Raw genomic sequence first — 115,343 nt, 5'->3', positions numbered from 1 at the left:
GGTAGAGGTTCAAATGCGGGAACTTGTTTGATAAATTTAAAAAACTGGGACGATCGCGAAAAATCAGTAACGGAAATTATTGAAGAATTAGAAAAAAAATCGAAAGATTTTGGTGCTATTATTGAATATTTTGAACCACCAGCTGTTCCAGGATACGGCGCTGCGGGCGGATTATCTCTTCGTTTGTTAGACAAAAATAATGGAGAAGATTATCAAGAATTTGATCGCGTTAATAAGGCTTTCATGACCGCATTAGGTAAAAGAAAAGAATTAACAGGATTGTTCACTTTTTACGCTGCAAATTATCCGCAATATGAAATTATAATTGATAACGCTGCCGCGATGCAAAAAGGTGTTTCAATTGGAAAAGCAATGGAAAATCTTAATATTTTGATTGGAAGTACTTATGAACAAGGTTTTATCCGTTTTAATAACTTTTTTAAACTTTATGTGCAAGCAGATCCAAAATTTAGAAGATTTGCCGGCGATTTGTTAAATTATTATGTGAAAAATGACAAAGGCGAAATGGTTCCGTATTCAGCTTTTATGAAATTAAAAAAGAAACAAGGACCAAACGAAATTACCCGTTATAATTTGTACAATTCTGCGGCAATTAAAGCATCTCCAGCAAAAGATTATACAAATTCAGAGGCCATAAAAGCAATTCAAGAAGTAGCTAAAAAGGAATTGCCTAGAGGTTATGATATTGATTGGGAAGGATTAACTTTTGACGAAGCTAGAAGAGGAAACGAGTCGATTCTTATTTTTGGAATTGTTTTGGTATTCGTTTATTTCGTTTTAGCGGCGCAATATGAAAGTTTTATTTTACCATTTGTTGTGATATTATCGCTTCCTGTGGGTATTTTTGGAACTTTTTTATTGTTGAAATTATTCGGACTTTCAAATGATATTTTTGCGCAAGTTGGGCTGGTCATGCTCGTCGGGCTATTAGGTAAAAACGCCGTTTTAATTGTAGAATTTGCCGTCCAGAAAAACAATCAAGGAATGTCAATTCGCGATGCCGCTATTGAAGGAGCAAAAGTTCGTTTTAGACCAATTTTAATGACGTCATTTGCCTTTATTGCAGGATTGATTCCGCTAGTTAGAGCAACAGGTGCTGGTGCAATTGGAAACAGAACTATTGGAACAGCCGCTTTAGGAGGTATGTTATTTGGAACCGTTATGGGCGTAATCATCATACCCGGATTATACTACATTTTTGGCACTTTAGCAGAAGGTAGAAAAATGATTAAAAATGAAGAAGTTACACCATTAACGGAAGATTATAACTACAATGACAAATCACATAAAAAAGAGAAAAATGAAAAATTATAATCTTACTAAATTGGTTGTAACATCAAGTTTGATTGCACTCTTAAATTCATGTGGAATTCCAAAAGTTACAATAAAAGAAAATTCAGTTGAATTACCCGCTAATTTTACTCCCAGCGCAACAGATTCTACTAGTTCTGCTGATGTGAAATGGAAAAATTTCTTTGAGGATGCTAACCTTAATCAAGTAATTGATGTGGCTTTGTTGAACAACAAGGAATTAAACAGCTTACTTCAAAAAGTGGCAATGTCTCAAAATGAAATTCAAGCTAAAAAAGGAGAATATTTACCCAATCTAAATTTGGGTGCTGGCGCTGATTTGTCAAAAGTAGGAGAATATACCAGAAATGGGGCAGTAGAACACAATTTGAATATTCAAGAAGATAAAAAATTCCCAGATCCGTTAGCCAATTATCAAGTAGGTCTTTACAGTTCTTGGGAATTAGATATTTGGAAAAAGTTACGCAACTCTAAAAAGGCTGCCGTTATGGAATATATGGCGTCAAAAGAAGGAATGAATTTTTTACGAACTAATTTAGTAGCGGAGGTGGCATCTTCATATTATGAATTAGTTTCTTTAGATAATCAATTGAAAAATTTAGAGCAAAATATTGAAATTCAAAAAAATGCTTTAGAAATAGTACAACTTCTTAAAGAATCTTCAAGAACAACGTTATTGGCAGTAAAACGTTTTGAAGCAGAAGTGCAAAAAAACCAAAGTGAAATTTATACTTTAAAACAAGAAATTACCGAAACGGAGAACAAGCTGAATTTTTTAATGGGACGAACTCCGCAGCCAATCGTTAGGAATTCTGTAACTTTTATGACATTTCAACCAAAATATGTAACGGCTGGATTGCCCGCTAAACTTTTGCAAAATAGACCTGATATTAGAAAAGCAGAATTAGAATTACAAGCTGCTAAATTGAATATATCGGTTGCAAAAGCTAATTTTTATCCTTCATTGGGTTTAAAGGCTGGAGTTGGTTTTGAAGCATTCAATCCGAAATTTTTATTTAATTCGCCCGAATCATTGTTATACAGTATTGCAGGTGAAGCCGTAGCTCCGTTAATTAATAGGAATGCAATTAAAACACAATATAAAAATGCAAGTGCAAAACAAATTCAGGCCGTCTATGAATATGAACAAACAGTATTAAATGCTTACACAGAGGTAATCAATCAATTGTCAAAAATTGATAACTTAAAAAATAGTTTTCAAAATAAAGACACTCAAGTTAAAGCTTTAGATGAGTCGGTGGTTATTGCCAATCAACTTTTTCAATCGGCACGTGCAGATTATATGGAAGTTTTGTTAACGCAACGCGATGTCTTAGAAGCAAAAATGGCTTTAATTAGTACCAAAAGAGATCAATTTATTGCTACAGTGAATTTATATAAAGCACTTGGTGGTGGTTGGAATTAGTAGTTAGTTTTTTGTTAAAATCCGTCTCAAAAAATTATTGAGACGGATTTTTAATTTTATAGATACATTAATAAAGGAAGTTATCTAATTGTAATTTATTTATATCGACGTTAGTATTGGATCTATTTTGCTTTAATAAGAAACAAAAATAGATGCTTCGAAATCGAATTTTATATAAATTGATTTTTAAAATTTAATTGCGTTAATTTGTAATGGTAATTTAAAAACTGAATTATTAATTAAAATTATATAAAATGAAAAAAACAATTGTATTATTTGTTTTTGCGATTGCATCAATGACATTTGTTTCTTGCAAAGAAGAAGCAAAAGACGCAACACCAACTGTTGAAGCTACAGACGAACACGCAGGTCACGATCATGCAGAAGGCGAAATACATGCAACGTTTGCTTGCCCTATGGATTGTGAAAAAGGAAAACATTATGAAGCGCCAGGAAAATGTCCGGTTTGTGAAATGGATTTAGTAGCGGTTACAGAAACTACTGAAGGACACGAAGGACATAATCATTAATCTTTAATGCGTTTTTAAATATCTATCACGAATTAACTTAGGTTGATTCGTGATTTTTTTTATCCCATATTTTTTTCCATAAAACTTTGAATTAAAATATTATAAACAATACAAGAAATTTTGTAACATATTTAGCTTCAGTATTGATGAAATTTGTAGTAAATAAATCAATAAACAAATTACTATGGAAACTCAGAAAACAGTATCTATCTTAGACGGCTTAATTGTGGTTTTAGAAGATGGAAGAGAAGGATATTTAAACGCCTCACAAAAAACAGAAGATGAGAATTTAAAAAGTCAATTTTTAACATTTTCAAGAGAACGTTCACTTTTAGTTGTAGAACTTCAAGATGAAATTAATAAACTAGGGAAATCTACGGATTCTGAAAGTGGACCACTTGGTGCATTGCACAGAGCTTGGATTGACTTCAAATCCTTATTAACAGGAAATGACAATACTGCAATTATCGAAGCTTGTATTACGGGTGAAGATTATGCAATTGAAAGATATCACGAAGCATTGAAAAATGACGACTTATTAACTTCGTTACGACCAATTATTGTGTCGCAATTAGCATCAATTGAGATGTGTAAAGCGAAGATTAAAGCTATGGAATCAATTCAATAGTTTTATTAAAAAATGCCTTAATTTTTACATTAAGGCATTTTTTTTTATTTAATTCGGTAAACCGGATATTGTAAATAAGCTTTCTCATAATAGGGCGATTGACGATACACCCAATCCAATTGCTCATAGGCGTTTTCGGCGAAAGCCTTATCTTCTAATTTCTTCTTTTCGAATTCCTTTTTTACTTCTGGATTTTCATTAAGAAACTCTTTGGCCAAATCTTCAAATACGTAAGCAGAATAACCTTCTTTACGTTGTAATATTGTATCGAAAAAGTTCCAATTGAAGTACGAATCAACCGCCTCTGGTTCTAAAGTTTCTATTAAATATTTCACACTAGTTTGATTGGTCGAAAAAACATAATCACCACTGTAAAATTTTACCTTTTGAATGCTTTTCGAAATTTTTGTATTGTAATGCGAATAATGACCTTCGTAAGCCGAATTTGACGTTTTATAACTTTCAATTTTATACGATTCTACTTCTATAATCGTATCTTTTTGAAGTTGAGCATAATTAATTCCGTTTAATTGCAACAAATCTAAAACTTGCCATTGCGAGTGCGGAATAATATAAGCACTAGGAATGGTTATGCTTTTTGAAGGTTTATAATCGCCATAAAACGAAATTTTCTTTGTAAATGGTTTGCTTCGGTCATAATATAAACGGTCTTTTCCAGAAATTTCACTGGCTTTGTAATCGCCTTTAAATCTTTTAAAATCAATATAAGATACTTTTGTAGAATCAATGGTCCAATCTAACGGATAATTCATTCCGGGTTGAAAATCTTTCATCGCATCCAGACGCATCTGTTTGATTTTCTTCACATTTGTATCAGCATATTTTATCGAGCTAATCATAAATTCGTAAGTAACTTTTACACGTTCGCTATACGCTTTTAGCATATGCGTTTCCGGAACAAATCCCAAAGTATGAAATAATGTCGTGTAACCTGTCGCATATCTTGGCGTATCGGTAAATTGCTCAAAACCGTTATCGGGCGTTGTGCTGTGGACATTTACATACGGAACCACATCAATTTTCTTTTGTTGCATATCTTTTACGATAGTTGGATATAAATCGTTGATGAAGAAATTCCCTAATTTATTTCCTAATCGTTCGTGTTGCGTGGCGATGCAAGTAAACGTATATTGATAATCTGCACCATTAGAAACGTGATTGTCCAAAAATAAATCGGGTTTTAATTCTGTAAACAATTGCTGAAAACTTCTTGAATTTTTAGTGTCCGATTTAATAAAGTCGCGATTCAAATCATAATTACGACCATTTCCTCTAAAACCATATTCTTCTGGACCGTTTTGATTGGCTCTTGAATGAGAGTTTCGGTTCAACATTCCGCCCACATTATACACCGGAATTACCGCAATAAAAGTATTTTTAGCCGTTTTTATTTTCCCCATTGCCAAATCTCTCATTAATAACATTGAAGCATCAATTCCATCAGGTTCACCGGGATGAATTCCATTGTTGATTAAAATTACTGCTTTTTTATTCAGATTTTTATCGTCATAATCAAATTGTCCATCATTAGAATATACTACTAAATACAAAGGTTTTCCAGAATCAGTTGTTCCTTTTTGCACCATTTTAATGGTCGAATACGCTTCGTCTAAAGTTTCATAAAACAAAATACATTCTTCATAAGTAGTCGATTGATTCCCATTTCCCTTTTCAAAAGGTGTAACGAACTTGTTTTGAGCGACTATCGAAAGGGAAAAAAGAAAGATAATTAATTTAAAGAAACGCATAATACATAAGGATTTGACTTCAAAAATAAATAAAGTTTTCAGGATATTTTAAATTTCTTAATTATTAATTCAGAATTGGCTTTATCTTTGCCAAATGAGTCAAAATCCATTTTCCAATAATGTACTTTTAAATTTGGGCATTCCGAGTTTAAATAAAATGCAAGAAGCAGCCCAAAAGGCTATTTTGAATGAAGATAATATTTTATTGCTTTCGCCAACGGGTTCGGGGAAAACATTAGCGTTTTTATTGCCAATTTTTCAACTTTTAGACGAAGAAGTCAAAGGAGTTCAATGTTTAATTTTAGTACCTTCTCGTGAATTAGGTTTGCAAATTGAACAAGTTTGGAAGAAAATGGGAACGCATTACAAAGTAAATATGTGTTATGGAGGCCATTCGTTAGAAACTGAAATCAACAATTTAAGCAATCCGCCAGCGATTTTAATTGGAACGCCGGGTAGAATTGCCGATCATATTGAACGTGGAAATTTCGCGACGGATAGTGTGAAAACGTATATTTTGGACGAATTTGATAAATCGTTGCAATTGGGCTATCACGAAGAAATGTCTTATATCATCGGGAAAATTTCTAGAGCGAATAAACGTATTTTAGTTTCAGCAACGTCTGGTGTTGAAATTCCGAAATATACTAAAATTATCGACCCAAGAGTTATTGATTTTATTCCGAAACAAAAACAAAATGAAAATTTAGAAACGCGTATCGTTTTCTCGAAATCGAAAGATAAGATTGAATCGCTTTTCCAATTGATTTGTTCGTTAAATTCGGAAGCTGCGATTATATTTTGTAACCACAGGGAAGCGGTAGAAAGAATTCACGAAATGCTAACGGCAAAAGGAATTATTTCTACGTTTTACCACGGTGGATTAGATCAGGATGAAAGAGAGCGTGCATTAATTCAGTTTAGAAACGGAAGTGTTTCCTATTTAATTACGACCGATTTAGGAGCTCGTGGATTGGATATTCCTGAGATGAATCACGTAATTCATTACCATTTACCAGCAAAAGAGGACGAATTTATACACAGAAACGGAAGAACCGCACGTCAATTGGCCACCGGAACTTCGTATGTGTTGATTCACGAAACGGAAAAAAAATCCGATTATTTTGATTACGGAAAACGTCGTTTAGATGTTTCTGAAGCAAAATCGTTACCAAAACCGCCAGTTTATCAAACACTTTACATTAGTGGTGGAAAGAAAAATAAGTTGAATAAAATTGACATTGTAGGTTTCTTTTCGCAAAAAGGCCAATTGGAAAAAGATGATTTAGGCTTGATTGAAGTAAAAGATTTTATTTCATTCGTGGCTGTAAAATATTCAAAAGTAAAATCCTTGCTTCAAAACATCAAAGATGAAAAGATGAAAGGGAAAAAATATAAAATTGAAATTGCCCGAAACGTGGTGAAGAAAGAGGAGGAAGAAGAGGAAACACATCCAAAATTTACTTCTCGCACAAATGAAGGTTTTAGAAGATAAAATGAAAGGTTCCAGATGGAGCCTTTTGTTTTTTTAAACGTCTTTGTTAATTTTCAACACAAATACTTTTCTACGAAAAAAAGCTAAAAACCATCAACTGATCTTTAGCTTTTTTACTATTTATAATTTTGAGAATTTCTTAGAAGAAAAAATAACCTACTGAAGCTTGTAATACGCCATTTTTGTATTTATCTGAACTACCAGAAATATTGTTGATGTTGGATAATCCTAAGTTATATCTAACGCCAAAATTAAGTCCGTTTTCTAGTTTGTAACCTAAACCTACGTTCGCACCGAAGTCAATCTTTTTAAAGCTGTCTTTTACATCGACACTTTCGTTTTTAGCAGAGAATAGGTAACCAATTTGAGGTCCCGCTTCAATGCTAAGTCCTTTTGCAACATAGTATTTGGCCATTAACGGTATGTTTAAGTAGCTCAATTCTACAACATTATCGCTGTTAAAACTATATCCTTGTCCAGAATACATAAGCTCCGGTTGGAACGAAAATTTATCGGTAATAGATATTTCGCTCATCAAACCTAGATTAAATGATGTCACAGGATCGAACGCCTTCGTGTTATCACCACTAACGTTTGCTAAATTAAGACCTCCTTTTACTCCAAATTTAATTTCTTGTGCATTAATATTTGAAACAGCTAAAACTGCAATAGCAGCTACTAAAAGTAATTTTTTCATAATTGATATTTGTTTTGATTACCGTACAAAGCAACATTGTTTGGTCAATTAGAAATTTTATTTAGAATACTTTTAACTTTTTTAACGCTGCTTAACAAGGCTTTAAGTTTTAATTTAGAGTTTTGTTAAAAGGTTTAGCAAGTATCATAATAAACAAGTCGCAACCAAACTACTCGGGAGCAGAAAATTCATCAAAATCTTTAATATCAGATAGTTTTATAATTTTTTTAATAACGATATTTTCTTCTTTTTCTTTGAATATTTCTTCGCCAAATCCAGCCTTTTTGTTGTTGTTTGTATTGGTTTTAATTAATTTCTTTTGCGTTAAATAATTAATAGTAGTTTCGCTTTTAATCGTGGTTCCATTGCTCGCGCTCATAAAGTAGCCAATCATTTCAAAATCATCATTTTTATGTTGGAAAGTATAGTTCCAAAAACCGTGTTTTCCGTGCCCAAATTTAATTTCTAAATTTCCATTTTTAATACTTACAGTTAATTCAGGATCAAAATAAGCACTTCCTTCTTCATTTTCAGAAGAAAAACAGTCTAGATTTCTTAGAATTAATTCGTATCCCTCCTCTTTTTTAAATAGAATAATTATTCCTCGACGATTGCGGTTTAAATTTATGGAGTTTTCTTCTATCAGGATCTTTTCTTTGTCGGTTCCTTTAATAATTAACACGTAATCTTCGAGGCCATCTTTATTTAAATCGCCCGTTATCTGTTCATACAAAGCACAATCATCGGGTATAAAATTAGAAGGTTTCATTCGATAAGAGTCTGCCGCAGCGTCATTATCTGGAATGGAATCATTTACAACAATACTGCTTCTGTCACTATTTGACTTTTTGCATCCTATGGTTGTTATCGTAAAAGTGATTATAAGTCCAAGAATTAAGCTGTTTTTCATAATATTTCAAGTGATTTTCTTAAATAAATACTGTTTTTTTTATCAAAATAATCTGTCAAAAGTAATTATTTTTTAGTAATTATTTTCATATCGAAATAAAATAGACAAAATTATCCTTTAAATGAAACAATGATTTTACGTTTATTTATTATTGGATACTATTCAACGTTAAAATATATTTGTCAATATAAAGCTGTTTTGCTTTGGATTTATATTGTTGAATGTAGCGTGGATGTTCTAAAACCTTCAAATTACCAAATAAATTCGCTTCTTTATTAAGTTTTTGAATGAAAGTTGCGTTTTTCTTTCCTAATATGTACACTTCAGAAGTATCTAAGCCTAAACTTATATGTTGCTGTAAAGTCGCAATCATGTAGTCTTTTACCATTTCAAAAAGTTTTTTATCGTCATAATAATTCGCGTTTAACCAATTTCCTTCTTTCGATTTTCGAACAATAGCTAATGGAAAAGGGGAGTTGATGTAAAATTGTTTGTAGAATTCAGTTGCTCCTCCAAATTCAGAAATCATATCGTATAAAAATACCGAAGAAATTTCGTGCGTGTGTGCCGAATGCATGTTGATGCCACAAATACTTTCCAAACGTTTGGTGTCTGTAAAGGGAACTCCCGTTACTCCAGCTCCGTGTCGACTTGGATTAATGCCAACTATAAACTTTCTTGAATTACCATCATTATAAAACTTTTGATAAAACTTTTGCATTACGTCTAAGGTTTCTGGATTATCTAAATACGGATTGATGACCCTGAAATTTTCGGGTAATTCGTCTGAATACACTAAGTTACGATTGAAATCGAGTACTTTTTCTCCAAAGGTTTGGGTCATAAAATTTCGTTTTAGGGTTTCGAAAAGTTTCTGCTAACTAAAATACGATATTTCCAGTAAAGTATAAAATATTAAATAGACAGATAAAGTAATTTGAGCTACAATTTATTTCTTTAACAATCAAACTGAACTGAAATTTCAGCAACTTTTTCAATTATATTTCCTTCTTTAGCTTCAGACGAAAGATATAAAAATACGCGTTCTTCCTCATAATCTCGGTTGGCACTAAATATGAAATCGGGTTTTCCGTCTTTATCTATGTCGCCAATAAATAGTAATTCTACGAAAGTATCATTAAACGATTGCTGATGTAGAACTAAGGTTTCAGCTCCGTTGTTTTTTGAAATATACAGTTTATAATTCTCAACTTTTTGATAAAGTTCTTCACCATTATCAGTACTGATTTTTTCGGATGAAATTACTTTTCCTTCAGCCCGAAAAGTATATTGAGTAGCTCCAAATTGAAAAGTTGATTTTTCTTTGGGCCAAATTTTATTTTTCTTAATTTTTATCGTGGTTATTTCACCCAGTTCTAAAGAAGATTTGTTGAGCAATAAAAGTGTTTTATACTTCGAATTAATTATTTTAGTAGAATCGCCGGAGCATTCTGAATAACCTCTTTCAATAGTGAAATCGGCTTGGCTTAAATAATATTTTCCATCTTTTTTATTCAAATCTAGCCAGTCTTTTGTTAGGATATCAACTTCATTTTTATTTTCCCAATCGCGGTATTGAGTGGGTAATAAAATATCAAAATCATTTACAAAATGAGCTTCTATAACTACTTCATTCGTAAGTTGCTCTTTTTCTTCTGAAGCTGTTATTTGCTCTTCGTTTGTTTTTGTTTGAAGTTCTTTTTCGTGGTTTGGATTCTTACAAGAGATAAATAGAAATACTGCAAATATGTAAATTGTTAATTTCATCTGTTGATTATTGCTTTTTATAATTAACGAAAATACGATAAAAATAAGTGATTTCTATGCAAATTGATTGCACTACTTTTATACACGAATTATTTTTTTGATCCAAAAGCATCTAATTTATTACTAGGGAACGACCTTATAATTGGGATCTTCCAGAATATTCACGTCAATTATGGCTTCGGCATTTTTTAGTAAAGCAATACAGTCGGAACTTAAATGTTTTAAGTGCACTTTTTTACCAAAAGAAGCATAACGTTCGGTGATTTTATTCACAGCATCAATTGCACTCATATCGGTAATTCTACTTTCAGCAAAATCAATTATAATTTCATTGGGATCGTTTTGTGGATCAAATTTTTCTGAGAAAGCTGTTGTTGAACCAAAGAAAAGCGGTCCGAATAACTCATAATGTTTAACGCCATTTTCATCAGTATATTTTCGAGCTCGTATTCTTTTGGCACTTTCCCAAGCAAAAACTAAAGCAGAAATAATTACCCCAATTAATACGGCTAAAGCTAAATTATGTAAGAAAATAGTAACCAACGTTACAACAAGCATTACGAAAATATCTGATTTTGGCATTTTTGTAAAAGCTTTAAAACTCGCCCATTCAAACGTGCTAATTGCCACCATAATCATAACACCAGTCAAAGCCGCCATTGGAACCAGTTCAATTACTGGAGCACCCACTAAAATAATAATTAAAATGGTCAAAGCAGCCACAATTCCGGAAAGTCGAGCTCTAGAACCTGCAGATAAATTGACTAAAGTTTGCGCAATCATTGGACAACCGCCCATTCCATAAAAGAAACCATTGGCAATGTTTGCAGTTCCTTGTGCTAAACATTCGCGATTGCTGTTTCCTTTTGTCGCTGTTATTTCGTCCACTAAATTTAGCGTTAATAAGCCTTCGGTTAATCCAACAGCTGCCATAATTAATCCGTAAGGTAAAATTATTTGTAGCGTTTCTAAAGTAAACGGAATTTCGGGAATATGAAAAGGAGGAAGGCTACCACTAATTGAAGCGATATCCATAACTTGTTTGGTGTCGATATTAAATAGAAAAACAACTGCAAAAACAACAATAATCGCAACTAAAGAAGCTGGAATTGCCTTTGTAATTTTAGGGAATAAAACGATAATTCCGATGGTTAAAGCTACTAAGCCAGCCATAATTAAAAACGGTGAACCCGATAACCATTCGGCTTGACCGTTAATTTTAGTCTTAAATTGCTCAAATTGAGAAAGAAAGATGATAACCGCCAATCCATTGACAAATCCATACATTACAGGTTGCGGAACTAAGCGAATGAATTTACCTAATTTGAGTAAACCTACAATAATTTGAATAACTCCAGCAAATGCGACCGCACCAAAAACATATTCTAGGCCGTGCGAATTCATCAAGGCAATCAGTACAATAACTGTTGCACCAGCACCACCAGAGATTAATCCGGGACGACCGCCGAAAATTGCGGTGATGATTCCCATTATAAAAGCTCCGTACAAACCTACTAATGGTGGAAAACCTGCTAAAATAGCAAACGATAAAGATTCTGGAATCATTGTCATTGCTACCGTTAATCCGGCTAAAATTTCGGTTTTGTAATCTACTTTTTGCTTAAAATCGAATAGATTCAGTACTTTTTGCATCTCTGTTTTGGCTTTTATAAGAATGTGCAAAAGTAGTTTTTTTAAACTAAAAAGTGGATTCGTTATTTCTTTTTAGCAACAACTTTTGGAACCAAGTTCGTGATATCGCCACCATTTCTTAAAACATCTCTTACTATACTTGAAGAAATATAAGATGTACTTGCAGCAGTTAATAAGAAAACTGTTTCGATTTTAGACAACATTCTATTGGTATGAGCTATTGCTTTTTCAAACTCAAAATCGGCAGGATTTCGTAGGCCACGAAGAATAAATTGAGCATTTTCTTTAGCACATAAATCAATTGTTAAACCGGAATAGGTAATGACTCTAACTTTTGGTTCGTCTTTGAAGGTTTCTTCGATAAATCGTTGGCGTTCTTCAAGAGAAAACATATATTTCTTTTCGGCATTTACGCCGATTGCTACAATAACTTCATCAAATAATGAAATACCTCGTTTAATAATATCGTAATGGCCATTTGTAATGGGGTCAAATGAACCTGGGAAGACTGCTTTTTTCATAGTGCTAAATTTTGAAATTATGTTATTCTGGTTGTATTAATGGCTTCAACCCACTCTTCTTTTTTGCAAATTTTACAACTATCTTTTTCGGAATTTTTTTCTTCCGTGAAACCACAATTCGTACAAGAATATATTCCTTTAGTTGGAATTATTTTAGATTTCTTTAGGAACAGATTTGGAACAATTGGGAGCCCATATTGTACTTCTTTATCGGGATAATAATAAACGCTGATTTCTCCAGTGGTTTCAATATAGGCCGATTTAACTTGTCCTAAATGTTCAATAGATTTTATTCTCAATTCGGTAAAAAATTCATCTTGCGCCAAACTCTCTTTTTTGAAATTTTCTATCGAAAATTCGCCATCTTCAATAAAACAGATTGTTTTTCCTTCTAAAAATTCTTCTAATTTTTTATATTTAGCAGTTAGCCAAGTTATCAATCGATACAATAAAAGGATGGCTAAAAATACAACTAAAGCCGGTATTATTCCTACGTCTTCATAAAACATTGGATCTCCGGCGGCAGAACCTAATGCAATTATAATTACGGTTTCAAAAACGGATAGTTGTTTAACACCTCGTTTACCTGTAAATTTTAAGGTAATCAGCAAGGCTACAAACATTACTGTAGAGCGAAATAAGACTTCTAAGAAAAAATTATGGGGTAAATCATTAAATAATAAGCGTTCCCATTCAAAAATTTCTTTCATTTTAATTTTTTTTCGAATTGATATGAATTGTAAAGCTACTTTTTTTTAGTTATTTACGTATAATATAGGATGCGATTTATTCTCTTTCGATTCTATAAATACTATCCTTTAAAAATAAATCATGAATTTGCGCTTTAGTATAGGTTTTAATTTTTGAGGAATAATATTCATCTTTATTAATTGAATAAGCCTTTTTAAATTTTGTAACCGTTGTGTCGTTTGCCATAAAATGTATGCTGTCGTTTTCAATCGAAGCCACTTTCATGGTAGTATAATAGGTTTGATTTCCTGGTTTATAATTCAGATAATAAACATCACCAATCTTTGGATTATCTCTGTAAATTTTATAATTATCTTGTGCTTTTGATGATTGAAAAATGGCCCAAACAATAAAAAGTAAAAGTATAAAAACTCCAGAATATGTCCAAATGGGATTTCTTGCTGGACTTAATTCGTGTTCTCTTTTTAATTTTTGTTTTAAGTTAACTGAAAATTGTTTGGGCTCGATTGCCGATCCACATGCTTCACAATCTACTAGCGTAACTTTCTTATAAGGAAAAAAAGGAATCCAATACAAATGAAAATATTTGGTAAAAACCCAATAATCAAAGGTTGCGTTTTCTTTGCATTCCGGACAAATTACATTTTTAATTCTTCCGTGTTTAATTTGCTTTTCTTTTTTCCCGAAGAATATCATAATTACTTCTTTAAGGCCAATTCAATAGCGTTTTCAAACAGTTCTGGTAATGAAATTCCAGCTTCTTTAGCTTGTTGAGGTAAAATGCTTCCATCGGTTAAACCAGGAACGGTATTCATTTCTAGCATAAAAGGTTCGTTATTTACAATAATGAATTCACTTCTCGAAAAACCCTTCATCTTCAAAATTTCATAAGCTCTTTTGGCCACAATTTCAATTTTATCTTTCATTTCAGCAGAAATTCGAGCAGGCGTAATTTCTTGCGATTTCCCTAAGTATTTCGCTTCATAATCGAAAAAGTCATTTTCAGAAACAATTTCTGTAATTGGTAAAACGGTAACTTTTCCTTTATAATTTATCACACCAACAGATACTTCTGTTCCGTCTAAAAAGCTTTCAATGATAATTTCGTCGTCTTCTTTATAAGCATTTTCTATAGCTGGTAGAAATTCTTCCGTAGTTTTTACTTTCGAAATTCCAAAACTTGAACCTGATTTATTTGGTTTCACAAAACAAGGCAATCCAACTTTATTTAAAATTGATTCTACATTGATTTCATCGCCTAAATTTAGGTAAAATGAAGTTGCTGTTTTTATGCCGTAAGGTTTTAAGACCGATAACATATCACGTTTGTTGAACGTTAAAGCTGCTTGATAGTAATCACAAGAAGTTTGTGGAATGTTTAGCAATTCTAAGTAAGCTTGCATCAAACCATCTTCTCCCGGTGTTCCGTGAATTGCATTAAAAACTACATCAAATTTTATTTTCTCGCCATTAACTGTTACAGAAAAATCGTTTTTATCAATTGGAAATTCCACATCATTTTGATCAACATAAACCCATTTTTCTTTAAAAATATGAATGCGATAAGCTGCAAATTTAGAACTGTCGATGTTGTTAAAAACTACATTTCCGCTCGTTAATGATATTTTATATTCGCTGGAATAACCTCCCATTATGATGGCTACGTTTTTCATTTGATGTATCTTATGTTAGTTGAACAAAATTACATTTTTTATCGAGAAGTTATTGAAATTATAGTAAAACAGCTGGGAAATATTTTTAGAAAAGTACCGTTTTAACTTAAAACGAAAACAAAGCATTTAGAATCCCGAAATGTTTTCTATTTTTATATCTTTGCTGAAATATCTTAGTAGTATGAGTTTATTTAAATTTTTGACAAGTAGAACCTTTTTCATTCAATTAGCAATAGCAGCAACGATAGTGATCGTTTTTGTATTTTTGTTATTACAATTTCTTGATTTTAGAACCAATCACGGGGAAGAAATAAAAGTACCCGATTTGTCTAAAATGAAATTAGAAATTGCAGAAGAGAAGTTAAGCGAAATTAATTTAGAAGTTTTTTTGTTAGATACGGTTGATTATAAACCAGATTTTCCACCATTTTCTATTATTCAGCAAGACCCAAAAGCAGGAAGTTTAGTGAAAGACGGTCGAAAAATATACGTAAAATTGAATGCGGGTGAATTTACAAGTATTGAAATTCCCGAATTTAAAGATAAAACCTATCGTCAAATTTTAGCAACTGTAAAAGCGCTGACACTAAAAGAAGGTAAAATTACTTATAAACCGCACTTAGCTAAAGATGTAGTTTTACAAATTTATCAAAATGGAAGACGTTTACGTGCCGGAGATATTGTAAAGAAAAATTCTACTTTAGATTTTGTACTTGGCGACGGAAAAGAAGTTTTTAATGAAGACACCTTCAGTTCTGAAGAACCGATAACGGATACGATAATAGAAGAAGAAATAATACCAGAAGAATTCAAATAAGATAATGACAGAATATATAAGTGTTGACAACGAATTAGGAGATGAATTACATGAGCATTATCGTTTTGAAGCAAGTAAAGGCCAATCGGCTCTGCGTGTGGATAAGTTTTTGATGAACTTAATTGAAAATACAACCCGTAGTAAAATACAAAATGCTATTGATGCGGGTGCTGTTTTAGTAAATGATGCAGCTGTAAAATCAAATTACAAAGTTAAAGCAGGAGACATTGTTCGTGTGGTGTTAACGCATCCCACATACGAACAATTATTAAAACCGGAAAATATTGCGCTTGATATTGTGTATGAAGACGATCAGTTATTGGTTGTCAATAAACCAGCAGGAATGGTGGTTCATCCAGGTCACGGAAATTATTCGGGAACTTTAGTCAATGCATTGGCTTTTCATTTCGAAAATTTACCAATGAACAGTTCGGAACGACCAGGGTTAGTGCATCGTATTGATAAAGATACAACTGGCCTATTAGTTGTAGCAAAAACTGAACACGCGATGGCTTATCTTAGTAAGCAATTTGCGGAAAAAACTTCGGAAAGAGAATATGTGGCTTTGGTTTGGGGAAATATAGAAGAAGACGAAGGAACCATTGAAGGAAATATCGACAGACATTTAGTAAACCGAATGCAAATGGCTGTTTTTTTAGATGAGGAAAAAGGAAAACCAGCTGTTACGCATTTTAAAGTTTTAGAGAGATTTGGTTATGTGACTTTAGTTTCTTGTCAATTGGAAACAGGAAGAACCCATCAAATTCGTGTGCACATGAAACATATTGGACATACTTTATTTAATGATGAACGTTACGGCGGAAATTTGATTTTAAAAGGTACGACTTTTACAAAATACAAACAATTTGTAGATAATTGTTTCAAAACGTTACCACGACAAGCACTTCACGCAAAAACATTAGGATTTGAACATCCAACAACGAAAGAATTTATGCGTTTCAATACCGAAATTCCACAAGATTTATTGGATTTGATTCAAAAATGGCGTGTGTATTCAAAAGCACAAACTTTTTTGGAAGAGTAATAGAGTAAGAATAGTCAAAGATTAATAGCTAAAAACTGTAACGAAACTTCGGAGTTGTTGCAGTTTTTTTAGTTTTTTTACTTAATTTCTTTAACTAAATTCACCCTCAACATAAAACCAATTTCCATTTTCTAATTTAAAAAAGGAATATTCTTTATGAATTTGAGCTTTCAAATTTTCGTCTAAAAAATAGGCGTTGAACTTTACGGTTGTTTCAGTGGAAGCTAAAACTTCTAATTTCAGCCATTGGTTATTTTTTGACCAAGCTAAAATATCAGATTTTTTATGAAATTTTCTTGTCGAAATGTGAGTAGTTTCAATTAAATAATCAGCGTTACCTGTTGCATAAGCACTATATCGCGAACGCATTAAGGCTTCGGCTGTTTCCGGATTTTGACTTCCTTTTATATAGGGAGCACAGCAATCTTCAAAAGAAACTGAATTTCCACAGTAGCAATTTGCCATAAATTACGCTTTAGATTCGTTGAATTTCTTGGTAATTTCTTTTAGTTTTTCTATACGAGCATTTTTCTTAGCCTTTGCTTTTGATTGCTCTTTGTGTAATTTATCGTTGTGCTTTTTAATATTTTCCGGATTGTTTCTTCCCATTTTGCTAGCTTATTTAGTTTCCAAAGATACAAAAAAAGTATAAAATAGATTTTTGGCACAAGAATTGGTTAGTACATAATAACATTAATCTTATAATTGAAACGATATGAAAAGAATTACTTTATTGTTTGTGTTCATCGGGATGATAACACTACAAAGTTGCACAGTGAATGAAGTAGCAGATGAATATGATAGCGACACCATCAGTCAAGTATTCGAATATTCTAACGTGAATTTAACGAATTCTAATGGCTACAGTAGTGTTTTGACCTTTCCGTTTGCTATTTATTCGTCAGATATGGTTTTGGTTTATCGTTTAACGGGAGTTGATGCAGGTAAAGATGTTTGGAAATTATTACCAGAAACTTACTATTATGACGATGGAACTTTAGATTTTGGTTATAAAAATGATTTTACAAGAGTAAATGCAGTGGTTGAATTATTTGGTTTTGATTTACCAGGATTAAATCCTGACTTTAGATTAAACCAAGTTTTTAGAGTAGTTGTTATTCCTGGAAGTTTTGCAGGTAAATCAGTAGCAGTAGATTTTAAAGATTACGAAGCGGTTTCGAAAAAATATCAATTAGACAAAGCAAACGTCATTAAAATACAAGAATAACCAAAAGAGCTATCCCTAATTGATAGCTCTTTTTTTATTTTTTCAGCTTCGTTAGTGCTAGGTAACCAATATGTTTTTCATCTGTTGAAAGCGTGTCGGTTTTTGTTATTTTAAGTTGGTAATTCAATTTGTATTGAACGTCTAAAATGTCATCAATCTTGTGAATATCATCGACGTCAACTCCATATTTATCATCGATATGTGTTTCGCCTCCACCTTTAAAACCAACATTTTGGAAGAAAGTAGTTTTCTTCGCTTTCTTTATGGCTTCGGATTTTGTTTTTGCAACTACTAATACCTTATAATGATATTCTTCAAAATCTCCTTCTTTATAACCGCCTAAGTTTAAAAAGAATAATTTTTCTAAACCTTCAACTTCTGTTTCTTTTGAAACTACTTCAATCGTATAATCTTCAACTTGCGTAATTTTTTGCCATGCGTCAATATGAATTTTACCTTTTGCTTCTGGCCAAAAAGCCTTCATTTCCGGAACTAATTCTTTCAAATCCTTCCCGATTCCAAAAAAAATGTCGTGTTGTTCTGTAAAACGTCCTTTTGGAGTACAGCCGAGCATTATCATATATAGATTAGTTGCGTTCATTTTGTAAAAATAGTAAAAATTTATTTTAACCCTAAAAAAAATGGGGTGTAATGTAAATTTAACCGAAAAAATAATATATTTGCATAACTTTTCAAGGGTATAACTCAAAACACACAACTTTATGTCAACATTTCGATTTCAAGCAATAAAAACAGCATCCGACAGAAAACCGGTTCAGGTGGAAGAATTGGACAGAAAATCAATCATTTTTGGTAGTAATGTTTTTGGAGACAAAGCAATGCGCCAATTTTTAACCGCAGAAGCCTATAAAGCAGTTTTAGCAGCGGCAGATGGTGTAAAAATCGACCGAAAAATTGCAGAATATATTGCTTTAGGAATGAAAGAATGGGCTTTGTCAAAAGGAGTAACACATTATACCCACTGGTTTCAACCTTTAACAGGAACAACTGCTGAAAAACACGATGCTTTTTTCGAAACTTTTCCCGATGGAAGTGACCCAGTTGAGAAATTTGGTGGAAGTCAATTGGCTCAACAAGAACCAGATGCTTCTTCATTTCCAAATGGAGGAATTAGAAATACGTTTGAAGCTAGAGGTTATACAGCTTGGGATCCAACTTCACCAGCATTTATTTTTGGCACTACATTGTGTATTCCTACGGTTTTTGTTTCGTATACAGGAGAAGCGTTAGATAATAAAACTCCTTTATTAAGAGCTTTGACGGCTATGGATGTTGCCGCAACAGACGTAGCAAAATATTTTGATAAAAACGTAAAACGGGTTACAGCAACTTTAGGATGGGAACAAGAGTATTTCTTAGTAGATATTGCTTTGGCCAATTCTAGACCCGATTTAATGGCAACCGGAAGAACATTATTAGGACATACTGCGTCAAAAGGACAACAATTAGACGATCATTATTTTGGTTCAATTCCAACAAGAGTTTTAGCCTATATGCGTGATTTAGAAAACGAATGTATGTTATTAGGAATTCCTGTAAAAACACGCCACAATGAAGTAGCGCCTAATCAATTTGAATTAGCTCCTATTTTTGAAGAAAGTAATTTAGCAGTAGATCATAATTCATTATTAATGGATGTGATGCAAAAAGTGGCTGAGCGTCATTTTTTTAAAGTACTATTTCACGAAAAGCCTTTCAAAGGAATTAACGGTTCTGGAAAACATAACAATTGGTCGTTAGCAACAGATACTGGAATTAATTTATTGACTCCAGGAAAAACACCAATGAGCAATTTGCAGTTTTTAACCTTCTTCGTGAATACAATTAAAGCGGTTCATGATTATGAAGAATTGGTTAGAGCATCAATCGCTTCAGCTAGTAATGACCATCGATTGGGAGCAAATGAAGCGCCACCCGCTATAATTTCGGTATTTATTGGAGAACAATTGACTAAGGTTTTAGCGGAATTAGAAGGTGTTACCAAAGGAAAATTATCGCCCGAAGAAAAAACAGATTTAAAATTAAACGTAGTTGGAAAATTACCAGACGTATTATTAGATAACACGGATAGAAACAGAACGTCACCTTTTGCCTTCACGGGAAATAAATTTGAATTTAGAGCGGTGGGTTCGTCTGCGAATTGTGCCGTTTCCATGACCACTTTAAATACAATTGTAGCCAAACAATTAAAAGATTTCAAAAAAGAAGTAGATACTTTGATTGAAGCAAATGATTTCAAGAAAGACGAAGCTATTTTTAATGTTTTAAGAGAATACATCAAGCAAACCAAAGCGATTCTTTTTGAAGGCGACGGTTATAGCGAAGCTTGGGAAATTGAAGCAAAAAAACGAGGACTAAGCAATCATAAAACAACTCCGGCTGCGTTAAAAGCAAAAGTTTCTGAAAAGGCTATTGCTGTTTTTGGAGAAATGGGCGTAATGAATCACGTTGAGGTAGAATCGCGTTATGAAATTGAATTAGAAGATTATATCAAAAAAATTCAAATCGAAGGACGAGTTTTGGGAGATATCGCTCGTAATCACGTAATTCCGACAGCAATTCGTTACCAAAATATATTGATCGAAAATGTAAAAGGATTAAAAGAGATTTTTGGTAAAGATTTCGAACAAATTGCCAAAGAACAAATTACATTAATTAAGGAAATTTCAGGACATATTGAAGGGATTAATACGAAAGTCGAAAAAATGATCGACGAACGCAAAAAAGCAAATGCTCTTACCAATACGGAAGAAATGGCAAATGCTTATTGTGATAAAGTGAAACCTTACTTTGATGAAATTCGTTACCACGCAGATAAATTAGAATTATTGGTTGATAATGAAATCTGGACTTTAACAAAATACAGAGAGATGTTATTTACTAAATAATCACTGAAAAATAAATGCTAAAAACCTGCTTAATTAAGTAGGTTTTTTTTATTTTCGGCATAAATATGAATGAAATGAAAAATATAGTTGTCCTGTTTTTTTTGATGAATCTTAGTGTTTTTGGCCAAAGCAAATTCAAGGTCTATTTTGACACCGATTCGCACCAATTAAATAAAGTTGAATTAAATCGATTGGATGATTTTTTGCGAAATAAAAACTTGAAATTTATCAAAATAGTTGGATTTTGTGATTTTCGCGCAAGTAATGCATACAATGATAAATTATCGAAAAATAGAGCTTTATCCGTCCGAAATTTGATTGAAAAATTGACAAATCAAACGTCATTAGAAATAATAGCGAAAGGTGAAAATTTTCAACAAGAAAGTGATTTAGCTTTAAATCGAAAAGTGGAAATTTATTACGAAGACGTAATCGTTAATCCGAAAGAAATTCAAAAAGAAACTACTTTAGGAAATCAAGTTGCATCGGCTCAAGTTGGTGATAAATTGGTTTTAAAAAATTTGTATTTTTATAATAGGTCCGGTATTTTTGTTCCAGAATCGAAACCGGTTTTAGAAGAATTATTAGCTATTTTAAATCAGAACCCCAATTTAAAAATCGAAATTCAAGGTCATATTTGTTGTCAAGAAGGAACTGATGTAGAAGAAACGGCAAGACTTCGAGCTTTAGCAGTTTATAATTATTTGATCAATAAAGGAATTACAGTAAACCGATTGGGATTTAAAAGCTTTGGAAGTACAAAACCAATTCATAAAATTCCAGAAAAAAATGAAGACGAAAGGAATGAAAATAGACGTGTTGAAATTCAGATAATGAGTATAGTAAATTAAATTAATTATTGTTTTAATTGTTTGATCGTCAGTTATTTAATTTGTGTGATAGCATTCTTTAGCCATTTCGCTTTTTTTAATACTATTTTAGTTTTAATTTCGTTTCAATAAAACACCTCAAATGAAATACTTTTTATTGCTTTTTGGACTAGTACTTTCCGCACAAGAAAAGGCAAGTTTTTATTTTGATTTCAATAAGGAAACGTTTAACCCGAAGCAAAATGAATTGTTTTTAAAATGGTTAAATCAAAATAGTGATAAAGAAGTTTTAGTGATAAATGGCTATTGTGATTGGTATGGAACTTTAGATTATAACGATAGTTTAGCATACCGAAGAATTAACACCGTTTACAATGAATTAAAAGACAAATCAATAATTTCTTTTTCAGAAACTCTGATTATAAAAGGCTTCGGTGAACGTACAAGAATGAATAGCAAACAAGAGCTAAACAGAAGAGTTGATATTCTTTTTAAAATAAAGCATAAATCCATTCCTTATGTTGAAAAAACAGAGGAGCTAGAAACGGTAGAAGTTCCTAACATTTTACTGCCAGATTCTGAACCAATTGATTTTAATGAAGAAGTAGTTGAGCTGCCGACAAAAAAGGACGAGCAATATGATTCAGTTAAAGTGGGCGACAAATTAATATTAAACAACCTATACTTTTATGATAGATCTGGTATTTTTGTACCAGAATCATTGCCAGTTATGGAAGGACTCTTAGAGTTTATGGTGTCACATCCAAAAGTAAAAATCGAAATTCAAGGGCATATTTGTTGCCAATTAGGAGAAGATCCGGAAGATATTGCTTTAATTAGAGCAATCGCTGTGCACAATTATTTGGTCGCAAATGATATAGATGATGAACGTTTAAACTTTAAAAGCTTTGGAAGCACAAATCCAATTCATAAAATTCCCGAAAAAAATGAAGTGGAACGAAACGAAAATCGTAGAGTTGAAATTCTTATTTTAGAGAATTAATTTTGGCATAATTTTATATATAGTAGATTATTGCTAATTACAAAAGTAAAAAATGAAAAAAATCCTCTCCTTAGTAATGTTGTTTTTAGTCACTTTTGCTTTTGCACAAGAGAAGGTTTCTTTTTTCTTTGATAATAATAAATTTGAATTAAACAAAACAGAATACGCTAAATTAACAAAATGGATTATTGAAAATCAAAATTCAAAAATCTTATCAATAACCGGCTCCACGGATGAAGTTGGAAGTTCGGGTTATAACGATACGCTTTCTCAAAAGCGTGTCAATTTTATTTATAGTCATATTAAGGATAAAGTACAAATTAGAGCCGATTTCCAAACGATTTCTTTGGGTGAAAAAGGTGTAAACTCATCTAATAAGGCCCAAAACAGAAAAGCCATTATTCATTTTTTGCAAGAAAAAGATTTAGCAAAAGAGAATGAAATTTTAGGAACTACAGAAATTATTGAAGAAATAATTGAAATTCCAGACAGTTTGCCTTTAGTTGAGAAAGTAAAATTAGCAAGAGTAGGAACTAAAATTGTATTGAAGAATATTAATTTCTATCAAAATACATTCGCAACTGTTCCTGAGTCGCAGCCAGCGCTTTGGGATTTATTTCAAATATTGGTAGACAATCCAACATTAAAAATTGAAATTCAAGGTCACATATGCTGTATCGGAAGAGATCCACGAAACTTATCAACCGATAGAGCCAAACAAATTAAACGTTTTTTAGTATATCAAGGTATTGCACAACATCGCATTCAGACAAAAGGCTTCGGTGTATCGCAACCAATTTATCCCATTCCAGAAACGTCTGAAGCACAAGCCGCAGCAAATCGAAGGGTTGAAATTGAAATTTTAAGTAAATAAAAGTTACAAATATGAAAAAATATTTAGGTTTTTTAGTTTTAGCAATCATAATGTTAAGCGTTAGTTGCGATAAATGTGAAGAAGGTAACATCGCGGAACCTGCTTCATTATTTGTAAATGTCATTGATGCAACAACATTAGAAAATGTGTTTGTAAATGAAAGCTTTACAGTTCAGCAAATTTCAGTTAAAGATTTAGATGAGAAATTAATTCCATTTGTTTTCGAGGCTAATAATAATTTAATTCGAATTTTTCCAAGTACCAAAAATTTACTTCAAAATACTTTTGTTATTACTTTAAATAACGAAAGTACAGGATCTCTCAAAGAAATAACAATTACGTATGATATTGAGGCGACGAAGCAAGAATGTTATACTAGTTATAAAATCACAAACGTACAAGCGCCCAATAATGCAACTGAAGTTATTAATGAAATTTATCAAATTAAAATTTAGTTTTTCTAATTGTTAAATTTCTGATTTCTAATTTTAAAAACTATCTTTGTGACTCAACAACAACACACTATATTTATGAGTTCTGACACTAGCAAACGCTACAATTTACGAGGTGTTTCTGCCTCTAAGGAAGATGTACATAAAGCTATAAAAAACATAGACAAAGGCTTATTTCCACAAGCATTTTGTAAAATTATTCCCGATTATTTAACGAACGACGACCAATATTGTATCATTATGCACGCTGATGGAGCTGGAACAAAATCCTCTTTAGCATACATGTATTGGAAAGAAACAGGCGATATTTCGGTTTGGAAAGGAATTGCTCAAGATGCATTAATTATGAATATTGATGATTTATTATGTGTTGGTGCAACGGATAATATCTTACTTTCATCAACAATCGGAAGAAATAAAAATGTAATTCCTGGCGAAGTTTTATCAGCAATTATTAACGGAACTGAAGAATTAATTTCGGAATTAAAAAATCACGGTGTAACGATTCATTCAACGGGTGGAGAAACTGCTGATGTGGGCGATTTAGTGCGAACAATCATTGTAGATTCAACAGTTACTGCTCGTATGAGGCGTGAAGACGTAATTGATAATGCCAATATTCAAGCAGGTGATGTAATTGTAGGCTTAGCCTCTTTCGGACAAGCAACTTATGAAAAAGAATACAATGGTGGTATGGGAAGTAACGGTTTAACTTCGGCTCGTCATGATGTTTTTGGAAAGTATTTAGCCACTAAATATCCAGAGAGTTTCGATGCTTCTGTTCCTATGGATTTAGTTTATTCGGGTCAAGCCCAATTAACCGATGCTGTTGAAAATAGTCCAATTGACGCTGGTAAATTAGTACTTTCGCCAACGCGAACTTACGCACCAGTAATCAAACAAATTCTTTCAAAATATACTAAAAATGAGATTCACGGAATGGTACATTGCAGTGGTGGTGCACAAACAAAAGTGCTTCATTTTGTAGAAAACGTTCACGTGATTAAAGATAATTTATTTCCGGTTCCACCTTTGTTCAAATTGATTCAAGAGCAATCAAAAACGGATTGGAAAGAAATGTATCAAGTTTTCAATTGCGGTCATCGTATGGAAATTTACGTTCCCGCTGAAGTGGCTCAAGATATAATTGCAATTTCAAAATCATTCAACATTGACGCACAAATCGTAGGAAGAGTAGAAGCTTCTGAAAGTAAAAAATTAACGATCACATCAGAATACGGTAAATTCGAATATTAAAATTCTTTACAACACAGATTTTTAAAATTATAGAAATTTCCAAAATCTGTGGTAAAAAAAACTATAATTTTAAAACAACAACAACAACAACAATATCAATACCAATGCAACAAAACGTATTAATACTAGATTTCGGATCACAATACACGCAATTAATCGCTCGTAGAGTAAGAGAATTAAACATTTTTTGCGAAATTTTCCCATTCGATAAAATCCCAACCGATTTATCATCTTATAAAGCTGTAATTTTAGGAGGAAGCCCATTTTCTGTTCGTTCGGAAAAAGCTTTACATCCCGATTTATCTCAGATTAGAGGGAAAATGCCTTTACTAGCCGTTTGTTATGGTGCACAATATTTAGCCCATTTTTCAGGTGGTGAAGTAGCGGCTTCAAATACAAGAGAATACGGAAGAGCAAATCTTTCTTACATCAAAGAAAATGAAGTATTTTTAGAAGGAGTAGAATTAAATAGCCAAGTTTGGATGTCTCATTCTGATTCTATTAAGCATTTACCAACCAATGGTGTGAAAATTGCAAGTACGAAAGATGTAGAAAATGCAGCGTATAAAATAGAAGGCGAAACAACTTATGCGATTCAATTTCATCCAGAAGTATATCATTCAACAGATGGAAAACAAATGTTAGAAAACTTCTTAGTGAAAATTGCTGAAGTACCTCAAACCTTTACTCCCAATGCTTTCGTAGAGGAAATTGTAGCCGAAATGAAAGAAAAAATCGGAAACGATAAAGTGGTTTTAGGGCTTTCAGGGGGTGTAGATTCTACAGTAGCAGCGGTTTTATTAAACAAAGCAATTGGTGCTAATTTATATTGTATTTTCGTAAATAATGGTTTACTTCGTAAGAACGAATTCCAAAGCGTATTAGATCAATACAAAGGAATGGGTTTAAACGTGAAAGGAGTGGATGCTTCGGCACGATTCTTGGATGCTTTGGCAGGATTAGATGAACCAGAGTCAAAACGTAAAGCAATTGGTAAAGCGTTTATTGAAGTTTTTGACGATGAAGCACACCAATTAACGGATGTGAAATGGTTAGGTCAAGGAACAATTTATCCAGACGTAATTGAATCAGTTTCTGTGACTGGCGGACCATCAGCAACGATTAAGTCGCATCATAATGTAGGTGGATTGCCTGATTTTATGAAGTTACAAGTAATTGAACCTTTGCGAATGTTATTCAAAGATGAGGTTCGAAGAGTTGGTGCAACTTTAGGAATTGATCCTGAATTATTAGGTCGTCACCCGTTCCCAGGACCAGGATTAGCGATTCGTATTTTAGGTGATATTACACCAGAAAAAGTTGCGATCTTGCAGGAAGTTGATGCTGTTTTTATCAACGGATTAAAAGAGCACGGATTATACGACAAAGTATGGCAAGCAGGAGCAATTTTGTTACCCGTAAATAGTGTAGGAGTAATGGGCGATGAGCGTACTTACGAAAAAGTAGTAGCGTTAAGAGCCGTAGAATCTACCGATGGAATGACAGCTGATTGGGTTCATTTACCTTATGAGTTTTTGATGAAAATATCGAATGAAATTATTAATAATGTTAGAGGTGTAAATAGAGTTGTGTATGACATTAGCTCAAAACCACCAGCAACAATTGAATGGGAATAAACCTGAAGTTTTAAACACAGTGGTATGAATTTTAATTTTATACCACCAAAACAACCTACATAGATGAAATTTTCTTTTAAATTATTTTTTTTAGCACTTTTTTTTCAATCTGTCACTGCACAGGAATCTTTTGTAGAATACATTGTAAATAAAGGAGAAACGGTAAATCAAATAGCAAAAAAATTCAATATTTCTACCAATGAAATTTATGAATTGAATCCAGATGTAAAAAATGGATTAAAAGAAAATCAAGTACTTTTTGTTTCTGTAATTAATTTAGTTACACACGAAGTTAAACCAAAAGAAACTTTATATGGTATTGCATTAAAATATAATGTAACCATTGAAGAAATTAAACAGTTAAATGCCAATTTAGCAGAAAATTCTGTAAGAGTTGGATCTACAATTACAATTCCTAAATTAAATAAAAATTTTGTGGCTTCGTTAGCTACAAAAAGTAGGTCTTTTTTTAATGACAGTGAAAATGCTTTACACGAAGTGAAACCAAAAGAAACTTTGTTTAGTATCGCAAGATTATATAATGTTTCAGTGTCTGATTTAGATGTTTTAAATACCGATTTATTACAAAATGGTCTTCGTATTGGTCAAGAAATCAAAATTCCTTATAAGAAAAAAACAGTAGAGGGAAAAGCAAGGGTAATTAATGATGAAACTATTTTTCATACGGTAGCTCCTCAAGAAACAAAGTTTGGCATTGCCAAAAAATATGGTATTTCGATAGATCAATTAGAACTGCAAAATCCTGAAATCACGACAGGATTAAACATTGGAACTAAATTAGCAATAAATTTAAAACAATTTCAACCTACAAATAGTAGAGAGGAGCTGATGGTTGCAATCGCTGAAAAGCAAATTGCTTTAGAAAAATCGAAAGCAATAAATATTGAGAACTCTAAATTAAAAGCTGAAAATAAAATTGGTTCGGCCGAACTAACTAAAAAAACAGTAGAAATTGAAGATTTACAAGATCGCGTCATAGTTCAAAATCAAATGAACGAAAAAGTACTCAAAGTAAATTCACTTAAAGTAGATCTGAATGAGATTGACAAACAAAAAAGTGGTTCAGCCGAAAAATTAAGATTGGTTTTAGAAGCGAACAAAAATGTTCAAGAAGTATTGCTTTATAAACTAGATTCTTTGGTATACAACATGAAGTTGGATGTAGAAGCACTAAAAACTAAAGAAATTACAGATTTAGAAACTGCGAAACAGCTAGAAAAAAATTCCTACGCCAACTTAAAGGAAACCAACAGCCTATTGCAAGAATTGAAGAAAGATTTAGCCAATAACAGGTCAAATTATTCATTAATTATGAATAAAGTAAAGCAAATTAACTTAGAAGAAAATAAAGTTTATAAAAAGAAGTCAAGAGAATTGGCTTCTGGAAATTCGAAAAACATCATTTCAGATGAAGCTATAATTCAGTTGGAAAACGAACAGAATTTAACTAATACTCAAAATGATGCTTTGCTAAATGAAATTGAAAAATTAGCTGGTGAAAAAGATTCAGTTATTAAAGAAAAACTTAAAAAAGCTACTTTCTACAGTGAAGAATCTCGATTATATGATGATGCGTTAGCACTGCAAAGGTTAAAGAGATACAAGGAAAAGGTTGAAAATAACCCTGAGTTAATTACTAAAAATGATGATAAAAAATCAGATGCTTTCGTTCCAAGTATGAACCTTGTTTCAATAGAAGTTATCGAAAATTTAAAGACTGTCCGAGATGGTTATTATCTAGTTGTAGGAAAATTTACCGACGCAAAAATACGAGATGAAAAAGTAATGGAATTAATTAAAAATGGTAAAACTGAAACAACTTTTTTTTATAACTTTAATACTTTAAGTTATTACGTTTACGTTAAATTGGAATCAAATGCTGTTAATGCTTTGCGTTTTTATAATTTAAATCAAAATGAAGAACTTTACAAAGATTTATTAATCGTAAGGTTAACTTACAATAATTAAAAAAAATAAATGAGAACTATATTTTTGTTTTTTGTTTTTTTCAACACTTGGGCTAATGCCCAAAAAAATAATTTCATAGAACATACTGTTAAAGCCAAAGAAACAGTTTTTAGTATTGCCAAAAAGTATGAAGTTACGCCGTTCGATATTTATAGACTGAATCCAGATGCTAAGAATGGTATTCAAGAAAATATAACTTTGTTAATACCTAAAACTTTGTCCGAAGCAACACTAGTTCATCAAGTTGGCGAGAAGGAAACATTGTTTGGAATTGCTAAGAAGTATAAGGTGACTGTTGCAGATTTAGAACGATGGAATAAGGAAAGTTTGAAAGAAGGCTTAAAAAAAGGACAGGATATTTACGTTTCAAAGCCTAGTTCTGCAAAGAGTAATGCTACAAATTTAACTACTCAAAAAAGCGTCAAAATTATTCCAAGTACATCGACTCATACTGTTTTAGCACAAGAAACTAAATATGGAATTGCTACTAAATACGGACTTACAGTTGCCGAACTTGAAAAATTGAATCCACAAATTGTTGGGGGTTTAAACATAGGAACTACACTCGTTCTAAAACCGGGATTCGTAGTTAAAAAAACGACGCCAACCGCTTTATCTTCCTATGAAGTTAAGCCAAAAGAAACGCTCTATAGTTTATCTAAAAAATTTGATATTGCACAAGGCGAATTAATCTCATTAAATCCAGACCTACAAGATGGTTTGAAAATTGGGATGTTGTTGCGCGTTCCTTCAATTGACTTAAATATCACGGCTAAAGACTCTGTTTTAACACCGAAAAATAAGTTAAATTTATTTGCGACCATAGACAAAACGAAACAAAGAAATTTAGTATTATTACTTCCTTTTAATTTGAATAAAATTGAAGGAGATTCTTTAAAATCCAAATCTGAATATTTGAAAACTAACAAATTTTTAAATTTAACATTAGATTTTTATTCGGGAGCATTAATGGCAATTGATTCTGCCAAGGTACTTGGTTTACCAGTGAATGTTAAGATTTATGATGTAGAAAGTTCAAAATTCTCTTCAAATGTTGCTGCTATTATTTCTAAAAATAATTTTGAAAATGTAGATGCTGTTATTGGACCATTCCAAAATTCTGTTACAGAAACCACTGCTCAATTACTCAGCAAATTTAATACACCAGTAATTTCTCCGCTATCTAAAGAAAGAGGGTTACCATTGCCAAATTTGTACTATTCAGTTCCTGCAGAAGAACTTCTTAGAGCATCACTATTTACTTATTTTAAAGAAAATGATGGTAATGTAATTGCAATGATTAGTTCGAAAAAAACAACGTCAAAAGATTTTATAATAGCAAATTATCCGGAAGTAAAACACGCCGTTTTTACTGATAAAGGAAGTTTAGATTTGGTAAATTTAAAAACACAATTGGTTAAAGGTAAAAAGAACTTTGTAATTTTAGAAATTGAGAAATCTGGAACGATATTAAGTATTACAAACATTCTTAGAAATTTGCAAAAAGAATATGACATTCAGCTAGCCGTTTTTGAATTATATAGTGCATTAGATTATGAGGAAATTCCAATGAAGAATCTAACTGATTTAAAATTAATGTTTCCTTCATCAACTAAAGTTGTTAGTACTGCTGAAGAAAAAATATTTGAAAAAGAATATAGAAAAATTAATAATATTACGCCAAATGCAGCTGCAAAAAAAGGATTTGATGTAACTTTTGATACTCTTTTACGCATTTGCCAAGAAGAAGGTTTTGCAGCTTCGGCCAGCACTATTAAAACAGAATATGTTGAAAGTGGCTTTGATTACAATTCGGTGAATGGATTAATTTCAAACGATGCAAGCTACTTATTATATTACGACAATGACTTAACGATTAAACAAGTGCAATAATGGCGACATCAAAAGTGACTTATTTAGGTGATCTACGTACATCATCAATACATTTACAATCAGGTTCAGAAATTATAACAGACGCACCTTTAGATAACAATGGAAAAGGAGAAGCTTTTTCTCCAACAGATACTGTTGCAAATGGTTTAGCAAGTTGTATGTTCACTGTAATGGGAATTAAAGCAAAGGATTTAGAAGTAGATTTTTCTGGCTCTATTGCAGAAGTCACCAAAATTATGGGAACTGATCCAAGAAGAATCACGGAGATTCACATAACGTTTAATTTCAGTATTAATCCCGACGATAAAATAAAAACTATTTTAGAAAGAACAGCAATGACTTGTCCGGTTTTCTTTAGTTTGCATTCCGAAATTAAAAAGGAAATCACTTTTAACTGGAAGTAATTTTTTGTTGATAACTTAATAGTATTGTTATTTGAGGTTTAATTTTTTATTTTAAGTTTGTTGAAATTTAAAACAATTAAGATAATGGAAAATAATTCTTATACTTCAACTGCCGGACAATCAATGGGAACTACGGCGTTGGTATTAGGTATCGTAGCTGTGATCGCTGCATTTATTCCTTGTTTCGGATTAATTGCAATAATTTTTGGAGTTTTAGCTATTGTTCTTGGAGCAATTGGACTTTCACAAGCTAAAAAAGGGAATGCACCTCAAGCTATGCCAATTGCAGGTTTAATCTTAGGAATTGTCGCAACTTTATTTGTAATCATTTGGATGCTTGTAATTGTTGGTACTTTTGGTACTGCAATTATGGCAAATAAAGATGAATTAGGTAATGCTTTAGATTCATTAAAAGTAGAAATAGAAAGAACAGAAGATTCTATTCAAGTTGAAAATGATAGTTTAAATCTGAATGACTCTATCATAGTCGAATAAATATCAAATCAAAATTATAGTGAATAACTATTTGTGTTACGCTATTTCATCATACAAAAGGATAAATATAATTCTCACATTGATAATTATATTTATCTTTTTTTATTCTTTTTATCTTCCCTATCTTTCTCTAAGTATTGTTTCTTCATGTGAAGGAATGCCTATAATTTATTGCAAAAGCAGAGGGTTAACACGTGCTTTTTCAGAAATAGTAAGATTTAATTTTGCAGAAGCTTTACATTACAATAGTTATAGTATTCGGCTCTTTTCGTTTTTCTTAATTCAATTATTTTTGAGGATTGGAATTAACCCAATGCTCAATTCTAATAATTATAAAAAAACAGTATATTTAGATATTATTTTCAGCACTTTATTTTTTATATTTTCATTTTATAAATTAGTTATACAACCATAATTTTGGATCAACAAAGAGAAATTCTAATCAAACTTGCCCACACAAAAATGCCTTTTGGTAAGTATGAAGGCTATCATTTAATTGATCTCCCGGAGTATTATGTAATTTGGTATTCCAATAAAGGTTTTCCCAAAGGACAATTGGGCGAACAATTAAAATTGGTACACGAACTCAAATTAAACGGATTGGAAGAATTAGTTCGTAATATTCGTAGAAACTTCCCGAAAAAATAATTTTCAATCCTTTTTTAAACTTCAAATAAGAATTTGTTCGAGGCAAAATTTCTGAATTCTAATTTCTGAATTCTAATTTTATAACCTATCTTTGCACGTTTTTAGTACAGATAATTTTCGACTAGAAGCCGCAACAACAATACAACAACAAACAACAACACAATGAACCAAACTAAGTATATTTTCGTTACTGGTGGTGTGACTTCTTCTTTAGGAAAAGGGATTATCGCAGCTTCATTAGCTAAATTATTGCAAGCCAGAGGATACCGAACAACAATTCAAAAGTTTGATCCGTATATTAATGTAGATCCTGGAACTTTAAATCCGTATGAACACGGTGAATGTTATGTAACTGACGATGGTGCAGAAACCGATTTAGATTTGGGTCATTATGAGCGTTTTTTGAATGTTCCTACTTCACAAGCGAATAACGTAACAACAGGAAGAGTTTATCTTTCAGTGATTGAAAAAGAGCGTAGAGGAGAATTTTTAGGAAAAACAGTTCAAGTAGTTCCTCATATTACAAATGAAATCAAACAGCGCATGCAGTTGTTAGGGCAAAGTGGCGAGTTTGATATTGTAATTACTGAAATTGGTGGAACAGTTGGAGATATTGAATCGTTACCTTACATCGAATCAGTGCGTCAATTGTTATGGGAATTAGGAGAACAAAATGGAATATGTATTCATTTAACATTAGTGCCTTATTTGGCTGCTGCCGGAGAATTGAAAACAAAACCAACGCAACATTCTGTTAAAACCTTAATGGAAAGTGGAATTAAAGCGGATATATTAGTTTGTAGAACAGAGCATGAATTATCAGATGAAATTCGTCAGAAATTAGCCTTGTTTTCAAACGTAAAGAAGGAAGCAGTAATTCAATCGATTGATGCTTCTACTATTTATGATGTTCCAAATTTAATGTTAGAAGAAGGATTAGACAGAGTAGCCTTGAAAAAATTAGGTTTATCTGAAAAAAATACCCCCGATCTGAAACAATGGAATGAGTTCTTACACAAGTTTAAAAATCCAAAACACGAAGTAAATATAGGTTTGGTTGGAAAATATGTTGAATTGCAAGATTCATATAAATCAATTATAGAATCTTTCATTCATGCAGGTGCAACAAATGAAACCAAAGTAAATGTAATTTCGGTTCATTCTGAATTTATTGACGCTAATTCTGCACACGAACAGTTGAAAAACTTAGACGGTATTCTTGTAGCGCCAGGTTTTGGCGGAAGAGGAATTGAAGGAAAAATTGATACAGTTCGCTATGCTAGAGAAAATGATATTCCATTTTTAGGAATTTGTTTGGGAATGCAAATGGCTGTTATAGAATATGCTCGTAATGTCTTAGGTTATGCAGATGCAAATTCAACCGAAATGAACGAAGCCACAAAACACCCAGTCATTAATTTAATGGAAGGACAAAAGGATGTTGAAAATAAAGGAGGAACTATGCGTTTAGGCGCTTGGAAATGCAGTATCAAAGAAAATTCATTGGCTCACAAAATCTATGGTAAAACAGAAATTATGGAGCGCCATCGGCACCGTTATGAATTCAATGGTGCGTATTTAAACGAATTTGAAAAAGCAGGATTAGTTGCTTCAGGAGTAAATCCAGATACTAATTTGGTGGAAATTATTGAAGTTCCATCACATCCCTTTTTCATTGGCGTGCAATACCATCCAGAATATAAAAGTACAGTAGCCAATCCACACCCATTGTTTGTGAGTTTTGTAGCGGCAGCTGTGCAACATAAGAATAAATAATTTGTTCATATAACTGAACACTGAATACTAATAAATAGATGGAAGAAAAAAAATTAGACCTTAATTCGATTATCGGATTTGTATTGATTTCTGGGATTTTGATTTGGATGTTGTTTTCAAACGCACCAACAAAAGAAGAATTACAAGAAAAGGCAAAAAAAGAACAAGTTGAAAATAAGGCGAAAGAAGTAAAAACGGTTACATCCACAATCGCTGCTGCACCTATGGCAGATTCTTCTCAAATCGCAGTTGCACAAGCAGCATTAGGTTCGTTTGGGTATTCGGCAACACTTCCATCTGCAAAAGATAACTTCACTGAAATTAAAAATGATCTTTTGTCGTTAAAAATTTCTAATAAGGGTGGTTATATAGTAGAAGCTACTGTATTAGGTTTTGAACAATTTGAGAAAAATTCTAAAAAAGCGGTTCAGTTAATCAAAGAAAACAACGCTTCTTTAAATATTACTTTAAACACAACAGACAACAGATCTTTGCAAACTAAAGAAATGTTTTTTGAGCCTAAATTATCTAAAGAAGGCGAAAATCAAGTTTTGACTATGCAATTAAAAGCGGGTCCAGAACAATTTTTAGAATATCGTTATGTTCTAAAACCTAACGAATATATGCTAGATTTTGGAATTCGTTCTCAAGGATTAGAAAAAGTAATAAATACTTCAAAGCCTTTAGATTTAGAATGGCAATTGAAAACATTCAGAAATGAGAAAAGTATTTCGTATGAAAATCGATACACTGAATTGGTTTTCGAATATGAAGATGGAAAAGACGATTATTTAAATGCTGCTAAAGATTCTGAAGACGATGTAATTGATTTAACTTATGTTGCTTTCAAACAACATTTATTTACATCTATCTTATTAACGGATACTAAATTTAAAACGGCTAAAGTAAAATCTTTCAACTTGGTAAAAGACGAAAAGATTGATACAGTTTACACAAAAAATTTCGTAGCACAATTGCCATTAGAATTTAAAAATGGAGCAATAAATTATAATATGAATTGGTATTACGGACCTTCAAATTATAAAATTTTAAACGATTACAAAAGAAACTTAGACGAAATTGTACCATTAGGTTGGGGGATTTTCGGATGGATTAACCGTTTCATATTTATTCCTGTTTTCGGATTTATAGCAGGCATCGGAGTCGGATATGGAATGGCAATAGTCTTATTCACTATTTTAGTGCGTATTGTAATGTCGCCAGTAACTTATAAATCATACTTGTCACAAGCAAAAATGAAAGTGCTACGTCCGGAAATTACTGAATTGAATGAAAAATTCAAGGATAATCCAATGAAGAAACAACAGGAAACAATGAAGTTGTATTCAAAAGCTGGTGTAAATCCTATGGCAGGATGTTTACCCGCTTTAATGCAAATGCCAATTTTCTACGCTTTGTTCCAATTCTTCCCATCTATGTTTGATTTGAGACAAAAATCATTCCTATGGGCAGACGACTTATCATCTTATGATAGCATTTACCAATTGCCTTTCCATATTCCATTTTATGGAAGTCATGTAAGTTTATTTCCAATATTGGCGTCGGTTGCTATTTTCTTCTATATGAAAATGACAACAGGAGACCAAGCTATGAGCGCACCGCCACAAGAAGGTATGCCAGATATGGGGAAAATTATGAAAATTATGATTTACATTTCACCTGTAATGATGTTATTCTTTTTCAATAACTATGCATCAGGTTTGAGTTTGTATTATTTCATCTCTAATTTAATTACGATAGGAATTATGTTGGTCATCAAGAATTATATTGTGAAAGACGACAAAATTCATGCTAAAATTCAAGAGAATAAAACGAAGGAGAAAAAGGAAAGTAAATTCCAAAAGAAAATGCGTGAAATGATGGAACAAGCTGAAGAACAAAAAGCACAACAAAAGAAAAAGTAATTTTTTAACATATCTAACCCTGCCTTAATTGAGGCAGGGTTTCTTTTTATTTATATATGAGAATAGCTATTATTGGATTTGGTAATATGGGACAAACGTATGCGAATAGTTTTATTAGTTCCGGATTTGTCAATTCTGCAGACATCTTAGTTCTTAATCGCACGAACGTAGAAAAAACGAAGCGTTTTGGAATCGCTAAAAAAAATTTCTTCACCATTCCAGTTGCTCAATTTTTCGATTCGGACATACTAATTTTAGCGGTTAAACCGCAAGATTTCAGCCTATTATCATTAGACATTAGTCCTTTCTTGAAAAAAGAGCACGTCATTTTATCTGTTATGGCAGGTATTTCTGTGGTGAAAATGCAAACTGATTTAGGAATTCAAAAAATTGTAAGATCAATGCCAAATATTTCGACTCAGATTGGCGAAGGAATGACTGTTTTTTGCGCTTCTAGTGCGGTAGACAGAAAAGAATTGTTTATTGTTCAAAATTTAATTAACACAACAGGAAAATCTATTTATATTGAAAAAGAAGAGATGTTAAATGCCGCTACTGCTGTTTCAGGAAGCGGACCAGCTTACGTTTTCTACTTTATGCAAGCAATGATTAATGCTGCGATGAGCTTAGGTTTTTCTTTGTCAGAAGCTGAGTTTTTGGTAAGTCAAACTTTTGCAGGTTCGGTACAATTACAAAATAGAAGTAAATTGTCTAATTTAGAATGGATTGAAAAAGTAGCGTCTAAAGGAGGAACAACTGAAGCCGCTCTAGCTGTTTTTAGTCAAAACATGCTTCATGATAGCATTATAAAAGGTATTGAAGCGGCAAATAACAGAGCAGTTGAATTAGGACAATAAAAAAACGCCTTCGTTGTGAAGGCGTTTTTGTTGCTAGCAATTTTTTTGTAGGCTAGAAACTAGTTAAACGGTAATAATACATTATCTACAGCATGAACAACACCATTAGAAGCTTGAATATCTAAAGCTGATAATATTATATTTGTATCTCTGTCTACTAAATCAGTAATAACAGTTCCCGCAACAGTGAAAGTTCCGCCCTGTAATGTTGTAATTGGAGTAGTAGGTATTCCTGTCGAAAGTACGTTAGCACCTGCAACAACATGGTATGTTAACACTGCAGTTTTGTTTTCTGAACTTAAGCTTGTATATAAATCTAAAGTTGCTGGCGTAAATGCACTGTTAACTGGTGCGAACACTGTAAATGGTGAACTTGCTGTTCCAGATAAAGTAGAAACTAAATCTTGAGCCACTAATAAACTAACTAAAGTTGATAAATTAGGGTTTGCTAAAGCGTGTGTAACTACTGTTGGTAGTCCAATAACTTTATCAACTATGTGTACAACTCCGTTTGAAGCTAGAACATCTGCCGTCGTAACACTTGATACACCATTTAAGCGTACACCAGAAGTTGTATTAACGTACATACTTAATGTATTTGTTGATGATGCACTTCCTTTGGCAAGAGTTTTGATGTAGCCAGTAGTAAGTGTTGAGGATAACTTTGCTCCACTAACAACGTGATTTAAAAGAATTTCTTTCAAAGCAGCAGTAGGAACAGCATCAAGGTTAGCAAATCCATTGTCTGCTAAGAAAGTTGTAAAAGCAGCATTTGTTGGAGCGAATACAGTGAACGATCCTGCGCCATCTAAAGTTTCTACTAAATCAGTTCTTTCAAGAGCATCAACAAGGATTGACAAATTTTCAGTACGTGATGCAATTCCAGCGATTGAATTGTTTTGAGGAGCATCGTCATCTGAACACGAAAACATAACAGTAGATGTTACTACTATTAAAGTTAATTTGATTAATTTTGCATAGTTTTTCATAGTAATTATTTTTTTGTTTACTCAAAAGTATTAAAGACTAAACAATATAAAAAATTATTTCTATTGATTTACTGGATATTTAACTAACATTTACTTTTTGTTTAACCTAATAAAAAAACAGCACTATATTTTGCTAAGTTATTTATAACGAGATAGTAAAGTCTATTAAACAATATTTAAAATATGAAAAAAATTATCGCTATATTATTTATGTTTTGTTTATCTGCTGGCTTCAGTCAAGATAAACTGAATCAATTTGACGACCAAGGGAATCGCGATGGCGTTTGGAAAGGGTTTCACAAAAATTCCAATCGCATACGCTATGAAGGAACTTTTAAACACGGGAAAGAAACAGGTGTCTTTAAATATTTTGACGATACAAAAGCGTCAACAATAATTGCAACAAGAGATTTTTCTAAAAATGACAACACATGTTATGCTATTTTCTACGATCAAAACGGTAATAAGGTAAGCGAAGGAAAATTGGCTAATAAAGTTAATGAGGGAAGTTGGAAATATTATCATTTTAGATCAACCCAATTAATGACTGTAGAGTTTTACAAAGATGGGAAATTAGAAGGAAATCGAAAAGTCTATTATAAAGATGGAACAGTTGCTGAAGACACTAATTACAAAGCCGGAATTAAAGAAGGAATTTCGAAAACCTTTTCAGAAAAAGGAAAACCAATCGAAGAACATTTTTATAAAAACGGTCAGTACGAAGGAATAGCATCATATTATGATGGTAATGGCAATAAACTATACGAAGGAATTTACATAAATGGTAAACGCGTTGGCAATTGGAAATTCTTTGAAAAAAATAAGGTAATTAAAGAAGTAAAAGCTAAAAAATTCAGTCAAGAATTAATAAAATATGAACAACGCAATACACAGCAAGTTTCAAAAACATTTGAACAAGACAAAAAAGAACAGGAAAATAGAAGATAAATACAAAAATCGCAAAGAATTGAAATTATCAATTTAATGTGATTAGTTGGAGTTTATAAATAGAGTTTAAAAATATGAAAAGAGTTGTAGTTGGACTTTCGGGTGGTGTGGATTCTAGTGTTGCTGCTTATTTATTACAAGAGCAAGGTTATGAAGTAATCGGCCTTTTTATGAAAAATTGGCACGACGATTCAGTTACCATTTCAAACGAATGCCCGTGGTTAGAAGATAGTAACGATGCTTTATTGGTTGCCGAAAAGCTAGGAATTCCTTTCCAAACGGTAGACTTATCGGAACAATACAAAGAGAAAATTGTTGACTATATGTTCAGCGAATATGAAAAAGGACGAACGCCAAATCCAGACGTATTGTGCAATAGAGAAATAAAATTTGAGGTTTTTATGAAAATCGCACTTTCTTTAGGTGCGGATTATGTAGCAACCGGACATTATTGCCGAAAAGGAACCATCGAAAAAGACGGGGAAGAAGTTTTTCAATTGTTAGCAGGTAAAGACGATAACAAAGATCAGTCTTATTTTTTATGTCAATTATCGCAAGAGCAATTGACAAAAGCACTATTTCCTATTGGTGAATTAACCAAACCGGAAGTTCGTGAAATCGCCACAAAATTAGATCTAATTACCGCCGAAAAGAAAGATTCGCAAGGACTTTGTTTCATCGGTAAAGTGCGTTTACCCGAATTTTTACAACAAAAATTACAACCAAAAGAAGGAATAATCGTCGAAATTCCAGTTGATGCAACGATATATAGTGAAGAAATTCCAACATTTGAATTGGAAGAAGAAGCCTTCGCTTTTGAAGCCCAACGTATTAATTATCTAAAAGTTCCCGGGAAAGTTGTCGGTAAACATCAAGGGGCTCATTATTTCACAAAAGGACAACGCAAAGGATTAAATGTTGGCGGAACTAAAGAACCTTTATTCATAATTGAAACCGACGTTGATAAAAATATTATTTATACTGGTCAAGGAAACAATCATCCCGGATTATTTAAAAAAGCATTATTTATTGCTAATGATGAAGTGCATTGGATCCGTGAAGATTTAGTGCTGAAAGAAGGCGAAAAATTAGATGTGATGGCAAGAATTCGTTACCGTCAACCTCTGCAAAAAGCAACATTACACCAATTTAAAACGGGAATATATGTGGTTTTTGAAGATCCGCAATCTGCCATAACAGAAGGACAATTTGTAGCTTGGCATCACGGCGATGAAGTTTTAGGAAGTGGCGTTATTGCTTAATAATGTGCCGTTTTTCGGAATAAATCTTTAACTTGTGCTTATAAATTTTAACAACAGCTAGTTTTTAAAAAGAATACAAAATAATGAATAAAATTACTCAACTTTTCAATATAAAATATCCAATTATTCAAGGTGGAATGATTTGGAATAGTGGTTATAAATTAGCCAGTGCCGTTAGTAATGCTGGTGGATTAGGACTAATTGGCGCGGGTTCAATGTATCCAGAAGTTTTGCGAGAACACATTCAAAAATGTAAAAAAGCAACAGACAAGCCTTTCGGGGTAAATGTGCCAATGTTATATCCGAATATTGAAGAAATTATGCAAATTTTGAAGGAGGAAGGCGTAAAAATCGTTTTTACTTCGGCTGGAAATCCTAAAACTTGGACTCCTTTTTTAAAAGAAAACGGAATGGTAGTTGTACATGTAGTAAGCAGTTCAAAATTTGCATTAAAAGCCCAAGAAGCAGGAGTTGACGCTGTAGTAGCTGAAGGTTTTGAAGCAGGAGGTCATAATGGAAGAGAGGAAACTACGACATTGACTTTAATTCCTATGGTTAAGGAACAAGTTTCAATTCCATTAATCGCAGCGGGAGGAATCGCAACCGGGAGAGGAATGTTAGCTGCCATGACTTTAGGAGCAGATGGTGTTCAAATGGGAAGTAGATTCGCAGCTTCAACGGAAAGTTCGGCGCACGATGAATTTAAACGAATAATAGTTGAAACTGGAGAAGGTGATACACAATTGACTTTGAAAGAATTAGCACCAGTTCGATTAATCAAAAATAAATTTTTTAATGATGTGCAAGATTTGTATGCCAAATGTCCGTCAAAAGAAGATTTAAACGAATTATTAGGGAAAAGAAGAGCAAAACGCGGTATGTTTGAAGGAGATTTAATAGAAGGCGAATTAGAAATTGGCCAAATTACCGGATTAATTCACAATATTTTATCCGTAGAAACAATCTTCGAAAACATAATTACAGAATTTAACTTTGCCAAAAAAGAGCTAGCTTCTTTTGAATTTTAATACTTTATAACAGATGAAATTTTTAAAATACTTATTATTTTTCCTATTCATAACTTCATTTTCAAGTTATGCCCAACAATTTCGTTTCAAAACCACTTCGTTAACCGTTTTGGAAAAAGATAAAAAGAACGTTTGGGGCAAATGGTCCAAGCCCGAAAAAACAGCAATGATGGTCACTTTAGACTATGACAAAAATAAAATCATAATTTATTCAAGAGAAATTCAACACTATAAAATTGTTGAATATTTGGAAAAGGAAGTTACTAAAGTAGATGAAATTAATGCTTATTTGTGTAAAAATCAGTATGGTGAACCTGTGAAAATTGCTTTTATGACAAGAGCTGATAAAGGTAATAAACCACAACTATACGTTTATTTCAAAGATTTTATTTTCTGTTATGATATTGTTGAAGAAGTTATAAAATAATACGTCTTTAAATTGTCTGGAATTTTTCATAGCGATTCTGATTCTTTTTAATTTCTTAACACAATCTTACTTTCTAAAACTTACATTTGTACTAAATATAATTCCAAATGAAAAAAACTTTTTTACTTATTGTTTCATTAATTGCTGCGGCAAATTTTGCACAAGACAAACCGAAATTGGTTGTAGGAATTGTAGTAGACCAAATGAAAATGGAATACCTAAATCGGTTTTCTAACGATTTTTCTGCAAACGGATTTAAACGGTTAATGAATGATGGTTATGCGTTTTTAAACACGCATTATACTTATATGCCAACTTATACGGCTCCAGGTCACGCTTCAATTTATACTGGAACAACTCCAGCAGTGCACGGGATTGTTGGAAACGAATGGTTTAATAAAGCAACAAGTAAAGAAATGTATTGTACGGATGACGAATCGGTTTCAACACTTGGAGATGACTCAGTTAAAGAAGGAAAAATGTCACCTAGAAACTTACAAAGTTCTACAATTACAGATGAATTAAAGTTATCGACCAACTTTAAAGGAAAAGTTATTGGAATTAGCATTAAAGACAGAGGTGCGATTTTACCAGCCGGACACTTTGCAGATTGGGCTTTTTGGTACAGCAAAACGGGTTCGTTTATTTCTAGCACATATTATGGTGAAAAATTACCAGATTGGGCTACGAAATTTAATGCAGAAAAAAATTACATAAAATATGTAAACAAGAATTGGGATTTATTGAAACCAAAAGAAACGTATAACGAAAGTTTAACGGACAATAATCCATACGAAGGGAAATTATATAAAAAAGCACCATTTATGCCATACAATTTGAAAGATATGTATGATGCAAATAATGCAGGAATATTACGTTCGACTCCATTTGGAAATAATTTATTAGCTGATTTTGCAAAAGCGGCAATCGAAAATGAAAACTTAGGTCAAGACAACATTACAGATTTTTTAGCAGTTAGTTTTTCTTCAACAGATTATATTGGGCACGTTTTAGGCCCAAGATCTATTGAATTGCAAGATACTTATTTACGTTTAGATGAAACCATTGCTGATTTTCTAACTTACTTGGATAAAAAAGTTGGTAAAGGAAATTACTTGGTGTTTTTAACGGCTGATCACGCTGGAGCAGAGAATGTTACCTATTTAAAAGATAATAAGTATAAAGTAGATAACATCAATTACAAAAATATTGAAAAAGAACTAAAAGTATTTTCAGAAGCGACTTATGGCGATAATTTAGTATTAGATTATTCAAACTTTAATGTATTTTTTGATAAAACTAAAATCAAATCTAAAGGTTTGAATTTACAAGATGTGAAACAAGTTTTCAAGGATTATTTATTGAAACAAGATTATATTAAGCGCGTTTATACCGAAGAAGAGATTATTTTTGGAAGTAGAAGTGATATTTATATTGATTTTATTGCAAAAGGTTATGACCCAACACAAAATGGAGAATTGATAATGTTATTTAAACCAGGTTATGTTGAATATTCTTCTACAGGAACAACGCATGGTTCACCTTATTCTTATGACACACACGTTCCATTATTATTCTACGGTTGGAATATTAAAAAGGGATCTACAAACGCTAAAAAAGAAATTACTCAGATTGCACCAACGATAACTCAAATGCTAAAAATAACAATGCCAAACAGTTCAAATGGAAATGTTTTATTGGAAGTTTTAGAATAATTTAAAATATTAAAAAAAGCATCAAATGATTTCAATTTGATGCTTTTTTTAATTTTGCCTAAACGGTAAGTTCTATTTAGCTTAACAACTCAAGTTTCATCTCATTTTTGTCATTTCATACTCGTTTCGGAATCTACAGCGTATAAACAAATGAAAGTAAAGGTGAAAAACAGTTCAGCTTGACAAAGTCGTCAGATTTTTTTTATCAATTTTTCCCTCAATTTTGTCATTCCGAACTCGTTTCGGAATCTCATTAATCAAAATTCTAAACTTCAATCAAAATCTGATTCTTCAATATAGCTTCAAACGTTTCTCTTTCTCTTATTAAATGACCTTTTCCATCTTTCCAGAGTACTTCGGCTGGTTTTAATCTGGAATTATAGTTAGAAGCCATAGAAAAACAATAAGCACCTGCATTTTTGAAACATAAAATATCACCTTCGTGTATTTCTGAAATTCTTCTGTTGGTTGCAAAAGTATCAGTTTCACAAATATAACCAACAACAGAATAATAACGTTCTTTTGCTTTCGGATTGGAAATATTCTCAATATGATGTTGCGAGCCATATAACATCGGACGAATTAAGTGATTAAAACCCGAATCAATTCCTGCAAATACAGTTGAAGTTGTTTGTTTTACTACATTTACTTTTGCCAAGAAATAACCCGCTTCACTCACTAAAAATTTTCCAGGTTCAAAAGCTAAAGTTAATTCGCAACCATATTCTTTCTCAAAAGCTAAAAAGCGCTTGGTTAATTTCTTTCCAAATTCTTCCACATCAGTTTCAATATCATCTTTTTTGTAAGGCACTTTAAAGCCACTTCCAAAATCAATAAAATCTAATTCTTTGAAATGTTTAGCGGTTTCAAATAATATTTCGGCCGCATATAAAAACACTTCTACATCTAAAATATCTGAACCTGTATGCATATGAATTCCGTTGATATGCATTTTGGTATTTTCTATAATTCGTAAAAGATGTGGTAATTGGTGAATTGATATTCCAAATTTACTATCAATATGACCCACGGAAATATTCGCATTTCCACCAGCCATCACATGCGGATTTATTCGTATACAAACCGGAATTGTTGGATGTTTTGTACCAAATTGTTCCAAAATCGATAGATTATCGATATTTATTTGAACGCCTAACTGAGCGACCGCTTCAATTTCTTCCATTGAAACGCCATTTGGTGTATAAATGATGTCCTTTGGGTCAAAACCTGCATACAACCCCAATTGAACCTCCTGAATTGAAACCGTATCTAAACCTGAACCTAAACTTTTTAGATAATTCAAAATTGATATATTAGACAAAGCCTTAACTGCATAATGAATTTTAAACTTTTCCACTTTACTAAAGGCTCTTGTCAAGCGATCGTATTGCGAGGCAATTTTATCTGCATCATAAACATACAATGGATTTCCAAATTCATTTGCTAATTGCAATAAGACTTGATGTTTCATAATTATTATTTTTTTTGCAAAGCTACTTGAGTTTTTGTTATCTTGAAATTTTATAACGATTATTCACAATATATCACAAAATGTTTTATTTGTAACAAATTTAATTTTTTGTTTTCCGAAAAGAAAAGAGCTGTGTATATCAAATTCCCAAATTAAACGGGAAAAAGTTAGCGAGTTCAAAATTACTTTGCTATTTTTGTGGCACTTTTTAAAATAAGATAAACGCATAACAATTATGGACATACACGAATATCAAGGGAAAGAAATTTTAGCAAGTTATGGAGTGCGCATACAACGTGGAATTATAGCTAATAATCCAGTTGAAGCTGTAGCGGCTGCAGAACAATTAACTGCTGAAACAGGTACTAGTTGGTACGTTATTAAAGCACAAGTTCACGCTGGTGGAAGAGGAAAAGGTGGAGGTGTTAAATTGGCTAAGAATTTAGACCAAGTAGCTGAAATCGCTGGACAAATCATCGGAATGCAATTAGTTACGCCACAAACACCACCAGAAGGTAAAAAAGTAAACACAGTATTAGTTGCTGAAGACGTTTATTATCCTGGTGAAACTGAGGTTTCTGAATTTTATGTTTCTGTTTTATTAAATAGAGCTACAGGTCGTAATATGATTATGTATTCTACTGAAGGTGGAATGGATATCGAAGAAGTAGCAGAAAATACACCACACTTAATCTTTACAGAAGAAATTGATCCTGCTGTAGGTTTACAAGGTTTCCAAGCTAGAAAAATTGCTTTCAATTTAGGTCTTTCTGGAAATGCTTTTAAAGAAATGGTGAAATTTATTGATTCATTATACAATGCTTACATTGGTTGTGATGCTTCAATGTTCGAAATTAATCCTGTATTAAAAACTTCAGATAATAAAATTTTAGCAGTTGATGCTAAAGTAAATATCGACGATAACGCTTTATTCAGACAGCCAAAATATGCTGAAATGCGTGATATCAGAGAAGAAAATCCAATCGAAGTAGAAGCTAAAGAAGTAGGATTAAACTATGTTGATCTTGACGGTACAGTTGGTTGTATGGTGAACGGTGCTGGTTTAGCTATGGCAACTATGGATTTAATTAAATATGCAGGTTTTGAACCAGCGAACTTCTTAGACGTTGGTGGAACTGCAGATGCAAAACGTGTTGAAACTGCTTTTAGAATCATCTTAAAAGATCCTAATGTAAAAGCGATTTTGATTAACATTTTTGGAGGTATCGTTCGTTGTGACCGTGTAGCTCAAGGTGTTGTTGACGCATACAAAAATATGGGTGACGCAATTACTGTCCCTATTATCGTTCGCTTACAAGGAACAAATGCTGAAATTGCTAAAGAATTAATTGATAATTCAGGTATGCCAATTTTATCAGCTGTTCAATTCCAAGAAGCGGCAGATCAAGTAAAAGCAGCTTTATCTAAATAAGATTTTAGCTTACTCATAAAGAAACTCTCAGATTTTTATCTGGGAGTTTTTTGTTTTTACTAAATTAAACTTTCATAAGATATAAGGAATTATTACATTAGCCAATCAATTCTTATAATATGATTTCAGAAGCACAATTTCAAAAAGAGTTAGCACTAATTATTAGTAACGCAATTAGGGAAGATGTTGGAGATGGCGATCATAGCTCGTTGGCTTGTATTCCCGAAACAGCTCAAGGTAAAGCAAAATTATTGGTCAAAGATCAAGGAATTATTGCCGGAGTTGAATTTGCCAAGATGATTTTTAATTATGTGGATAAAGACATAATTGTGGAAACTTTTATAAATGACGGCGAAGCAGTGAAATATGGCGATATCGTTTTCCATGTTTCAGGAAGTTCACAATCCATCTTAAAAGCAGAACGTTTGGTATTAAATGCAATGCAAAGAATGAGTGCTATCGCTACTAAAACGAAATTATTCGTAGATTTAATAGAAGGAACAACAGCTAAAATTTTAGATACAAGAAAAACAACTCCAGGAATTCGTGCCATTGAAAAATGGGCGGTTAAAATCGGAGGAGGAGAAAACCATCGTTTTGCTTTATATGATATGATTATGTTGAAAGATAATCATATTGATTTTGCAGGAGGAATTCCTCAAGCCATTGCTAAAACCAAACAATATCTATCAGACAATAATAAAGATTTAAAAATTATTGTAGAAGCTAGAGATTTAGACGAAGTACAACAAATTTTAAATAGTGGTGGCGTTTATAGAATTTTATTAGATAATTTCGATTTTGAAACTACAAAAAAAGCAGTTGCTTTAATTGGTAATCAAATTTTAACGGAATCTTCAGGTAACATTAATGAAAAAACGATTCGTAATTACGCCGAATGTGGTGTTAATTATATATCATCTGGTGCTTTAACACATTCTGTTTATAATATGGATTTAAGTCTAAAAGCCATTTAATATATGTCGGAAGAAATTGAATCTAAGTTAAATAAAATTCCTATTGTAAGGCAATTGGTAACTTTTACAAAAGCTATTAAACTGAGCTCTTTGGAAGGGATGTCTTTGTATGATATTTTAGAAATGTATATTTCAGGTGTTTTTAAAGGTGCTTTCTCATACAGAGCTAGTTCTATTGCATTTAGCTTCTTTATGGCATTATTTCCCTTTGCATTATTTATATTAAACTTAATTCCGTTTATTCCTCTTGAAAATTTCCAAGAGGACTTTCTTCATTTTATTGATAATGGCGTCCCTCCAAACACATATTATGCTATTGAAGCTATTGTGAAGGATATTATGGAAACGAGTCACCAAGGGTTACTTTCTTCGGGTTTTATTTTATCAATTTTATTAATGACAAACGGCGTTAACGCGATTTTAGGTGGCTTTGAAATGTCAACACATATTACAATTACCCGAACTTTTTTTAGACAATATTTCATCTCTTTAGCGATTTCGTTAGTTTTATCATTTATCTTAATTATTACTGTTGCCGCTATTGTAATTGCCGAGGTTGTTATTCAAAAAATTAATATTTACGGTTATATTACTAATGTTGCATTAATTGAATGGAGTCGTTATGGATTCATTATTTTAATGATTCTAATCACCACATCTATTCTCTATAAATATGGTGCTAAGGAAACTTCGAAAATTTCATTTATTAGTTTTGGAGCAGTTTTCACAACAGTGCTAATTATCGTGTCATCTTATGTTTTTGGAATCTACGTAGAAAAATTTGCACGTTATAATGAGTTGTATGGATCAATTGGTACACTTCTTGTATTAATGTTTTACATCTGGATCAATTGTATGGTTTTATTATTGGGTTTTGAATTAAATGCGACGATTTCTAAGTTGAAAAGAAAAAATTTATATAGTTAAGAACTAAAGTTTTAAATTATGAAAGTACTATTATCTCACGTAATTTTGTTTTTATGTATTTCTCAAAATTATGCGCAAGAAGTTGTATCAGGAGTTTTTATCGACAATAAAACAACTTTTAACAATAAGGAACTTGTTCTCAATGGAGTAGGGGTTAGAGAAAAAATGTGGATAAAGCTTTATGTTGGCTCTTTATATGTGCCTAGTAAAATTAAATCAGAAAAAGAACTTTACGCTCAAGATGATTATTTTTATATGAGAATAGACATTGTTTCACCAAAAATCACATCTGATGTATTGATTGAAGCGATTGAGACGGGTTTTAAAAATTCGACAAATGGAAAAACAGGAGAAATTAGAGAGCGAATCGACTTTTTAAAAGGTTTCTTTAGAGAAGAAATTGTCGTTGGTAACGTTTTTATTTTATATTACAATCCCACTGAAAAGACTACTTCCGTTTATAAAAATGGTTTAAATCTTGGTAGTATTGAAGGTGATGATTTTAAAACAGCCTTCTTCGGAATATGGTTTTGCGATCAGCCTGCCAGCAAACCCTTAAGAGATAAGATGTTGGGTAATTAAAACTTCCGTTAATGTCCTACAATTGGCTTTTACAGTGAAAAATATTTTTTTATTTAAATTAAATACTATATTTTTATCAATCAATTAACTTTATTATTATGAAAAAACAAATTGTTGCTTTTATGTTCTTTGTTGTTTTAGCTTATATACCTTCTCATGCTCAAAAAGTAGTTTCAGGAGTTAAATTAGACGCAAAAATAACTGTAGAAGATCAAGATTTAATTTTGAATGGTGCCGGTATTAGAGAGAAGTTTTGGATGGATATGTATGTTGGAGCTTTATATTTATCAAAAAAGAGTGCTAATGCAAAAGAAATTATAGAAAGTAAAGATGCTGCAGCAATAAAATTAAATATTGTTTCAGGAATGATTACTTCGGATAAAATGATTTCTGCTGTAAATGAAGGTTTTGAAAATGCCACTAACAAAAATACAGCGTCCTTAAAAACAAAAATTGATAAATTCAAAGGTTTTTTTAAAGAAGAAATAAAAAAAGGAGATGCATTCGTTTTTGTAAATGTTCCTGAAGAAGGAGTGGCTATATATAAAAATGGTGTTAAGAAAGGTGTAATTGAAGGTCACGATTTCAAAAAAGCTTTATTTGGAATTTGGTTGTGTGACAAACCAGCGGATAAAGATTTGAAAACTGGATTATTAGGAAAATAAATTGTATCAATAAAATAATACAAACGCTCTCAATTTGGGAGCGTTTTCTATTTAATATTGTTCCATTTTTCTTTTCTATTTTCTCTTTTTCAAGCTATATTTGTTCTATGTTGTATTTTATTGAAGTCATATTGCCGTTAGCCGTTGCTAAAACCTTTACTTACCAGGTTTCCGAAGCAGAATTTAACTACATTCAAATAGGAATGCGAGTGGCTGTCCCTTTTGGTAAAACTAAAATTTATACGGCTTTAGTTTTAGATAAAAATAATATACCGCCACAGTTATACGATGCAAAAGAAATTCATCAAATTTTAGATGATAAACCAGTTGTTAATTCATTTCAAATTGAACATTGGAAATGGATTGCTTCTTATTACATGTGCTCACTGGGCGAAGTGTTTAGAAGTGCATTGCCTTCCGGTTATATTTTGGAAAGTGAAACTATTATTTCGGCAAAACAAAATCACGAAATTCCAAATGATGAGCTAAAAGATGATGAATATTTAATTCTTGAAGCTTTAAAAAGTCAATCATCCATTACCATTCAAGAAGTAATTAAAATTTTAGGAAAGAAAACAGTTTTCCCTGTAATTAACAAACTTTTGTCGAAAGGTGCTTTAGTTTTAGAAGAAGAAATTAACGAACAATACAAACCAAAATTAGTCCGATATATTAAACTACAAGACGAATTTTTACAACAAGATAAATTAGCAGAATTATTAGCATTGTTGTCTAATGCCAAAAAACAGCGCGAATTAGTTTTACATTATTTCCAATTACAAGCCAAAGAAAAAGGTCCGATATCCGTTAAGAAATTAGTTGAACTTTCTGGATGTTCTTCAACCATCGTAAAATCATTAGTTGATAAATCAATTTTTGAAGAATATTATTTGGTAAAAGATCGAGTGACTTTCGAAAAGGAGGAAAATAGCAACTTTACATTAAGCGAAGCTCAGCAAAATGCTTTTGATAGTATAAAAAAGAATTTAGAAGAATTTGATGTCAGTTTGTTGCACGGAGTTACGGCTTCTGGTAAAACGGAAATTTATATCAAACTCTTAGAAGAATATATTCAAGCTGAAAAACAAGTATTATTCTTATTACCAGAAATTGCGTTAACAACGCAATTAGTCCAACGATTAACTGCTTATTTCGGGAATGAAGTAGCCGTTTTCCATTCAAAATATTCTAATAACGAACGAATTGAAGTTTGGAATCAGGTGTTGGAAAATTCGCCAAAAGCTAAAGTAGTAATTGGAGTTCGAAGTGCATTATTTCTTCCGTTTTCAAATTTAGGATGTATTATTATAGACGAAGAACACGAGCAAACATACAAACAAACCGATCCAGCGCCAAGATATCACGCTAGAGATGCTGCAATTGTTTTAGCAAAACAACATAAAGCAAAAGTGCTATTAGGAAGTGCCACGCCCAGTTTGGAAACCTATTATAATGTCCAATCTAAAAAGTATGGTTTAACCGAATTAACGATTCGTTACGGAAATGTAGTGCTACCCGAAATTGAGCTAATCGATATTAAAGATAAATATTTTAGAAAGAAAATGACTGGCCACTTTTCCGATGTTTTGTTGGAAGGAATTACAGAAACGATTGCAAATGGCGAACAAGTGATTCTTTTTCAAAACCGTAGAGGATTTTCGCCTTATGTCGAATGTGTTACTTGTGGTCATGTGCCGCATTGCCCAAGTTGCGATGTAAGTTTGACGTATTATAAATTTAAAAATCAATTGCGTTGTCATTATTGCGGCTATTCTATTGCAAATCCTACGCATTGTCATACGTGTCAATCGGTAGATTTAACCACTAAAGGTTTTGGAACGGAACAAATTGAAATGGAGTTGAAAGCTATTTTTCCCGATAAAAATATCGGAAGAATGGATCAAGACACGACTCGTGGAAAATTTGGTTTCGAAAAAATAATCGATTCTTTTAAAAATAGAGAAATTGATGTTTTGGTAGGGACTCAGATGTTGGCCAAAGGCTTGGATTTCGATAACGTCACTTTAGTTGGAATTCTAAATGCCGATAACTTATTGAATCAGCCAAACTTTAGAGCTTATGAACGCGCGTTTCAAATGATTATGCAGGTATCGGGTAGGGCAGGACGTTCTGAAAAACAAGGAAAAGTATTAATCCAAACTTATAATCCTTACCATAATACAATTCAGCAAGTTCTCAGTAATGACTATTTAGCAATGTATAAGGAGCAGATTTACGAACGTAAGAATTTTAAATATCCGCCATTTTTCCGTTTGATAAAGCTCACTTTAAAACATCGCGACTTTGATCGTTTAAAGGAAGGTTCGCTGTGGTTTTACAATGTATTAGTGCAAAGTTTACCAATTCCTGTTTTGGGCCCAGAAGAACCAGCAATTAATCGAATTAGAAATGAATATATTCGAACCATTATGATAAAAATTCCTACAACGGCACATTTAGGGAACACAAAAGCTATTATAACAAAAATGCGAAATAGTTTTGAAGCTATTCCGCAATATCGTTCTATACGTGTTACAGTAAATGTCGACGTTTATTAGGCGTTTTCTATTGCTTTAACAATATCATCTTTTTTATTTCTACTTAAAGGAATTTTTGTGTTTCCAATTTCGGCAAACTTACTATTAAATTTTTCAACGCGATCTAAGTTTATGATGTATGATTTATGAACTCTTATGAACTTTGCAGCCGGTAGTTCATTTTCAAAACTTTTCATAGTGGATAATACCAAGTGGCTTTCATCGTCAGTTACTACCTTAATGTAATCGCCATAAGCTTCTACCCATTTAATTCTGGAAAGAAAGACTTTTAATTTTTTTAAATTACTTTTGATAACGATACTATCGCCTTGATCTTCGTGATTTTCATAACGAAGAGCGTGTAAATCTGCTGCCTTTTTAACGGCTTTGTTAAAACGTTCTTTAGAAATTGGTTTTTGTAAAAAATCCGTCGCCTGATAATCAAACGCCTTTACAGCATAATCTGCTTTCGAAGTAATAAATATAATTTGTGGTTTTGTTTTTAAACCATCTAATAAGTCAAATCCATTAATCAAAGGCATTTCAACATCTAGAAATATCAAATCAATTGCACTATTGTTGATACAATTTTTTGCTTCTAAAGCGTTGGCAAAATCTCCTATTAAATTTAATAGGGTAGATTCATTAACTAATTTCGTGATGGTTATCCTTTGAATAGCGCTATCATCTACAACGATACAGTTCAATTTCATGGGCTTATATATTTTGCAAAGATAAATGTAGAACATTTAATTTAACAAAACAAATTTTGTAGAATTATTTTTACTTAGGTAATGCTTGTTTATATAAAAATAAACATTACTTTTGCACAAAATTGTATAACAATAAATATAAAGATTATGAATCATTATGAAACTGTTTTCATCTTGAATCCCGTTTTATCTGAAATACAGGTAAAGGAAACAGTAAGCAAGTTTGAAGATTTTCTTACTTCTAAAGGGTCTGAGATGGTATCGAAAGAAGATTGGGGCTTAAAAAAATTAGCTTACGAAATTCAACACAAGAAAAGTGGATTTTATCACTTATTCGAATTTAAAGCGCCAGCTGAAATTATTATTGCATTTGAAACTGAATTCCGTCGTGACGAGCGTATTATGCGTTTCTTGACTGTTTCTCTAGATAAGCATGCAATTTCTTGGGCTGAAAGAAGAAGAGTTAAATTAAAAGCTAAAACAAACTAATCATGTCTACACTAGAGCAATCTGCAAAAGGTAAAAAAGACGGAGATATCAGATATCTTACGCCTTTAAACATTGATACAAACAAAACCAAAAAATACTGTCGTTTCAAAAAATCAGGTATCAAGTATATCGATTATAAAGACGCAGATTTCTTATTGAAATTTGTTAATGAGCAAGGTAAAATTTTACCAAGACGTTTAACAGGAACTTCTTTGAAATATCAAAGAAAAGTGTCTGTAGCTGTTAAGAGAGCGCGTCACATTGCAATCATGCCATACGTGGCCGATTTATTAAAATAAAAATTAACTAATAGTTGTTGTCTCGATAGCAATCGGGACTAACTTCTAAAAAAAAGGACAACAACATGGAACTTATCTTAAAACAAGACGTTCAAAACGTAGGATTTAAAGACGATATCGTAACTGTAAAAAACGGTTATGGTCGTAATTTCTTAATTCCTCAAGGTGTTGCTACTTTAGCTACTCCTTCTGCTAGAAAAGTATTAGCAGAAAATTTGAAGCAAAGAGCACACAAAGAGCAAAAATTAGTTGATGATGCTAACAAATTAGCTGAAGCATTAAAAGCTCTTGAGATTAAAATTACATCTAAAGCAGGTGGAGATAAATTGTTTGGATCTGTAACTAATGCTAACATTGTTGAAGCATTACAAGCAAACGGACATACAATCGATAGAAAATTCGTTACTAGTGGTGTAATTAAGCGTGTTGGAAAATACACAGCTGCAGTTAGATTGCATAGAGATGTTATTGTAGAATTACCATATGAAATCGTAGGCGAAAAAGCTTAATTTTTCTAAAAATAATAATTAGCTCCGCATTTTGCGGGGCTTTTTTTTTATATTTACATTATGAAATACGCAAGATTAACTAAAGAACAATTAGAAGAATTACATCCCGAATTTATTAATTTTTTGGCAACACAATCCATTGATAAAGCGGAATGGGATGAAATTAAAAAAAATAAAATACACGTTGCTGAACAGGAAATTGATATTTTTTCGGATATGATTTGGGATAAAGCGTTGACCAATGTCTCTCATATTGATCATTTTTCAAAAAACTATATTTTTCTTTTTAAATGTTTGAGAAATGAAGTTTATTCTTTCGTTGTAAAAACGAATAATACCGATATAGACTTTGTTTCTGCTGAAGGCATTAATTGGCTAGCCGATAATCTGTTTTCTGATGGTGTAGAAATCATTAAAGGAAAAAAAGATATTTCCGAAGATAGAAATGAAGCTTTGTTTCAAATTATTAAACAAGGTGGAATCATAAGCAAAGGAGAGTTGTTTACTAAATTAGAAAGCTTAATTAATCAATAAATTATGAACGTTTTAGAAAGTATTAAAAATTTAAGAAATGAATTGAATCAACACAATTACAATTATTATGTGTTGGATAATCCTATGATTTCAGATTTTGAGTTTGATAATAAACTAAAACAATTACAAGATTTAGAAGCCAAACATCCCGAGTATTTTGATGAAAATTCGCCAACGCAGCGTGTCGGTGGAACGATTACTAAAAATTTCGAGACGATTCCCCACGAATATAGAATGTATTCACTAGACAATTCATATTCGTTGGAAGATTTACAAGACTGGGAAAACCGGATGCAAAAAGTTTTGGGCGATGTGCCTTTAACATATACTTGCGAACTAAAATATGACGGCGCTTCGATTAGTATTTTGTATGAAAACGGAAGATTGGTGCGGGCTGTGACACGTGGCGATGGTTTTCAAGGCGATGATGTAACAAATAATATCAAAACTATAAAAGCAGTTCCCATTCGTTTGAAAGGTGATTTTCCTGCAAAATTTGAAATTCGAGGTGAAATAATTCTTCCGTTTGCCGGATTTGAGAAAATGAATCAAGATTTAATCGAAATTGGCGAAACACCTTATTCGAATCCAAGAAATACAGCTTCCGGAAGTTTGAAATTACAAGACAGTGCTGAAGTAGCAAAACGTCCGTTAGATTGTTTACTATATTATGTTATTGGAAATAATTTACCTTTTAAAACCCAGTTTGAAGGTTTACAAAAAGCGAGAGAATGGGGATTTAAAGTACCAAATCAATCAAAATTAGTTAGTAGCCTAAGCGAAGTTTTTGAATTCATTAATTATTGGGACATTCACCGTCATAATTTGCCTTACGAAACGGATGGAGTAGTAGTAAAAGTAAACGATTTACACTATCAAGAGGAATTAGGTTATACAGCAAAATCTCCGCGTTGGGCGATGGCGTATAAGTTTAAAGCGGAACAAGTTACTACAAAATTAAATTCAATTTCTTATCAAGTTGGGCGAACTGGAGCAATAACACCCGTTGCGAATTTGGAGCCTGTTCAGTTGGCCGGAACGATTGTAAAACGTGCGTCTTTACATAATGCGGATCAGATTGAAAAATTAGATATTAGAATAGACGACACCGTTTTTGTTGAAAAAGGTGGAGAAATTATACCGAAAATTATAGGAGTTGCCGAAAGAGGAAATCAATCAGAACCTACAAGATACATTACAAATTGTCCAGAATGTCATACCGAATTAGTACGAAATGAAGGAGAAGCGAATCATTTTTGCCCTAATTTTTATGGTTGTCCACCTCAAATTATTGGAAGAATTCAGCATTTTATTACTCGAAAAGCAATGGATATTGATGGTTTAGGTGCGGAGACAGTTGCTTTGTTATATAACGCCAATTTGGTTACCAATTATGCCGATTTATATGAATTGAAGAAACAGCAAATACTTCCGTTAGAACGTATGGCTGAAAAATCGGCCGATAATTTGATTAAAGGCATCGAAAAATCGAAAGAAATTCCCTTTGAACGCGTTTTGTATGCCTTAGGTATTCGATATGTGGGCGAGACGGTAGCTAAAAAACTTGCTAAACACTATAAATCTATTGAAGCAATAGCAAAGGCAAATAGCAATGATTTAGTCTTAGTTGACGAAATTGGTGAGAAAATCGCACAAAGTGTGGTACAATTCTTTGAAAATCAAAAAAATATAATTATTATTGATAGATTAAAACAATATGGAGTTCAATTAGAATCTGGAGTTGAAGGAGAATTAGTGTCTGAAAAGTTAAAAGGTAAAACATTTGTGGTTTCAGGTGTATTTGAAATTTATTCGAGAGATGAGTTAAAAAAAGCAATTGAAGATAATGGAGGGAAGGTCGGTAGCTCTATTTCGTCAAAAACAGATTATGTAATTGCTGGAGAAAATATGGGTCCCGCTAAATTAGACAAAGCCATTCAATTAAAAATAACAATAATTTCTGAAAGTGATTTCAAACAAATGTTAGATGAATAAAAAAAACTACAATTTTAATGCTGCACTAGTTCTATTTTTCGGAGCTATTGTTTTGTATGTAATTTCTTTTTTTATTGATAGTCCCAATTTAGAATTATTCTCAAGACCTGTAATTATTCCTACGATATATTATTACTATTACGTAGCTGTTAAAGGTAAATTTAATATCTTGTTTTCAATAGCTATGTTGTGCTATTTTATTGGCGAAATACTTTTTATGATCAGTGCTCAAGACTTCTTAACAGTTGCATTGATCTTTTTTGTTATACCATATTTTATAACTACTTTTTTTTTGTACCAAGATTTTTTGTATTATTTAAAAAAGAATAAGCATCGCTTCAACATATTTTCGTTTTTGATTGCTTTTTCACTGTTGAGTTATTTGATTTATAGTGTTTTGGCTTTTGTTACAGATGCTACAAAACTAGATTTTGGCTTGTACGTACTTTTTGGATTACTATTATTTGTGATGTGTCTATTGGCTTTTTTAATTCAATTGAATTATTCAAACAGAACTATTTTATTTATGATTTTAATGGTTACGTCTTTTTTTATTTCGGATATGTTCTTTGTGTTTTCAAAAATGATGTCGGAAGTATTTGCACTAAAATTCATTAACATTGTTGGCAAACAAGTTTCTTATCTTCTGTTTGTTTTCTATTTTATTAACCGTACTAAATTCTACTTATGGAAATTAAAATAAAGGATCGTAGTGTTAATAATATGATGGCGATAATTGCTGTAGCAATTTATTTTATCTCCTTTGCTTTTTATTTGTATTTTTATAGAATTGAAAAAAATGTAGACTTGGCATTTTTGTTCAAACCCATAATCATTCCATCAATAGCTTTTGCTTATTTTTTTTTAACCAAAAATACTTTTTATTTTATAAATATATTTTTATTTTTAGTTGTCTACTTTGCAGATAATTTAATTCTTTTACAGGATCGCAGTTTATATGTTTTTTCAACATATTTATATTTAATCTCGGTCGCTATTTTATGTCATTATGTAGTGGTAGATTCAAAAATTTTTGATAAAAAACCGTTCATAAAAAAGATGTATCCCTATTTTCTTTTTATATTACTTTTAAGTGTTCTGGTTGTAAAAATTTATAATTACATCTACGAATTGCCCTTTAAAGAAGTGTATTTGATAGGATTATATGTTTTTCTTTTTTTAACACTATTAGTGCTAACTATATTCAATGTATTTATCAATAGGTCCATAGCGTCAAAATTTTTATTAGGTACTATTTTGAGTCTATTCGTTTCAGATATTTTTATTGCGGTTAATAACTATTACTTCAAAAACGATTTGTTAATCTACGTAGCCTGCATTATCGAAATTCCGGTATATTATTTTTTACTTCGCTACTTTTTAAATAGGGAAGAACACGTTATACAATAATATTTTTTCCTTGATTCTTTGTTTCTTTATCATTGGAAAAATAAAAGTCAATTCGTCCTAAATTAATCCCATAGCATCCCACTTGATTTATTAAAACTTCTTTTCCTTCAATATTTTTCTCAATAACCGGTTTGTCTAAGAACGTATGGGTGTGACCTCCAATAATTAAATCGATATTTTTTGTTTTTTTAGCCAAAGCCAAGTCTGCTATTTTATCAGGATCATTTTTATAGTTGAATCCTAAATGCGATAAACAAATTACCAAATCGCATTTTTGTTCTTCTTTAAGAATTCTACTCATATCTTGTGCTACTTCAACAGGGTCGTTGTAAACAGTTTCTTTATACATTTTTTTGTCGACCAAACCATCTAATTCAACGCCAAGACCAAATACTCCAATTTTTAGTCCACCTTTTTTAAATATTTTATAAGGTTTGACTATGTCGTGTAAAATGGTGTTTTTAAAATCATAATTGGCGGAAACAAAATCAAATTTTGCGTGAGGTAATTGGGCATAAAAACCCTCAATACCATTATCAAAATCGTGATTTCCCATCGTAGCTAAATCATAATTCATCATACTCATTAACTTGAATTCTAATTCGCCGCCATAATAATTAAAGTAGGGCGTTCCTTGAAAAATATCACCTGCATCTAATAATAGAACATTTGATTCTTCTTTGCGAATTTTGTCAATTAAAGCCGCTCTTCTAGCTGCCCCACCCATATTTGCATTTCTAGGATGATCGGCTGGGAAAGGATCAATGTGACTGTGCACGTCGTTGGTGTGCAGTATGGTGATTTTCTTTGATTCGATGGAATTAAAACTACTTAATGTCATATTAGTTAAACCTAATAAAGCAGAACTAGCAGCCGTTTTTTGGATAAAATCTCTTCTTATCATAGCTATTGGTTTAAGTTTATTCTAAAATAATTTTTTCATCCATTATTACTGGTAATGTGTCTACTTTTTTGAAATAGTCAATTAGAATATTTCGAAGTTTATAATCTAAGTCAAATTTTAGCTCACTGTCTCTAAAAAAATTCATACTATCGCCACCATTGGCCAAATAATCATTTGTAGCCACATAATAAATTCGATCATCTTCTACTTTTTTACCATTGATTTCAATGTTGGTTACCGCTAAAGTATTTTTATCAACAAATATTTTGATACCATATAAAGGATGCGGTTTCTTTTCTGTCATAAAATAATTAGCTAATTCTTTTACTTTTACACCTGTTAAGCCAACTATAATTAGCGTGTTTTCAAAAGGCATTACTTCAAAAGCAGTTCGCGTAGTAACATCTCCTTGCGGAATAATGGATCGAATTCCTCCATGATTTAGTAAACAAAAATCAATAGTTTTTTGCTCTCTTTTTTCAAAAATTGGATTTCCTAAATCGAAAACTACTTTAGCTAATAAATTTCCAATAGAAGTTTGCCACTTCCCTTTACTTTTATCTAAAGTTTCAGGAGAAAAAGCTAAAATATTGTCTAAATCTTTAGTGATATTTGCTCTGTAAGGTGCAATATATGCTTCAATTTTAGCATTTTCGTCTCCAGCATTAATAACAGCAATTTTCTTCCCTTCAACTTTGTAATTATGATAGTCGCTTGATTTACAAGAAACAATAAAACTAAATGTTAATAAAATAACAAAATAATGAAAATATGTCGTATTCTTTTTTACATTTACCATCATAATATAAGACTTAATTAATAATTTTGTCGAAGATGTAAAAGTACTATGTTTTATAAGATTTTAAAAAAGTTTTTCTTTAAAAAAAATGTTAATAATAGGTTGCAGAAGCAGGAACCAATTTTTACACATCAAAAAATCAAGACAATTGGTTTGTTAGTTGATGAAGATTATTTTTTAAACACAACGGGATTGGTTGATGAAATTTTAAAATATGGTTTCGCTAGAGAACAAATTCAGGTGCTAGTTTACAAAGATCGAATTAAGTCAAAAGAAGCTGTAAATGAACCGTTTTTAGCTTTAAGACATATCTCAATTTCAGGCGAAATTAACAAAGCAGAAGTGATTAATTTTTTAGAAATTCCTTTTGATTTATTGATTAATTATTATGAGGTTAGCAAATATAGTTTAATGCTCTTATCGATAAAATCTAAAGCTACTTTTAAAGTTGGCTTTGATTCAATTGATAAAAGAGTGAATAATTTAATTATTTCAGAAGAAGTTGATCGTTATAAAGAGTTTACTTCGGAATTATTCAAATACTTAAAAATTTTAAATAAAATATAAAAATGCAAGCATTTATTGGTACTGGTGTTGCACTTGTTACGCCATTTAAAAAAGACTTTTCTGTGGATACAGAGGCGCTAACAAAAATTGTAAATTACGTAATTGATGGTGGTGTTGAATATTTAGTTGCACTAGGGACAACGGCAGAAACAGCAACGCTTACGCAAGATGAAAAAGAATTGGTAATTGAAACGATTATTAAAGTAAATGCTGGAAGATTACCATTAGTTTTAGGGGTTGGTGGAAATAATACAATGCAAGTGGTTGAAGAACTAAAATCGAGAGATTTTTCAGCTTTTTCGGCTATTTTATCTGTTTCTCCTTATTACAACAAACCTACGCAAGAAGGAATTTATTTGCATTTTAAGGCGATTGCAGAAGCATCTCCAATTCCCGTAATTATCTACAATGTTCCAGGAAGAACAGCAAGTAATATGCTGCCTGCAACAGTTGTGAGATTGGCGAAAGATTTTAAAAATATAATTGGAATTAAAGAAGCTGCGGGAGACTTGGTACAGGCTATGAAAATAATCCAACACAAACCAGAAGGATTTTTAGTGATTTCTGGGGATGATATGATTACCTTACCGATAGTTTTAGCTGGTGGAGCAGGAGTTATTTCTGTTATTGGTGAAGGTTTTCCAAAGGAATTCTCTGAAATGGTGCGACTAGGATTGCAAAGAAAAGTAGACGAGGCATATAAAATACATTACTTACTGGCGGACAGTATTGATATGATTTTTGAGCAAGGAAATCCCGCAGGAATCAAAGAAGTATTTAAAACGCTAGCTTTATCAGAGAATATAGTTCGCTTACCTCTAGTAAATGTGAACGATGATTTAAAATCAAGGTTAGATAATTTTACCAAAAAGTTAAGTTAAAAAAATATTTTTATAGTAAGTAAATTATATCTAAATTTGCAGTTGCTTTTTTAGGTATCTATTTATGGATGTTGAAAAGTTAATAAAGTAAAAAAAAATGAATAAAATTTTTAGTTTCCTTCTTATAGCTGTGTTGTTTATTTCATGTAGTCAATATCAAAAAGCATTAAAATCTGATGATGTTGCTGTAAAAAGTGAATCGGCAAATAAAATGTATGATGCCGGAAAATATATTAAAGCAATTCGCTTATATGAACAAATTGCTCCAGCATACAAAGGAAAACCTAATGCAGAGCGTATGTTTTTTTTATATTCTAACTCACTATACAAGTCAAAACAATATTATTTAGCAGGGTATCAATTTGAAAATTTTGCTGCGACTTACCCAAAAAGTGAGAAAAGAGAAGAAGCTTCTTTTTTAGGTGCTGAGTGTTTTTACAGATTATCACCTGTTTATAGTTTAGATCAAACAGATACACAAAAAGCATTAGATAAATTACAAAGATTTATTGACACCTATCCTAATTCACAATATTTAACTCAAGCAAATGTTTATGTTAAAGAATTAAGAGAAAAACAAGAGAAGAAAGCATACGAAATTGCAAAACAATATAATTCAATCGCAGACTATAAAGGAGCTTTAAAAGCTTTGGAAAATTTTATTGCAGATTATCCGGGGACACCTTTTAAAGAAAAAGCGCTATTTTATAGATTAGATTCGGCTTACAAATTAGCAACAAACAGTGTAGATTATAAAAAGCAAGAACGTTTAACTTATGCAAAAACAGCACACAATAATTTAGTGAAGTTCAACAGCAACACGGAATACAAAGAAGAAGCTGATAAAATGTTAGCCGATATTGACAAAGAATTACAACAATTTTCTAAATAAAACTAAATCATGGATTTAAAGAAAACAAATGCTCCTGTAAACACTATTACTTATAATAAAAGTAAGTTAGAAGAGCCTACTGGGAACATTTACGAAGCGATAACTATCATGGCAAAAAGAGCTAATCAAATTAATGCCGAAATTAAAAAGGAATTAATTGAGAAATTAGAAGAATTTGCTACATATAACGATAGTTTAGAAGAGGTTTTTGAAAACAAAGAGCAAATTGAAGTTTCAAAATTTTATGAAAAATTACCAAAAGCACACGCTCTAGCAGTTCAAGAGTGGGAAGAAGGTAAAATTTACTACAGAGACTCAAAATAAAACGAATATGTCTGTTTTAAGCGGTAAAAAAATCTTACTAGGTGTTTCTGGTGGAATAGCCGCATATAAAACGGCACATTTAGTTAGATTATTCATAAAAGCAGGTGCACAAGTACAAGTGGTAATGTCGCCTGCTTCTTTGCATTTTGTAACGCCACTGACTTTAGCGACACTTTCTAAAAATCCAGTCTATGCTACTTTCTATAAAGAAGAAGAAGGAAATGGTGAATGGAATAATCATGTAGAGTTGGGACTTTGGGCAGACTTAATGCTAATAGCCCCAGCTACTGCCAATACACTTTCTAAAATGGCTAATGGGAATTGTGATAATTTACTTATTGCTACTTATTTATCTGCAAAATGCCCGGTGTATTTTGCGCCAGCAATGGATTTAGATATGTATAAACACCCTTCGACTTTAGATAGTTTTCATAAATTAAAATCTTTTGGAAACATCATAATTCCTGCAGAAAGTGGTGAATTAGCAAGTGGACTTTCGGGCGAAGGAAGAATGGCGGAACCTGAAAATATCGTATTCTTTTTAGAAAATGATATTTCAGAAAAATTACCTTTAAAAGGGAAGAAAATTTTAATTACTGCAGGGCCCACTTATGAAGCCATTGATCCAGTTCGTTTCATAGGAAATCATTCTACCGGTAAAATGGGTTTTGATATAGCCAATGAAGCAGCAAAAATGGGAGCCCAGGTAATTCTTATTTCAGGTCCAACACATTTGTCAGTAAATAACTCAGCTATCAAATTAATAAGAGTACAATCTGCAGCAGAAATGTATTTAGCTTGTCATGCGTATTTCGAATCAGTTGATGTTGTTGTAGCAGCTGCAGCAGTTGCTGATTATCATCCGAAAAATGCGGCGCAGCAGAAAATAAAAAAAAGCGAAGAAACGCTTACGATAACATTAGAGAAGACAAAAGATATTTTAGGTTCGTTAGGAGCCATTAAAAAAAATCAGTATTTAATAGGTTTTGCGTTAGAAACTGAAAATGAAATTGAGCACGCTAAGCAAAAAATTCAGAAAAAAAACTTAGATTTGATAGTTTTAAATTCATTAAATGATAAAGGAGCTGGTTTTGGGCAGCCTACAAATAAAGTTACGTTTATTGACAGAAACTTTGTCATCGAACCAATGGATTTGAAATCAAAAGAAGCTGTTGCTTTGGATATTATAAATAAAATAATTCAACATTATGACGCGTAATCTAATTCTATTTTTAGTTTTTTTGTTTACAAGTGTTAGTTTTTCTCAAGAACTACGGGCTACTGTCGCTATAAATTACGAGCAAGTAAATAATGGAAACCCCCAATTGTTTAAGAATTTAGAAAAGCAAGTTACTGAGTTTTTGAACAATACTAAATGGACTGAAAAGGAAGTAAAAGAAATAGAAAAAATTGAATGTAATTTTTTCATTAATATCACTTCTTATGGTTCAAATAATTTCGAAGCTACTTTACAAATTCAGGCTTCTCGTCCAGTTTTTAATTCAACTTTATCAACTCCGATCCTAAATACAAATGACAAAAATTTCAATTTCAGATTTATCGAATTTGAAAATATGATTTATGATGCCAACAGTTTTACTTCAAATTTAGTATCTGTAATGGCTTTTTATTCCAATTTAATCATTGGAATTGAAGGTGATTCTTTTTCGAAATTAGGAGGCTTAGAACATTTAAAAATAGCAGCTAATATTGTAACAGTTGCACAATCAAGTGGTTTTAAGGGCTGGAGCCAATCTGAAAGTGGTAACAATAATAGAAATTTCTTAATTTCAGATATGCTTTCTACAACTTATGAACCTTTTAGAACTGCAATGTATTTATATCATAGAGAAGGCCTAGATTTAATGGCTGATGATGTTAAAGCAGGAAAAGAAGGTGTGGCAAAAGCTATTGTAACATTGTCTGAAATTCAAAAATCAAGACCTAATTCGCTCTTAGTGCGAACTTTTTTCGATACAAAAGCAGATGAATTAGTTTCCATTTTCTCGGGTGGCCCCAAAATGGATATAGCACCACTAGTAGAAAATTTAAACAAGATTTCGCCTTTAAATTCCCAAAAATGGAATAAAATTAGATAATTTTTTTATTCAAATATCACTTTATGCTACTTTCACTTTCTATAAAAAATTATGCGCTTATTGAGTCGCTAGATATTGATTTTTCCAACCAGTTTTCCGTAATTACAGGAGAAACTGGTGCTGGAAAATCAATTCTTTTGGGAGCTTTGGGATTGGTTTTAGGAAATAGAGCCGACTTAACTTCGTTAAAAGATAAAGAGCAAAAATGCATAATTGAAGCTGAATTTTTACTTTCAAATTATAATTTACAAGCTTTTTTCGCGGAAAACGATTTAGATTATGAAGACAAAACCATCATTAGAAGAGAAATTTTACCGTTAGGGAAATCAAGAGCGTTTGTCAATGATAGTCCGGTTAATTTGCAAGAACTTCAGAAATTAGGAGGTTTTTTGTTGGATATTCATTCGCAAAATCAAACGCGTGAGTTAACAGAAGAAGTCTATCAATTAGAAATTTTGGACGCTGTGGCTTCCAATCAAAATACAATTATCGATTATCAAGCAGTTTTAGCGCAATTTAAAGCGAAACAACGTGAATTAAAAAAGATAATTGCCGAAAAAGAAACGCTAGAAAAGGAACACGAATATCATTCTTTCCTGCTGACAGAGCTCTTGAATGCTAATTTAGTTGAGGGCGAGCAAGAAGTTTTGGAGCAAGAATTAGAGCAATTAAGTAATGTTGAATTCATTAAGGAAAATTTTGAACGTATTTTAGCTATCGCAAGTGAAGAGCAAGTAGGTGTTTTGGTAAATTTGAAAGAAATTAAATTAGGCCTTCAAAAAAATAGTCTTTTTGCTGAAAGTTATGCAATTTTGAATGAACGTTTGAACAGTTCACTTTTAGAATTAGAAGATATTTTCGAAGAATGCAATCAAAATAACGAAAAGATTATCGTAAACCCTGAACGTTTAGAATTGGTAAATACCAAATTACAAGCGATTTATAATTTACAAAAGAAACATCAAGTCGATTCTATTAGCAAATTAATAACGATTCAAAATGAATTAGACAATAAGGTAATGAAAGTTGATGATTTGGAATTTGCAATTAAAAAAACGCAAACAGAATTACTGCAAGTTACCAAGCAAATTGATGATTTAGCAGAGACGATTTCAAAAAACCGAACGGACGCTGTGCCAAAATTGGTAGATAAGATTAAATTCATACTTTCTCAATTAGGAATGGTTGAAGCTAATTTCGAATTCAATATTGAACATACATCAAATTATTTTTCAAACGGAAAAGATGAAGCAAGTTTATTATTTTCAGCTAATAAAGGAACCGATTTAGGTTTACTGAAAAAAGTTGCTTCGGGGGGTGAGATGTCGAGAATTATGTTGGCTATTAAAGCGATTTTAGCTAATTATTCGAAGTTGCCAACGATTATTTTTGATGAAATTGATACCGGAGTTTCAGGAGAAATTGCGATTAAAATGGGCGAAATAATGAAAGAGATGAGTAAAACAATGCAAGTTTTTGCAATTACTCATTTACCGCAAATAGCTGCAAAAGGAGATTTACATTATAAAGTGGTGAAAAGAAGTCAAGGCGAAACCACAATATCTGAGTTGTTATTATTAAATCCCGAAGAGCGAATTCAGCAAATTGCAGAAATGCTTTCTGGTAAAGATGTTTCTGAATCGGCATTGCAACATGCAAAAGCTTTGTTGAATTAATAATTTGAATTACTTTTGTTTAAATTAGAAGGACAATTAAAATACAAACCAATTATATATAAGATGATTATAGAACCAAGAATGAGAGGATTTATTTGTTTGACAGCGCATCCAAAAGGCTGTGAACAAAATGTAAAAAATCAAATTGAATATGTAAAATCTAAAGGAAAAATAAACGGTCCTAAAAGAGTTTTAGTTATTGGCGCTTCAACAGGCTTTGGTTTAGCTTCTAGAATTACAGCAGCTTTTGGTTCAGATGCAGCAACAATTGGTGTCTTCTTTGAAAAAGAACCATCAGAAGGGAAAACAGCTTCACCCGGTTGGTATAATTCAGCAGCTTTTGAGAAGGAAGCCGCAAAGGCTGGTTTATACGCAAAAAGTATCAACGGTGATGCCTTTTCAAACGAAGTAAAACAACAAACAATAGATATGATTAAAGCTGATTTAGGTCAGATTGATTTAATTATTTATAGTTTGGCTTCGCCTGTGCGCCAACACCCAGTTACTGGTGTTTTACATCGTTCAACATTAAAGCCTATTGGAGCTACTTTTAGCAATAAAACCGTAGATTTTCATACAGGAAATGTTACTCAAGTTACTATTGAGCCAGCTGTACAAGAAGATATCGACAATACCGTTGTAGTTATGGGTGGAGAAGATTGGGCGATGTGGATTGATGCTTTAAAAGCAGAAAATCTATTAGCAAAAGGAGCAACTACAATCGCTTATTCTTATATAGGACCTGAAGTTACAGAAGCGGTTTACAGAAAAGGAACTATCGGAAGAGCAAAAGATCATTTAGAAGCGACAGCTTTTGAAATCACAGATAAATTAAAAGATATCAATGGAAAAGGATATGTTTCTGTGAATAAAGCTTTAGTGACTCAAGCGAGTTCAGCCATTCCTGTTATTCCCTTATATATTTCATTGTTGTATAAAATTATGAAAGCGGAAGGAATTCACGAAGGATGTATTGAGCAAATTCAACGTTTGTTTGCTGATAGATTGTATAGCGGTAATCCAATTCCAACAGATGATAAAGGAAGAATTCGTATTGATGATTGGGAAATGAGAGCAGATGTTCAAGCAAGTATTGCTAAATTATGGGGAGAATCTACAACAGAATCTTTAGTAGAATTAGGTGATTTAGCAGGTTATAAACAAGATTTCTTAAACTTATTTGGCTTCGGATTTGATGGTGTAGATTATCAATCAGATACAAATGAGATGGTTATGGTTCCAAGTATCAAATAATCAAATTTTATCTAAAATAATAGTATTTAAAACCCTGGAATTTTCAGGGTTTTTTCTTTTAATCGTTTTTTATTGCTTTTTATCGATAAAAGAACAAACTTGCTTGCATAAATATAATTTTAATCACTATATTAGCAATTGCTTAACAATTAATTATTTATTTATGAAAAAAATTACTTTATTTTTATTAACCCTATTTACCTGTTGGCAGATTGATGCACAAGTAAATGGTTATGGATTTAGCCAATCAGCAGGAACATTTACTCCAATAACAGGGGGGACAGTTTTAGCGACACCTTCGGCTGATAATGCTCAATATTCGGTAGTATTACCTACTGCATTTACTTTCAATGGAACATCTTTTACGGATGTTCGTGTAAGTTCAAACGGTTTTATAACTTTTGGAACAACTAATCCAGGAACTGCAAATTATTCACCAATTAGTTCAACAACTGCCTATGCTGGAAGTATTTCTGCTTATGGTAGAGATTTAAATTCTGTTGGTGCTGGCTCAGAGACAAGATGGCAGCAAGTAGGTAATGAAATTATTTTTCAATGGTTGAACGTTAGAAGATACAATATTTCTGGTGAACAAGCTAATTTTCAAATTAGATTAAATACTTCTAATAATGAAATAAAAGTTGTTTATGGCGTTTTTGTAGCAGGTTCAAATACAGCTTATCCACAAGTTGGATTAAGAGGAGCTACAAATGCTGATTACAACAACAGAACAGCTGTGGCTGGTACTGGAGATTGGATTAATTCAACAGCAGGTGGTAGTAATGCGTCAACTTGTTACATAAATTCTACAACATCTGCAACAATTCCGTCAAATGGTTTAACTTATACTTGGACTGCGCCTAGCTGTGTAGCTCCTGGTGGTTTTGCGGCATCTGCAATAACAACAAATTCAGCTACAATTTCTTGGAGTGCGGCAATACCAGCTCCAGCAACTGGATATGAATATTACTACTCTAATGTAAATACGGCTCCATCGGGTGCCGGGACAGCTACAACTGCTATAACAGCAAACTTAACACCATTAGCTCTAGCAACTGTATATTATGTATGGTTACGTTCAGATTGTGGAGGGACTTTTAGTGCTTGGAGTGGACCTTTTACGTTTACAACAAATTGTAATTCGATAACAGCTCTTCCTCATTCTGAAAGTTTTGATGCTGTTGCATTACCAACTTGTTGGTCAACAAGTTTGTTGACGGGTACTACAAATTGGGCGAGTGATGATACAAATGACGGTGTACCATCTCCTCATACAGGAACTAGATTCATGGGTAAATCATGGGTTGGAAATGACGATGCTTTATTAGTAAGTCCGGTATATAATTTAACAAGTTATTCTAGTGATCAAGTAAGACTTAATGTGTGGATTTACAGAAGTTCAGATGGATTAAGTACAGATAGAACTACTTTTTATGCTAATACTAATCCAAACATAACTGGAGCAACACAATTATTAGATGTTTCTTTATTATTGTCAGTAGCACCTACAGAGGCTGCTGATGGATGGTATAATTATACAGTTGTTATACCAAATACGTTTATTACATCTGGAGATTTTTATATTATTGCTAGAGGTAGAACAACTTCTTCATTTTCATCATATAGTATTGGTTTTGACGACTATTCTTTAGAACTTGTTCCTGCAACACCTCCAACATGTTCTACAATTACTGCCCCGGTAAATGCGGCTCTCAATGTAACGAACTCAAGAGTAACGTGGACAGCTAGTTTAGATGCTACTAGTTACAAAATTTTCGCTGGAACTTCGTCTGGCGCTACCGATGTTTTAAATGGAGTAAATACATTAGGATTAACTACTTATGTGGTACCAACAGATCCTGGAAGTACTTACTTCGTGAAAATTGTTCCTTTCAACGCAACGGGTGATGCAGTTGGTTGTACAGAAATTTCATTCACAACTTGTGATGCTTTAGTACCTGAGTTTATAGAAACCTTCAGTACATTTTTACCATCTTGTTGGCAAAGTGCTGATAATGGTAACTTAACAACTGGTCCTGCAACATTTGGTACTTCAGGCTGGGTTGCTGATGGTTTTGCTAATGCTGGCACAGCTGGAGCAATTCGCTATGAACTTTGGTTAGCTAGTGCTAATGATTGGGTAATTTCTCCAATAGTTAGTATTCCTGTAACTGGATATGAATTAAAATTTGACGCTGCAGCAACGCAATACTTTGCAACTACTGCACCGACAACAGCTTGGGAAGCAGATGATTTCGTCGAAGTTTTAGTTTCTACAACAGGATTCACGAACTGGACAGTATTATATACTTACAACAATACAAACGTTCCTGCTCCTACGGGAACAGCTAACGTTATTGATTTAGATGCTTATGCAGGACAAGATGTTCGTTTTGCTTTTAGAGCAGTTGAAGGTGCTACTGATGGTAGTGCAGATATTGATTTCTTTATAGATAATTTTGAAGTAAGATTAACACCTTCTTCAGTTCCTGTTTGCGCTACAAATATCGTAGCAACACCAAATGCAACTTGTGGTAATTTTGCTAATACAATTACTTGGAACGCTGTTTCAGGTGCAGATGGTTATAGAGTTACAGTTGGAGCTACTTCGGGAGGAACAACTATTGCAAATAACGTAAACATCGGCAATACTACAACTTACTCATTTGTTGGAAATGTAGGAACAACATATTATTACACTATTGTTCCTTTTAACGCTGCAGGATCAGCAGTTGGATGTACAGAAAATTCATTTGCTACTGTAGCAACGAGTTGTTATTGTCCATCCACGCCAACTTCTGTAGATGGTTTAGGTATAACAGGCGTACAAATTGGATCAACTACTGTTACAAATACAGTTAGTTCATCACCAGTTTATAGTAACAATACTACACCGATAGATATGTTCCAAGGAATAAGTAATAACGTTCAAGTTTCATTTGATACAGATTATGGATACAGTTATCATGTAGTTATTTGGGTAGATGCAAATGATAATTACACTTTTGAACCATCTGAAATTGTTTATACGGGTGTAAGTCTTGATGACCCTACAACTACTTTAAACGCTTCATTTGTGATGCCTTTGGCTACACCACTTGGAAATCACAGAATGAGAATTGTTGCAACATACGATCAACAAATTCCATCAAATCCTTGTTACGGCGCATTTTATGGAGAAACAGTAGATTTCATTGTAAATGTAGTCGCAACTGCTTCAACTGATTCATTTGATAATGCACGTTTTGTTGCATATCCAAACCCAGTTAAAGATGTCCTTAATTTATCTTATACTTCTGAAATTTCTACTGTTAGAGTACTTAATTTATTAGGTCAAGAAGTAGTTTCAAAAGCAGTAAACGCAACTTCTACTCAAGTTGATATGTCTCAATTAAGTGCTGGAACATACATTGTAAATGTAACAGTAGGTGATTCAATAAAATCAATTAAAGTAATTAAACAATAAATAGATTTTAATCTTTTATAAATTAAAGTCCCACTTCGGTGGGACTTTTTTATTTGTACTATATTTGTAAAAAAATAATAACTATGTATTTTTCTTTTATAATCCCTGTTTACAACAGACCAGATGAAATTGATGAACTCTTAGAAAGTTTATCAAAATTGAAATCAGAAGTACCGTTTGAAGTGGTCGTAGTGGAAGATGGTTCCAACATAACTTGTGAACATATCTTTGAAAAATATAATTCAAAACTTAGCATAACTTATTTTTTTAAACCAAACTCTGGTCCAGGAGATTCACGTAATTACGGAATGCAACGGGCTAAAGGTGATTATTTTATCATTTTAGATTCGGATTGTATTGTACCGGAAGATTATTTATTGCACGTTACCCAAAGCTTAAATAGCGATTATGTGGATTGTTTTGGTGGACCCGATGCCGCACTATCTTCTTTTTCAGATATTCAAAAAGCTATAAATTTCACAATGACTTCTTTTCTAACAACGGGTGGGATTAGAGGCGGAAGTGAAAAAGTAGGTAAATTTCAACCGCGTAGTTTTAATATGGGTTTATCTAAAAAAGCTTTTGAAAGTTCTAAAGGTTTTGGCAATATTCATCCGGGCGAAGATCCTGATTTATCAATTCGATTATGGAATTTAGGCTTCCAAACCAAATTAATTAAAGACGCTTTTGTATATCATAAAAGAAGAATTAGTTGGGAAAAATTTCAAATCCAAGTGAATAAATTTGGAAAAGCACGACCAATTTTAAATTCGTGGTATCCTGAATTTTCAAAAATAACTTTTTGGTTTCCGAGTTTATTTTTAATCGGATTTATTTTTGCAGTAATTTTAAGTTTATTTCAGTTTCCTTATTTCTTAGGTATGTATTTCTTGTATTTTGTATTGTTATTTATTACATCTTTAATCACCAATAAAAGTTTTAAAATAGCGTTATATTCTGTATGTGCTGCTTTGATTCAGTTTTATGGTTACGGAAAGGGATTTTTACTTTCTTTTTATAAGATTTTCATTTTAAAACAAAAACCACAAGAAGCATTTCCTGAATTGTTTTTTAAAAAGTAACTATGACAAGAATCATTGGTTTAACTGGCGGAATTGGTAGCGGAAAATCAACTGTAGCAAGTTATATTGCTTCAAAAGGTATTCCTGTTTATATTGCTGATGAGGAAGCCAGGAAACTAATGGATTCGAAAGTTATGATTAATAAAATTCAAGCTATTTTCGAGGAATCTATTTTAACTAAAGAAGGGAATTTAGACCGAAAAAAAATAGGAAATATTGTTTTTAGTCAACCAGAAAAATTAGCACAATTAAATGCAATCGTTCATCCGGAAGTAAAAAAACACTTCGAAAAGTGGGTTAAAAAGCATAAAAATCAATCTTTTGTTGTTAAAGAAGTTGCAATTTTGTTTGAAACAGGTGGTCATTTAGCTTGTGATAAAGTAATAATGATAACTGCTCCACAAGAAATTCGAATTGAAAGAGCAATGAAACGCGATAATATCGCTAGAGAAAGTGTTTTAAATCGTATTGAAAACCAACTTCCCGAAGCAGAAAAGATAAAATTGAGTGATTTTGTGGTCCATAATATGGATCTTCAGAGTACGTTTACCCAAATCGACCAAATTCTTAAAATATTAGCAAAAACATAAAATAACCTTTTTATGTTAATCTTTGGTTAATGTATTTTAACAACAAATGTTAAAATGTTAAATTTGTGTCGATGAATAAGTCAAGATTTAGATTATTAGTTTTTTTAATGAGTTTGTCATTAATAGGAATCTTTGTTGTTCAATTGTATTGGATCACAACTTCGTTGACCAAAAATGAAGAAGAGTTCAAACATCACGTACAACAAGTTCTTGGAAATGTTTCAAGCATAATCAAAGAAAAAGAGTTGGTTTCGTTTTATAAACAATATGATAAAATTATTGACAGTACTGGAGCCGTTCCCAAAGAAGAAGATTTAAAAGAGATTTATTTTTATGAACGCGATAAAAGAACGAATGAAACTATCATTTATTCTAATACCCTTGTGGCTGAAAATTATGGCATTACAGGTTCGTTCTTTGATAAAAATGCCGGTTCCACAAGTTTTGATAAAGTAGTTTCAAAACGAAAAACTGAGATTTATAACGGAAGTTCTATCAATGATGGAAGTTTTAGTATGAATGCACAACCTGATGTTACGATTAGAAAGTCGGGAAGTTTATCAAGTTTAGATAAAGTCAATTTTGAAGTAGCTTTTAAAGATATTGTGGCCCAAAAGTCTCTTCAAAAACGAATTTCTAATAAAGACTTACAAGAATTATTACATTCGGAATTAAAGAAATATGGTGTAAAAACACCTTTTGAATTCGGAATTTATAGTAACGGATTAGCAACGAAAATTCGCTCAGATAAATTCAAATATAACAAAGAAACAACCTACGGAATTCCTATTTTTCAGGACAATGAAGGAATGTCGAAATATCAACTTTTAGTGATGTTTCCTCAAAAAGATAAGTTTGTTTTTTCATCCTTGATTGGCATTACGAGTTTGTCATTATTATTTACGTTGGTAATTGTTTTGACTTATTCGAGTGCTTTGAATCAGCTAATTAAGCAAAAACAGATTTCGGAAATCAAAACAGATTTCATCAACAATATGACGCACGAGTTTAAAACGCCTATTGCTACTATTAATTTAGCTTTAGATGCGATTAAAAATCCAAAAATTATTGATGATAAAGAAAAAGTGCAGCGTTATCTTCAAATGATTAAAGAAGAAAATAAGCGGATGCACGCGCAAGTTGAAAACGTTCTGAGGATATCTAAATTGGAAAAAAATGAATTAGATATCGAAAAAGAACCTAGAGATGTTACGGAAATTATTGAAGATGCAATTGATCACGTAGGTTTGATTGTTGAAGATAGAGGAGGAATAATTCATACGCATTTTAATGCAAAAAGAAATACAATTTTATTAAACGATGTTCATTTTACGAATGTTTTAGTGAATGTTTTAGATAATGCAATAAAGTATTCACCAGAAGCACCAATTATTGATGTTTATACAGAAAATATAAAGGATTTTATCCTAATTAAAATACAAGATCAAGGAGCCGGAATGAGCAAATTAGTACTTAAAAAGGTATTTGAGAAATTTTTCAGAGAACACACAGGCGATTTACATAATGTTAAAGGTCACGGTTTAGGATTGGCATACGTGAAGCAAATCGTCGAGGATCACAACGGGCAAATTTATGCAGAAAGTGAAAAAGGCAAAGGCAGCACCTTTATTATTAAAATGCCATTAATTAATTAAAAGAACATATACACATAATTACTATGGAAGGAAAGAAAATTTTACTAGTAGAAGATGATCCAAATTTTGGAGCTGTTTTAAAAGATTATTTATCAATCAACGATTTCGATGTCACTTTGGCAAAAAATGGAATGGAAGGATTTGAAAAATTTAAGAAAGACACTTTTGATTTATGTATTTTAGATGTGATGATGCCTTATAAGGACGGGTATACTTTAGCAAGAGAAATTCGTGAAAAAAACCAAGAAGTGCCTATTATTTTCTTAACTGCAAAAACATTGAAAGAAGATGTTTTAAAAGGGTATAAAGTAGGTGCAGATGACTATTTAAATAAGCCATTTGATTCAGAAGTTTTATTGATGAAAATCAAAGCAATTATTCAAAGAAAAGCTTCAGAAGTTAAACCTGATACAAATCAATTTGAATTTGAAATTGGTGGTTTCCATTTGAATTCTAAATTGAGATTTTTGACTTTTCCTGGTCATGAACCTATTAAGTTGTCGCCAAAAGAATGTGAGTTATTGAAAATGTTAGCATTGCACGAAAATGATTTAATGCCAAGAGAATTAGCATTAACTAAAATTTGGAGAGATGACAACTATTTCACTTCACGAAGTATGGATGTTTACATCGCTAAATTAAGAAAATTCTTAAAATTAGATGAAAATGTTGAAATCTTAAACATTCACGGTGAAGGTTTTAGATTAGTCATCAAAAAATAAATAACAGGAAGCTCTGAGAAATCAGGGCTTTTTTTATTCATTTAATTCTAAGGCAAAACAAACTTTATCTGCTTTAGAAATAATAATAGTTTGCTCTTTTTGAGCAATTGTAACTTCATCGTTTAAAGATAATTCCCTCAAGAAATTCATTTCGAATCCTTTTATTTTTTGCCTTAAAATATATTTTGAATCCAAAGCATTTAAACACCATTCTAGATATTTTACGCTATTAGCATGATTTACAATGTCAATGTCTGAAAGTTGTACTTTATAGTTTTTCAGAACGTCAAAATCTAAAGTAATATTAATTTTTTGTACTTCGTGTGAAGTTCCGCTTTGAGAAGGATATTTTTCAAAATGCTCGTGAGATAATGCTAAATTTTCAGGTCTTCTCGCATTAGTATTTATAACGGCCCAAGAAGTTTCACAACCTGCTAATTTTTCTTCACCGCGGTACAATTCTAAACAACGAGTCGAACGCGAATTTTCTAAGGTTTTAATCCACGTTTTTACGGTAACTTTTTCTTTCCATTTCGGAAGTGAAATAATTTCCAAACGCATTTTACTCATCACCCAAGCTTGATGATGTTCTTGCATATCACTAAAGCTTATTCCGCCCAAATCTGCGTGTAAACCGGCTGTAATCTGCAAAATATTACACAATTCGGTATATTTTAGAAGTCCCGTTTGATAACATTGTAAAAAATTGATTTCGTATTCTTGTTCTAAAACAGAAGTAAAGTGCGGAGAAATAGGCATAAATGTTAAATTTAGAATTTAGAATTTAGAATTTTTGATTCTATTTCTTTTATAATTTCATTTTTGTTTGCTAAATAGTTAAACCATTTCACATTTTCTACTCTTTTAAACCAAGTAATTTGGCGCTTAGCAAAGCGTCTGGTGTTCATTTTAATTTGTTCTAAAGCAAAATCTAAAGTAGTGTTTCCGTCGAAATAATCAAATAATTCGCGATAACCAACAGTTTGTAGCGCGTTCAAATCTTTGTTTGGATAAAGTGTTTCCGCTTCTTCCAAAAGTCCGTCATTTAGCATTAAGTCTACACGCTGATTAATTCTATTATACATTATTTCCCGATCTGTTTCCAAACCAATCACAATAGGAGTGAAGTTTCTGATATTTTTTCGTTTTCCAATAAAACTCGAATAGGGTGTTCCACTTCCCAAACATACTTCTACGAAACGTTTCATCCGTTGCGGATTTTGTAAAGTTTGCGGATTTTCTAATGTAAGTTTTTGGTAATAGTCCGAATCTAATTTTTGTAACTCTTCTTGTAAATAGACGATTCCTAAAGTTTCAAATTGGTGATTTATTGTTTCTCTCACCAAAGGATCAATTTCGGGGAATTCGTCAAAGCCTTTTAAAACGGCATCAACGTATAATCCAGAACCACCAACCATAATTTGAACCTTATTTTTAGCAAATAATTCGTCTAATTTGGCTAAAGCATCTTGTTCGAAATCACCAACTGAATAACTTTCAAAAATAGATTTGTTTTGAATAAAATGATGAGAAGCCGAAGCTAATTCTTCTGCATTTGGAACTGCCGTCCCAATTTTCATTTCTTTAAAAAATTGACGGCTATCGCATGAGATAATGTCGCAACCAAAATGTTCAGCCAAAGTAATGCTTAAAGCTGTTTTTCCAATGGCGGTCGGACCTATGATTGTAATTAAATAATTCATTTTATAATTTAGAGCCACATTTTCGACAGAAAACGGAATGTTTTAAATGCTTCCTATTATTACAATTAGAGCAAGTAATTTTATCGCCTTTATTATCTTTTAAGGAATTTTTTGCCATTTCAGCGGTCACAATTCCTGTAGGAACTGCAATTACACCATATCCAAGAATCATTACGAATGAGGCAATAAATTGGCCAAGTGGCGTAATGGGTGTAATATCACCAAAACCAACAGTTGTTAAAGTAACAATACACCAATAAATAGAAACTGGGATACTCGTAAATCCTGCCGCTTCGCCTTCCACAACATACATTACAGAACCTATAATGATACAGCTAATAAGCATAAAATACATAAACACTAAAATTCGACCGCGACTAGCAATGATGGAATCTCGTAAATGCGTTGATTGATTTGAAAATTGTGGATGATTTAAAATTTTAAACAATCGCAATAAGCGTAAGGCTCTAATGACTGAAAAAACACTTGAACCTGCCACAAAAAAGGTTAGATACATTGGTAGAATAGCAATTAAATCTATTATTCCATAAAAACTTAAAATGTATGTCTGCGGTTTTTTTAGTGTAATAATTCGTAAAACATATTCGATCGTAAAAAAAATAGTAATAATCCACTCTGCTATAATTATGAATGTGTGATATTTTGCATCAAAACCTTTAATGGTCTCTAACATTACCAATATTACACTCAGTAATATTAAGCCTAATAAAATTAAATCAAAAAGACGACCAGCAACGGTGTTAGTGCCGTAAATAATAATAAACGTTCGCTGCTTAAATAGTTCGAATTTTGATTTGATATTATCCCTCATGCTAACAAAGTTACATAATTAAAAAGTAATAATTTTATGCATCTTGTTTTTGCGTAAATAGGACTGGATGATTGTCTTTACATCACGATTGTGCTGCATTGGAATGATGATATTTTTAAGAATATCAATGTTAGTCACTTGATAATTTAATTCGTAAAAGCAATAGCCTTTATACACGCCATTTTCAATCAATATGGCTGATCGTTCATCAAAAGCTCTTCCTTTATCTATAACAATCATATTGTTTTTGTCAAAAGAATTTTTATTAATGAATTCTAAAACACGATCGTTGTATGCTGAAGCTGCTTCTTTCCCTATGCAAGCGCCTTTACATTCGTTGATTTTGTATTGAAAACAGTCATTTTTAGTATCGTATAAGCCATTTATTTTCTGGCATAAATTATACTTTTCAGTAATTTTGAAAAGCAAATTTTTTCCTTCTTGTAACGACGTAAATGAAGTGATTTCTTTTTTACGACCATCTGATTTTTCAATGCTTAGCGCGATGTAACCTGCTTCTGTTTTATGTTGATATAACGCATATAAAAAAATACTTTTGCGTTGGGCTCTATTGTAAATTGGTTTGTTTACTTTGATTTCTTCGCTTTCTTTTAGAAGTGCAATTAATTCGCTACCCGTTTCTTCAAAAGTTACAGCATAGACATCACGTTGTATTTTTTTACTTTTGCTAGAAGTTCCTGTAAAATGTTGATTGACTCGCTTCTTGATATTATTACTTTTTCCAATATAAATCAAATCACCTTTTTCATTGTGAATGTAGTAAATGCCTGTTTTAGAAGGTAAACTTTCAACAATGTCTAATAATTTTGGAGACATTCCTGACTTGATTTCCGTTTTGATGAAACTTTTTACAATTTCTTTTTCAACGTCTTTAGAAAGTAATAGTTTGAATAATTTCACGGTTGCCATCGCATCGCCATTCGCTCTGTGACGATCAGCCATAGGAATTCCTAAAGCACGAACCAATTTTCCTAAACTATAAGATTCTTGTTCAGGAATTAGTTTTTTTGATAATTCAACAGTACAAAGCGTTTGTTTCTTGAAGTCGAAACCCAATCGTCTAAATTCTGTTTTTAAAATTCGGTAATCAAATGAAGCGTTGTGCGCAACGATAACACATCCTTCCGTCATTTCGATTATCCTTTTGGCTACTTCATAAAATTTTGGTGCACTCCGAAGCATAGCATTATTGATACCAGTCAATTTTACTACAAATGGTTGTATTGGCTTTTCGGGATTCACTAAACTGATGAATTGATCCACTACTTCGTGACCATCAAATTTATAAATGGCGATTTCGGTAATACCTTCTTCGTTAAATTGGCCTCCTGTGGTTTCTATGTCGAGTATTGCGTACAAATTCTAAGTATTCAGTGTTCAGTTGTTAGTGTTCAGTTTTTTATTTTCTTCTTCGGAAAATTAATTTCTTGTTCCAAAGATACTACTTCCTATGCGAACCATTGTACTTCCGCACGAAATTGCTAGTTGATAATCGCCAGACATTCCCATGGATAATGTAGAGACGCAATTAATCGCGTCTTTACTATTAATGGTGTCAAAAACAGTTTTCAAATGTTTGAATTCTTTTTCTATCTGATTTTGATTTTCTGTAAATGTTGCCATACCCATTAAACCAACGATATTTATATTTTCAAACGAACTTTTGTCATTCTGAACTTGTTGTAAAAGCTCATTTAATTCCTTTTCATCCAAGCCAAATTTGCTTTCTTCTTCCGCAATATAAATTTGCAATAAAACGTCAATTACACGATTGTGTTTTTTGGCTTGTTTATTAATTTCCTGCAACAATTTCAAACTATCAACACCGTGAATCAAACTCACATATTCCGCCATAAATTTGACTTTGTTGGTTTGTACGTGACCAATCATATGCCATTGAATATCTTTTGGCATCACTTCCCATTTCTCCGTCATTTCTTGGATCTTATTTTCTCCAAAAATACGTTGACCCGCTTCATAAGCTTCCATTAAATCGGCCACAGGTTTGGTTTTAGAAACTGCAACAAGTGTAACATGTGATGGAAGAGAAGCTTTTATTTTAGTAAGGTTGTTTGAGATTGACATTAAGTTGTTGTTTTTTGAACTCAAATTTTTTTAAATTTTATTAATTTCTAAAATCTGTGTTTCTATTTTTTTAAAGGAATTTATAGTTCATACACCACTAATCCACTTCTGAATTTAGGTTCAATATACGTACTTTTTGGTGGCATTATTAAATTATTATCGGCTAAAGCTTTAATTTCCTTAATATCAGAAGGATAGAGCATAAAGCCCACTTCAAATTCTCCTTCGTCAATTAATTCCTTAATCACTGCAATGGATTGCTTTCCCGGAATGTAATCAATGCGTTCGTCATTGCGTAAATCTTCAATTCCTAGCAAAGGATTTAAAACTTTATCATATAAAATTTGGGCATCTAAACTATCTAAAATTGAGATTTGATTATGGCTTTCTTGTTTATAAAATAAAGCATAAAAACTGCCGTCTAAATACATTCCAAATTCGTATTTATTTTGGGGTTTCCACAATTCCTGATCTTTATCTTCTATTTTGAAATGTTCCGATAGTTTTTTAAGGAATTCATCTTTCGTCAAGCCATCCAAATCCCGAATTAATCGGTTGAATTCGTATATTTTAACGTTGCTTTCGGCAATTAAAAAACTCATAAAATAATTTAAGTTTTTATTACTCAAATGCTTGTCTTGTTCGTATAATAATTCGGCCGAAGCCGAGCGATGATGGCCATCTGCAATATATAAATTCGGAATTTTTTCAAAATGTTCCTGTAAAAAATCGATTTCACTTTGCGTATCAATTTTCCAAAGCGTGTGTTTTTCCTTAGTTGTGGTCGAAAATTCGTATATCGCTTCACTATTTTTTCGCAATGAAATGAAAGTATTAATTTCCACACTATCCGGATAAGTAATTAAAACCGGTTCTGTATTAAAATGCGTTTGATGCAAATAATCTTTGAACAATTCCACCCGATATTGCAACGTATCTTCGTGCTTTTTAATTACGTTATTTTGGTAATCTTCTACCGAAGTTCCAGCGATAATTCCAGTAAAAGTTTGACCTTTCGACTGAATTTCGTACAGATAAAAAACAGGATCTTCTTCTGAAAACAATATTTTTTCTTGCTTAAAATCTTGGTATTTATGAGCTACACCTTTAAAACGCTTGTCCAACGTAATTTTTTGAGCATTGGCATAAGCCGGATGAATCACGTGCAAAAACGAATACGGATTATAATCCAACCAAGAGGCAAGCTCCGCCGAACTATAATCGTCATAGGTTCTGCAAGTCACCAAAGCCACTTTATCCGCTACCGGACGAACCGCCTTAAAAGGAATTATTTTTGCCATACTTTCTAGTGTTCAGTTTTCAGTCGCAGTTTTCAGTTTGATACTGCGACTGGAAACTAAAACTACTTACTTTATAAATTGTTTTGAAACTTTCTCTGCTTTTTTACTTTCAGCATAATCATAGAAACCTTCACCAGATTTTACGCCTAACTTTCCAGCCATTACCATATTGACTAATAAAGGACAAGGTGCATATTTTGGATTTTTAAAACCGTCATACATCACGTTTAAAATTGATAAACAAACGTCAAGTCCAATAAAATCAGCTAATTGTAAAGGTCCCATTGGATGAGCCATTCCTAATTTCATTACCGTATCAATTTCTTGAACTCCCGCAACTCCGTTGTATAAAGTTTCAATCGATTCATTAATCATCGGCATCAAAATACGATTTGCTACAAATCCAGGATAATCGTTAACTTCTGTTGGTGTTTTACCTAATTTAGTCGATAAATCCATAATAATTTTAGTCACTTCATCCGAAGTTGAATAGCCACGAATGATTTCAACTAATTTCATAATTGGCACTGGATTCATAAAATGCATTCCAATTACGCGTTCTGGATGAACCACTTGTGCTGCAATTTGCGTAATAGAAATTGAAGAAGTATTTGAAGCTAAAATTACATTATGGTCACAAACATCGCTCAATTGCTTGAAGATAGTCATTTTTAAACCCACATTTTCAGTTGCTGCTTCAACTACTAAATCACAACCTACAACACCATCTTTGATATCAGTGTAAGTAATGATGTTTCCAATTGTTTTGTATTTATCGTCCTCTGTGATTGTTCCTTTTGTAACCATTCGGTCTAGGTTATTAGCAATAGTTGCCATTCCTTTTTCTAGTGATTTTTCTGAAATATCAATTAATTTTACGGTAAATCCGCTTTGTGCAAACGTATGAGCAATTCCGTTACCCATCGTTCCTGCTCCAATTACAGCTATTTGTTTCATTCTAAATTGTATTTTATTATTTTAAGTTTTCTTAAATCTTAATTGTTATTTTCTTTTCATTGATTCGATAATCATATAAGCCACTCGCAAAGCTTCGGTTCCGTCTTCTAAAGTTACGATTGGCGTGGTGTTATTATTGATTGCGTCTGCAAATGATTCTAATTCGTCTAAAATTGCGTTGTTTGCTTGTACATTTGGATTATCAAAGTAGATTTGTTTTTTCTCGCCTTCTGCATTTTGTAAAATCATATCGAAATCACCTGGGACTTCTGGTGCTTCTTTCATTTTTACGACTTCACAAATTTTATCTAAGTAATCTACAGAAATATAAGCGTCTTTTTGAAAGAAACGTGATTTACGCATATTTTTCATTGAAATTCTACTCGAAGTTACATTAGCAACACAACCGTTTTCGAATTCTATTCGAGCATTTGCAATATCTGGCGATTGGCTTAACACCGAAACACCACTAGCGTGAACCGATTTTACTTTCGATTTTACAACACTTAAAATAGCATCGATATCGTGAATCATCAAATCTAAAACTACGGGAACATCTGTACCACGCGGATTAAATTCGGCCAAACGATGCGTTTCAATGAACATTGGATTTTTAATTTGATCTTTCACAGCGGTAAAAGCAGGATTAAAACGTTCTACGTGTCCAACCTGACCTTTTACGTTGTATTTATTAGCTAAAGCTATGATTTCTTCGGCTTCTTCAACTGTATTTGAAATTGGCTTTTCAATAAAAAGATGTTTTCCAGCTTCGATAACTTGTTTGGCACAATCAAAATGTTGCATCGTTGGCGTAACAATATCTACAACATCAACTGCAGCAATCAAATCTGCAATTGAGTCAAATTTTTTATAACCAAATTCAGTCGCAACTTTATTTGCATTCGCTTCAAAAGCATCGTAAAAACCAACTAATTCATATTTATCAGATTGATTTAACAAGCGTAAATGTATTTTTCCAAGATGACCAGCACCTAAAACTCCAACTTTTAGCATATGAAAGTATTTTCAACAAAAATACATATTTGTTTATTGTTTTCCGTTTATATAAGGAGTTTTTTTCGGATTTTACAATTTGTTTATTGCAATTTAAAGGCTAATTTTGACAAAAATAATTTATACTAAAATTGAAAGATACGAATAAGCATAAAGGACTTCGAAATCAATTGGTCAAACAGTTGCAAGACAAAGGAATTACTGATAAAAGCGTGTTAAATGCTATTGCAGAAATTCCGCGTCATCTGTTTTTGAATTCTAGTTTCGAAGATTTTGCCTATCAAGACAAAGCGTTTCCTATTGGTGCAGATCAAACGATTTCGCAACCTTATACTGTAGCTTTTCAATCGCAATTGTTAGAAGTTCAAAAAGAGCATAAAATTTTAGAAATTGGAACAGGAAGTGGCTATCAAACCGCTGTTTTGTGTAAAATGGGAGCGAATGTCTATTCAATTGAAAGACAAAATGAATTGTTTAAAAAAACATCAAGATTGTTGCCAAATATGGGCATTCGACCTAAGAAATTAATATTTGGAGATGGTTATAAAGGATTGGAAGTTGATGCTCCTTTTGATAGTATTATTGTAACTGCTGGAGCTCCTTTTATTCCGCAACCTTTGATGGCTCAATTGAAAATAGGAGGAAGGTTGGTTATTCCTGTAGGTGAAAAAGAGCAGATTATGACGTTGTTAATCCGCAAAAATGAAACCCAATTTGAAAAACACGAATATGGCGATTTCAAATTTGTACCGCTTTTAGAGAATAAAAACTAGTTACTTCAAACCGGTTAATTTTTGTTTTAAAGCTTCAATTTCATCTAAAATTTCGGCAATTTTATGATCTTGATTTTCTTTTACCACCTCAATTCCTTTTTCCTGAAGTATTTGGCTAATCGCTTGAATAGCAAATTGATTGAAATCTAAATTGTTTAATAATTTTGATTTATACCAAGCGACCAAAAGTGTTGGAAGTTCAATTTCTAAGACAAAAGCAATCGTCTGAATTTGTTTTTTAGTCGGAATTCGAAAACCATTTTCAAATTTACTAACCAATGCTTGATCAATTTTTATCAATTCGGCCAGTTTTCGGGTTGAAAATCCTTTAGCAATGCGAGCTTGTTTTAGAATTTCTTTCATACTAACTAGTATTAGAAATTTTTCTTAATTCTAGCTATATCTCTTTTAGTATCTTGTTCCTTGAGTGATTCTCGTTTGTCGTAATTCTTTTTACCTCTACATAAAGCAATGTCTAATTTTGCCATACCTTTTTCATTGGTAAACAGACGAAGTGGCACAATCGTTAATCCTTTATTGTCCGAATCCTTGAACAATTTTTTCAACTCCTTTTTATTTAAAAGCAGTTTTCGCTCACTTTTTGCTCGGTGATTGTATTGATGGCCAAATAAATACTCTTCAATCGTAGAATTGATTACGAATAATTCACCATCGTGAAATTCGCAGAAACTTTCAGCAATAGAAGCTTTTCCTAACCGGATCGACTTTATTTCTGTTCCTGTTAAAACAATTCCAGCCGTGTATTTATCGAGAATTTCATAATCGAATTTGGCTCTTTTATTGAGTATGTTTATTGTTTTTAGCATTTGACAAATGTAAAGGAAATATCTAGGATTTTAAAGTTAAATCTACAAATTAATAATTTTGATTCTATGATTTATATCAGTTTTTTGCATAAAGAAGGATACTACATTTGTCCTATAATTTAAAAGAAATTAAAAATGAAAAAAGTAGTTTTTGCAATTATGGCAATTTCATTAATGGCTGTAAACTTCGTTAATGCACAAAATTCAAACGATTTTAAAAAATGGCAAGTTAGAGTAAGAGGAGTTGGTGTTGTTACACCAGATCAGAGTGCTAAAATTGGAATTATCGGTGGCGATGTTCAAATTTCGGATACTTTTATTCCAGAATTAGATTTTACGTATTTCTTCACAGAGCATTTTGCTGCAGAATTAATTTTGGGAACAGCTAAACACGATGTAAAAGCAATAAATACTGTTGCTGGAGATATCGATTTAGGAAGTGCGTGGTTATTACCTCCAACATTAACAGCACAATATCACTTTTATGTATCAGACAAAAAAATAGTGAAACCTTATATTGGTGCAGGTGTTAATTATACTTTATTTTACAATGTAAAATCGGGAGCAGTTGCAGATGTTAAATATGAAAACTCTTTAGGATATGCTGCACAAGCGGGTATTGACTTAAATCTAACAGATTCATTTTTCATAAATATCGATGCGAAACGTTTGTTTTTGAAAACGGATGTTACGGTTGATGCAACTAATTTAGTAGCAGGTTTGGTAGTTCCAGCGGAAGTAACGATTGATCCTTGGTTATTTGGAATTGGCGTTGGAATGAGATTCTAATTCTAATTTAAAAAATAAAATTGAAAGAAGAGATTGTTTTTACAGTCTCTTCTTTTTTTTGGTCTACAAATTGAAGATATGTACAAATAAAAAATTAAGAATAAATTTAGTTAACAAAATCTCTTTGTTTTACTTTTTTTACTAATTTTATAAAGATAACCTAACGAATTAAAATATGACTACAGAATATCAATTGATAGATAAAGAAGCTGTGAAAGATTTACATTTTCCGACAGCAGAAGTTTTAACAGAAAAAGCTGCTATGTTGCAACGTATGAATGATTTAGACCGAGCATTATCTCTAGGGAATTTAGAGCACGGAAAGATTAAGATCTTTTTTGAAGATGATATTTCTAAAAAAGCTATCGAAACTACGATTTGGGGTGTTACAGATAATCGTGTTATTTTAAAACAAGGTTTGGTTATTCCTGTAAATAGAATTTACAAAATAGTTTAAATTAAATTATTATTTTAAAACGTATAAAAAAAACACTTGCTGAAATCTATTTGCAAGTGTTTTTTTTGTTTTACTAGGATAAGATTAAGTAGTATTCAAAAGGAATTGATACCATTCTAATTTCTAGTCTTCTGCTATTCCTTTCCAATTTCTTATTATTCTAGCCAAGAAAAATAAAACTACGACAGAAAAAATAAAGTTTAAAGAGATCATATTTACTTGATTTTCTCGGAGCCAATCATAAAAAGGTGTTTCATAATAAGCATATTGATCTAATTGGTAATAATTGGGTTTGTTTGCTTCAATAAGTAAAAAATAAACAAGTGGAATAATACAACTAAAAGACCAAAGCACAATGTTAAGAGCAATTTTACTTAGTTTTAAGCTTTTCCTACGGAAATAAATGAAAAAGAAGTAAAATAGAATCCCAAGAATAGTGGCTAATATTAAGTACAAATATAAAACTCCATAACTAAAAATAGCAGTAATTATTCCTATAAATAAATTAATAATTCCTACTACGACAAGAGCAATTAGCCAGCTTTTCCCTGAAGTTACTCTAAAAGAGAAAATTAATAGTGATAGGCCTAAAGCCCCAAATAAAAATCCTAAGAATAATTCAATTTCAATAAAAGAATCAGTGTGTGCTTGAGAAACAATATCATATTTATCTTTCAATACATCTTGTTGGATGTAATATTTTGAGTAAGTATCTTGATCATTATTTGGCGTTTCAGCGGTCTTGTAATTATATGAGTTGTTGTAATCTGCTTCATACTCGTTCAAATAAGGTTTAATTAAAAGATATTTCTTAAAATCTGGAGCATTATAAGTGATTTCAAACCATCTATTTTCATCTAAATTAGTTGCTAGTTTATGTTCTCGAATTAATTTTAGGTAATCAGCCATCAATTTTTTTATTTCAACTTCATTGTTGGACGCTAACCAAGTATTTATTTGTATCTTATTCAGTGAATCTTGTTCCCGTAAAATTATCGAGAATTCAAAAATATTTCGATTTAACAAAGAATATTGATCATAATTTTTATCATTAAAAATAATATAATCCTTATATAAATTTTGTTCAACTGCTTCAACTACAGTCGCTGCTTCAATTACTGCTGCTTCTGCTGCTTCATTATCTTCTAAAACTGGGTGTCGATCTATTATATTTCCATTACTATCAATTAAGCCAGAAGCCAAAGAATCTATCTCGGTTTCCGCATAGCTTGCATCAATGAAAATAGATGCGGTACTAATTGTTTTACAGCGTTTAGCAGTTTCAGCGAAGGAATAATAACTTTTTTGATGCAATTGTTTTCCTACTTTAAAAGGAATGAAAAAGCCAGTTAATAAAAAGCAAATTGTAAATATTTGAATCCATTCAAAGAATAAACTGTATTTAGATTTGCTGTAAAATGATTTCAGAGCATTGTTTTTAAAATAGAACACTAGCCACAAAATCATTATGATAACTGCTGCCAAAATTCCAGTTAACATACAATACGCAATAATATCAATATTGGTTTTATTAGAAAAATCGATAGTTCCATCGATATAGCCTAGTCCGAAAAATAGGATTTGAAAAAGAATACCAATTGTAAGCATCGGAATAAACTTAGTATTCCAAAGTAATGGATATTGTAATAATAATTTTTTCTGTATATTTTTAAACATGTTTTTTAATTTTTAGTTCACAAAAAAGCGACGCGTTGAGTTGGAAATATTTCGCATATAACTTAACGGAATGGACTGATTGACTACTATTTTCATAAAGTCGTTAACGGCTACGTCTTCTGGAAATGTTGCAATATAAGTTCCTCCATTTTGCACTAGCGACAAAATATTAATTGCACTAAATAGCTGCTTTAGCTCGCTTAAGTTCAATGAACTTTCAAACTCGATGATGCAATTTTTGTTGGCTTCATTTTCGTCGAGTAAATTCTTTTGTGCACCACGTTTTAAAAATACCACTTGGTTAGATGTTTTTTCTACTTCATACAATTGCTGCGAACTTAATACAATAGCTATAGGTCGGAAAGCCGAATTAGCGATATTTCTAAAATCATCTAAAACCGTTTGCTGAGCCAGAATATCTAAATTTGCCAAAGGTTCGTCAATCAATAAAATTTTCGGTTTTCGCAATAACATTCGAGCCAGTTCAAAACGCATTTTATATCCAGACGATAAGTTATTCCACGAATGATTTCTAAATTTTCGCAATCCTAAACGAGTTATAACTAAATCCACTACCAAATTATTTTCTTCCGGTGAAAAACCATAACAACTTGCCGTGAATTCGAGGTTTTCGTACATAGAACCACGCCAAGTCTCTGTTCTTTGCGGAATGTAGACTAGCTTTGAGCGTAAATCATACAAATCATCATACTTAAAATTGTACTTTATTGTTCCTGAAGACGGATTTAATTCACCACAAATACTTCGTAGTAAAGTGGTTTTTCCATTTCCGTTTTCACCAACCAGTCCAATAATTTCACCCGTTTTTATATCCAGATTTATTGGCCCTAATCCAAAAGAAGTATTGTATACTTTTTGTAGATTTTGAACCGATATGATTGTTTGATGTTCGTGACATTCTTTTTTACTTAGAACAACATCAAGTTCTGCAAGTAAATCTGAAAGCTTTTGTGTCTTTTCAACTTCGTTATTTTCGTTGCTGTCGTGCCAATTTAGAAAAGCACTTGTTTTCTGATAGTGTCTGATATCTTCTGTATCTAATGTAAAATCTATAATACGTTTGATTACTTTACTGTAATCTTTAAAATCTAAAAGTTCTTTAACTTCTCGAAATTGTCTTTCAAATTCAGTCATATATTATTTTATGAAATTTCTTTTAAGTAAACTGTAAATCACCGTATCGGTAAATTCATTATTGTAATAAAAATTTTCTACAAAATGAGCTTCTTTTGTGAATCCATTTTTCTGCAAAACACGTTCAGAAGCTTTGTGTCTAGAATCTATCACAGCTTCAATAGAATGAAAATTTAATGTATTAAAAGCAAAATTCAACAAAGTAGTCACAGCTTCGGTAACATAACCTTTTCCCCAATATTCAGGTAGAATCATATAGCCCAATTCTGATCTAAAATGTTCGGGTTGCGTTCTGTAAAATCCCATAATTCCGATACATTTATTGCTGTTTTTTTCCGTTACTGCCCAATTGATGTCTAAATTTTCTTCAATTTTATCATTTATTGATTTTATATGAGCCAAAGCACCTTCAATATCTGTTAATAAAGGTCTGGGAATAAAACGCATTGTTTCTGGATCGCCTCTTAAAGCTAAGATTTCAGGTGCATCAGATTCCGCTAATTTTCTATAATTTAAGCGTTCGGATGCTAATAGTGGAAAAGGATTGAAATTTAATTCTAACATTATTTTTTAAATTTTTCTTTAATTTGACGTTAGTTCTTGAATTGCTTTGGTTTGACTTTTACTAAAGAAAATCAGCATACAAATGGCTCCAACAGTTGCAAAAAGCATATCCGATTGGGTGTCCCAAACATCGCCTTGTGTTCCTAAAAACGAATCACCGCCTTCGCCAGTTGATAATGAAACAGCCCATTCAATCCATTCGTAAGCAGCACTAATTGCTAAACAAATCGCTACAATAATAAAATTGAAGAAACTTTTATTAGCCACTACATTTTTTCGGATAAATAATTCGCGTACAATCATTGCAGGAACAAAACCTTGTGCAAAATGTCCGACTTTATCGTAATTGTTTCTACTTTGTTCGAAAGTTTCTTTAATCCAATCAAAAAGCGGGACTTCGGCATACGTATAATGGCCTCCTAAAAATAGAATATAGCAATGAATTAATATAAAAAAGTAGGTGAAATTGGTAAATTGAAATTTCTTATAGGTAAAAATTAGAATCAAAAAACCAACAATTGCTGGAGAGACTTCTAAGAACCAAGTAAAATATTCCTTTGGATTGATTCCCGAAAGAATTAGTCCGACAAAAAATAAGACAATAAAAAGTTGTTTTGTTTTCATAGATGCTAAAGTAAAGTTTTTTTCTTTTAAAAATATAAAAAAAGCACCAACACATTGCTGCGTTGATGCTTTACAAACTAAAACTAAATTCTAATTATGAAAAATCTATTTATCCTACCAATTCACTTTGGTTTCTGAAAACCAAATTTCCATCAAAACTATCGAGTAAAATGATGCTATCTGTAGTTACTCTTCCTGCCAAAATTTCTTTCGACAGTTGGTTTAACACTTCACGTTGAATAACTCTTTTTACGGGTCTTGCTCCAAATTGCGGATCATAACCTTTGTTAGCTAAATAATCTACTGCTTCTGGAGTCGCATCCATAATTATATTTTGAAGTGCAACCATTTTTATGACACTTTTTAACTGCAAACCAACTATTTCCTTAATATTTGCCTGAGTTAAAGGCGTAAACATTACTATTTCATCAATACGATTTATAAATTCAGGTCGAACCGTTTGTTTCAATAAACCTAAAACTTCCACTTTTGCAGCTTCCGTAGCGGCTTCCACAGAACCTTTTAAATTTTCGAACTTCTCTTGAATTATGCTACTTCCCATATTAGAAGTCATAATGATAATCGTATTTTTAAAATCGGCAACACGCCCTTTATTATCGGTTAATCTTCCTTCATCTAAAACTTGTAATAAGATATTAAATGTGTCGGGATGTGCTTTTTCAATTTCGTCTAACAACACTACAGAATACGGCTTTCTTCTTACAGCTTCCGTCAATTGACCGCCTTCATCATAACCAACATACCCAGGAGGTGCACCAACTAATCTACTCACGCTGTGACGTTCTTGATATTCACTCATATCAATTCGCGTCATTGCATTTTCATCGTCAAAAAGATATTCGGCTAACGCTTTTGCTAATTCGGTTTTTCCAACTCCAGTTGTTCCTAAAAATAAGAACGAACCAATTGGTTTTTTAACATCTTGCAAACCCGCACGACTTCTTCGAACAGCGTCACTAACGGCTTCAATTGCTTCTTCTTGACCTACAACTCTATGATGCAATTCATCTTCTAATTTTAATAATTTCTCGCGTTCACCTTGTAGCATTTTCACGATTGGAATTCCCGTCCATTTCGCTACAACCTCAGCAATATCATCTCGTGTAACTTCTTCTTTTATAAGCGAAGTTCCCGATTGATTTTCGGCCAATTGCACTTGAAAAACATCTAAACGTTCTTGTGCTTCTTTTATTTTTCCGTAACGAATTTCGGCTACTTTTCCATAATCGCCATTGCGTTCGGCTTGTTCTGCTTCTTGCTTGAAATCTTCAATTTCTTGTTTTACGGCTTGGATATTATCCACCACATCTTTTTCCGATTTCCATTTGGTGAAAATCTCGTTGCGTTCTTCTTTCAAATTCGCTAATTCCAATCCCAAACCTTTCAGTTTCGTTTCGTCATTTTCGCGTTTAATGGCTTCAATTTCGATTTCTAGTTGCATTACTCTTCGATCCAAAACATCTAATTCTTCTGGTTTCGAATTGATTTCCATACGCAATTTAGAAGCCGCTTCGTCAATTAAATCGATGGCTTTATCGGGTAAAAAACGATTGGTAATATAACGTTGCGATAATTCAACCGCAGCAATAATGGCATCATCTTGAATTCTTACTTTATGATGCGTTTCATACTTTTCTTTAATTCCTCTCAGAATTGAAATTGCACTTTCGGTATCCGGTTCATCGACTACAATTTTCTGAAAACGACGCTCTAAAGCTTTATCCTTTTCGAAATATTTTTGATACTCATCTAATGTTGTGGCACCAATGGCTCTCAATTCTCCTCTTGCTAAAGCAGGTTTCAGAATATTTGCAGCATCCATCGCACCTTCGCCACCTCCAGCACCAACTAATGTGTGAATTTCGTCAATGAATAACACAATATCGCCTTCGGCAGAAGTAACTTCTTTTACGACAGCTTTCAAACGCTCTTCAAATTCCCCTTTGTATTTTGCACCGGCAATTAAAGCACCCATATCTAAGGAAAACACAATTTTATCTTTCAGGTTTTCAGGAACGTCGCCATCTACAATTCGGTGTGCTAAACCTTCAGCAATAGCGGTTTTTCCCACTCCTGGTTCTCCAACTAACATTGGATTATTCTTAGTTCTTCGGGTTAAAATCTGTAAGACACGTCGAATTTCTTCATCACGACCAATTACTGGATCTAATTTTCCGCTTTTTGCTAATTCATTTAAGTTTTTTGCATATTTGTTCAAAGCATTATACGTTTCTTCAGCTGAAGCTGAAGTTACTCGTTCACCTTTTCGCATTTCGTCGATTGCTGCTTGTAAACCTTTTTCAGTGACACCTTGATCTTTTAAAATCTGTGCAACTTTACTTTTCGATTTAAAAATGGCTAAAATTAAATGTTCGATAGAAACGAATTCGTCGTTCATTTTTTTAGCAATAATTTCGGCTTCGTTTACTGTAGTTCCAGCCTCACGAGAAAACATAATATCGCCACCAGAAACTTTTGGAAAACTTTGAATCGTACTATCTAATACTTTTTTGAAAAGCTCCACATTAACGTTGAGTTTTTTCAAAATAAAAGGTGTTACGTTTTCGTCTACTTCTAAAATTCCTTTGAATATATGTTCGTTTTCAAGCTGTTGTTGCCCAAAACTTTGTGCAATTTGCTGTGCTTGTTGCAAAGCTTCTTGCGATTTAATGGTAAATTTATTGATGTTCATATGTTGTGTAAATTTTGATTAATTTCTTTTGAATGAATTATTTCAATTTCTATTCCAATACGAAAAATAAGACAAAATGACCGAACATGTTCTGTGTTCTTAGTAAATTTACGACAAAATGGCTTACATTAAGACAGATTAGTATAAATATTTATTATTGAATAGTTTTAAAACAAAAAAAAGACAATAGCGTAACTATTGTCTTTTTACTTTCTAATTAAAAATTTACCTCCTAAATTTATTATTGGTGATAATATTTTTTAACTTGAGTTTTAAATCTTCACCTGTATCGTAAACCATTTGTTCATTACTTGGAAAAGGAACGGCTCTTCGATCAAAATATTGGTAATAGGTTTCTTCAACAGCACGTTTGTCGCCATTATAATTAGCATAAATGTAGCTAAAAATAAACTCACTAGTTACTGGATATGCATCTAATAACTGATTTGTTTTTAAATTGATATAATCCACTTTTGCAGTTACCTTACAAGATTTAAATTGAGTAAATTCATAAATACTAACGGTAATCGACTTCATATTATCTACCTTAATAGGTTTTCCTAAACTATCTTTTACGATATTACCATTTGCATCTACCAAGTTTTTAACACCGTCTTTTATCTGCTTTTCTTTGATAAATTGTTTTTCTTTAATTTGCTCAGGAGAAATGGCGATCGCTCTAAAATTTACCATCATTGCAAAATCGTAGGAAATGTTTTTTTGCTTATTGTTGTGATAAACCGTCCACTTATCGTTTATGCCATAAGTACTAAAATCTAGTAAATCATCTTGTAATTTGACCGGAATTACCATATTAGTTTCGTTTTTAGTGTAAACGTGAACAAAATCGGTTCCTTTAAATTGCGCATCGTCCATTAACGCCCTAACATCTTTATAATTTGGATTAAGTTTTTCTAAGTAAGTCAAATCATCAAAAGCTTGTCTAAAATCCATTTTGTTTTTGGAAGTCATCAACTTTTTCGCATTCGCATATAAAAATCCTGATAAATTACTTTTACTATTCACCAAATCGTCTGAATAATCATCCATCGGAAAAATCGCATTTCTACCTTCTTTTAATAATTGCAAAGGTAAAAGTGGTTTTATACGTTCTTGACGATTGTTTAATTGTGTGTATAAATTAAATATTCTTTCGTAGTTGGACGGATTATTTTCTTTAATTAACAAGTTTAATGATTCTAAATCGCGTTGTTTTGCTTTTGCAAAAGCCTCTTCTAACAAATACACATAATCTTGTTTCCCTTTTGAGTTTTTGTTCGTGCGCAAAGCATCAACAGCATTAATAATAGCACCGTCATAATCTCCATTACTCAACATAGATTGTGTTTGTTTTACACCACAAGAAAAGATAACTAGCGATAAAAAGAGTAGGGTAATTTTTTTCATAAAAATTAAATATTTTGTCAAAGATAAATTTTTTTTGGAGCTATTTACTTCGTCAGTTAGTTTTTTTGAAGCTAATTCCTGCTGTACGTTCTATCTTTTTGTTTAGATTGCCACGTCGTTCCTCCTCGCAATGAAAAACAAAAAGGATGCCACTTCCATCAGGGCTAAAAAATAAAACTCCGAAAGACGATTTCGGAGTTTTAGTATTGAAAAAATAATTTTGATGTTAATTAATAATCATCTTCTTTGTAATTACACCAGATTCAGACTGGATGTTAATTATATAATTTCCAGCGCTTATTTTTGATATATCTAAATCGTTCACTGAATTATTATTTAAACTATAGAACGATACAATGCGACCGCTAATATCATAAATAGTTGCATTGATTAAATTTAGTTCACTATTATTTAATATTCTGACATTGTTTTTTGCAGGATTTGGATATAAAGTTATTGAATCAGTATTTAATTGATTATTATCTGTACTTAATATATCCATGAAATTTGGTCTAATTACAAGACTTTTTGCAAAAGTAGCTCCAAATGTTTCAACATTAGCCCATGAACCTGTTGGAATTGTAGGCCAATTTACCCAAACAGTACCAGGAGTAAAAATAGCATCTGTATTTGCAACTTGGATATATAAGGTACCTTCTTCAATAGCGATTAAATATGTTCCTGGATTAAGTGTGAAAGTTCCACCAACAATATTGGCTGTGTATAAATTATTTACAGTACTAACAATTGTTACTGGAACAGTTTGGGCAATAATTGCATAAGGTACACCAGCTACCATGTTCCAAATAGTTGCATATGTTGTTGTTCCTGTTAAAGTTCCATCTGTATTATTTAGAATAAAACTTACTGACACAATATTTGTAGAATTTACAATTTCAAACTCTTGTCCTAGTTGTCCACTTGTTCCTTCTCCAATCCCTAAAGATCCAGTTATAATATTATTGTCTCTTGCATAAGTATTTTCAATTTCTTTGCTATAACTTATCGTATTGTTTAATAAATACGCATCTGTTTCTGTACTTGTAAGTACATGAGTAAATGTATAGTTTCCAGAAGTGGTTGGAGTATATCCTACCAAATTTACCGTTTGATTTGCTCCAGATGCTAAACTTGCAATAGGGGTGCTATTTTCAGTATATACAAGTGTGGATGCTAAATCATATACATTTAATGTAACTACTAGATTAGTCATCGCATTGGTGCCTAAATTAGAAACAGTTATATTTGAATTTAAATTTCCAACTTGAGAAAAAGGTATTCTTGAATACTCGTTAGATGTAGTTGCACTTATATTCGAATCATAACTTAAAGTAGCAATTACTTTTATGTTATCCACTAAAAGTAAAAATTTGTCATTACTATTGTTTCTCCAAGAAATATATACAGTTTGTCCTGAATATGCTGATAAATCAACTGAACGATTTGTTATTGTTGAGTTCTCTGCAGCTGTAGAAAATAAAATGACACTAGAAGCAGCTATATCTGCAGTAGTGGTCGATATTCTTACTTCATATCCATCTGGAAAAGCAACATCAGGTGAATATGCATCCCATGATAAAACACTGTTGTTTGCTAAAGTGATAGGAGGCGACATCATCCAGTCATTTGATACTCCAGCTGGCGTGTACCAAGAAGTACTTGTAGCCATAATATTTGCTGCATTATTTGGGTGAGCTCTAACAATCCATGCGTTTGTCATATAGGAAACACTTGCGCTTGGAGTTAATCCGTCTACATTGAAAAGTGTCCATCCTGTTGGGAATGTTCCTCCTGTTCCTTCAAAATCTTCAAAAAATATTGTTTGTGAATGTCCAGAAAAATAGAAACAAAAAATAATAACTAATAAAGAGTATTTTTTTTTCATAATTTATTTGTTTTTTACATTAAAAGCAAATATAGACTTAATTATCCGTTATTAGTGTAAATCATTCAAAATAAGTGTATTTGATCAATTTGTTTATTTAGATCGGGTTGTATATAAAAAAACTCCGAAAGACGATTTCGGAGTTTTAAATATATTTAGGATAAATTTTAGAATTTCAATTCTACAGCTGGTAACAATTTACTCGAAACTTCTCCAAAACCAATTCTGAGGTTATCTTTTTGACAATATCCTCTAATAATTACAGTATCGTTATCGTTAATAAATTTACGTTCAGAACCATCATTTAATTTTACAGGATTTTTTCCACCCCAAGAAAGCTCCAACATTGAACCATACGAATCAGGTGTTGGACCAGAAATTGTTCCACTTCCCATCATATCACCGCTGTTTACTCTACAACCATTTATTGTATGATGCGCCAATTGTTGTGCCATTGACCAATACATATATTTAAAATTTGAACGAGAAACAATTGTCTCGTCCTTATCTTCAGGTTGTATCGCTACTTCTAAATTAATATCAAATGCTTTTTCGCCTTTTTGTTGCAAGTAAGGCATTGGAGTAGGCGATTGTTCTGGACCTTTTGTTCTATAACTTTCTAAAGCGTCCATCGTCACAATCCAAGGCGAAATTGATGAAGCAAAGTTTTTAGCTAAAAACGGACCCAACGGCACATATTCCCACTTTTGAATATCTCTTGCGCTCCAATCGTTAAATAAAACCATTCCAAAAATATGCTCTTCCGCTTCTTCTACAGAAATTGGCTCGCCCATTATATTAGCATCGGTCGTAATGAAAGCAGTTTCTAGTTCAAAATCTACTAATTTAGAGGGACCAAAAACAGGAGTTGTTTCGCCATTAGGTAAGGTTTGGCCATAAGGTCTGTGCACTGGAATTCCAGAAGGAACAATTGTAGAACTTCTGCCGTGATAACCTACAGGAATATGTAACCAGTTTGGTAATAATGCATTTTCTGGGTCACGAAACATAGCACCAACGTTTGTTGCGTGTTCTTTTGAACTATAAAAATCAGTATAATCACCTATTTGAACTGGCAGAAGCATTTCTATTTCGGCAACATCAAAGATAACTACATCTCTGTGTGATTTATTATCTCTTAATTTCGAATTGTTTTCGTCGAAAAGTTCAGCCAAGCGATTGCGCACCAAACGCCAGGTTTTTTTTCCATCTGAAATGAAATCGTTTAAAGTATCTTGCATAAACATATCGTCTGTCAATTCAATGCCTTCGAAGTAACCTAATTGCTGAAGCGCGCCCATATCAATGGCACAATTACCAATTCTCGTTCCGATCGTTATTACATCTTCTCTAGTTATGAAAACTCCGAATGGAATATTCTGAATAGGGAAGTCGCTATTTTGTGGAACCTGAATCCAAGATGCTCTTTTTGGATCGTTTGCTATATTTGGCATATTTTTATTAAAGATTAGTTGTTGAAAAATTATGAATCAAATATAAAATTATCTAGCAATGTAACAAACCTTTTTCGTAATTTTGACCTAATTTTAACGAAACTTTATTGCAATGCAACGCGACGAACAAATTTTTGATCTAATTCTTGACGAACAAGATAGACAAATTCACGGAATTGAATTAATTGCTTCTGAAAACTTTGTTAGTGACCAAGTAATGGAAGCTGCGGGTTCATGTTTAACTAATAAATATGCAGAAGGCTATCCAGGAAAACGTTACTATGGAGGATGCGAAGTAGTAGATATTGTAGAACAAATTGCAATTGACAGAGCAAAAGCTTTGTTTGGTGCAGCTTATGTAAATGTGCAACCTCATTCAGGTTCTCAAGCGAATACAGCTGTTTTTGCAGCTTGTTTAAAACCCGGAGATAAAATTTTAGGGTTTGATTTATCTCACGGAGGTCATTTAACTCACGGTTCACCAGTGAATTTTTCAGGTAAATTATATGATCCTGTATTTTATGGAGTCGAAGAAGAAACAGGTGTTTTAAACTATGATAAAATCCAAGAAATTGCTTTAAGAGAAAAACCAAAAATGATTATTGCGGGTGCTTCGGCTTATTCTCGCGATATGGATTTTGAACGTTTTAGAGTAATTGCGGATAGTGTTGGCGCCTTGTTATTAGCCGATATTTCGCATCCAGCGGGATTAATAGCTAAAGGTTTATTAAATGATCCTGTTCCTCATTGTCATATTATTACTACAACAACTCATAAGACTTTAAGAGGTCCAAGAGGAGGAATGATAATGATGGGGAAAGATTTCGAAAATCCTTGGGGTTTAACTACACCAAAAGGAGAAATCAGAATGATGTCGCATATTTTAGATATGTCGGTTTTCCCAGGGAATCAAGGAGGTCCTTTGATGCACATCATTGCGGCTAAAGCAGTAGCCTTTGGTGAAGCTTTAACAGATGAGTTTTTCCGTTACTCAATGCAAGTACAAAAAAACGCTAAGGCTATGGCTGAAGCTTTTAATAAAAGAGGTTACAAATTAATTTCTGGTGGAACAGATAATCACATGATGTTAATCGATTTAAGAAACAAAGGGATTTCTGGTAAAGAAGCTGAAAACGCTCTAGTAAAAGCAGAAATTACCGTAAATAAAAATATGGTTCCTTTTGACGATAAATCACCTTTCACAACCTCTGGAATCCGTGTGGGAACTCCTGCAATCACTACTCGTGGTTTAGTAGAAGAAGATATGGAAACAATTGTAGCCTTGATTGATAAAGTTTTAACAAATCATACCGATGAAACTGTTTTAGAACAAGTTGCAGAAGAAGTGAACGATTTAATGAGTGAAAGAGCAATGTTTGTTTTTTAACACAAGAAATACTTTATAGTATAAAAAAAAACTCCTAAAATTTCTTAGGAGTTTTTTTTATATTATTTTCCGTCTTTGTCGACTTTAATTCTTTCAGTTCTGTTCGCTAATTCCCACGCAAGGGCAAAAGCTAACTGCGCTCGTTTTGCTAAAGCATCATATTCAATTTTATCTGGAGTATCGCCTGGTTGATGATAATCTTCGTGAATTCCGTTGAAAAAGAAAATTGCAGGAATTCCATTTTTAGCAAAGTTATAATGGTCGGAACGGTAATAAATGCGCTCTGGATCATTTCTGTCGTTGTATTTATAATCCAATTCCATTTTCGTGTATTTTGCATTTGCAGCTTCATTAATAGTATGCAATTCACTACTTAATCGGTCTGAACCAATTACATAAATATAATTATTGGTATTTGGATGTAACGTATCTCTTCTTCCAATCATGTCAATATTGATATTTGCAACCGTATTTTTTAAAGGGAACAACGGATTTTCCGAGTAAAAACGAGAACCGTGTAAACCGTGTTCTTCACCAGTTACGTGTAAAAATAAAATAGAGCGTTTCGGTCCGTCTCCTTTTTTGGTAGCTTCTTTAAACGCTTGAGCTATTTCTAATAAAGCTACTGTTCCAGAGCCATCATCATCAGCACCGTTATACACTTCACCATTTTTCATCCCTACATGATCGTAATGTGCCGAAATAACTACAATTTCTTCGGGTTTTTCACTCCCTTTTATAAACGCCCAAATATTCTCTGAATCATTTAATTTTGGCGAAAATCCTCTTTTCATAAATTCAGATGGCACTTTTTGGTACCAATCCGTAGCAGCTTCTGGGAAAGAAACCCCAATTTTTTTATATTCTTCAATTAGGTATTTTCCTGCTTTTTTCTGGCCTGGTTCTCCTGTGTTTCTTCCTTCCATAGCATCACCTGCTACAATATAAAGGTGCTTGCTTAATTCGGGAGCCGTAATTGTGTTTATATAATTACTGACAACATCCTTATCTTTTACTACTTTTTGAGCGGTTGAACAACTTCCTAATACTAAGGTTAAGATTGCCGTGCTAAATACTATTTTCTTCATTAAAATTAGAGTTTTGGTTAACAAATATAATCAGTTAGTTCAATAATCAATCAATTAATTACAGTTTGAAGATCAATTTTAACAAAATTTGAAGATTTGCACTATTCTTTAAAGAACAACAATGAGTATCTTTGTTAAACAGTCTGCTTAAGACAATTTAAAAGTTGAAATAAAATGATAAATAAATTATTAATAGTATTCATTACAGTAATTTTAATTAGTTGTAATTCAAAAAGTTCAGATGATTCTAGTAATTTAGTTATTGAAAATCAGGTTGTAAATAATCCGGATTCAATTGCAAGTTGTAGTCCAAGAGTTTTAAAAAGAAATACCGAAAATGGATTAATAAGTTTAACAAATGGCCAAATTGAAGAATTATCCAAAAAAATTAAAACCTTAAATCCAGACTTGCCTACTATTGGTGTGCTGATGTATGACGACGTTTTAACTACGGAATTAACAGCACCAATAGATGTTTTTACCAAATTAACGGAAGACGGAAAACAATTGTTTAATGTAATTACAATTGCAGAATCCTATGATTTTATTGTGAGTGAAGAAGGTTTGAAAATGTTTCCAGATTATATTTTAACCAATACGCCAAAATTAGACATTTTAATTGTTCCAAGTGCTTATGATATGACTTTGCAAGTAAAAAATAAAAATTTAGTCGATTTTATTAAAAGCCAAAACAACAATACACAATATACCGTGAGTAATTGTGCTGGAGCTTCGCTTATCGGAGAATCTGGAATTGCAAATGGCAAAAAAATCGTTACTTGGATTGGTGGTGGAGAAGATTTACAAAAAAAATATCCGTTATTAAAAGTACAAGATGACAAAAATGTAAGTTATATGGAAGATGGGAAGTTTTTATCCTCAAACGGAAACTTAGCGTCTTATATTTCTTCTTTAGAATTGTTAGAAAAATTAAGCAATAAAAAACACAGAAAATTTGTAGAGTCGTATTTATATTTAGATCGACTTCAAAATTGGAAAAACTAAAAAAAAGTCATACAATACAACAAATCTGCTTTTATGAAATTATTTTTAGACGACACTTTTAACAAACAACTTACGGCTGATAAGGAAACCACAAATGAAAGACGCCAAGTGCATCAGGCTGCATTTTCTTATGTTACGCCACGTGTTCCGTCGGATCCAAAATTGGTTCACGTTGCGGATGAAGTAGCAAATGAGTTGGGTTTTACAAAGGATTCCATAAATTCTCAAGAGTTTTTAGATTTGGTTTCAGGAACTAAAGTTTATCCCAACACAAATCCGTATGCGATGGCTTACGCCGGACATCAATTTGGGAATTGGGCCGGACAATTAGGCGATGGAAGAGCAATTAATTTGTTCGAAATCATAAACAACGACAAACGTTTTACCTTGCAATTAAAAGGAGCAGGGGAAACGCCTTATTCTAGAACTGCCGATGGTTTTGCGGTTTTGCGTTCTTCGGTTCGCGAACATTTGTGCAGTGAAGCAATGTTTCATTTGGGCGTTCCAACCACGCGTTCTTTGTCTTTAATTACGACAGGAAACAAGGTTTTAAGAGATGTGATGTACAACGGAAATGCCGCTTATGAAGAAGGAGCAGTCGTTTGTAGAATTGCTCCATCATTTATTAGATTTGGGAATTTCCAACTTTTTACAGCCCGAAAAGATATCGCAAATCTTCAAAAATTAGCCGATTATACGATTCAGTATTTCTATCCAGAAATTCAAACTTCGGGCAAAGATAAATATTTAGCATTTTATCAGGAAATAATTAATAGAACGGTCGAAATGGTCGTGGAATGGCAGCGTGTCGGTTTTGTACACGGCGTTATGAACACGGATAATATGTCGATTTTAGGGTTAACAATTGATTACGGACCTTATGGTTGGTTAGAAGATTATGATCCCGATTGGACACCAAACACAACCGATGCCGAAGGAAGACGGTATCGTTTTAAAAACCAACCCGATATTGCTTTATGGAATTTAGTCCAACTCGGAAATGCATTGTATCCGTTAATTGAAGATTTGGAAGCAATGGAAGTGGTTTTGAACAGTTTTAACCAACAATTTGATGCGAAATTTCCAAAAATGATGCAAGCCAAACTTGGACTTTCGTCGGATTATAATGCGGATTTTCAAGACGAATTGATTACTTTATTGACAACTTCGGAAACCGATATGACAATTTTCTATCGAAATTTAGCAAATATTCTAAAATCCGATACGGCAGAAATCGCTTTGGCAAAAATCGAAATCGCATTTTACGAACCTTCTAAAATTAATGCAAGTCTAAATACAAGTTGGGTAAATTGGATGGAACGTTATTTAGAACAACTAAATTTCGAAACAAATTCAGACGAACAACGAAAAAAAGCAATGAATTTGGTCAACCCCAAATATGTCTTGCGAAATTATATGGCACAATTGGCAATCGAAGCCGCCGAAAAAGAAGATTATAGCTTAATAAACGAATTGTATATTTTACTGAAACAACCTTATGACGAGCAACCCGAATTTGAAAAATGGTTTGCAAAACGCCCCGATTGGGCTCGAAATAAAGTCGGTTGTTCAATGTTATCGTGTAGTTCTTAAAAATAAAAAAATAGATATGAAAAACTGGAAACCCATTACCACAGAACAAGATGTATTGACTATTGTTGAAAATTCAGTAGAAAAACCGCAAATTATTTTCAAAGACAGCACCACTTGTGGCATCAGTGCTTATGCAAAAGAACGTTTACAAGCCGGAAATGATTTATTAATCGATAAGGCCGATTTCAATTATTTGGACTTGCTAACGTACCGTCCAATTTCAAACTTTATTGCTTCAGAATTGAGTGTAATTCATCAATCACCGCAAATTATTGTCTTGAAAAACAAAGAAGTTGTTTATCGTTCTTCGCATCACAGCATTCAAGTGGCTGAAATCGCGAAATTTTTGTAGCAAATTTTCAATTCTAAATTAGGTTTGTTTTTTAATACTAGTTGTAAGTAATTGAAATTCAGTCAAAAAGAAATAAACTATAAAGTTTTATACTTTAAACTAAAATTGTAACTTTGCACTCCAAAATATACGACTCCAATGTTAGATAGATTACAATATATAAAACAACGTTTTGATGAAATTTCAGATTTGATTATTCAACCTGATGTGATTATGGATCAAAAACGTTATGTACAATTAAACAAAGAATACAAAGATTTAAAAGCTTTAGTTGAAAAACGCGAAGAGTATATCAATATTGATGAAAATATTAAAGAAGCGAACGAAATTCTTGCCGATGGTTCAGATGCCGAAATGGTAGAAATGGCCAAAATGCAATTAGACGAAGCAAAAGAGCGTTTGCCTGAGCTGGAAGAAGAAATCAAATTCATGTTGATTCCTAAAGATGCTGAAGACGCTAAAAACGTAATGGTCGAAATCCGTGCAGGAACTGGAGGCGATGAAGCGTCTATTTTTGCGGGAGATTTGTTCCGTATGTATACAAAATATGCCGAATCTCGTGGTTGGAGAACTTCTGTTGTAGACATGAACGAAGGAACTTCTGGCGGTTTCAAAGAGGTAATTTTTGAAGTTTCAGGAGAAGATGTTTATGGAACTTTGAAGTTTGAAGCGGGAGTTCATCGGGTACAACGTGTTCCGCAAACCGAAACCCAAGGTCGTGTGCACACATCTGCGGCAACAGTAATGGTGTTGCCAGAAGCTGAAGAGTTTGACGTGCACATTGATATGAATGACGTTCGTGTTGACTTTTTCTGTTCGTCAGGTCCTGGAGGTCAGTCGGTAAATACCACCAAATCTGCGGTTCGTTTAACGCACATTCCTTCTGGATTAGTGGCCCAATGTCAAGATCAAAAATCGCAACATAAAAATAAAGACAAGGCAATGGATGTTTTGCGTTCGCGTTTATACGAACAAGAATTAGCAAAAAAACAAGCCGAAGATGCTATCAAACGTACTTCGCAAGTGAGTTCAGGAGACCGTTCTGCAAAAATTAGAACCTACAATTATTCACAAGGACGCGTAACGGATCACAGAATTGGTTTGGACGTTTTTGATATGGATGGTGTAATGAATGGAAAAATTCAAAAATTCGTAGAAGAACTTCAATTGGTTAACAATATGGAGAAATTAAAAGAAAACGAATATTAAAAACATACAAATACGATTCAAAAATGTCAGACTTCCTAAGTTTGGCATTTTTTTTTGGAGCGAAGGGTTCGGGCATTTTTTGGAATCCATTTTCCCGCTTTCCGTTGCAATCTTTTTATTTTTAAAAGAAAAATAAAAAGGATTTCCACTACAATCGGGGCTAGTTAGGAAACTATTCGAATTTTTGTTTCGTTTTTATTTCAAACTATCAAAAACTTTGCGAACTTTGGCGTCAAACACAACACAATGACTACAGCACAACTAACGGCCCAAATTCACGCCAAAAAATCATTTCTTTGCATCGGTTTAGATGTCGATTTATCAAAAATCCCAGCACATTTATTAACTACCGAAGATCCGATTTTCGAATTCAACAAAGCCATTATTGATGCCACGCACGATTTATGCGTTTCCTACAAACCAAACACCGCTTTTTACGAAGCTTATGGTATAAAGGGTTGGCAATCCCTACAAAAAACAATCAATTACATCAACGAAAACCATCCCGAAATCTTCACCATTGCCGATGCAAAACGGGGCGATATCGGAAACACTTCGTCAATGTATGCCAAAGCTTTCTTTGAAGATTTAAACTTTGATTCCGTTACCGTTGCTCCTTATATGGGTAAAGATTCAGTCGAACCTTTCTTAGCCTTCGAAAATAAGCATACTATTATGTTGGCTTTAACTTCAAATGAAGGTGCTTTTGATTTTCAAACAAAAAATGTAGCCGGAAAAGAGCTTTATAAAGTAGTTTTAGAAACTTCAAAAAACTGGAAAAATGCCGAAAATCTAATGTATGTTGTCGGTGCAACCAAAGCTGAATATTTCACTGAAATCAGAAAAATTGTTCCTAACAGTTTTTTATTAGTTCCAGGAGTTGGAGCACAAGGCGGAAGCTTGCAAGAAGTTTGCAAATACGGAATGAGCGAAAACGTTGGTCTTTTAATTAATTCTTCACGAGGCATTATTTACGCTTCAAACGGAACCGATTTTGCAGAAAAGGCTAGGGAAGAAGCCTTAAAACTTCAACAAGAGATGGAAGTTATTTTAAATAAATAATAATAAAAATCCCTCAGATTCCCAAATTTGTAATCTTTTTATAAGTTGTGAATTAAAAGTTCAAATACTGTTGCAATTTATCAAACACCTAACAGGTTTTTAAAACCTGTTAGGTGTAACTATTCGATAATTATTGTTTTGATTCAATAGATAATTAGTATTAAAATAATCTATTTTAATCCCTAGCAAAAACTTTTCTAAAATCCTTCAAAAATTCCTAAACCAAACAAGGCAAAGTCATATTTAACAGGATCTTCTTTGTCCAGAAGACGTAAATTGGTGTCTAATTCGGCTAAAGCTTTCGCGTCATTTTGTTTTCGAGTTAGTAAGCCTAATTTTCGAGCTACATTTCCAGAATGAACATCAAGCGGACAAGATAATTTAGAAGGTGAAATGGTCTTCCAAATGCCAAAATCAACTCCTTGGTTATCGGTTCTGCAATTCCACCGCAACCACATATTAATTCGCTTACTGGCCGAATTCTTAAGCGGATCGGAAACGTGTTTTTGAGTTCTAGGCAAATGATCAACTTCAAAAAACAATTTCTTAAATTCCCAAATCGCATTTTGCATTGAATCTTCTTGCTGATGTTTTGAGAAGACAGCTTCCAAGCCGCCGTGATTTTTATAAATATGTTGAAAACTTTTGATAAACGTAGCAAAATCGGTTCCGTTAAAAGTTCGATGCACAAAACTTTCTAAAGGTTCCAATTGCGATTCCGAATGCGACATCACAAAATCGTAAGGTGAATTTCCCATAAAATCCATCATTTTTTTGGCGTTGTTGATAATCATTTTACGATTTCCCCACGCAATTGTCGCCGCTAAAAATCCTGCAATTTCAATATCTTCCTTGGCCGAATACAAATGAGGAATCTGAATCGGATCGCTTTCAATAAATTTAGGTTTATTGTACAACTCGACCTTTTCGTCTAAAAAATCTTTGAGTTCGGAATGTGTCATTATTTTAATTTAACCTATGCGTTAATTACAAACTTATAGGACTTAAATGGTTATTTGTAGAGTGCCAGCATAACTTTAATAAATATAGTCAATATACTAAACGCTATACATCAATTCTAGATTTTTCTAAAACCTATAAAAATACTGACAGCGCCTATTAGGCATAATGGTATTCCTGTAACTAAACCTAAAGAGTTTTCGAAAATCAAGGCTATTATTCCAACAGTTAATGAGGAAATTCCTAGAATAAGACTTTTAATACCGCTCTTTCTTAACGCAGCTTTATCTATAATCGGATAATTATTTTGTGTTATTACTTGAGGTGTATTTTTCTGGTTGTACAATGCGCGATGTTCTACTATATGCGTTTCGCCGTCAATTATATCTCCATCTACCATAATCAATCTTCTGTCTGCCATATTTGCAAGTTCTTCGTTATGAGTGACAATTACAAAGGTTTGCCCAAATTCATCGCGCAGCTTAAAGAACAATTCGTGTAAAGTTTCAGCTGTATGTGTATCTAAATTTCCAGAAGGTTCGTCGGCAAAAACAACAGCAGGATTATTAATTAAAGCTCTAGCAACGGCTACACGTTGTTGCTCTCCTCCTGAAAGTTCACTTGGTTTGTGATGTGTTCGTTCGGCTAATCCTAAATAGGTTAGCAAGCGTATTGCTTCTGTTTCCACTTCTTTTTTGTCACGATTAGCAATATATCCTGGAATACATACGTTTTCTAAGGCTGTGAATTCTGGTAGTAATTGGTGAAATTGAAAAATAAATCCCAAATGTGTATTTCGGAATTTAGATAAAGCGTTGTCTTTCAAATTTAAAATCGATTCACCATTTATTTCTAAAAAGGTATTCGAATCTTTTTGGGGCATATCTAATGTGCCCAAAATTTGTAACAAAGTCGTTTTTCCTGCGCCGGAAGCACCAACGATAGAAACAATTTCGCCTTTTTGAATGTGTAAGTCAACACCTTTTAAAACGTGTAACGAATCGTAATATTTATGTAGATTTTTTGCAACTATCATATTCCAAGATTTCTACAAAGTAACAAAGAATTTTGGCTAATAAAAAAACTAATCGAAAGCTATTCTCGTAAATTAAAGTATAAAGTTTCGTTAAATTGTAAATAGTGTTTAATTTTTACGTAAATTTGTTAAACAAAAATAAAAGAATCGCAGTATGAAAAATAGTTTCAAATTGTTTTCTTTAGTTTTAAGCTTCGCTTTTAGTTCTTGTACTGCTAAAGAAAAGCCTATCGTTAAAGAAGAATTTAAAGAACCAATTAAAATAAAAACACAAGAAGGAATGGAAATAGCAACATTTGCAGGAGGTTGTTTTTGGTGTACAGAAGCCTTATTTTTAGAGGTAAAAGGAGTTGAAAAAGTTGTTTCAGGATATATTGGAGGAACTGTTAAAAATCCTTCATACCGAGAAATTTCTACAGGAACTACTGGGCACGCTGAAGCAATTCAAATTACGTTCAACCCGAAAGAGGTAGCGTTTGAAGATTTATTAGAAATGTTTTTTGGAACACACGATCCAACGACTTTAAACCGTCAAGGAGCAGATGTGGGCACACAATACAGAAGTGAAGTTTTTTATCATTCGCAAGAGCAGAAAGATAAGGTTGAAAAATATATTGAGTTGTTAGAAAAGGAAAAACTGTATAGCAATCCTATCGTAACAAAATTGTCTTCGGCAACTATTTTTTATCCAGCGGAAGATTATCATCAAAATTATTACAATCAAAATTCAGGTCAAGGGTATTGCCAAATGGTAATTGCACCGAAATTAGAAAAATTAAGAAAATACTACAAATCAAAATTAAAATAAAAAGGAGAAATTGCTATGAATACAACTATTGAAAAAGAAATATTTGATATTATTGGTGATAATCATCAAATGACTTCGGCTGAAACTCCTTTAAGAGCAGATGCTTTTGCAAAATCAGATGCTGATAAAATGAAAGTCATTGAGCAACATTTTGAAATTATTATGAAAGAGTTAGGTTTAGACTTAACCGATGATAGTTTGCAAGGAACGCCCCATCGTGTGGCTAAAATGTTTGTTCAAGAAATATTTTCAGGTTTAAATCCGGCCAATAAACCCAAAATCTCGGTTTTCGACAATTCTTATAACTATGATAAAATGTTGGTTGAAGCGAATATAACGTTTAATTCAACTTGCGAACACCACTTTTTACCAATCGTAGGAAAAGCGCACGTAGCTTATGTTTCTTCTGGAAAAGTTATTGGATTATCGAAACTAAACCGTATCGTGGATTATTACGCAAAACGTCCGCAAGTCCAAGAACGAATGATTATGCAAATTTTCAACGAATTAAAAACAGTCTTAGGCACTGATAATGTAATTGTAGTGATGGAAGCAACGCATTTATGTGTTTCGAGTAGAGGAATTAAAGATCAAAGCAGTTATACTTCAACTTTACAATATGGTGGTGTTTTCAATCAGAAAGAATATCGAGATGATTTCTACAAAATGATTCACAAAGAATAATTTTGGCATTAGTTTTGTATCTTCGTAGTTGAAAATACAATTATAAAGAATGACAGAAATTATAAACGAATCAGGAATTAATTCTCCACTGCCACCAGCAAAAAATGATAAAATGTCAAAGTTAGTTCTTTGCTTATTATTTGATGGAATAGGAATGTTGTCTTATGTAGTGCCTGTTTTTGGGGAAGCTATTGATTTTATTTGGGCACCAATTTCGGGAATGTTGTTAGTACTTATGTTTAAAGGTTCTGTTGGGAAGTTAGCAGGAGTTTTTGGTTTTATCGAAGAATTAATACCGTTTGTAGATATAATCCCAACGTTTACCATTACTTGGTTCTATACGTACATAATAAATAAAGGAAAAGGACAAGAATAGAAAAAGGAGCTTATTGCTCCTTTTTTAGTTTAGAATCTACATATCTTGAAATAAATCCTAATTTTAATCGATTTAACATTTTCTTTTCGAATTGCCAAAAAAAATCGAATTCTCTAAAAATAAATCCTAGAAATACTAATAAAAACTGGTAAATCGGGAAGATTAATAATATTCTTAAAACGCGATAAAGCCAATGCGGTTGAAAAGTTTCTGGAATTCCAATTAGATTTAAAAAAGGTATAGCTAGTAGTAATGAACTATAACCTGTAATAGCAAATACAATAAATATTTTTGTTAATTGCCAGTTGCTTGTGACATTCCAGCGTTCTTTAAGTTTCTTCATAATTAAATTCTCGGAACAAATCCTCCTAATTCTTGTTTGTTAGTTAACTGAAAATAAACTAAGTAATTGTAAATCATATAGTTTACATCGTAACCATAATTTATAGTGCTTTGATAGTTGATAGTCATCTCGTAAAGATCGGACTTATATTGAAAAGGAAGCATTGCTCTTCTGTTCCATTCGATAACCCAAATTCTATTTCTGTTTTCTAAGTAAGACTGGGAATAATAATTTTTTGGTTTGGCGTATGAATTAAACCAAGAAGTAAATCCACCATCAATAATAATAACTTCATATTCAATTTCTTTGTTTGCGATCCGAATAGTATCATTATCTAATTTTGGTTTATCTTCAAAACTAGTAGAACTTTTAGCTCCATTGCAAGCTATAAGTAAAGAGAAAACTAGCGATAGAATTAAAATATTATACTTCATAACCTCCATTATTTACGAAATATAAAGGTAAAAAAAAGCATCGACAGTGCCGACGCTTTTATGAAATATTAAATGTTTCTTATTTACTGAATAGTTTGCCTAATAATCCACCTAGACCACCTTTTTTATTTACAGCCGACATTGCATCGCTAACGTCAAGTTTTCCATCACCATTTTGGTCTAACATAGAAGCTAATCCGCCCCCGTTTCCACCCATTAATCCGCCTAAAATATCGTTTAAGCCTGAACCTGTTGAAACGCCACCTTTTTGAGTTTGTTTTGCCAAATACCCCATAATAATAGGCGCAAGCATTGGTAATATTTTTGAAATTATACTAGAGTCAACTCCTGTTTTAGAGCTTAATCCTTGTACCATTTTGTCTTGATTGCCGCCTAAAACGTGACCCAAAATTTTATTTCCGTCAGAAAAATCGCCACCTTTTAGAAATCCACCTAAATTATCAAGAATACTTCCATCGTGTTTTCCACTAGTTAAAGCAGTTAATAATCCTGAAGCGCCATCTTTAGAAGTAAGATTGTTTTGCATTTGACCCAAAAGAGCCGGCAAAGTTGAAGAAACTACTTTAGTGGCTTGCGAAGCATCTAAACCTGTTTTTTCGGAAACACTTCCAATGATTTGTTTCCCCATATCACTATTTAGTAAATCTAAAATTCCAGCCATAATTTTTAGTTTGTTTAGTTTATTTATTTAAAGGTATAAAAAAAATTATTCATTTTTTAATATACTAATGATTTGCATTGCTAATTCTGTTCCAATTCTATCTTGTGCTTCTTCCGTTGCAGCTCCAATATGCGGTGTTAATGAAATTTTTGGGTGCATTAATATTTGAATTTCTGGTGTTGGTTCTTTTTCAAAAACATCTAAACCTGCAAATAAAACTTTGTTATTGTCTAAAGCTTCTAACAATGCTACTTCATCAATGACGCCACCTCTAGCACAGTTTATAATTCCTACACCGTCTTTTAATTGTTCTAATTCTTCTTTACCAATTACATAACCATCTTGAGCTGGAACGTGTAAAGTAATAAAATCAGAATGTTTGAAAACACCTTCTAGTGGTTCTGTTTTAATGTCAACATTGATAAATTGACCGTTATAAAAATCAACACGAATTATCGCTTCACGTACATATTTATCAACGGCAATAACTTTCATTCCCAATCCCAAAGCTATTTTAGCCACCGCTTGACCAATTCGGCCAAAGCCAATAATTCCTAAGGTTTTTCCACGTAATTCAATTCCATTTGAGTAGGCTTTTTTCAATCCATCAAAGTGAGTGTCACCTTCTAATGGCATATTTCGGTTGGAATCGTGTAAAAAACGAACGCCTGAAAATAAGTGAGCAAAAACTAATTCCGCTACACTTTCTGAAGAAGAAGCCGGCGTATTTATCACGTGAATTCCTTTACTTCTTGCGTAATCAACATCGATATTGTCCATTCCTACGCCGCCACGACCAATTATTTTTAATCCCGGACAATCATCAATAATATCCTGACGCACTTTTGTAGCACTTCTTACCAAAATTACACTAATAGCATTGGTATTGATATAATTAGCCACTTGTTCTTGTGCTACTTTTGTTGTGATTACTTCAAAACCTCCTTTTTCTAATGCTTTGATACCACTTTTTGAAATGCCGTCGTTTGCTAAAACTTTCATTATTTGTATTTTATATTTTTATTTCTTTTATTCAATTATGTAGAAAACAGTGTCAATGAAATAGTGAACACCATTTTGAGTCAGCACATTTTCATCGTGTAAATCTTCTAAGATGATTCCTAAATAATCATTTCGGTAATCATTATTTCGAATGTTTGTAAATCCATTATTTTCTAAAAACGTTCTTACTTTATCTAAATCTGTCTTATCAGTTGCTTTAACAAAAGGTTGTTCCACAACAGCATATAGATTTTTATCCATTGTATAAAAGCCTAGCAATTTATAAGCAGTATCTGGAAAAAAATAATTGTGTAGTGAAAGATTTTGAAGATAATCTAACCAAGATAAATAATAAATAGCGTCATTTAATTTTAAAACACTTTCGCCGCTTTTTATGTAGACTTTTTGTTCAGCACCTTCAGAAATGTAGTTGTCTAAATTTACATCTGGATACCAAAAATTATTTTCAGCAATGAATTCAATTAAATTCTTTGTTTCTTCTTTTTTGAAGTGCTTATCTTCTTTAGCCAAACCGCCTGAAGTTTCGCTTCTTCTAAGGAAACTGGCAATTGTTTGGATAATCCTTCCTTCGCTATTTTTGCTCGTTCCTGAAATGATATGTTTAATTTCATCTTTCATTAATTTACTTAGTAAAGATAGTAATTTTTTTATTGAACGTTTAAAATGGGAAGACTACACACTTTTTTCTAATTCTTTCATTACATCTACTAAAACCTGAACGCTTTCAATAGGCATTGCATTATAAATCGAAGCTCTATAACCGCCAACAGAACGATGACCAGCTAAGCCTGAAATACCAACAGCTTTCCACATTGCATCAAATTTTTCTTGATGAGTTTCATCCGCTAATACAAATGTTACATTCATTAAACTTCTGTCTTCCACTACAGAAACACCTTTGAATAATGGATTTCTGTCAATTTCAGTATATAATAAATTGGCTTTTGCTTCATTTAATGTTTCAACAGCTGCAATTCCGCCTAAATTTTTCAACCATTGTAAAGTTAATAAAGACGCATAAACCGGAAATACCGGAGGCGTATTATACATGCTTTCTTTCGCAATATGTTGTTGATAATCTAACATTCCTGGAATCGTTCTTCCTGATTTCCCAAGAATTTCTTCTTTAATTACGACTAAAGTTGTTCCGGCCGGACCCATATTTTTCTGAGCTCCAGCATAAATAAGATCAAACTGAGTAAAATCTAAACTACGGGAGAAAATATCCGAACTCATATCACAAACTACTGGAATAGAAGTCTTTGGAAATGATTTCATTTGGGTTCCAAAAATGGTGTTATTACTTGTGCAATGGAAATAAGATGCATCCGCAGGAATACTATAGTTTTTTGGAATATGATTATAATTTTCAGCTTTAGAAGAACCTACGATTACCGTTTCTCCAAAATGTTTAGCTTCTTTTATGGCATTATTTGCCCAAGTTCCTGTGTCTAAGTAAGCCGCTTTTCCGTCAACTTTCATTAAATTATAAGGAACCATTAAAAATTCTAAACTTGCACCACCAGCTAAAAATAAAGCTTGATAACCTTTTCCTTCTAAACCTAAAAGTTCTAAAACTAAAGCTCTTGCTTCTTCCATTACAGCTACGAAATCTTTACTTCGGTGTGAAATTTCTAAAATCGATAACCCTGAGTTATTAAAATCTAAAATGGCTTGTGCAGATTTTTCAAAAACTTCTTTTGGAAGGATACAAGGGCCAGCACTGTAGTTGTGTTTTTTCATTTGGAATCGTTGTGGTTTTAGTTTGATATTTTTAAAAAGCAAATTTCGGTAAAATGGATTAAAAATTGCTTTATAATTTGATAATAATTCGACTGTTTTTTATCTAAATATGTTTTATTACTTTGCGAAAATTACTAATTCAATACTTATATTTTTGATAAGAAAGCCAAAGTGTCCACATTATCTGCGTAATCCCAAAGTTTTGGTTTCTGGGTTTGGCCAAATGCAATCGAATTTTCAACTAAATTATTCGAAACTACGCATTGAATTTGTTCCTTATCTGCTTCTAAAAGGCTTTTTAACACTTCTAAATCATCATAAAATTCGTAAAAAACAGATGAAATAGGAGAAGAGTAACTCGCATCTTCCTTAATCGTTAAAAATTCATTGTCTAATAATTTGAAGTTACTCATTAAGAAAACCGCTTTGTTATAATCGTAATTATTAGCATATTTTTCGTAATAAATTACGTCTTTATATTCATACATTGCTTTGAAAAAGCGATCAAAATTATAATCTTTAGGTACAAAAAGTTTGGATACATTTCTACAACCTAAACCAAAAAATCTAAAAATATCTTCACCTAAATTCACTAAATCTTCGTGCGATTCATTTCCGTCTAAAATTACTACGGAGTTTCTATTTTTGCGAATAATACTTGGCTTGTCTTTGAAATAATATTCAAAATAACGTGCGGTATTATTGCTTCCGGTTGCAATTACAGCGTCAAAACTTTCTAATTTCCCTTCAACAAAGGTAATTTTATCGGCTAATTTCGGTTCGATTTCAATTAAATATTTCGCCAAGAATTTTAATAAATATTGATCATTGGAAGACGTTTTTACTAAAACATCGTGTCCTGAAATTAATACCGAGAGAAAATCGTGAAATCCTACTAACGGAATATTTCCGGCTAAAATTAAACCTACTTTTTTGCAGCTGGTTTTCGAGAAATCGTAAGAAGAAAGCCATTCGGTTAAATTGCGTTCTGTTAGTGCTTCGGCCCAAGATTGTACGCTGTAATAAACTTGTTCTGGTGTAAACCAACCGTTATGTGATTGCGATAATTCAATCAAAGTAATAAAATCGTCATAAAACAAATCGTTATTTAAAACTGAAGTGTCTTTTGTGTTATTTTCGAAGGAAAACTGGTTTAAAAATTTTCCTAAGGCAATAAAACTCGATTTAATTTCATTTTGTAACATTTGTAACTTGTTTATGTGTGGTTTACATTGTAATTTTGCACAAAAATAATCAATTAGTTAGACTAAAAGCAGCTTTTTATAAAACTTCTGATTTTAGCCTAATTTCAAACTTATACTACTATGGCAATTATAATAACAGACGAATGCATCAATTGCGGTGCGTGCGAACCAGAATGCCCAAACACTGCAATTTATGAAGGAGCAGATGATTGGAGATATAAAGATGGAACAAAATTAAGCGGAAAGATAATTTTACCAGACGGAACAGAAGTAGATGCGGATGCGGCTCAAACGCCGATTTCAGACGATGTTTATTTTATTGTCCCAGGAAAATGTACGGAATGTAAAGGTTTTCACGAAGAACCACAATGTGCAGCAGTGTGCCCGGTTGATTGTTGTGTGCCAGATGATAGTCATGTAGAAAGTGACGAAACGCTTTTAAACAGAAAAGCATTTTTACATAACGAATAGTCTTTTTCACTATAAAACAAAAAAAATCCTGAATTCTCATTCAGGATTTTTTCATTCATAGCAATTCTTCTTCTTTATTGACTTACTGTATATTTTTCATAAGTAATAGTATCTGATTTTGGATCATATGTTTCTAAAATCAAGTTACCTTCTGTATCAAAATAGCCAATAGCCGTTTTTTGTTTACTTCTATAAATAAAACTATTTGTAGTAGTTTTTCTCAAGAAAGCTTCGTTTTTCTTGTCTTCTGATAAAATTCGATATCCTTTATTGTCTAATGAAACTTGGTATTTTTTTCCATCTAACATATAATAAGATGAACGATCCAAATCAACTGTTCTTGTAGAACCATCAGGATTTGTGATTGTAGTAGTTTTTTGAACCATTACTTCAGATGGTTTAACATCCATGTTAATATTCTTAACTTCTTGGTCTTTCAATTCAATGTTTTGAACTTCACGAGTATTTTCTTTTTTTACAAATTTTTTCTCTCCATCAGAAGTTTTAACTGTTGTAACAGTTGTCTTAGTTTCGTCTTTTACGTTTTTGTTTTGCGCTAATATTGTATTTGTAATAAATAAAAGTGCCAATGTCATAACTATTGTTTTCATAATGTTTTGTTTTAGTGATTTATTAATTACAAATTTAGGCCCGTTTGCGTGCAATCTTATTA

General features: G+C 32.3%; 113 protein-coding genes and 1 pseudogene (1 of these 114 only partly in view). 67 read left to right on the top strand and 47 right to left on the bottom strand.

From position 1 onward, the window contains the following. From T1L09_RS08910 to T1L09_RS08895, 4 genes are all read left to right on the top strand, one after another. Window positions 1–1,335, top strand: the 3' portion of a protein-coding gene (locus tag T1L09_RS08910; protein WP_322550608.1) for an efflux RND transporter permease subunit. 1,863 nt of this gene lie to the left of the window's left edge; 1,335 of the gene's 3,198 nt are visible here — the last part of the coding sequence; its start codon lies beyond the left edge, outside the window; it ends in the stop codon at window positions 1,333–1,335. Then, a complete protein-coding gene (locus tag T1L09_RS08905; protein WP_322550607.1) occupies window positions 1,322–2,758 on the top strand; it encodes a TolC family protein in 1,437 nt (478 codons plus the stop codon). The genes T1L09_RS08910 and T1L09_RS08905 overlap by 14 nt, the downstream gene beginning before the upstream one ends. A gap of 254 nt (window positions 2,759–3,012) precedes the next feature. Further along, window positions 3,013–3,288: a heavy metal-binding domain-containing protein gene (locus T1L09_RS08900; protein ID WP_322550606.1), complete on the top strand. Its 276-nt coding sequence runs from the start codon at window positions 3,013–3,015 to the stop codon at window positions 3,286–3,288. A 184-nt stretch (window positions 3,289–3,472) separates the two neighbouring features. Continuing rightward, window positions 3,473–3,916 (top strand): ferritin-like domain-containing protein, encoded by a 444-nt coding sequence (locus T1L09_RS08895; RefSeq protein WP_322550605.1) that lies wholly within the window; start codon window positions 3,473–3,475, stop codon window positions 3,914–3,916. Between the two features lie 44 nt (window positions 3,917–3,960). On the opposite strand, the gene T1L09_RS08890 is transcribed toward T1L09_RS08895, so the two are convergent. Continuing rightward, window positions 3,961–5,685, bottom strand: coding sequence for a M14 family metallopeptidase (locus T1L09_RS08890; protein WP_322550604.1), 1,725 nt, complete (start codon window positions 5,683–5,685; stop codon window positions 3,961–3,963). A 94-nt stretch (window positions 5,686–5,779) separates the two neighbouring features. Between T1L09_RS08890 and T1L09_RS08885 the strand changes: the two genes are divergently transcribed. Continuing rightward, the gene (locus tag T1L09_RS08885) at window positions 5,780–7,180 is read left to right on the top strand and encodes a DEAD/DEAH box helicase (protein ID WP_322550603.1); all 1,401 of its coding nucleotides are present in this window, start codon (window positions 5,780–5,782) and stop codon (window positions 7,178–7,180) included. Between the two features lie 139 nt (window positions 7,181–7,319). Here the strand turns inward: T1L09_RS08885 and T1L09_RS08880 are convergent, their stop codons facing one another. From T1L09_RS08880 to T1L09_RS08840, 9 genes are all read right to left on the bottom strand, one after another. Continuing rightward, window positions 7,320–7,877: a porin family protein gene (locus tag T1L09_RS08880; protein ID WP_322550602.1), complete on the bottom strand. Its 558-nt coding sequence runs from the start codon at window positions 7,875–7,877 to the stop codon at window positions 7,320–7,322. Between the two features lie 169 nt (window positions 7,878–8,046). Beyond that, on the bottom strand, window positions 8,047–8,787 hold the full coding sequence (locus T1L09_RS08875; RefSeq protein ID WP_322550601.1) for a hypothetical protein: 741 nt from the start codon (window positions 8,785–8,787) through the stop codon (window positions 8,047–8,049). A gap of 148 nt (window positions 8,788–8,935) precedes the next feature. After that, window positions 8,936–9,631 (bottom strand): SMUG2 DNA glycosylase family protein, encoded by a 696-nt coding sequence (locus tag T1L09_RS08870; RefSeq protein WP_322550600.1) that lies wholly within the window; start codon window positions 9,629–9,631, stop codon window positions 8,936–8,938. A 113-nt stretch (window positions 9,632–9,744) separates the two neighbouring features. Next, window positions 9,745–10,554, bottom strand: a complete 810-nt coding sequence (locus T1L09_RS08865; protein WP_322550599.1) for a hypothetical protein — start codon at window positions 10,552–10,554, stop codon at window positions 9,745–9,747. Window positions 10,555–10,677: 123 nt separating this feature from the next. Continuing rightward, window positions 10,678–12,207: a SulP family inorganic anion transporter gene (locus tag T1L09_RS08860; RefSeq protein ID WP_322550598.1), complete on the bottom strand. Its 1,530-nt coding sequence runs from the start codon at window positions 12,205–12,207 to the stop codon at window positions 10,678–10,680. Window positions 12,208–12,269: 62 nt separating this feature from the next. Further along, window positions 12,270–12,728, bottom strand: a complete 459-nt coding sequence (coaD, locus tag T1L09_RS08855) for a pantetheine-phosphate adenylyltransferase (protein ID WP_322550597.1) — start codon at window positions 12,726–12,728, stop codon at window positions 12,270–12,272. 17 nt (window positions 12,729–12,745) lie between these two features. Beyond that, a complete protein-coding gene (locus T1L09_RS08850; protein WP_322550596.1) occupies window positions 12,746–13,438 on the bottom strand; it encodes a DUF421 domain-containing protein in 693 nt (230 codons plus the stop codon). A 76-nt stretch (window positions 13,439–13,514) separates the two neighbouring features. Next, window positions 13,515–14,135 carry a zinc-ribbon domain-containing protein gene (locus tag T1L09_RS08845; protein WP_322550595.1) on the bottom strand — a complete coding sequence of 207 codons (621 nt, stop codon included), beginning with the start codon at window positions 14,133–14,135 and terminating at the stop codon, window positions 13,515–13,517. 2 nt (window positions 14,136–14,137) lie between these two features. Further along, on the bottom strand, window positions 14,138–15,112 hold the full coding sequence (locus tag T1L09_RS08840; protein WP_322550594.1) for a D-alanine--D-alanine ligase: 975 nt from the start codon (window positions 15,110–15,112) through the stop codon (window positions 14,138–14,140). 181 nt (window positions 15,113–15,293) lie between these two features. Between T1L09_RS08840 and T1L09_RS08835 the strand changes: the two genes are divergently transcribed. After that, window positions 15,294–15,929, top strand: a complete 636-nt coding sequence (locus tag T1L09_RS08835) for a PASTA domain-containing protein (RefSeq protein ID WP_322550593.1) — start codon at window positions 15,294–15,296, stop codon at window positions 15,927–15,929. Window positions 15,930–15,933: 4 nt separating this feature from the next. After that, window positions 15,934–16,974: an RluA family pseudouridine synthase gene (locus T1L09_RS08830; RefSeq protein ID WP_322550592.1), complete on the top strand. Its 1,041-nt coding sequence runs from the start codon at window positions 15,934–15,936 to the stop codon at window positions 16,972–16,974. 90 nt (window positions 16,975–17,064) lie between these two features. Here the strand turns inward: T1L09_RS08830 and T1L09_RS08825 are convergent, their stop codons facing one another. Continuing rightward, window positions 17,065–17,439 carry a YchJ family protein gene (locus T1L09_RS08825; RefSeq protein ID WP_322550591.1) on the bottom strand — a complete coding sequence of 125 codons (375 nt, stop codon included), beginning with the start codon at window positions 17,437–17,439 and terminating at the stop codon, window positions 17,065–17,067. A 3-nt stretch (window positions 17,440–17,442) separates the two neighbouring features. Next, a complete protein-coding gene (locus tag T1L09_RS08820; RefSeq protein WP_322550590.1) occupies window positions 17,443–17,583 on the bottom strand; it encodes a hypothetical protein in 141 nt (46 codons plus the stop codon). Between the two features lie 106 nt (window positions 17,584–17,689). Between T1L09_RS08820 and T1L09_RS08815 the strand changes: the two genes are divergently transcribed. Further along, window positions 17,690–18,202: a hypothetical protein gene (locus T1L09_RS08815; RefSeq protein WP_322550589.1), complete on the top strand. Its 513-nt coding sequence runs from the start codon at window positions 17,690–17,692 to the stop codon at window positions 18,200–18,202. 34 nt (window positions 18,203–18,236) lie between these two features. Here T1L09_RS08815 and T1L09_RS08810 read toward each other — a convergent pair whose 3' ends face one another. Next, on the bottom strand, window positions 18,237–18,803 hold the full coding sequence (locus T1L09_RS08810; protein WP_322550588.1) for a DUF1543 domain-containing protein: 567 nt from the start codon (window positions 18,801–18,803) through the stop codon (window positions 18,237–18,239). Window positions 18,804–18,924: 121 nt separating this feature from the next. Here T1L09_RS08810 and T1L09_RS08805 point away from each other — a divergent pair, with 121 nt between their 5' ends. The 15 genes from T1L09_RS08805 (at window position 18,925) to proC (ending at window position 37,151) form a co-directional block, all read left to right on the top strand. After that, a complete protein-coding gene (locus tag T1L09_RS08805) occupies window positions 18,925–21,111 on the top strand; it encodes a glutamine synthetase III family protein (protein ID WP_322550587.1) in 2,187 nt (728 codons plus the stop codon). Window positions 21,112–21,185: 74 nt separating this feature from the next. Next, complete coding sequence (locus tag T1L09_RS08800; protein ID WP_322550586.1) at window positions 21,186–21,962, top strand: OmpA family protein; 777 nt, start codon at window positions 21,186–21,188, stop codon at window positions 21,960–21,962. 121 nt (window positions 21,963–22,083) lie between these two features. Continuing rightward, on the top strand, window positions 22,084–22,944 hold the full coding sequence (locus T1L09_RS08795; protein WP_322550585.1) for an OmpA family protein: 861 nt from the start codon (window positions 22,084–22,086) through the stop codon (window positions 22,942–22,944). A gap of 52 nt (window positions 22,945–22,996) precedes the next feature. Further along, a complete protein-coding gene (locus T1L09_RS08790; protein ID WP_322550584.1) occupies window positions 22,997–23,818 on the top strand; it encodes an OmpA family protein in 822 nt (273 codons plus the stop codon). A gap of 11 nt (window positions 23,819–23,829) precedes the next feature. Then, entirely contained in the window at window positions 23,830–24,273 is a 444-nt protein-coding gene (locus T1L09_RS08785; protein WP_322550583.1) for a hypothetical protein, read from the top strand. A 75-nt stretch (window positions 24,274–24,348) separates the two neighbouring features. After that, complete coding sequence (locus T1L09_RS08780; RefSeq protein ID WP_322550582.1) at window positions 24,349–25,527, top strand: AIR synthase related protein; 1,179 nt, start codon at window positions 24,349–24,351, stop codon at window positions 25,525–25,527. 104 nt (window positions 25,528–25,631) lie between these two features. Then, window positions 25,632–27,164, top strand: a complete 1,533-nt coding sequence (gene guaA / locus T1L09_RS08775; protein ID WP_322550581.1) for a glutamine-hydrolyzing GMP synthase — start codon at window positions 25,632–25,634, stop codon at window positions 27,162–27,164. Window positions 27,165–27,227: 63 nt separating this feature from the next. After that, window positions 27,228–29,153 (top strand): LysM peptidoglycan-binding domain-containing protein, encoded by a 1,926-nt coding sequence (locus T1L09_RS08770; protein ID WP_322550580.1) that lies wholly within the window; start codon window positions 27,228–27,230, stop codon window positions 29,151–29,153. A 9-nt stretch (window positions 29,154–29,162) separates the two neighbouring features. After that, entirely contained in the window at window positions 29,163–31,046 is a 1,884-nt protein-coding gene (locus T1L09_RS08765) for a LysM peptidoglycan-binding domain-containing protein (protein ID WP_322550579.1), read from the top strand. Further along, window positions 31,046–31,450, top strand: a complete 405-nt coding sequence (locus T1L09_RS08760; RefSeq protein WP_322550578.1) for an OsmC family protein — start codon at window positions 31,046–31,048, stop codon at window positions 31,448–31,450. Before T1L09_RS08765 ends, T1L09_RS08760 begins: the two co-directional genes overlap by 1 nt. An 84-nt stretch (window positions 31,451–31,534) precedes the next feature. Next, a complete protein-coding gene (locus tag T1L09_RS08755) occupies window positions 31,535–31,945 on the top strand; it encodes a DUF4190 domain-containing protein (RefSeq protein WP_322550577.1) in 411 nt (136 codons plus the stop codon). A gap of 417 nt (window positions 31,946–32,362) precedes the next feature. Next, the gene (locus T1L09_RS08750) at window positions 32,363–32,593 is read left to right on the top strand and encodes a DUF3820 family protein (protein ID WP_322550576.1); all 231 of its coding nucleotides are present in this window, start codon (window positions 32,363–32,365) and stop codon (window positions 32,591–32,593) included. A 162-nt stretch (window positions 32,594–32,755) separates the two neighbouring features. Further along, the gene (locus tag T1L09_RS08745; protein WP_322550575.1) at window positions 32,756–34,369 is read left to right on the top strand and encodes a CTP synthase; all 1,614 of its coding nucleotides are present in this window, start codon (window positions 32,756–32,758) and stop codon (window positions 34,367–34,369) included. A gap of 38 nt (window positions 34,370–34,407) precedes the next feature. Continuing rightward, entirely contained in the window at window positions 34,408–36,294 is a 1,887-nt protein-coding gene (yidC, locus tag T1L09_RS08740) for a membrane protein insertase YidC (RefSeq protein WP_322550574.1), read from the top strand. Between the two features lie 56 nt (window positions 36,295–36,350). Further along, window positions 36,351–37,151: a pyrroline-5-carboxylate reductase gene (gene proC, locus T1L09_RS08735; RefSeq protein WP_322550573.1), complete on the top strand. Its 801-nt coding sequence runs from the start codon at window positions 36,351–36,353 to the stop codon at window positions 37,149–37,151. 59 nt (window positions 37,152–37,210) lie between these two features. On the opposite strand, the gene T1L09_RS08730 is transcribed toward proC, so the two are convergent. Beyond that, window positions 37,211–38,140 (bottom strand): fasciclin domain-containing protein, encoded by a 930-nt coding sequence (locus T1L09_RS08730; protein WP_322550572.1) that lies wholly within the window; start codon window positions 38,138–38,140, stop codon window positions 37,211–37,213. A 183-nt stretch (window positions 38,141–38,323) separates the two neighbouring features. Here T1L09_RS08730 and T1L09_RS08725 point away from each other — a divergent pair, with 183 nt between their 5' ends. The 5 genes from T1L09_RS08725 (at window position 38,324) to pafA (ending at window position 43,520) form a co-directional block, all read left to right on the top strand. Next, entirely contained in the window at window positions 38,324–39,088 is a 765-nt protein-coding gene (locus T1L09_RS08725) for a toxin-antitoxin system YwqK family antitoxin (protein ID WP_322550571.1), read from the top strand. Between the two features lie 74 nt (window positions 39,089–39,162). Next, window positions 39,163–40,350 (top strand): tRNA 2-thiouridine(34) synthase MnmA, encoded by a 1,188-nt coding sequence (mnmA, locus tag T1L09_RS08720; RefSeq protein ID WP_322550570.1) that lies wholly within the window; start codon window positions 39,163–39,165, stop codon window positions 40,348–40,350. A gap of 83 nt (window positions 40,351–40,433) precedes the next feature. After that, window positions 40,434–41,378, top strand: coding sequence for an NAD(P)H-dependent flavin oxidoreductase (locus T1L09_RS08715; RefSeq protein ID WP_322550569.1), 945 nt, complete (start codon window positions 40,434–40,436; stop codon window positions 41,376–41,378). Window positions 41,379–41,391: 13 nt separating this feature from the next. After that, window positions 41,392–41,805, top strand: coding sequence for a hypothetical protein (locus tag T1L09_RS08710; protein ID WP_322550568.1), 414 nt, complete (start codon window positions 41,392–41,394; stop codon window positions 41,803–41,805). 107 nt (window positions 41,806–41,912) lie between these two features. After that, window positions 41,913–43,520, top strand: coding sequence for an alkaline phosphatase PafA (pafA, locus tag T1L09_RS08705; RefSeq protein WP_322550567.1), 1,608 nt, complete (start codon window positions 41,913–41,915; stop codon window positions 43,518–43,520). 265 nt (window positions 43,521–43,785) lie between these two features. Here pafA and lysA read toward each other — a convergent pair whose 3' ends face one another. Beyond that, a complete protein-coding gene (gene lysA / locus T1L09_RS08700) occupies window positions 43,786–44,991 on the bottom strand; it encodes a diaminopimelate decarboxylase (RefSeq protein WP_322550566.1) in 1,206 nt (401 codons plus the stop codon). A 235-nt stretch (window positions 44,992–45,226) separates the two neighbouring features. Here lysA and sucC point away from each other — a divergent pair, with 235 nt between their 5' ends. From sucC to priA, 6 genes are all read left to right on the top strand, one after another. Then, window positions 45,227–46,423, top strand: coding sequence for an ADP-forming succinate--CoA ligase subunit beta (gene sucC, locus T1L09_RS08695; RefSeq protein WP_322550565.1), 1,197 nt, complete (start codon window positions 45,227–45,229; stop codon window positions 46,421–46,423). A 119-nt stretch (window positions 46,424–46,542) separates the two neighbouring features. Beyond that, entirely contained in the window at window positions 46,543–47,400 is an 858-nt protein-coding gene (gene nadC / locus T1L09_RS08690) for a carboxylating nicotinate-nucleotide diphosphorylase (RefSeq protein WP_322550564.1), read from the top strand. A gap of 3 nt (window positions 47,401–47,403) precedes the next feature. Then, window positions 47,404–48,327 (top strand): YihY/virulence factor BrkB family protein, encoded by a 924-nt coding sequence (locus tag T1L09_RS08685; protein WP_322550563.1) that lies wholly within the window; start codon window positions 47,404–47,406, stop codon window positions 48,325–48,327. Between the two features lie 18 nt (window positions 48,328–48,345). After that, entirely contained in the window at window positions 48,346–48,909 is a 564-nt protein-coding gene (locus T1L09_RS08680; protein ID WP_322550562.1) for a chalcone isomerase family protein, read from the top strand. A gap of 98 nt (window positions 48,910–49,007) precedes the next feature. Next, the gene (locus tag T1L09_RS08675; protein WP_322550561.1) at window positions 49,008–49,574 is read left to right on the top strand and encodes a chalcone isomerase family protein; all 567 of its coding nucleotides are present in this window, start codon (window positions 49,008–49,010) and stop codon (window positions 49,572–49,574) included. Window positions 49,575–49,681: 107 nt separating this feature from the next. Then, window positions 49,682–52,132, top strand: coding sequence for a replication restart helicase PriA (gene priA, locus T1L09_RS08670; protein ID WP_322550560.1), 2,451 nt, complete (start codon window positions 49,682–49,684; stop codon window positions 52,130–52,132). Here the strand turns inward: priA and T1L09_RS08665 are convergent. Further along, entirely contained in the window at window positions 52,129–52,824 is a 696-nt protein-coding gene (locus T1L09_RS08665; protein WP_322550559.1) for a LytR/AlgR family response regulator transcription factor, read from the bottom strand. The genes priA and T1L09_RS08665 overlap by 4 nt on opposite strands. 147 nt (window positions 52,825–52,971) lie before the next feature. Here T1L09_RS08665 and rpsF point away from each other — a divergent pair, with 147 nt between their 5' ends. The 7 genes from rpsF to T1L09_RS08630 all read left to right on the top strand — a co-directional run bounded on the left by rpsF (window position 52,972) and on the right by T1L09_RS08630 (window position 58,060). Continuing rightward, the gene (rpsF, locus tag T1L09_RS08660; RefSeq protein ID WP_322550558.1) at window positions 52,972–53,313 is read left to right on the top strand and encodes a 30S ribosomal protein S6; all 342 of its coding nucleotides are present in this window, start codon (window positions 52,972–52,974) and stop codon (window positions 53,311–53,313) included. A gap of 2 nt (window positions 53,314–53,315) precedes the next feature. Continuing rightward, on the top strand, window positions 53,316–53,612 hold the full coding sequence (rpsR, locus tag T1L09_RS08655; protein WP_322550557.1) for a 30S ribosomal protein S18: 297 nt from the start codon (window positions 53,316–53,318) through the stop codon (window positions 53,610–53,612). Window positions 53,613–53,677: 65 nt separating this feature from the next. Next, window positions 53,678–54,121 (top strand): 50S ribosomal protein L9, encoded by a 444-nt coding sequence (gene rplI / locus T1L09_RS08650; protein WP_322550556.1) that lies wholly within the window; start codon window positions 53,678–53,680, stop codon window positions 54,119–54,121. Between the two features lie 60 nt (window positions 54,122–54,181). After that, window positions 54,182–54,655 (top strand): DUF6495 family protein, encoded by a 474-nt coding sequence (locus T1L09_RS08645; protein ID WP_322550555.1) that lies wholly within the window; start codon window positions 54,182–54,184, stop codon window positions 54,653–54,655. Between the two features lie 3 nt (window positions 54,656–54,658). Next, window positions 54,659–56,650 carry an NAD-dependent DNA ligase LigA gene (gene ligA / locus T1L09_RS08640; protein ID WP_322550554.1) on the top strand — a complete coding sequence of 664 codons (1,992 nt, stop codon included), beginning with the start codon at window positions 54,659–54,661 and terminating at the stop codon, window positions 56,648–56,650. Then, on the top strand, window positions 56,643–57,353 hold the full coding sequence (locus T1L09_RS08635) for a hypothetical protein (RefSeq protein WP_322550553.1): 711 nt from the start codon (window positions 56,643–56,645) through the stop codon (window positions 57,351–57,353). The genes ligA and T1L09_RS08635 overlap by 8 nt, the downstream gene beginning before the upstream one ends. After that, entirely contained in the window at window positions 57,338–58,060 is a 723-nt protein-coding gene (locus T1L09_RS08630; RefSeq protein ID WP_322550552.1) for a hypothetical protein, read from the top strand. Before T1L09_RS08635 ends, T1L09_RS08630 begins: the two co-directional genes overlap by 16 nt. Here the strand turns inward: T1L09_RS08630 and T1L09_RS08625 are convergent. Together T1L09_RS08625 and T1L09_RS08620 are read right to left on the bottom strand one after the other, a co-directional pair. Further along, complete coding sequence (locus T1L09_RS08625; RefSeq protein WP_322550551.1) at window positions 58,050–58,964, bottom strand: bifunctional metallophosphatase/5'-nucleotidase; 915 nt, start codon at window positions 58,962–58,964, stop codon at window positions 58,050–58,052. The two genes, T1L09_RS08630 and T1L09_RS08625, sit on opposite strands and share 11 nt — an antisense overlap. 16 nt (window positions 58,965–58,980) lie before the next feature. After that, window positions 58,981–59,766 (bottom strand): 5'-nucleotidase, encoded by a 786-nt coding sequence (locus T1L09_RS08620; RefSeq protein ID WP_322550550.1) that lies wholly within the window; start codon window positions 59,764–59,766, stop codon window positions 58,981–58,983. Between the two features lie 45 nt (window positions 59,767–59,811). Between T1L09_RS08620 and T1L09_RS08615 the strand changes: the two genes are divergently transcribed. The 13 genes from T1L09_RS08615 (at window position 59,812) to T1L09_RS08555 (ending at window position 74,971) form a co-directional block, all read left to right on the top strand. Further along, window positions 59,812–60,330, top strand: a complete 519-nt coding sequence (locus tag T1L09_RS08615; protein WP_422718501.1) for a DUF6913 domain-containing protein — start codon at window positions 59,812–59,814, stop codon at window positions 60,328–60,330. 2 nt (window positions 60,331–60,332) lie between these two features. Then, window positions 60,333–61,211, top strand: coding sequence for a 4-hydroxy-tetrahydrodipicolinate synthase (gene dapA, locus T1L09_RS08610; RefSeq protein ID WP_322550548.1), 879 nt, complete (start codon window positions 60,333–60,335; stop codon window positions 61,209–61,211). A gap of 97 nt (window positions 61,212–61,308) precedes the next feature. Further along, window positions 61,309–62,103: an outer membrane protein assembly factor BamD gene (locus T1L09_RS08605; protein ID WP_322550547.1), complete on the top strand. Its 795-nt coding sequence runs from the start codon at window positions 61,309–61,311 to the stop codon at window positions 62,101–62,103. 9 nt (window positions 62,104–62,112) lie between these two features. Next, window positions 62,113–62,427: a DNA-directed RNA polymerase subunit omega gene (locus T1L09_RS08600; protein WP_322550546.1), complete on the top strand. Its 315-nt coding sequence runs from the start codon at window positions 62,113–62,115 to the stop codon at window positions 62,425–62,427. Between the two features lie 7 nt (window positions 62,428–62,434). Beyond that, a complete protein-coding gene (coaBC, locus tag T1L09_RS08595) occupies window positions 62,435–63,646 on the top strand; it encodes a bifunctional phosphopantothenoylcysteine decarboxylase/phosphopantothenate--cysteine ligase CoaBC (protein WP_322550545.1) in 1,212 nt (403 codons plus the stop codon). Next, on the top strand, window positions 63,636–64,526 hold the full coding sequence (gene porD, locus T1L09_RS08590) for a type IX secretion system protein PorD (protein WP_322550544.1): 891 nt from the start codon (window positions 63,636–63,638) through the stop codon (window positions 64,524–64,526). The genes coaBC and porD overlap by 11 nt, the downstream gene beginning before the upstream one ends. 23 nt (window positions 64,527–64,549) lie before the next feature. Beyond that, window positions 64,550–66,202 carry a DNA repair protein RecN gene (recN, locus tag T1L09_RS08585; protein WP_322550543.1) on the top strand — a complete coding sequence of 551 codons (1,653 nt, stop codon included), beginning with the start codon at window positions 64,550–64,552 and terminating at the stop codon, window positions 66,200–66,202. 63 nt (window positions 66,203–66,265) lie between these two features. Then, window positions 66,266–67,456 (top strand): enoyl-ACP reductase FabV, encoded by a 1,191-nt coding sequence (gene fabV, locus T1L09_RS08580; protein WP_322550542.1) that lies wholly within the window; start codon window positions 66,266–66,268, stop codon window positions 67,454–67,456. A 163-nt stretch (window positions 67,457–67,619) separates the two neighbouring features. Beyond that, window positions 67,620–70,922, top strand: coding sequence for a GEVED domain-containing protein (locus tag T1L09_RS08575; protein WP_322550541.1), 3,303 nt, complete (start codon window positions 67,620–67,622; stop codon window positions 70,920–70,922). A gap of 83 nt (window positions 70,923–71,005) precedes the next feature. Then, window positions 71,006–72,004, top strand: a complete 999-nt coding sequence (locus tag T1L09_RS08570) for a glycosyltransferase family 2 protein (protein WP_322550540.1) — start codon at window positions 71,006–71,008, stop codon at window positions 72,002–72,004. A 2-nt stretch (window positions 72,005–72,006) separates the two neighbouring features. Then, on the top strand, window positions 72,007–72,594 hold the full coding sequence (gene coaE, locus T1L09_RS08565; protein ID WP_322550539.1) for a dephospho-CoA kinase: 588 nt from the start codon (window positions 72,007–72,009) through the stop codon (window positions 72,592–72,594). A gap of 71 nt (window positions 72,595–72,665) precedes the next feature. Further along, window positions 72,666–74,249, top strand: coding sequence for a sensor histidine kinase (locus tag T1L09_RS08560; RefSeq protein WP_322550538.1), 1,584 nt, complete (start codon window positions 72,666–72,668; stop codon window positions 74,247–74,249). 23 nt (window positions 74,250–74,272) lie between these two features. Next, the gene (locus T1L09_RS08555) at window positions 74,273–74,971 is read left to right on the top strand and encodes a response regulator transcription factor (RefSeq protein WP_322550537.1); all 699 of its coding nucleotides are present in this window, start codon (window positions 74,273–74,275) and stop codon (window positions 74,969–74,971) included. A gap of 33 nt (window positions 74,972–75,004) precedes the next feature. On the opposite strand, the gene T1L09_RS08550 is transcribed toward T1L09_RS08555, so the two are convergent. The 8 genes from T1L09_RS08550 to T1L09_RS08515 form a co-directional block, all read right to left on the bottom strand. Continuing rightward, a complete protein-coding gene (locus tag T1L09_RS08550; protein ID WP_322550536.1) occupies window positions 75,005–75,730 on the bottom strand; it encodes an acyl-[acyl-carrier-protein] thioesterase in 726 nt (241 codons plus the stop codon). Window positions 75,731–75,741: 11 nt separating this feature from the next. Next, on the bottom strand, window positions 75,742–76,674 hold the full coding sequence (gene miaA / locus T1L09_RS08545) for a tRNA (adenosine(37)-N6)-dimethylallyltransferase MiaA (protein ID WP_322550535.1): 933 nt from the start codon (window positions 76,672–76,674) through the stop codon (window positions 75,742–75,744). Window position 76,675: 1 nt separating this feature from the next. Next, on the bottom strand, window positions 76,676–77,506 hold the full coding sequence (locus T1L09_RS08540) for an ion transporter (RefSeq protein ID WP_322550534.1): 831 nt from the start codon (window positions 77,504–77,506) through the stop codon (window positions 76,676–76,678). Window positions 77,507–77,524: 18 nt separating this feature from the next. Further along, on the bottom strand, window positions 77,525–78,886 hold the full coding sequence (locus tag T1L09_RS08535) for an exonuclease domain-containing protein (protein WP_322550533.1): 1,362 nt from the start codon (window positions 78,884–78,886) through the stop codon (window positions 77,525–77,527). Between the two features lie 60 nt (window positions 78,887–78,946). Further along, complete coding sequence (locus T1L09_RS08530; protein ID WP_322550532.1) at window positions 78,947–79,612, bottom strand: YggS family pyridoxal phosphate-dependent enzyme; 666 nt, start codon at window positions 79,610–79,612, stop codon at window positions 78,947–78,949. Between the two features lie 80 nt (window positions 79,613–79,692). Then, window positions 79,693–80,913, bottom strand: coding sequence for a DUF1015 domain-containing protein (locus T1L09_RS08525; protein WP_322550531.1), 1,221 nt, complete (start codon window positions 80,911–80,913; stop codon window positions 79,693–79,695). 66 nt (window positions 80,914–80,979) lie between these two features. Then, the gene (locus tag T1L09_RS08520; RefSeq protein ID WP_322550530.1) at window positions 80,980–81,870 is read right to left on the bottom strand and encodes a 3-hydroxyacyl-CoA dehydrogenase family protein; all 891 of its coding nucleotides are present in this window, start codon (window positions 81,868–81,870) and stop codon (window positions 80,980–80,982) included. Window positions 81,871–81,915: 45 nt separating this feature from the next. Beyond that, window positions 81,916–82,884 carry a Gfo/Idh/MocA family protein gene (locus T1L09_RS08515; protein WP_322550529.1) on the bottom strand — a complete coding sequence of 323 codons (969 nt, stop codon included), beginning with the start codon at window positions 82,882–82,884 and terminating at the stop codon, window positions 81,916–81,918. Between the two features lie 131 nt (window positions 82,885–83,015). On the opposite strand from T1L09_RS08515, the gene T1L09_RS08510 reads away from it, so the two are divergent. Next, entirely contained in the window at window positions 83,016–83,657 is a 642-nt protein-coding gene (locus T1L09_RS08510) for a protein-L-isoaspartate(D-aspartate) O-methyltransferase (RefSeq protein WP_322550528.1), read from the top strand. On the opposite strand, the gene T1L09_RS08505 is transcribed toward T1L09_RS08510, so the two are convergent. Together T1L09_RS08505 and smpB are read right to left on the bottom strand one after the other, a co-directional pair. Beyond that, the gene (locus T1L09_RS08505; protein ID WP_322550527.1) at window positions 83,658–84,020 is read right to left on the bottom strand and encodes a helix-turn-helix domain-containing protein; all 363 of its coding nucleotides are present in this window, start codon (window positions 84,018–84,020) and stop codon (window positions 83,658–83,660) included. Between the two features lie 11 nt (window positions 84,021–84,031). After that, window positions 84,032–84,484, bottom strand: a complete 453-nt coding sequence (gene smpB / locus T1L09_RS08500) for an SsrA-binding protein SmpB (RefSeq protein WP_322550526.1) — start codon at window positions 84,482–84,484, stop codon at window positions 84,032–84,034. A 135-nt stretch (window positions 84,485–84,619) separates the two neighbouring features. Here smpB and T1L09_RS08495 point away from each other — a divergent pair, with 135 nt between their 5' ends. Both T1L09_RS08495 and T1L09_RS08490 read left to right on the top strand, forming a co-directional pair. Beyond that, window positions 84,620–85,273, top strand: a complete 654-nt coding sequence (locus T1L09_RS08495; RefSeq protein WP_322550525.1) for an OmpW/AlkL family protein — start codon at window positions 84,620–84,622, stop codon at window positions 85,271–85,273. A 175-nt stretch (window positions 85,274–85,448) separates the two neighbouring features. Beyond that, window positions 85,449–85,730, top strand: a complete 282-nt coding sequence (locus T1L09_RS08490; protein WP_322550524.1) for a hypothetical protein — start codon at window positions 85,449–85,451, stop codon at window positions 85,728–85,730. 123 nt (window positions 85,731–85,853) lie between these two features. On the opposite strand, the gene T1L09_RS08485 is transcribed toward T1L09_RS08490, so the two are convergent. The 8 genes from T1L09_RS08485 to fahA all read right to left on the bottom strand — a co-directional run bounded on the left by T1L09_RS08485 (window position 85,854) and on the right by fahA (window position 97,209). Further along, window positions 85,854–87,407 (bottom strand): hypothetical protein, encoded by a 1,554-nt coding sequence (locus T1L09_RS08485; RefSeq protein ID WP_322550523.1) that lies wholly within the window; start codon window positions 87,405–87,407, stop codon window positions 85,854–85,856. A 12-nt stretch (window positions 87,408–87,419) separates the two neighbouring features. Further along, window positions 87,420–88,562, bottom strand: a complete 1,143-nt coding sequence (locus T1L09_RS08480; protein WP_322550522.1) for an ABC transporter ATP-binding protein — start codon at window positions 88,560–88,562, stop codon at window positions 87,420–87,422. Window positions 88,563–88,565: 3 nt separating this feature from the next. Beyond that, window positions 88,566–89,126 (bottom strand): GNAT family N-acetyltransferase, encoded by a 561-nt coding sequence (locus T1L09_RS08475; RefSeq protein WP_322550521.1) that lies wholly within the window; start codon window positions 89,124–89,126, stop codon window positions 88,566–88,568. 18 nt (window positions 89,127–89,144) lie between these two features. Beyond that, window positions 89,145–89,750: a DUF2238 domain-containing protein gene (locus T1L09_RS08470; RefSeq protein WP_322550520.1), complete on the bottom strand. Its 606-nt coding sequence runs from the start codon at window positions 89,748–89,750 to the stop codon at window positions 89,145–89,147. A 109-nt stretch (window positions 89,751–89,859) separates the two neighbouring features. Beyond that, window positions 89,860–92,463, bottom strand: a complete 2,604-nt coding sequence (gene clpB / locus T1L09_RS08465; protein ID WP_322550519.1) for an ATP-dependent chaperone ClpB — start codon at window positions 92,461–92,463, stop codon at window positions 89,860–89,862. Window positions 92,464–92,688: 225 nt separating this feature from the next. Further along, the gene (locus T1L09_RS08460; protein ID WP_322550518.1) at window positions 92,689–93,870 is read right to left on the bottom strand and encodes a hypothetical protein; all 1,182 of its coding nucleotides are present in this window, start codon (window positions 93,868–93,870) and stop codon (window positions 92,689–92,691) included. A gap of 226 nt (window positions 93,871–94,096) precedes the next feature. Continuing rightward, window positions 94,097–95,755 carry a T9SS-dependent choice-of-anchor J family protein gene (locus tag T1L09_RS08455; RefSeq protein WP_322550517.1) on the bottom strand — a complete coding sequence of 553 codons (1,659 nt, stop codon included), beginning with the start codon at window positions 95,753–95,755 and terminating at the stop codon, window positions 94,097–94,099. A 167-nt stretch (window positions 95,756–95,922) separates the two neighbouring features. Continuing rightward, window positions 95,923–97,209 (bottom strand): fumarylacetoacetase, encoded by a 1,287-nt coding sequence (fahA, locus tag T1L09_RS08450; RefSeq protein WP_322550516.1) that lies wholly within the window; start codon window positions 97,207–97,209, stop codon window positions 95,923–95,925. A gap of 112 nt (window positions 97,210–97,321) precedes the next feature. Here fahA and glyA point away from each other — a divergent pair, with 112 nt between their 5' ends. Then, on the top strand, window positions 97,322–98,596 hold the full coding sequence (glyA, locus tag T1L09_RS08445; protein ID WP_322550515.1) for a serine hydroxymethyltransferase: 1,275 nt from the start codon (window positions 97,322–97,324) through the stop codon (window positions 98,594–98,596). Between the two features lie 62 nt (window positions 98,597–98,658). Here glyA and T1L09_RS08440 read toward each other — a convergent pair whose 3' ends face one another. Next, window positions 98,659–99,684: a M28 family metallopeptidase gene (locus tag T1L09_RS08440; protein WP_322550514.1), complete on the bottom strand. Its 1,026-nt coding sequence runs from the start codon at window positions 99,682–99,684 to the stop codon at window positions 98,659–98,661. A gap of 174 nt (window positions 99,685–99,858) precedes the next feature. Between T1L09_RS08440 and T1L09_RS08435 the strand changes: the two genes are divergently transcribed. The 5 genes from T1L09_RS08435 (at window position 99,859) to pyrF (ending at window position 104,905) form a co-directional block, all read left to right on the top strand. Continuing rightward, on the top strand, window positions 99,859–100,689 hold the full coding sequence (locus tag T1L09_RS08435) for a DJ-1/PfpI family protein (protein WP_322550513.1): 831 nt from the start codon (window positions 99,859–99,861) through the stop codon (window positions 100,687–100,689). 33 nt (window positions 100,690–100,722) lie between these two features. Then, the gene (locus tag T1L09_RS08430) at window positions 100,723–102,282 is read left to right on the top strand and encodes a protein adenylyltransferase SelO (RefSeq protein WP_322550512.1); all 1,560 of its coding nucleotides are present in this window, start codon (window positions 100,723–100,725) and stop codon (window positions 102,280–102,282) included. Between the two features lie 16 nt (window positions 102,283–102,298). Beyond that, window positions 102,299–102,634 (top strand): bacillithiol system redox-active protein YtxJ, encoded by a 336-nt coding sequence (gene ytxJ / locus T1L09_RS08425; RefSeq protein WP_322550511.1) that lies wholly within the window; start codon window positions 102,299–102,301, stop codon window positions 102,632–102,634. Between the two features lie 138 nt (window positions 102,635–102,772). Continuing rightward, entirely contained in the window at window positions 102,773–103,843 is a 1,071-nt protein-coding gene (prfA, locus tag T1L09_RS08420) for a peptide chain release factor 1 (RefSeq protein WP_322550510.1), read from the top strand. Window positions 103,844–104,089: 246 nt separating this feature from the next. Continuing rightward, window positions 104,090–104,905, top strand: a complete 816-nt coding sequence (gene pyrF / locus T1L09_RS08415; RefSeq protein ID WP_322550509.1) for an orotidine-5'-phosphate decarboxylase — start codon at window positions 104,090–104,092, stop codon at window positions 104,903–104,905. 197 nt (window positions 104,906–105,102) lie between these two features. Here the strand turns inward: pyrF and T1L09_RS08410 are convergent, their stop codons facing one another. Both T1L09_RS08410 and T1L09_RS08405 read right to left on the bottom strand, forming a co-directional pair. Further along, the gene (locus tag T1L09_RS08410) at window positions 105,103–105,867 is read right to left on the bottom strand and encodes a TIGR02757 family protein (RefSeq protein WP_322550508.1); all 765 of its coding nucleotides are present in this window, start codon (window positions 105,865–105,867) and stop codon (window positions 105,103–105,105) included. Between the two features lie 380 nt (window positions 105,868–106,247). Beyond that, window positions 106,248–106,901, bottom strand: a pseudogene (locus T1L09_RS08405) (ABC transporter ATP-binding protein); the annotation flags it as partial. 280 nt (window positions 106,902–107,181) lie between these two features. Between T1L09_RS08405 and msrA the strand changes: the two are divergent. The 3 genes from msrA to T1L09_RS08390 are packed head-to-tail and all read left to right on the top strand — an operon-like array spanning window position 107,182 to window position 108,769. Then, window positions 107,182–107,709: a peptide-methionine (S)-S-oxide reductase MsrA gene (gene msrA, locus T1L09_RS08400; protein WP_422718511.1), complete on the top strand. Its 528-nt coding sequence runs from the start codon at window positions 107,182–107,184 to the stop codon at window positions 107,707–107,709. 15 nt (window positions 107,710–107,724) lie between these two features. Next, entirely contained in the window at window positions 107,725–108,393 is a 669-nt protein-coding gene (gene folE, locus T1L09_RS08395; RefSeq protein ID WP_322550506.1) for a GTP cyclohydrolase I FolE, read from the top strand. 49 nt (window positions 108,394–108,442) lie between these two features. Next, on the top strand, window positions 108,443–108,769 hold the full coding sequence (locus T1L09_RS08390) for a hypothetical protein (RefSeq protein ID WP_322550505.1): 327 nt from the start codon (window positions 108,443–108,445) through the stop codon (window positions 108,767–108,769). A gap of 10 nt (window positions 108,770–108,779) precedes the next feature. Here T1L09_RS08390 and T1L09_RS08385 read toward each other — a convergent pair whose 3' ends face one another. The 7 genes from T1L09_RS08385 to T1L09_RS08355 form a co-directional block, all read right to left on the bottom strand. After that, window positions 108,780–109,112: a DUF6787 family protein gene (locus T1L09_RS08385; RefSeq protein WP_322550504.1), complete on the bottom strand. Its 333-nt coding sequence runs from the start codon at window positions 109,110–109,112 to the stop codon at window positions 108,780–108,782. A 2-nt stretch (window positions 109,113–109,114) separates the two neighbouring features. Then, window positions 109,115–109,546, bottom strand: coding sequence for a DUF6146 family protein (locus T1L09_RS08380; protein WP_322550503.1), 432 nt, complete (start codon window positions 109,544–109,546; stop codon window positions 109,115–109,117). Window positions 109,547–109,625: 79 nt separating this feature from the next. Continuing rightward, window positions 109,626–110,228, bottom strand: coding sequence for a DUF937 domain-containing protein (locus T1L09_RS08375; RefSeq protein WP_322550502.1), 603 nt, complete (start codon window positions 110,226–110,228; stop codon window positions 109,626–109,628). 45 nt (window positions 110,229–110,273) lie between these two features. Continuing rightward, on the bottom strand, window positions 110,274–111,230 hold the full coding sequence (locus tag T1L09_RS08370) for a D-2-hydroxyacid dehydrogenase (protein WP_322550501.1): 957 nt from the start codon (window positions 111,228–111,230) through the stop codon (window positions 110,274–110,276). A gap of 27 nt (window positions 111,231–111,257) precedes the next feature. Next, the gene (locus T1L09_RS08365) at window positions 111,258–111,869 is read right to left on the bottom strand and encodes a putative polyvalent protein kinase domain-containing protein (protein WP_322550500.1); all 612 of its coding nucleotides are present in this window, start codon (window positions 111,867–111,869) and stop codon (window positions 111,258–111,260) included. Between the two features lie 54 nt (window positions 111,870–111,923). Beyond that, the gene (serC, locus tag T1L09_RS08360; RefSeq protein ID WP_322550499.1) at window positions 111,924–112,994 is read right to left on the bottom strand and encodes a 3-phosphoserine/phosphohydroxythreonine transaminase; all 1,071 of its coding nucleotides are present in this window, start codon (window positions 112,992–112,994) and stop codon (window positions 111,924–111,926) included. A 146-nt stretch (window positions 112,995–113,140) separates the two neighbouring features. Next, window positions 113,141–114,199, bottom strand: coding sequence for an acyl-CoA reductase (locus T1L09_RS08355; protein ID WP_322550498.1), 1,059 nt, complete (start codon window positions 114,197–114,199; stop codon window positions 113,141–113,143). Window positions 114,200–114,319: 120 nt separating this feature from the next. On the opposite strand from T1L09_RS08355, the gene T1L09_RS08350 reads away from it, so the two are divergent. Beyond that, a complete protein-coding gene (locus tag T1L09_RS08350; RefSeq protein ID WP_322550497.1) occupies window positions 114,320–114,670 on the top strand; it encodes a 4Fe-4S dicluster domain-containing protein in 351 nt (116 codons plus the stop codon). Window positions 114,671–114,744: 74 nt separating this feature from the next. On the opposite strand, the gene T1L09_RS08345 is transcribed toward T1L09_RS08350, so the two are convergent. After that, complete coding sequence (locus T1L09_RS08345) at window positions 114,745–115,281, bottom strand: hypothetical protein (protein WP_322550496.1); 537 nt, start codon at window positions 115,279–115,281, stop codon at window positions 114,745–114,747. Window positions 115,282–115,343 lie beyond the last annotated feature (62 nt).

Origin of the sequence: Flavobacterium psychraquaticum (assembly GCF_034497725.1) — a bacterium.
Lineage (GTDB): Bacteria > Bacteroidota > Bacteroidia > Flavobacteriales > Flavobacteriaceae > Flavobacterium > Flavobacterium psychraquaticum.
The sequence above is the reverse complement of the archived record's forward strand: the minus strand, read 5'-3'. Positions and strand labels throughout refer to the sequence as shown.

What these genes read in the sequence shown, in the direction of transcription:
- T1L09_RS08905 (WP_322550607.1), top strand. Translation starts at nt 1,322, where the DNA reads ATGAAAAATTATAATCTTACTAAATTGGTTGTAACATCAAGTTTGATT.
- T1L09_RS08900 (WP_322550606.1), top strand. Translation starts at nt 3,013, where the DNA reads ATGAAAAAAACAATTGTATTATTTGTTTTTGCGATTGCATCAATGACA.
- T1L09_RS08895 (WP_322550605.1), top strand. Translation starts at nt 3,473, where the DNA reads ATGGAAACTCAGAAAACAGTATCTATCTTAGACGGCTTAATTGTGGTT.
- T1L09_RS08890 (WP_322550604.1), bottom strand. Translation starts at nt 5,685, where the DNA reads ATGCGTTTCTTTAAATTAATTATCTTTCTTTTTTCCCTTTCGATAGTC.
- T1L09_RS08885 (WP_322550603.1), top strand. Translation starts at nt 5,780, where the DNA reads ATGAGTCAAAATCCATTTTCCAATAATGTACTTTTAAATTTGGGCATT.
- T1L09_RS08880 (WP_322550602.1), bottom strand. Translation starts at nt 7,877, where the DNA reads ATGAAAAAATTACTTTTAGTAGCTGCTATTGCAGTTTTAGCTGTTTCA.
- T1L09_RS08875 (WP_322550601.1), bottom strand. Translation starts at nt 8,787, where the DNA reads ATGAAAAACAGCTTAATTCTTGGACTTATAATCACTTTTACGATAACA.
- T1L09_RS08870 (WP_322550600.1), bottom strand. Translation starts at nt 9,631, where the DNA reads ATGACCCAAACCTTTGGAGAAAAAGTACTCGATTTCAATCGTAACTTA.
- T1L09_RS08865 (WP_322550599.1), bottom strand. Translation starts at nt 10,554, where the DNA reads ATGAAATTAACAATTTACATATTTGCAGTATTTCTATTTATCTCTTGT.
- T1L09_RS08860 (WP_322550598.1), bottom strand. Translation starts at nt 12,207, where the DNA reads ATGCAAAAAGTACTGAATCTATTCGATTTTAAGCAAAAAGTAGATTAC.
- coaD (WP_322550597.1), bottom strand. Translation starts at nt 12,728, where the DNA reads ATGAAAAAAGCAGTCTTCCCAGGTTCATTTGACCCCATTACAAATGGC.
- T1L09_RS08850 (WP_322550596.1), bottom strand. Translation starts at nt 13,438, where the DNA reads ATGAAAGAAATTTTTGAATGGGAACGCTTATTATTTAATGATTTACCC.
- T1L09_RS08845 (WP_322550595.1), bottom strand. Translation starts at nt 14,135, where the DNA reads ATGATATTCTTCGGGAAAAAAGAAAAGCAAATTAAACACGGAAGAATT.
- T1L09_RS08840 (WP_322550594.1), bottom strand. Translation starts at nt 15,112, where the DNA reads ATGAAAAACGTAGCCATCATAATGGGAGGTTATTCCAGCGAATATAAA.
- T1L09_RS08835 (WP_322550593.1), top strand. Translation starts at nt 15,294, where the DNA reads ATGAGTTTATTTAAATTTTTGACAAGTAGAACCTTTTTCATTCAATTA.
- T1L09_RS08830 (WP_322550592.1), top strand. Translation starts at nt 15,934, where the DNA reads ATGACAGAATATATAAGTGTTGACAACGAATTAGGAGATGAATTACAT.
- T1L09_RS08825 (WP_322550591.1), bottom strand. Translation starts at nt 17,439, where the DNA reads ATGGCAAATTGCTACTGTGGAAATTCAGTTTCTTTTGAAGATTGCTGT.
- T1L09_RS08820 (WP_322550590.1), bottom strand. Translation starts at nt 17,583, where the DNA reads ATGGGAAGAAACAATCCGGAAAATATTAAAAAGCACAACGATAAATTA.
- T1L09_RS08815 (WP_322550589.1), top strand. Translation starts at nt 17,690, where the DNA reads ATGAAAAGAATTACTTTATTGTTTGTGTTCATCGGGATGATAACACTA.
- T1L09_RS08810 (WP_322550588.1), bottom strand. Translation starts at nt 18,803, where the DNA reads ATGAACGCAACTAATCTATATATGATAATGCTCGGCTGTACTCCAAAA.
- T1L09_RS08805 (WP_322550587.1), top strand. Translation starts at nt 18,925, where the DNA reads ATGTCAACATTTCGATTTCAAGCAATAAAAACAGCATCCGACAGAAAA.
- T1L09_RS08800 (WP_322550586.1), top strand. Translation starts at nt 21,186, where the DNA reads ATGAAAAATATAGTTGTCCTGTTTTTTTTGATGAATCTTAGTGTTTTT.
- T1L09_RS08795 (WP_322550585.1), top strand. Translation starts at nt 22,084, where the DNA reads ATGAAATACTTTTTATTGCTTTTTGGACTAGTACTTTCCGCACAAGAA.
- T1L09_RS08790 (WP_322550584.1), top strand. Translation starts at nt 22,997, where the DNA reads ATGAAAAAAATCCTCTCCTTAGTAATGTTGTTTTTAGTCACTTTTGCT.
- T1L09_RS08785 (WP_322550583.1), top strand. Translation starts at nt 23,830, where the DNA reads ATGAAAAAATATTTAGGTTTTTTAGTTTTAGCAATCATAATGTTAAGC.
- T1L09_RS08780 (WP_322550582.1), top strand. Translation starts at nt 24,349, where the DNA reads ATGAGTTCTGACACTAGCAAACGCTACAATTTACGAGGTGTTTCTGCC.
- guaA (WP_322550581.1), top strand. Translation starts at nt 25,632, where the DNA reads ATGCAACAAAACGTATTAATACTAGATTTCGGATCACAATACACGCAA.
- T1L09_RS08770 (WP_322550580.1), top strand. Translation starts at nt 27,228, where the DNA reads ATGAAATTTTCTTTTAAATTATTTTTTTTAGCACTTTTTTTTCAATCT.
- T1L09_RS08765 (WP_322550579.1), top strand. Translation starts at nt 29,163, where the DNA reads ATGAGAACTATATTTTTGTTTTTTGTTTTTTTCAACACTTGGGCTAAT.
- T1L09_RS08760 (WP_322550578.1), top strand. Translation starts at nt 31,046, where the DNA reads ATGGCGACATCAAAAGTGACTTATTTAGGTGATCTACGTACATCATCA.
- T1L09_RS08755 (WP_322550577.1), top strand. Translation starts at nt 31,535, where the DNA reads ATGGAAAATAATTCTTATACTTCAACTGCCGGACAATCAATGGGAACT.
- T1L09_RS08745 (WP_322550575.1), top strand. Translation starts at nt 32,756, where the DNA reads ATGAACCAAACTAAGTATATTTTCGTTACTGGTGGTGTGACTTCTTCT.
- yidC (WP_322550574.1), top strand. Translation starts at nt 34,408, where the DNA reads ATGGAAGAAAAAAAATTAGACCTTAATTCGATTATCGGATTTGTATTG.
- proC (WP_322550573.1), top strand. Translation starts at nt 36,351, where the DNA reads ATGAGAATAGCTATTATTGGATTTGGTAATATGGGACAAACGTATGCG.
- T1L09_RS08730 (WP_322550572.1), bottom strand. Translation starts at nt 38,140, where the DNA reads ATGAAAAACTATGCAAAATTAATCAAATTAACTTTAATAGTAGTAACA.
- T1L09_RS08725 (WP_322550571.1), top strand. Translation starts at nt 38,324, where the DNA reads ATGAAAAAAATTATCGCTATATTATTTATGTTTTGTTTATCTGCTGGC.
- mnmA (WP_322550570.1), top strand. Translation starts at nt 39,163, where the DNA reads ATGAAAAGAGTTGTAGTTGGACTTTCGGGTGGTGTGGATTCTAGTGTT.
- T1L09_RS08715 (WP_322550569.1), top strand. Translation starts at nt 40,434, where the DNA reads ATGAATAAAATTACTCAACTTTTCAATATAAAATATCCAATTATTCAA.
- T1L09_RS08710 (WP_322550568.1), top strand. Translation starts at nt 41,392, where the DNA reads ATGAAATTTTTAAAATACTTATTATTTTTCCTATTCATAACTTCATTT.
- pafA (WP_322550567.1), top strand. Translation starts at nt 41,913, where the DNA reads ATGAAAAAAACTTTTTTACTTATTGTTTCATTAATTGCTGCGGCAAAT.
- lysA (WP_322550566.1), bottom strand. Translation starts at nt 44,991, where the DNA reads ATGAAACATCAAGTCTTATTGCAATTAGCAAATGAATTTGGAAATCCA.
- sucC (WP_322550565.1), top strand. Translation starts at nt 45,227, where the DNA reads ATGGACATACACGAATATCAAGGGAAAGAAATTTTAGCAAGTTATGGA.
- nadC (WP_322550564.1), top strand. Translation starts at nt 46,543, where the DNA reads ATGATTTCAGAAGCACAATTTCAAAAAGAGTTAGCACTAATTATTAGT.
- T1L09_RS08685 (WP_322550563.1), top strand. Translation starts at nt 47,404, where the DNA reads ATGTCGGAAGAAATTGAATCTAAGTTAAATAAAATTCCTATTGTAAGG.
- T1L09_RS08680 (WP_322550562.1), top strand. Translation starts at nt 48,346, where the DNA reads ATGAAAGTACTATTATCTCACGTAATTTTGTTTTTATGTATTTCTCAA.
- T1L09_RS08675 (WP_322550561.1), top strand. Translation starts at nt 49,008, where the DNA reads ATGAAAAAACAAATTGTTGCTTTTATGTTCTTTGTTGTTTTAGCTTAT.
- priA (WP_322550560.1), top strand. Translation starts at nt 49,682, where the DNA reads ATGTTGTATTTTATTGAAGTCATATTGCCGTTAGCCGTTGCTAAAACC.
- T1L09_RS08665 (WP_322550559.1), bottom strand. Translation starts at nt 52,824, where the DNA reads ATGAAATTGAACTGTATCGTTGTAGATGATAGCGCTATTCAAAGGATA.
- rpsF (WP_322550558.1), top strand. Translation starts at nt 52,972, where the DNA reads ATGAATCATTATGAAACTGTTTTCATCTTGAATCCCGTTTTATCTGAA.
- rpsR (WP_322550557.1), top strand. Translation starts at nt 53,316, where the DNA reads ATGTCTACACTAGAGCAATCTGCAAAAGGTAAAAAAGACGGAGATATC.
- rplI (WP_322550556.1), top strand. Translation starts at nt 53,678, where the DNA reads ATGGAACTTATCTTAAAACAAGACGTTCAAAACGTAGGATTTAAAGAC.
- T1L09_RS08645 (WP_322550555.1), top strand. Translation starts at nt 54,182, where the DNA reads ATGAAATACGCAAGATTAACTAAAGAACAATTAGAAGAATTACATCCC.
- ligA (WP_322550554.1), top strand. Translation starts at nt 54,659, where the DNA reads ATGAACGTTTTAGAAAGTATTAAAAATTTAAGAAATGAATTGAATCAA.
- T1L09_RS08635 (WP_322550553.1), top strand. Translation starts at nt 56,643, where the DNA reads ATGAATAAAAAAAACTACAATTTTAATGCTGCACTAGTTCTATTTTTC.
- T1L09_RS08630 (WP_322550552.1), top strand. Translation starts at nt 57,338, where the DNA reads ATGGAAATTAAAATAAAGGATCGTAGTGTTAATAATATGATGGCGATA.
- T1L09_RS08625 (WP_322550551.1), bottom strand. Translation starts at nt 58,964, where the DNA reads ATGATAAGAAGAGATTTTATCCAAAAAACGGCTGCTAGTTCTGCTTTA.
- T1L09_RS08620 (WP_322550550.1), bottom strand. Translation starts at nt 59,766, where the DNA reads ATGATGGTAAATGTAAAAAAGAATACGACATATTTTCATTATTTTGTT.
- T1L09_RS08615 (WP_422718501.1), top strand. Translation starts at nt 59,812, where the DNA reads ATGTTTTATAAGATTTTAAAAAAGTTTTTCTTTAAAAAAAATGTTAAT.
- dapA (WP_322550548.1), top strand. Translation starts at nt 60,333, where the DNA reads ATGCAAGCATTTATTGGTACTGGTGTTGCACTTGTTACGCCATTTAAA.
- T1L09_RS08605 (WP_322550547.1), top strand. Translation starts at nt 61,309, where the DNA reads ATGAATAAAATTTTTAGTTTCCTTCTTATAGCTGTGTTGTTTATTTCA.
- T1L09_RS08600 (WP_322550546.1), top strand. Translation starts at nt 62,113, where the DNA reads ATGGATTTAAAGAAAACAAATGCTCCTGTAAACACTATTACTTATAAT.
- coaBC (WP_322550545.1), top strand. Translation starts at nt 62,435, where the DNA reads ATGTCTGTTTTAAGCGGTAAAAAAATCTTACTAGGTGTTTCTGGTGGA.
- porD (WP_322550544.1), top strand. Translation starts at nt 63,636, where the DNA reads ATGACGCGTAATCTAATTCTATTTTTAGTTTTTTTGTTTACAAGTGTT.
- recN (WP_322550543.1), top strand. Translation starts at nt 64,550, where the DNA reads ATGCTACTTTCACTTTCTATAAAAAATTATGCGCTTATTGAGTCGCTA.
- fabV (WP_322550542.1), top strand. Translation starts at nt 66,266, where the DNA reads ATGATTATAGAACCAAGAATGAGAGGATTTATTTGTTTGACAGCGCAT.
- T1L09_RS08575 (WP_322550541.1), top strand. Translation starts at nt 67,620, where the DNA reads ATGAAAAAAATTACTTTATTTTTATTAACCCTATTTACCTGTTGGCAG.
- T1L09_RS08570 (WP_322550540.1), top strand. Translation starts at nt 71,006, where the DNA reads ATGTATTTTTCTTTTATAATCCCTGTTTACAACAGACCAGATGAAATT.
- coaE (WP_322550539.1), top strand. Translation starts at nt 72,007, where the DNA reads ATGACAAGAATCATTGGTTTAACTGGCGGAATTGGTAGCGGAAAATCA.
- T1L09_RS08560 (WP_322550538.1), top strand. Translation starts at nt 72,666, where the DNA reads ATGAATAAGTCAAGATTTAGATTATTAGTTTTTTTAATGAGTTTGTCA.
- T1L09_RS08555 (WP_322550537.1), top strand. Translation starts at nt 74,273, where the DNA reads ATGGAAGGAAAGAAAATTTTACTAGTAGAAGATGATCCAAATTTTGGA.
- T1L09_RS08550 (WP_322550536.1), bottom strand. Translation starts at nt 75,730, where the DNA reads ATGCCTATTTCTCCGCACTTTACTTCTGTTTTAGAACAAGAATACGAA.
- miaA (WP_322550535.1), bottom strand. Translation starts at nt 76,674, where the DNA reads ATGAATTATTTAATTACAATCATAGGTCCGACCGCCATTGGAAAAACA.
- T1L09_RS08540 (WP_322550534.1), bottom strand. Translation starts at nt 77,506, where the DNA reads ATGAGGGATAATATCAAATCAAAATTCGAACTATTTAAGCAGCGAACG.
- T1L09_RS08530 (WP_322550532.1), bottom strand. Translation starts at nt 79,612, where the DNA reads ATGTCAATCTCAAACAACCTTACTAAAATAAAAGCTTCTCTTCCATCA.
- T1L09_RS08525 (WP_322550531.1), bottom strand. Translation starts at nt 80,913, where the DNA reads ATGGCAAAAATAATTCCTTTTAAGGCGGTTCGTCCGGTAGCGGATAAA.
- T1L09_RS08520 (WP_322550530.1), bottom strand. Translation starts at nt 81,870, where the DNA reads ATGAAACAAATAGCTGTAATTGGAGCAGGAACGATGGGTAACGGAATT.
- T1L09_RS08515 (WP_322550529.1), bottom strand. Translation starts at nt 82,884, where the DNA reads ATGCTAAAAGTTGGAGTTTTAGGTGCTGGTCATCTTGGAAAAATACAT.
- T1L09_RS08505 (WP_322550527.1), bottom strand. Translation starts at nt 84,020, where the DNA reads ATGAAAGAAATTCTAAAACAAGCTCGCATTGCTAAAGGATTTTCAACC.
- smpB (WP_322550526.1), bottom strand. Translation starts at nt 84,484, where the DNA reads ATGCTAAAAACAATAAACATACTCAATAAAAGAGCCAAATTCGATTAT.
- T1L09_RS08495 (WP_322550525.1), top strand. Translation starts at nt 84,620, where the DNA reads ATGAAAAAAGTAGTTTTTGCAATTATGGCAATTTCATTAATGGCTGTA.
- T1L09_RS08490 (WP_322550524.1), top strand. Translation starts at nt 85,449, where the DNA reads ATGACTACAGAATATCAATTGATAGATAAAGAAGCTGTGAAAGATTTA.
- T1L09_RS08485 (WP_322550523.1), bottom strand. Translation starts at nt 87,407, where the DNA reads ATGTTTAAAAATATACAGAAAAAATTATTATTACAATATCCATTACTT.
- T1L09_RS08480 (WP_322550522.1), bottom strand. Translation starts at nt 88,562, where the DNA reads ATGACTGAATTTGAAAGACAATTTCGAGAAGTTAAAGAACTTTTAGAT.
- T1L09_RS08475 (WP_322550521.1), bottom strand. Translation starts at nt 89,126, where the DNA reads ATGTTAGAATTAAATTTCAATCCTTTTCCACTATTAGCATCCGAACGC.
- T1L09_RS08470 (WP_322550520.1), bottom strand. Translation starts at nt 89,750, where the DNA reads ATGAAAACAAAACAACTTTTTATTGTCTTATTTTTTGTCGGACTAATT.
- clpB (WP_322550519.1), bottom strand. Translation starts at nt 92,463, where the DNA reads ATGAACATCAATAAATTTACCATTAAATCGCAAGAAGCTTTGCAACAA.
- T1L09_RS08460 (WP_322550518.1), bottom strand. Translation starts at nt 93,870, where the DNA reads ATGAAAAAAATTACCCTACTCTTTTTATCGCTAGTTATCTTTTCTTGT.
- T1L09_RS08455 (WP_322550517.1), bottom strand. Translation starts at nt 95,755, where the DNA reads ATGAAAAAAAAATACTCTTTATTAGTTATTATTTTTTGTTTCTATTTT.
- fahA (WP_322550516.1), bottom strand. Translation starts at nt 97,209, where the DNA reads ATGCCAAATATAGCAAACGATCCAAAAAGAGCATCTTGGATTCAGGTT.
- glyA (WP_322550515.1), top strand. Translation starts at nt 97,322, where the DNA reads ATGCAACGCGACGAACAAATTTTTGATCTAATTCTTGACGAACAAGAT.
- T1L09_RS08440 (WP_322550514.1), bottom strand. Translation starts at nt 99,684, where the DNA reads ATGAAGAAAATAGTATTTAGCACGGCAATCTTAACCTTAGTATTAGGA.
- T1L09_RS08435 (WP_322550513.1), top strand. Translation starts at nt 99,859, where the DNA reads ATGATAAATAAATTATTAATAGTATTCATTACAGTAATTTTAATTAGT.
- T1L09_RS08430 (WP_322550512.1), top strand. Translation starts at nt 100,723, where the DNA reads ATGAAATTATTTTTAGACGACACTTTTAACAAACAACTTACGGCTGAT.
- ytxJ (WP_322550511.1), top strand. Translation starts at nt 102,299, where the DNA reads ATGAAAAACTGGAAACCCATTACCACAGAACAAGATGTATTGACTATT.
- prfA (WP_322550510.1), top strand. Translation starts at nt 102,773, where the DNA reads ATGTTAGATAGATTACAATATATAAAACAACGTTTTGATGAAATTTCA.
- pyrF (WP_322550509.1), top strand. Translation starts at nt 104,090, where the DNA reads ATGACTACAGCACAACTAACGGCCCAAATTCACGCCAAAAAATCATTT.
- T1L09_RS08410 (WP_322550508.1), bottom strand. Translation starts at nt 105,867, where the DNA reads ATGACACATTCCGAACTCAAAGATTTTTTAGACGAAAAGGTCGAGTTG.
- msrA (WP_422718511.1), top strand. Translation starts at nt 107,182, where the DNA reads ATGGAAATAGCAACATTTGCAGGAGGTTGTTTTTGGTGTACAGAAGCC.
- folE (WP_322550506.1), top strand. Translation starts at nt 107,725, where the DNA reads ATGAATACAACTATTGAAAAAGAAATATTTGATATTATTGGTGATAAT.
- T1L09_RS08390 (WP_322550505.1), top strand. Translation starts at nt 108,443, where the DNA reads ATGACAGAAATTATAAACGAATCAGGAATTAATTCTCCACTGCCACCA.
- T1L09_RS08385 (WP_322550504.1), bottom strand. Translation starts at nt 109,112, where the DNA reads ATGAAGAAACTTAAAGAACGCTGGAATGTCACAAGCAACTGGCAATTA.
- T1L09_RS08380 (WP_322550503.1), bottom strand. Translation starts at nt 109,546, where the DNA reads ATGAAGTATAATATTTTAATTCTATCGCTAGTTTTCTCTTTACTTATA.
- T1L09_RS08375 (WP_322550502.1), bottom strand. Translation starts at nt 110,228, where the DNA reads ATGGCTGGAATTTTAGATTTACTAAATAGTGATATGGGGAAACAAATC.
- T1L09_RS08370 (WP_322550501.1), bottom strand. Translation starts at nt 111,230, where the DNA reads ATGAAAGTTTTAGCAAACGACGGCATTTCAAAAAGTGGTATCAAAGCA.
- T1L09_RS08365 (WP_322550500.1), bottom strand. Translation starts at nt 111,869, where the DNA reads ATGAAAGATGAAATTAAACATATCATTTCAGGAACGAGCAAAAATAGC.
- serC (WP_322550499.1), bottom strand. Translation starts at nt 112,994, where the DNA reads ATGAAAAAACACAACTACAGTGCTGGCCCTTGTATCCTTCCAAAAGAA.
- T1L09_RS08355 (WP_322550498.1), bottom strand. Translation starts at nt 114,199, where the DNA reads ATGTTACAAAATGAAATTAAATCGAGTTTTATTGCCTTAGGAAAATTT.
- T1L09_RS08350 (WP_322550497.1), top strand. Translation starts at nt 114,320, where the DNA reads ATGGCAATTATAATAACAGACGAATGCATCAATTGCGGTGCGTGCGAA.
- T1L09_RS08345 (WP_322550496.1), bottom strand. Translation starts at nt 115,281, where the DNA reads ATGAAAACAATAGTTATGACATTGGCACTTTTATTTATTACAAATACA.